117 protein-coding genes, 3 tRNA genes and 2 pseudogenes (1 of these 122 only partly in view) are annotated in these 111,711 nt (G+C 64.8%); 71 read left to right on the plus strand and 51 right to left on the minus strand.

Features of this window, described 5'->3' with window-relative positions; translation table 11 throughout:
• The first annotated feature begins 607 nt into the window (after positions 1–607).
• Positions 608–1,762: a bifunctional phosphopantothenoylcysteine decarboxylase/phosphopantothenate--cysteine ligase CoaBC gene (gene coaBC, locus HZR14_RS04965; protein ID WP_181691768.1), complete on the plus strand. Its 1,155-nt coding sequence runs from the start codon at positions 608–610 to the stop codon at positions 1,760–1,762.
• A gap of 44 nt (positions 1,763–1,806) precedes the next feature.
• On the opposite strand, the gene HZR14_RS04970 is transcribed toward coaBC, so the two are convergent.
• Positions 1,807–2,259, minus strand: a complete 453-nt coding sequence (locus HZR14_RS04970) for a DUF5807 family protein (RefSeq protein ID WP_181691769.1) — start codon at positions 2,257–2,259, stop codon at positions 1,807–1,809.
• A gap of 96 nt (positions 2,260–2,355) precedes the next feature.
• A complete protein-coding gene (locus HZR14_RS04975) occupies positions 2,356–2,754 on the minus strand; it encodes a 30S ribosomal protein S6e (protein WP_181691770.1) in 399 nt (132 codons plus the stop codon).
• Between the two features lie 259 nt (positions 2,755–3,013).
• Here HZR14_RS04975 and radB point away from each other — a divergent pair, with 259 nt between their 5' ends.
• A complete protein-coding gene (radB, locus tag HZR14_RS04980; protein ID WP_181691771.1) occupies positions 3,014–3,718 on the plus strand; it encodes a DNA repair and recombination protein RadB in 705 nt (234 codons plus the stop codon).
• 4 nt (positions 3,719–3,722) lie between these two features.
• Here the strand turns inward: radB and HZR14_RS04985 are convergent, their stop codons facing one another.
• Positions 3,723–4,391, minus strand: coding sequence for a ribonuclease H family protein (locus HZR14_RS04985; RefSeq protein WP_181691772.1), 669 nt, complete (start codon positions 4,389–4,391; stop codon positions 3,723–3,725).
• Positions 4,392–4,539: 148 nt separating this feature from the next.
• Between HZR14_RS04985 and HZR14_RS04990 the strand changes: the two genes are divergently transcribed.
• Positions 4,540–5,496 (plus strand): phytoene/squalene synthase family protein, encoded by a 957-nt coding sequence (locus HZR14_RS04990; protein ID WP_181691773.1) that lies wholly within the window; start codon positions 4,540–4,542, stop codon positions 5,494–5,496.
• A 15-nt stretch (positions 5,497–5,511) separates the two neighbouring features.
• On the opposite strand, the gene cruF is transcribed toward HZR14_RS04990, so the two are convergent.
• From cruF to HZR14_RS05005, 3 genes are read right to left on the minus strand one after another with little or no spacing between them, the layout of a single operon-like run.
• Positions 5,512–6,339, minus strand: a complete 828-nt coding sequence (gene cruF / locus HZR14_RS04995; protein ID WP_181691774.1) for a bisanhydrobacterioruberin hydratase — start codon at positions 6,337–6,339, stop codon at positions 5,512–5,514.
• Complete coding sequence (locus tag HZR14_RS05000) at positions 6,332–7,204, minus strand: prenyltransferase (RefSeq protein WP_181691775.1); 873 nt, start codon at positions 7,202–7,204, stop codon at positions 6,332–6,334. The genes cruF and HZR14_RS05000 overlap by 8 nt, the downstream gene beginning before the upstream one ends.
• Positions 7,201–8,679 carry a phytoene desaturase family protein gene (locus tag HZR14_RS05005; protein ID WP_181691776.1) on the minus strand — a complete coding sequence of 493 codons (1,479 nt, stop codon included), beginning with the start codon at positions 8,677–8,679 and terminating at the stop codon, positions 7,201–7,203. The genes HZR14_RS05000 and HZR14_RS05005 overlap by 4 nt, the downstream gene beginning before the upstream one ends.
• Before the next feature lie 120 nt (positions 8,680–8,799).
• Here HZR14_RS05005 and HZR14_RS05010 point away from each other — a divergent pair, with 120 nt between their 5' ends.
• Positions 8,800–9,495, plus strand: a complete 696-nt coding sequence (locus HZR14_RS05010) for an SDR family NAD(P)-dependent oxidoreductase (protein WP_181691777.1) — start codon at positions 8,800–8,802, stop codon at positions 9,493–9,495.
• Between the two features lie 146 nt (positions 9,496–9,641).
• On the opposite strand, the gene HZR14_RS05015 is transcribed toward HZR14_RS05010, so the two are convergent.
• The 5 genes from HZR14_RS05015 to HZR14_RS05035 are packed head-to-tail and all read right to left on the minus strand — an operon-like array spanning position 9,642 to position 14,707.
• Positions 9,642–10,403 (minus strand): ABC transporter ATP-binding protein, encoded by a 762-nt coding sequence (locus HZR14_RS05015; protein ID WP_181691778.1) that lies wholly within the window; start codon positions 10,401–10,403, stop codon positions 9,642–9,644.
• Entirely contained in the window at positions 10,400–11,197 is a 798-nt protein-coding gene (locus HZR14_RS05020; RefSeq protein WP_181691779.1) for an ABC transporter ATP-binding protein, read from the minus strand. Before HZR14_RS05020 ends, HZR14_RS05015 begins: the two co-directional genes overlap by 4 nt.
• Positions 11,194–12,303 (minus strand): branched-chain amino acid ABC transporter permease, encoded by a 1,110-nt coding sequence (locus HZR14_RS05025; protein WP_181691780.1) that lies wholly within the window; start codon positions 12,301–12,303, stop codon positions 11,194–11,196. The genes HZR14_RS05020 and HZR14_RS05025 overlap by 4 nt, the downstream gene beginning before the upstream one ends.
• On the minus strand, positions 12,300–13,346 hold the full coding sequence (locus HZR14_RS05030) for a branched-chain amino acid ABC transporter permease (RefSeq protein WP_181691781.1): 1,047 nt from the start codon (positions 13,344–13,346) through the stop codon (positions 12,300–12,302). The genes HZR14_RS05025 and HZR14_RS05030 overlap by 4 nt, the downstream gene beginning before the upstream one ends.
• Before the next feature lie 50 nt (positions 13,347–13,396).
• Positions 13,397–14,707, minus strand: a complete 1,311-nt coding sequence (locus HZR14_RS05035) for an ABC transporter substrate-binding protein (protein WP_181691782.1) — start codon at positions 14,705–14,707, stop codon at positions 13,397–13,399.
• 340 nt (positions 14,708–15,047) lie between these two features.
• On the opposite strand from HZR14_RS05035, the gene HZR14_RS05040 reads away from it, so the two are divergent.
• The 17 genes from HZR14_RS05040 (at position 15,048) to rpsB (ending at position 24,629) form a co-directional block, all read left to right on the plus strand.
• Complete coding sequence (locus HZR14_RS05040) at positions 15,048–15,608, plus strand: helix-turn-helix transcriptional regulator (RefSeq protein ID WP_181691783.1); 561 nt, start codon at positions 15,048–15,050, stop codon at positions 15,606–15,608.
• A gap of 75 nt (positions 15,609–15,683) precedes the next feature.
• On the plus strand, positions 15,684–17,447 hold the full coding sequence (locus HZR14_RS05045) for an Nramp family divalent metal transporter (protein WP_370464953.1): 1,764 nt from the start codon (positions 15,684–15,686) through the stop codon (positions 17,445–17,447).
• Between the two features lies 1 nt (position 17,448).
• Positions 17,449–17,796, plus strand: a complete 348-nt coding sequence (locus HZR14_RS05050; protein WP_181691784.1) for a hypothetical protein — start codon at positions 17,449–17,451, stop codon at positions 17,794–17,796.
• Positions 17,793–18,284: a hypothetical protein gene (locus HZR14_RS05055; protein ID WP_370464954.1), complete on the plus strand. Its 492-nt coding sequence runs from the start codon at positions 17,793–17,795 to the stop codon at positions 18,282–18,284. The genes HZR14_RS05050 and HZR14_RS05055 overlap by 4 nt, the downstream gene beginning before the upstream one ends.
• Positions 18,285–18,517: 233 nt before the next feature.
• Positions 18,518–18,601 (plus strand) — tRNA-Ser (locus tag HZR14_RS05060).
• Between the two features lie 15 nt (positions 18,602–18,616).
• A complete protein-coding gene (locus HZR14_RS05065) occupies positions 18,617–19,129 on the plus strand; it encodes a 30S ribosomal protein S13 (RefSeq protein ID WP_181691785.1) in 513 nt (170 codons plus the stop codon).
• Positions 19,129–19,653, plus strand: coding sequence for a 30S ribosomal protein S4 (locus HZR14_RS05070; protein WP_181691786.1), 525 nt, complete (start codon positions 19,129–19,131; stop codon positions 19,651–19,653). Before HZR14_RS05065 ends, HZR14_RS05070 begins: the two co-directional genes overlap by 1 nt.
• 2 nt (positions 19,654–19,655) lie before the next feature.
• The gene (locus HZR14_RS05075; protein ID WP_181691787.1) at positions 19,656–20,039 is read left to right on the plus strand and encodes a 30S ribosomal protein S11; all 384 of its coding nucleotides are present in this window, start codon (positions 19,656–19,658) and stop codon (positions 20,037–20,039) included.
• A 1-nt stretch (position 20,040) separates the two neighbouring features.
• On the plus strand, positions 20,041–20,820 hold the full coding sequence (locus HZR14_RS05080; RefSeq protein ID WP_181691788.1) for a DNA-directed RNA polymerase subunit D: 780 nt from the start codon (positions 20,041–20,043) through the stop codon (positions 20,818–20,820).
• A gap of 124 nt (positions 20,821–20,944) precedes the next feature.
• A tRNA-Leu gene (locus HZR14_RS05085) sits at positions 20,945–21,029 on the plus strand.
• Positions 21,030–21,052: 23 nt separating this feature from the next.
• On the plus strand, positions 21,053–21,406 hold the full coding sequence (locus tag HZR14_RS05090) for a 50S ribosomal protein L18e (RefSeq protein ID WP_181691789.1): 354 nt from the start codon (positions 21,053–21,055) through the stop codon (positions 21,404–21,406).
• A complete protein-coding gene (locus HZR14_RS05095) occupies positions 21,403–21,852 on the plus strand; it encodes a 50S ribosomal protein L13 (protein WP_181691790.1) in 450 nt (149 codons plus the stop codon). Before HZR14_RS05090 ends, HZR14_RS05095 begins: the two co-directional genes overlap by 4 nt.
• Positions 21,846–22,244 (plus strand): 30S ribosomal protein S9, encoded by a 399-nt coding sequence (locus HZR14_RS05100; protein ID WP_181691791.1) that lies wholly within the window; start codon positions 21,846–21,848, stop codon positions 22,242–22,244. The genes HZR14_RS05095 and HZR14_RS05100 overlap by 7 nt, the downstream gene beginning before the upstream one ends.
• Positions 22,245–22,256: 12 nt before the next feature.
• Positions 22,257–22,451 (plus strand): DNA-directed RNA polymerase subunit N, encoded by a 195-nt coding sequence (locus HZR14_RS05105; RefSeq protein ID WP_181691792.1) that lies wholly within the window; start codon positions 22,257–22,259, stop codon positions 22,449–22,451.
• Entirely contained in the window at positions 22,448–22,621 is a 174-nt protein-coding gene (locus HZR14_RS05110; RefSeq protein WP_181691793.1) for a DNA-directed RNA polymerase subunit K, read from the plus strand. The genes HZR14_RS05105 and HZR14_RS05110 overlap by 4 nt, the downstream gene beginning before the upstream one ends.
• A complete protein-coding gene (eno, locus tag HZR14_RS05115) occupies positions 22,618–23,814 on the plus strand; it encodes a phosphopyruvate hydratase (protein WP_181691794.1) in 1,197 nt (398 codons plus the stop codon). The genes HZR14_RS05110 and eno overlap by 4 nt, the downstream gene beginning before the upstream one ends.
• Positions 23,811–24,629 carry a 30S ribosomal protein S2 gene (gene rpsB / locus HZR14_RS05120; RefSeq protein ID WP_181691795.1) on the plus strand — a complete coding sequence of 273 codons (819 nt, stop codon included), beginning with the start codon at positions 23,811–23,813 and terminating at the stop codon, positions 24,627–24,629. The genes eno and rpsB overlap by 4 nt, the downstream gene beginning before the upstream one ends.
• A gap of 67 nt (positions 24,630–24,696) precedes the next feature.
• Here rpsB and HZR14_RS05125 read toward each other — a convergent pair whose 3' ends face one another.
• The gene (locus HZR14_RS05125; RefSeq protein ID WP_181691796.1) at positions 24,697–25,233 is read right to left on the minus strand and encodes an NUDIX hydrolase; all 537 of its coding nucleotides are present in this window, start codon (positions 25,231–25,233) and stop codon (positions 24,697–24,699) included.
• Between the two features lie 172 nt (positions 25,234–25,405).
• Between HZR14_RS05125 and HZR14_RS14160 the strand changes: the two genes are divergently transcribed.
• The 7 genes from HZR14_RS14160 to HZR14_RS05165 all read left to right on the plus strand — a co-directional run bounded on the left by HZR14_RS14160 (position 25,406) and on the right by HZR14_RS05165 (position 33,413).
• Positions 25,406–26,512, plus strand: a complete 1,107-nt coding sequence (locus HZR14_RS14160; RefSeq protein WP_220132451.1) for a nitrous oxide reductase accessory protein NosL — start codon at positions 25,406–25,408, stop codon at positions 26,510–26,512.
• Positions 26,513–26,605: 93 nt separating this feature from the next.
• A complete protein-coding gene (gene mvk, locus HZR14_RS05140; RefSeq protein WP_181691797.1) occupies positions 26,606–27,592 on the plus strand; it encodes a mevalonate kinase in 987 nt (328 codons plus the stop codon).
• On the plus strand, positions 27,592–28,341 hold the full coding sequence (locus HZR14_RS05145) for an isopentenyl phosphate kinase (protein WP_181691798.1): 750 nt from the start codon (positions 27,592–27,594) through the stop codon (positions 28,339–28,341). The genes mvk and HZR14_RS05145 overlap by 1 nt, the downstream gene beginning before the upstream one ends.
• Positions 28,342–28,615: 274 nt before the next feature.
• The gene (locus tag HZR14_RS05150) at positions 28,616–29,956 is read left to right on the plus strand and encodes a ribonuclease J (RefSeq protein WP_181691799.1); all 1,341 of its coding nucleotides are present in this window, start codon (positions 28,616–28,618) and stop codon (positions 29,954–29,956) included.
• The gene (gene idsA3, locus HZR14_RS05155) at positions 29,953–30,978 is read left to right on the plus strand and encodes a geranylfarnesyl diphosphate synthase (RefSeq protein WP_181691800.1); all 1,026 of its coding nucleotides are present in this window, start codon (positions 29,953–29,955) and stop codon (positions 30,976–30,978) included. Before HZR14_RS05150 ends, idsA3 begins: the two co-directional genes overlap by 4 nt.
• A gap of 210 nt (positions 30,979–31,188) precedes the next feature.
• On the plus strand, positions 31,189–32,904 hold the full coding sequence (locus HZR14_RS05160) for a glutamate--tRNA ligase (protein WP_181691801.1): 1,716 nt from the start codon (positions 31,189–31,191) through the stop codon (positions 32,902–32,904).
• 179 nt (positions 32,905–33,083) lie between these two features.
• Complete coding sequence (locus HZR14_RS05165; RefSeq protein WP_181691802.1) at positions 33,084–33,413, plus strand: 4Fe-4S dicluster domain-containing protein; 330 nt, start codon at positions 33,084–33,086, stop codon at positions 33,411–33,413.
• 189 nt (positions 33,414–33,602) lie between these two features.
• Here HZR14_RS05165 and tmcA read toward each other — a convergent pair whose 3' ends face one another.
• Positions 33,603–35,864, minus strand: coding sequence for a tRNA(Met) cytidine acetyltransferase TmcA (tmcA, locus tag HZR14_RS05170; RefSeq protein ID WP_181691803.1), 2,262 nt, complete (start codon positions 35,862–35,864; stop codon positions 33,603–33,605).
• 202 nt (positions 35,865–36,066) lie between these two features.
• Between tmcA and HZR14_RS05175 the strand changes: the two genes are divergently transcribed.
• The 9 genes from HZR14_RS05175 to HZR14_RS05215 all read left to right on the plus strand — a co-directional run bounded on the left by HZR14_RS05175 (position 36,067) and on the right by HZR14_RS05215 (position 41,666).
• Complete coding sequence (locus HZR14_RS05175) at positions 36,067–36,249, plus strand: HVO_2753 family zinc finger protein (protein ID WP_181691804.1); 183 nt, start codon at positions 36,067–36,069, stop codon at positions 36,247–36,249.
• Positions 36,250–36,251: 2 nt separating this feature from the next.
• Positions 36,252–36,518, plus strand: coding sequence for an elongation factor 1-beta (locus HZR14_RS05180; RefSeq protein WP_181691805.1), 267 nt, complete (start codon positions 36,252–36,254; stop codon positions 36,516–36,518).
• Between the two features lie 138 nt (positions 36,519–36,656).
• Positions 36,657–36,950: a 50S ribosomal protein L21e gene (locus tag HZR14_RS05185; RefSeq protein ID WP_181691806.1), complete on the plus strand. Its 294-nt coding sequence runs from the start codon at positions 36,657–36,659 to the stop codon at positions 36,948–36,950.
• Entirely contained in the window at positions 36,947–37,303 is a 357-nt protein-coding gene (locus tag HZR14_RS05190) for an RNA polymerase Rpb4 family protein (RefSeq protein ID WP_181691807.1), read from the plus strand. The genes HZR14_RS05185 and HZR14_RS05190 overlap by 4 nt, the downstream gene beginning before the upstream one ends.
• 41 nt (positions 37,304–37,344) lie before the next feature.
• On the plus strand, positions 37,345–37,920 hold the full coding sequence (locus HZR14_RS05195) for a DUF655 domain-containing protein (RefSeq protein ID WP_181691808.1): 576 nt from the start codon (positions 37,345–37,347) through the stop codon (positions 37,918–37,920).
• A 184-nt stretch (positions 37,921–38,104) separates the two neighbouring features.
• Entirely contained in the window at positions 38,105–38,932 is an 828-nt protein-coding gene (locus HZR14_RS05200) for a 16S ribosomal RNA methyltransferase A (RefSeq protein ID WP_181691809.1), read from the plus strand.
• A gap of 88 nt (positions 38,933–39,020) precedes the next feature.
• Positions 39,021–39,596 (plus strand): HemK2/MTQ2 family protein methyltransferase, encoded by a 576-nt coding sequence (locus HZR14_RS05205; RefSeq protein WP_181691810.1) that lies wholly within the window; start codon positions 39,021–39,023, stop codon positions 39,594–39,596.
• Positions 39,597–39,636: 40 nt separating this feature from the next.
• On the plus strand, positions 39,637–40,617 hold the full coding sequence (locus HZR14_RS05210) for a 5-methyltetrahydropteroyltriglutamate--homocysteine methyltransferase (protein WP_181691811.1): 981 nt from the start codon (positions 39,637–39,639) through the stop codon (positions 40,615–40,617).
• Complete coding sequence (locus tag HZR14_RS05215; protein WP_181691812.1) at positions 40,614–41,666, plus strand: methionine synthase; 1,053 nt, start codon at positions 40,614–40,616, stop codon at positions 41,664–41,666. The genes HZR14_RS05210 and HZR14_RS05215 overlap by 4 nt, the downstream gene beginning before the upstream one ends.
• 43 nt (positions 41,667–41,709) lie before the next feature.
• On the opposite strand, the gene HZR14_RS05220 is transcribed toward HZR14_RS05215, so the two are convergent.
• The 5 genes from HZR14_RS05220 to rpl7ae all read right to left on the minus strand — a co-directional run bounded on the left by HZR14_RS05220 (position 41,710) and on the right by rpl7ae (position 43,807).
• Positions 41,710–42,192 carry a DoxX family protein gene (locus tag HZR14_RS05220; RefSeq protein WP_181691813.1) on the minus strand — a complete coding sequence of 161 codons (483 nt, stop codon included), beginning with the start codon at positions 42,190–42,192 and terminating at the stop codon, positions 41,710–41,712.
• A gap of 145 nt (positions 42,193–42,337) precedes the next feature.
• The gene (gene ndk / locus HZR14_RS05225; protein WP_181691814.1) at positions 42,338–42,799 is read right to left on the minus strand and encodes a nucleoside-diphosphate kinase; all 462 of its coding nucleotides are present in this window, start codon (positions 42,797–42,799) and stop codon (positions 42,338–42,340) included.
• Positions 42,800–43,210, minus strand: a complete 411-nt coding sequence (locus HZR14_RS05230; RefSeq protein WP_181691815.1) for a 50S ribosomal protein L24e — start codon at positions 43,208–43,210, stop codon at positions 42,800–42,802.
• On the minus strand, positions 43,210–43,434 hold the full coding sequence (locus HZR14_RS05235; RefSeq protein ID WP_015409642.1) for a 30S ribosomal protein S28e: 225 nt from the start codon (positions 43,432–43,434) through the stop codon (positions 43,210–43,212). The genes HZR14_RS05230 and HZR14_RS05235 overlap by 1 nt, the downstream gene beginning before the upstream one ends.
• Positions 43,435–43,444: 10 nt before the next feature.
• On the minus strand, positions 43,445–43,807 hold the full coding sequence (gene rpl7ae, locus HZR14_RS05240; protein ID WP_181691816.1) for a 50S ribosomal protein L7Ae: 363 nt from the start codon (positions 43,805–43,807) through the stop codon (positions 43,445–43,447).
• Positions 43,808–44,205: 398 nt separating this feature from the next.
• On the opposite strand from rpl7ae, the gene dpsA reads away from it, so the two are divergent.
• Entirely contained in the window at positions 44,206–44,751 is a 546-nt protein-coding gene (gene dpsA / locus HZR14_RS05245) for a DNA starvation/stationary phase protection protein DpsA (protein WP_181691817.1), read from the plus strand.
• Positions 44,752–44,772: 21 nt separating this feature from the next.
• On the opposite strand, the gene HZR14_RS05250 is transcribed toward dpsA, so the two are convergent.
• Positions 44,773–44,910 carry a hypothetical protein gene (locus tag HZR14_RS05250; protein ID WP_181691818.1) on the minus strand — a complete coding sequence of 46 codons (138 nt, stop codon included), beginning with the start codon at positions 44,908–44,910 and terminating at the stop codon, positions 44,773–44,775.
• A 95-nt stretch (positions 44,911–45,005) separates the two neighbouring features.
• On the opposite strand from HZR14_RS05250, the gene HZR14_RS05255 reads away from it, so the two are divergent.
• From HZR14_RS05255 to HZR14_RS05285, 7 genes are all read left to right on the plus strand, one after another.
• Complete coding sequence (locus HZR14_RS05255) at positions 45,006–45,713, plus strand: DUF7547 family protein (protein ID WP_181691819.1); 708 nt, start codon at positions 45,006–45,008, stop codon at positions 45,711–45,713.
• Between the two features lie 256 nt (positions 45,714–45,969).
• Complete coding sequence (locus HZR14_RS05260; RefSeq protein WP_370464955.1) at positions 45,970–47,121, plus strand: ABC transporter ATP-binding protein; 1,152 nt, start codon at positions 45,970–45,972, stop codon at positions 47,119–47,121.
• A 203-nt stretch (positions 47,122–47,324) separates the two neighbouring features.
• Positions 47,325–49,502 carry a formate dehydrogenase subunit alpha gene (gene fdhF, locus HZR14_RS05265; protein WP_181691821.1) on the plus strand — a complete coding sequence of 726 codons (2,178 nt, stop codon included), beginning with the start codon at positions 47,325–47,327 and terminating at the stop codon, positions 49,500–49,502.
• Between the two features lie 114 nt (positions 49,503–49,616).
• Positions 49,617–50,000: a hypothetical protein gene (locus HZR14_RS05270; protein ID WP_181691822.1), complete on the plus strand. Its 384-nt coding sequence runs from the start codon at positions 49,617–49,619 to the stop codon at positions 49,998–50,000.
• An 8-nt stretch (positions 50,001–50,008) separates the two neighbouring features.
• The gene (locus HZR14_RS05275; RefSeq protein WP_181691823.1) at positions 50,009–50,875 is read left to right on the plus strand and encodes an FAD:protein FMN transferase; all 867 of its coding nucleotides are present in this window, start codon (positions 50,009–50,011) and stop codon (positions 50,873–50,875) included.
• Positions 50,859–51,146 (plus strand): hypothetical protein, encoded by a 288-nt coding sequence (locus tag HZR14_RS05280; RefSeq protein ID WP_181691824.1) that lies wholly within the window; start codon positions 50,859–50,861, stop codon positions 51,144–51,146. The genes HZR14_RS05275 and HZR14_RS05280 overlap by 17 nt, the downstream gene beginning before the upstream one ends.
• Positions 51,146–51,691: a DUF8596 domain-containing protein gene (locus HZR14_RS05285; RefSeq protein ID WP_181691825.1), complete on the plus strand. Its 546-nt coding sequence runs from the start codon at positions 51,146–51,148 to the stop codon at positions 51,689–51,691. The genes HZR14_RS05280 and HZR14_RS05285 overlap by 1 nt, the downstream gene beginning before the upstream one ends.
• Here HZR14_RS05285 and HZR14_RS05290 read toward each other — a convergent pair.
• The 3 genes and pseudogenes from HZR14_RS05290 to HZR14_RS05300 form a co-directional block, all read right to left on the minus strand.
• Positions 51,685–52,206, minus strand: a complete 522-nt coding sequence (locus HZR14_RS05290; protein WP_181691826.1) for a winged helix-turn-helix transcriptional regulator — start codon at positions 52,204–52,206, stop codon at positions 51,685–51,687. The genes HZR14_RS05285 and HZR14_RS05290 overlap by 7 nt on opposite strands.
• A gap of 3 nt (positions 52,207–52,209) precedes the next feature.
• On the minus strand, positions 52,210–52,497 hold the full coding sequence (locus tag HZR14_RS05295; protein ID WP_181691827.1) for a hypothetical protein: 288 nt from the start codon (positions 52,495–52,497) through the stop codon (positions 52,210–52,212).
• Positions 52,498–53,098: 601 nt separating this feature from the next.
• Positions 53,099–53,734 (minus strand): annotated as a pseudogene (locus HZR14_RS05300) (IS6 family transposase).
• A gap of 837 nt (positions 53,735–54,571) precedes the next feature.
• On the opposite strand from HZR14_RS05300, the gene HZR14_RS05305 reads away from it, so the two are divergent.
• The 4 genes from HZR14_RS05305 (at position 54,572) to HZR14_RS05320 (ending at position 61,387) form a co-directional block, all read left to right on the plus strand.
• Positions 54,572–54,985, plus strand: coding sequence for a DUF5805 domain-containing protein (locus tag HZR14_RS05305; protein ID WP_181691828.1), 414 nt, complete (start codon positions 54,572–54,574; stop codon positions 54,983–54,985).
• A complete protein-coding gene (locus HZR14_RS05310; RefSeq protein WP_181691978.1) occupies positions 54,957–55,982 on the plus strand; it encodes a tyrosine-type recombinase/integrase in 1,026 nt (341 codons plus the stop codon). Before HZR14_RS05305 ends, HZR14_RS05310 begins: the two co-directional genes overlap by 29 nt.
• 196 nt (positions 55,983–56,178) lie before the next feature.
• A complete protein-coding gene (locus HZR14_RS05315) occupies positions 56,179–60,273 on the plus strand; it encodes an ATP-binding protein (RefSeq protein WP_181691829.1) in 4,095 nt (1,364 codons plus the stop codon).
• Between the two features lies 1 nt (position 60,274).
• Positions 60,275–61,387 carry a DNA topoisomerase IV subunit A gene (locus HZR14_RS05320; protein ID WP_181691830.1) on the plus strand — a complete coding sequence of 371 codons (1,113 nt, stop codon included), beginning with the start codon at positions 60,275–60,277 and terminating at the stop codon, positions 61,385–61,387.
• Positions 61,388–61,394: 7 nt separating this feature from the next.
• Here HZR14_RS05320 and HZR14_RS05325 read toward each other — a convergent pair whose 3' ends face one another.
• The 4 genes from HZR14_RS05325 to HZR14_RS05340 all read right to left on the minus strand — a co-directional run bounded on the left by HZR14_RS05325 (position 61,395) and on the right by HZR14_RS05340 (position 65,320).
• Positions 61,395–62,186: an HAD-IIA family hydrolase gene (locus tag HZR14_RS05325; RefSeq protein WP_181691831.1), complete on the minus strand. Its 792-nt coding sequence runs from the start codon at positions 62,184–62,186 to the stop codon at positions 61,395–61,397.
• Positions 62,187–62,417: 231 nt separating this feature from the next.
• The gene (locus tag HZR14_RS05330) at positions 62,418–63,947 is read right to left on the minus strand and encodes a PH domain-containing protein (RefSeq protein ID WP_181691832.1); all 1,530 of its coding nucleotides are present in this window, start codon (positions 63,945–63,947) and stop codon (positions 62,418–62,420) included.
• A complete protein-coding gene (locus tag HZR14_RS05335) occupies positions 63,947–64,357 on the minus strand; it encodes a PH domain-containing protein (RefSeq protein WP_370464959.1) in 411 nt (136 codons plus the stop codon). The genes HZR14_RS05330 and HZR14_RS05335 overlap by 1 nt, the downstream gene beginning before the upstream one ends.
• Positions 64,358–64,597: 240 nt before the next feature.
• Positions 64,598–65,320: a YqjF family protein gene (locus HZR14_RS05340; RefSeq protein ID WP_181691834.1), complete on the minus strand. Its 723-nt coding sequence runs from the start codon at positions 65,318–65,320 to the stop codon at positions 64,598–64,600.
• Positions 65,321–65,510: 190 nt separating this feature from the next.
• On the opposite strand from HZR14_RS05340, the gene HZR14_RS05345 reads away from it, so the two are divergent.
• The gene (locus HZR14_RS05345) at positions 65,511–66,023 is read left to right on the plus strand and encodes a macro domain-containing protein (RefSeq protein WP_181691835.1); all 513 of its coding nucleotides are present in this window, start codon (positions 65,511–65,513) and stop codon (positions 66,021–66,023) included.
• Positions 66,024–66,158: 135 nt separating this feature from the next.
• Here HZR14_RS05345 and HZR14_RS05350 read toward each other — a convergent pair whose 3' ends face one another.
• From HZR14_RS05350 to yqeC, 6 genes are all read right to left on the minus strand, one after another.
• Positions 66,159–66,641 carry a pyridoxamine 5'-phosphate oxidase family protein gene (locus HZR14_RS05350; protein WP_181691836.1) on the minus strand — a complete coding sequence of 161 codons (483 nt, stop codon included), beginning with the start codon at positions 66,639–66,641 and terminating at the stop codon, positions 66,159–66,161.
• A 133-nt stretch (positions 66,642–66,774) separates the two neighbouring features.
• On the minus strand, positions 66,775–67,749 hold the full coding sequence (locus tag HZR14_RS05355; protein ID WP_181691837.1) for an aldo/keto reductase: 975 nt from the start codon (positions 67,747–67,749) through the stop codon (positions 66,775–66,777).
• 30 nt (positions 67,750–67,779) lie between these two features.
• Positions 67,780–68,823: an ABC transporter permease gene (locus HZR14_RS05360; protein ID WP_220132453.1), complete on the minus strand. Its 1,044-nt coding sequence runs from the start codon at positions 68,821–68,823 to the stop codon at positions 67,780–67,782.
• On the minus strand, positions 68,816–70,714 hold the full coding sequence (locus HZR14_RS05365) for an ABC transporter permease (protein WP_181691838.1): 1,899 nt from the start codon (positions 70,712–70,714) through the stop codon (positions 68,816–68,818). The genes HZR14_RS05360 and HZR14_RS05365 overlap by 8 nt, the downstream gene beginning before the upstream one ends.
• Positions 70,714–71,619 (minus strand): ABC transporter ATP-binding protein, encoded by a 906-nt coding sequence (locus tag HZR14_RS05370; RefSeq protein ID WP_181691839.1) that lies wholly within the window; start codon positions 71,617–71,619, stop codon positions 70,714–70,716. Before HZR14_RS05370 ends, HZR14_RS05365 begins: the two co-directional genes overlap by 1 nt.
• A gap of 422 nt (positions 71,620–72,041) precedes the next feature.
• Positions 72,042–72,764: a selenium cofactor biosynthesis protein YqeC gene (gene yqeC / locus HZR14_RS05375; protein ID WP_181691840.1), complete on the minus strand. Its 723-nt coding sequence runs from the start codon at positions 72,762–72,764 to the stop codon at positions 72,042–72,044.
• Positions 72,765–72,873: 109 nt separating this feature from the next.
• Between yqeC and HZR14_RS05380 the strand changes: the two genes are divergently transcribed.
• Positions 72,874–72,957 (plus strand) — tRNA-Leu (locus HZR14_RS05380).
• A 691-nt stretch (positions 72,958–73,648) separates the two neighbouring features.
• On the opposite strand, the gene HZR14_RS05390 is transcribed toward HZR14_RS05380, so the two are convergent.
• The gene (locus HZR14_RS05390) at positions 73,649–73,912 is read right to left on the minus strand and encodes a DUF8072 family protein (RefSeq protein WP_181691841.1); all 264 of its coding nucleotides are present in this window, start codon (positions 73,910–73,912) and stop codon (positions 73,649–73,651) included.
• A 96-nt stretch (positions 73,913–74,008) separates the two neighbouring features.
• Here HZR14_RS05390 and HZR14_RS05395 point away from each other — a divergent pair, with 96 nt between their 5' ends.
• From HZR14_RS05395 to HZR14_RS05405, 3 genes are all read left to right on the plus strand, one after another.
• Complete coding sequence (locus HZR14_RS05395) at positions 74,009–74,803, plus strand: inositol monophosphatase family protein (protein ID WP_181691842.1); 795 nt, start codon at positions 74,009–74,011, stop codon at positions 74,801–74,803.
• 138 nt (positions 74,804–74,941) lie between these two features.
• Positions 74,942–76,075, plus strand: coding sequence for a DUF63 family protein (locus tag HZR14_RS05400; protein ID WP_181691843.1), 1,134 nt, complete (start codon positions 74,942–74,944; stop codon positions 76,073–76,075).
• Between the two features lie 195 nt (positions 76,076–76,270).
• Positions 76,271–77,272: an AIR synthase family protein gene (locus tag HZR14_RS05405; protein ID WP_181691844.1), complete on the plus strand. Its 1,002-nt coding sequence runs from the start codon at positions 76,271–76,273 to the stop codon at positions 77,270–77,272.
• A 100-nt stretch (positions 77,273–77,372) separates the two neighbouring features.
• Here HZR14_RS05405 and HZR14_RS14350 read toward each other — a convergent pair whose 3' ends face one another.
• The gene (locus tag HZR14_RS14350; protein WP_370464960.1) at positions 77,373–77,669 is read right to left on the minus strand and encodes an ATP-binding protein; all 297 of its coding nucleotides are present in this window, start codon (positions 77,667–77,669) and stop codon (positions 77,373–77,375) included.
• On the opposite strand from HZR14_RS14350, the gene HZR14_RS14355 reads away from it, so the two are divergent.
• Entirely contained in the window at positions 77,659–77,811 is a 153-nt protein-coding gene (locus HZR14_RS14355; RefSeq protein WP_255479186.1) for a hypothetical protein, read from the plus strand. The two genes, HZR14_RS14350 and HZR14_RS14355, sit on opposite strands and share 11 nt — an antisense overlap.
• Before the next feature lie 24 nt (positions 77,812–77,835).
• Here HZR14_RS14355 and HZR14_RS05415 read toward each other — a convergent pair whose 3' ends face one another.
• Entirely contained in the window at positions 77,836–78,582 is a 747-nt protein-coding gene (locus HZR14_RS05415; protein ID WP_181691845.1) for a FlaD/FlaE family flagellar protein, read from the minus strand.
• A 135-nt stretch (positions 78,583–78,717) separates the two neighbouring features.
• Here HZR14_RS05415 and HZR14_RS05420 point away from each other — a divergent pair, with 135 nt between their 5' ends.
• On the plus strand, positions 78,718–79,752 hold the full coding sequence (locus HZR14_RS05420; RefSeq protein ID WP_181691846.1) for a hypothetical protein: 1,035 nt from the start codon (positions 78,718–78,720) through the stop codon (positions 79,750–79,752).
• A 165-nt stretch (positions 79,753–79,917) separates the two neighbouring features.
• Here HZR14_RS05420 and HZR14_RS05425 read toward each other — a convergent pair whose 3' ends face one another.
• On the minus strand, positions 79,918–80,118 hold the full coding sequence (locus tag HZR14_RS05425) for an HEWD family protein (RefSeq protein WP_181691847.1): 201 nt from the start codon (positions 80,116–80,118) through the stop codon (positions 79,918–79,920).
• 108 nt (positions 80,119–80,226) lie between these two features.
• Between HZR14_RS05425 and HZR14_RS05430 the strand changes: the two genes are divergently transcribed.
• Both HZR14_RS05430 and HZR14_RS05435 read left to right on the plus strand, forming a co-directional pair.
• Positions 80,227–80,805: a YbhB/YbcL family Raf kinase inhibitor-like protein gene (locus HZR14_RS05430; RefSeq protein ID WP_181691848.1), complete on the plus strand. Its 579-nt coding sequence runs from the start codon at positions 80,227–80,229 to the stop codon at positions 80,803–80,805.
• A gap of 132 nt (positions 80,806–80,937) precedes the next feature.
• A complete protein-coding gene (locus HZR14_RS05435) occupies positions 80,938–81,393 on the plus strand; it encodes a DUF7992 family protein (protein WP_181691849.1) in 456 nt (151 codons plus the stop codon).
• A gap of 1 nt (position 81,394) precedes the next feature.
• Here HZR14_RS05435 and HZR14_RS05440 read toward each other — a convergent pair whose 3' ends face one another.
• Positions 81,395–82,993 (minus strand): glutamate-cysteine ligase family protein, encoded by a 1,599-nt coding sequence (locus HZR14_RS05440; RefSeq protein WP_181691850.1) that lies wholly within the window; start codon positions 82,991–82,993, stop codon positions 81,395–81,397.
• 272 nt (positions 82,994–83,265) lie between these two features.
• The gene (locus HZR14_RS05445; RefSeq protein ID WP_181691851.1) at positions 83,266–84,108 is read right to left on the minus strand and encodes a DUF7537 family lipoprotein; all 843 of its coding nucleotides are present in this window, start codon (positions 84,106–84,108) and stop codon (positions 83,266–83,268) included.
• A 269-nt stretch (positions 84,109–84,377) separates the two neighbouring features.
• Between HZR14_RS05445 and HZR14_RS05450 the strand changes: the two genes are divergently transcribed.
• From HZR14_RS05450 to HZR14_RS05470, 5 genes are all read left to right on the plus strand, one after another.
• Complete coding sequence (locus HZR14_RS05450) at positions 84,378–84,797, plus strand: universal stress protein (protein ID WP_181691852.1); 420 nt, start codon at positions 84,378–84,380, stop codon at positions 84,795–84,797.
• Between the two features lie 159 nt (positions 84,798–84,956).
• Positions 84,957–86,462, plus strand: coding sequence for a TraB/GumN family protein (locus HZR14_RS05455; RefSeq protein ID WP_181691853.1), 1,506 nt, complete (start codon positions 84,957–84,959; stop codon positions 86,460–86,462).
• Complete coding sequence (locus HZR14_RS05460; protein ID WP_181691854.1) at positions 86,459–87,109, plus strand: zinc metalloprotease; 651 nt, start codon at positions 86,459–86,461, stop codon at positions 87,107–87,109. Before HZR14_RS05455 ends, HZR14_RS05460 begins: the two co-directional genes overlap by 4 nt.
• A 54-nt stretch (positions 87,110–87,163) precedes the next feature.
• Positions 87,164–88,144 (plus strand): phosphoribosylformylglycinamidine cyclo-ligase, encoded by a 981-nt coding sequence (gene purM / locus HZR14_RS05465; protein WP_181691855.1) that lies wholly within the window; start codon positions 87,164–87,166, stop codon positions 88,142–88,144.
• Between the two features lie 166 nt (positions 88,145–88,310).
• Complete coding sequence (locus tag HZR14_RS05470; protein WP_181691982.1) at positions 88,311–88,853, plus strand: CBS domain-containing protein; 543 nt, start codon at positions 88,311–88,313, stop codon at positions 88,851–88,853.
• Between the two features lie 98 nt (positions 88,854–88,951).
• On the opposite strand, the gene HZR14_RS05475 is transcribed toward HZR14_RS05470, so the two are convergent.
• Together HZR14_RS05475 and HZR14_RS05480 are read right to left on the minus strand one after the other, a co-directional pair.
• Entirely contained in the window at positions 88,952–90,007 is a 1,056-nt protein-coding gene (locus HZR14_RS05475; RefSeq protein ID WP_181691856.1) for a glycosyltransferase family 4 protein, read from the minus strand.
• A gap of 197 nt (positions 90,008–90,204) precedes the next feature.
• Positions 90,205–90,393, minus strand: a complete 189-nt coding sequence (locus HZR14_RS05480; protein ID WP_181691857.1) for a hypothetical protein — start codon at positions 90,391–90,393, stop codon at positions 90,205–90,207.
• A 117-nt stretch (positions 90,394–90,510) separates the two neighbouring features.
• Here HZR14_RS05480 and HZR14_RS05485 point away from each other — a divergent pair, with 117 nt between their 5' ends.
• Together HZR14_RS05485 and HZR14_RS05490 are read left to right on the plus strand one after the other, a co-directional pair.
• Complete coding sequence (locus HZR14_RS05485) at positions 90,511–91,119, plus strand: GNAT family N-acetyltransferase (protein ID WP_181691858.1); 609 nt, start codon at positions 90,511–90,513, stop codon at positions 91,117–91,119.
• A 138-nt stretch (positions 91,120–91,257) separates the two neighbouring features.
• Positions 91,258–91,773: a universal stress protein gene (locus HZR14_RS05490; protein WP_181691859.1), complete on the plus strand. Its 516-nt coding sequence runs from the start codon at positions 91,258–91,260 to the stop codon at positions 91,771–91,773.
• Positions 91,774–91,868: 95 nt separating this feature from the next.
• Here the strand turns inward: HZR14_RS05490 and HZR14_RS05495 are convergent.
• Positions 91,869–92,394, minus strand: a pseudogene (locus tag HZR14_RS05495) (transposase domain-containing protein); the annotation flags it as partial.
• Positions 92,395–92,410: 16 nt separating this feature from the next.
• The gene (bioB, locus tag HZR14_RS05500; protein WP_181691860.1) at positions 92,411–93,574 is read right to left on the minus strand and encodes a biotin synthase BioB; all 1,164 of its coding nucleotides are present in this window, start codon (positions 93,572–93,574) and stop codon (positions 92,411–92,413) included.
• A 199-nt stretch (positions 93,575–93,773) separates the two neighbouring features.
• Here bioB and HZR14_RS05505 point away from each other — a divergent pair, with 199 nt between their 5' ends.
• Together HZR14_RS05505 and HZR14_RS05510 are read left to right on the plus strand one after the other, a co-directional pair.
• A complete protein-coding gene (locus HZR14_RS05505; protein WP_181691861.1) occupies positions 93,774–95,792 on the plus strand; it encodes an AMP-binding protein in 2,019 nt (672 codons plus the stop codon).
• Between the two features lie 127 nt (positions 95,793–95,919).
• Positions 95,920–97,083, plus strand: coding sequence for a phenylacetate--CoA ligase family protein (locus tag HZR14_RS05510; RefSeq protein WP_181691862.1), 1,164 nt, complete (start codon positions 95,920–95,922; stop codon positions 97,081–97,083).
• 104 nt (positions 97,084–97,187) lie between these two features.
• Here the strand turns inward: HZR14_RS05510 and HZR14_RS05515 are convergent, their stop codons facing one another.
• The 9 genes from HZR14_RS05515 to HZR14_RS05555 form a co-directional block, all read right to left on the minus strand.
• The gene (locus tag HZR14_RS05515; RefSeq protein ID WP_181691863.1) at positions 97,188–97,595 is read right to left on the minus strand and encodes an NAD(P)-binding protein; all 408 of its coding nucleotides are present in this window, start codon (positions 97,593–97,595) and stop codon (positions 97,188–97,190) included.
• Between the two features lie 91 nt (positions 97,596–97,686).
• On the minus strand, positions 97,687–98,565 hold the full coding sequence (locus HZR14_RS05520; protein WP_181691864.1) for an amidohydrolase family protein: 879 nt from the start codon (positions 98,563–98,565) through the stop codon (positions 97,687–97,689).
• A 4-nt stretch (positions 98,566–98,569) separates the two neighbouring features.
• Entirely contained in the window at positions 98,570–98,953 is a 384-nt protein-coding gene (locus HZR14_RS05525; protein ID WP_181691865.1) for a universal stress protein, read from the minus strand.
• A gap of 115 nt (positions 98,954–99,068) precedes the next feature.
• Positions 99,069–100,277, minus strand: coding sequence for an ABC transporter permease subunit (locus HZR14_RS05530; protein ID WP_181691866.1), 1,209 nt, complete (start codon positions 100,275–100,277; stop codon positions 99,069–99,071).
• A 2-nt stretch (positions 100,278–100,279) separates the two neighbouring features.
• Complete coding sequence (locus HZR14_RS05535) at positions 100,280–101,194, minus strand: branched-chain amino acid ABC transporter permease (RefSeq protein WP_181691867.1); 915 nt, start codon at positions 101,192–101,194, stop codon at positions 100,280–100,282.
• On the minus strand, positions 101,187–103,232 hold the full coding sequence (locus HZR14_RS05540) for an AMP-binding protein (protein WP_181691868.1): 2,046 nt from the start codon (positions 103,230–103,232) through the stop codon (positions 101,187–101,189). Before HZR14_RS05540 ends, HZR14_RS05535 begins: the two co-directional genes overlap by 8 nt.
• A 1-nt stretch (position 103,233) precedes the next feature.
• Positions 103,234–104,055, minus strand: coding sequence for an ABC transporter ATP-binding protein (locus HZR14_RS05545; protein ID WP_181691869.1), 822 nt, complete (start codon positions 104,053–104,055; stop codon positions 103,234–103,236).
• A gap of 128 nt (positions 104,056–104,183) precedes the next feature.
• Positions 104,184–105,023, minus strand: coding sequence for an ABC transporter ATP-binding protein (locus HZR14_RS05550; protein ID WP_181691870.1), 840 nt, complete (start codon positions 105,021–105,023; stop codon positions 104,184–104,186).
• A 1-nt stretch (position 105,024) separates the two neighbouring features.
• Positions 105,025–106,305 (minus strand): ABC transporter substrate-binding protein, encoded by a 1,281-nt coding sequence (locus HZR14_RS05555; RefSeq protein ID WP_181691871.1) that lies wholly within the window; start codon positions 106,303–106,305, stop codon positions 105,025–105,027.
• A gap of 226 nt (positions 106,306–106,531) precedes the next feature.
• Here HZR14_RS05555 and HZR14_RS05560 point away from each other — a divergent pair, with 226 nt between their 5' ends.
• The 4 genes in view from HZR14_RS05560 to HZR14_RS05575 are tightly spaced (at most 7 nt apart) and all read left to right on the plus strand, a layout consistent with a single transcriptional unit that may run on beyond the window.
• The gene (locus tag HZR14_RS05560; protein WP_181691872.1) at positions 106,532–107,698 is read left to right on the plus strand and encodes an acyl-CoA dehydrogenase family protein; all 1,167 of its coding nucleotides are present in this window, start codon (positions 106,532–106,534) and stop codon (positions 107,696–107,698) included.
• Positions 107,699–107,701: 3 nt separating this feature from the next.
• Positions 107,702–109,504: an acetyl-CoA carboxylase biotin carboxylase subunit gene (locus tag HZR14_RS05565; protein WP_181691873.1), complete on the plus strand. Its 1,803-nt coding sequence runs from the start codon at positions 107,702–107,704 to the stop codon at positions 109,502–109,504.
• A gap of 7 nt (positions 109,505–109,511) precedes the next feature.
• Positions 109,512–111,320, plus strand: coding sequence for an acyl-CoA carboxylase subunit beta (locus HZR14_RS05570; RefSeq protein ID WP_181691874.1), 1,809 nt, complete (start codon positions 109,512–109,514; stop codon positions 111,318–111,320).
• A protein-coding gene (locus HZR14_RS05575) for a MaoC family dehydratase (RefSeq protein WP_181691875.1) crosses the window boundary here: on the plus strand, positions 111,317–111,711 show its 5' portion. Its footprint extends 70 nt past the window's final position; only the first 395 of its 465 coding nucleotides appear in the window; its start codon is at positions 111,317–111,319; its stop codon lies off the right edge, out of view. Before HZR14_RS05570 ends, HZR14_RS05575 begins: the two co-directional genes overlap by 4 nt.

Here is a 111,711-nt window from a genome sequence, read left to right on the forward strand (position 1 = left end):
AGAAGTTCACGAAGAGACTTGGATTTGCTAAATCTTGGATCGACAAATTCCTGGGTCCCTATTTGCAAAAATTATCTTGACCATTACGCTCTGCCAAGGCCTTGAAAGGCTTCGCCTTTCAGTGGCTTTGATGTGGGACTCGCCGTCAGTTATCGCCGGGGAGGTAGGTTTTTTCTCGCCCGTACCGAACGACCTTCAGGGTCGGCGTCCTCACCATTCGGGGGCTGGGCTACTGCGGCCCGTGATACCGCCGACGTGTGCGGCGGTATCACCGGCCTTTGATACGACGGCCCCCCGAAAAAAGTGTATCGGGTAGCGAGTCAGATAGCAAAAGGCTCGTTGCCTGTTACCCACCATGTCGGCTTCCTCTCCGGCCTACTCACTTCGGGCTTCCGACCGGTCGGAAGCCCTCGCTCTCTCCTCACGGACCGCAGGTCCGTTCGGACGGTCAGAGGGATCACTGATCCCTCACGACTTGCGGCCGGAGGCTTCGCCTCGAAAGATGCTGAACCAGACCGGAGATCGGAAGGATCCTCCCGCCATCGACGGGGGCGATCGCAGCCGCGAGTCAGGTTAGTTTTTAACCGGGCGCGACGAACCACCGCCGATGCTTGCGGGCACAAACGTCGCCCTGGGTGTGTCGGGGTCCATCGCGGCGGTCAAGACGGTCGAGTTGGCCCACGAACTCAGACGCCACGGCGCGGAAGTCCGGGCCGTGATGACCGACGCGGCGCGGGGGATCGTCCACCCGTGGTCTCTGGAGTTCGCGACCGAGAACCCGGTCGTCACCGAAATCACCGGATCGGTCGAACACGTCGAGTTGTGCGGCTACGACGGCTGGGCCGACGTACTGTTGCTCGCGCCCTCGACCGCGAACACGATCGGGAAGATCGCCAGCGCAGTCGACGACACGCCGGTAACGACGACGGCGACGACGGCGCTCGGTGCCGACGTGCCGACCGTCCTCGCGCCGGCGATGCACGAGCCGATGTACGATCACCCCGGCGTCCTCGAAGCCATCGGACGGCTCGAATCGTGGGGCGTCGAGTTCGTCGACCCGCGCCTCGAGGAGGGCAAAGCCAAGATCGCGAGCGAAGAGGCAATCGTCCTCGACGTCGCGCGAGCGGCGGGTGAGCGCCCTCTCGCCGGAGCCCACGTCGTCGTTACGAGCGGCCGGACGAGCGAGTCGATCGATCCCGTCCGGGTGGTGACGAACCGCGCCTCGGGGCGAACCGGACGCGCCGTCGCAAAGGCCTGCTACGTCCGGGGTGCGGACGTGACGCTCGTCCACGACGGCCCCGAGGTGCCGTACGCCGATGCCCTCACCGTCGAGAGCGCGGCGGAGATGCTCGATGCCGTCCGGTCCGTGGCGGACGACGCCGACGCGCTCGTCTCGGCGGCCGCCATCAGTGATTACACCGTCGAGACCGCCCCCGAAAAGATCCGATCGGGCCAGGAGATGACGCTCGAACTCGAACCGGCACCGAAACTCATCGATTCGGTCCGCGAGGCCCACCCCGAGTTGCCGATCGTCGGCTTCAAAGTGGAGACGGAGGGCGGTGACGACCACATGATCGAACAGGCGCGCGAGACACTCGAACGCGCCGACCTCGCCTTCGTCGTCGCCAACGACGCCGGCGTCATGGGCTCGGAGACGACGCGCGTGCTGTTCGTCTTCGAGGACAGGGTGGCCGTCCACGAGGGGGACAAACGCGCCGTCGGCGGTCGGATCGCCGACGCGCTCGCGGAGACGGTTCGGTGAACACGTCCGACCGTCTCATCCTTCGGTGAACACGTCCGACCGTCTCACTCGCCGTCGAGCACCGACCGCTCCGAGTACGTCGTCCCGCAGGAACAGGCCGCATAGCCGTGCCGCACGTCGCCCTCCGCGTAAAGTCCACCGACGGCCTCGTTTTGCTCTTCGACGAACGCGAAGACGAAGGTGGCGTCGTGTTCGTCCGAACCGTCCGAATCGGGGCAGGTACCGCCGGTACAGTCGTCGTCGATCGCGCCGTCGGTGTCCATCGCCGCCCCGGCGAAATCCATCGCGTCGAGGCCGGTTGCGCGCTCGAACGCCGCCCGTCCCTGCTCGCCGGACAACACTAACACGACGCCGTCGTCGACGCGGACCCCGATATCGGCCAACGCCCCGATCGATCCGACGCCTTCCTCGTGGAGATAGATCAGAACGTCTTCGGGGCGTTCGCCAGCGAGAAACGCCTCGTAGCGGCTCTCGGCCGGGGGGTCGGTCGCACTCATCGAGACCCCCCGATGGATCCGGATCGGGCGGTCGGCCGGGGTCGGAGCTCGGAGGCGGCGCTGTGGGAACGCGTACCGATCATAGAAGCGAGCGGCTTACTCGTCCTCGCCGTCGGCCTCGTCGCCGAGCAGCTCCTCGACGGAGTCATCCCCGCGGGTGACGATCTTCGCGTTGATCTGTCGGGTCTCCTCGGAGACCTCCGCGCCGCGGACGGTGATCCGGCTTCTCTCCCCGTCGACGGTCGGCTCGAAGCCGACGCCGCCGGTCGAGAGGATGGCGGTCGTCTCGGAGCCGGAGACGTCGCCGTGCATGGGCCGCCCCGCGCGGTCGGAGCCGCCGGTGATCTCGACCTCGTAGCCCGAGAGGCCGACGGCGTCGCCGTCGACCGCCTCGCCGATCGAGCGGCCGATGAATCGGTTCGCGTCCTGTCCGTCCACCTCGAACGAGTAGGTGGCCCCGTCGTCGTCGCCGACGATGACCTGAAAGTCTGCCATACCCGGTGAAACTGGACCCGACGGCAAAAGGGTATTGAAACCGCCCCGCCCCTATCGGCGGGCCGGACGCGCCGCTTTGACTCCGGTTCGAGGCCGTATCGGGGCGAAACCGGCGACGAGGTCCGATCCGCCCCGACGGTGATCGACGGAGCCGTCGCACCTCGCCGGCAGCGTACCGGCCGTCGGTGAGGACGGGCGACCGTACCCGACTGCGGAGTGGGTGCGTGAGTTTTTAAACGAACGCGCCGAACGTCGCGGTGTGAACGAGCCGATTCCGACGGGGTGTGCCTCGGTCAACGCGCTGCTCGGCGGCGGCCTCGAACGCGGGGTCGTCACGCAGTTGTACGGCGCGCCGGCGTCGGGGAAGACGAACATCGCGCTGTCGTCCGCGATCCGGACCGCCGCCTCGGGAGCGACCGCGCTGTACATCGACACCGAGGGAATCTCGCTGGACCGGTTCGAGGCGCTCGCGCGCGCTTCGGCCGACGACGGCGACGTCGAGGCGATCACGAGTCGGGTGATCATCTCCGATGCGGTCGACTTCGAGGAACAGCGGGAGGCGGTTCGGGACGCCGGCGACCTCGCCGAACGGGTCGATCTGATCGTCCTCGACAGCGCAACGGGGTTCTATCGGCTCGAACGCGACAGCGACGACGGCGGGGAGACGCTGCGGGCAGTCGCCGAACAGATCACGCATCTGCTCGCCTTGGCCCGACGACACGACATCGCGGTTCTCATCACGAACCAGGTGTACGCCGATCCGGAGAGCGACTCGGGGCGTCCCCGGCCGCTCGGCGGCCACACGCTGACGCACTGGTCCGGCGTCGTCGTCCGCCTCGAACGGTTCCGCGGGGGGAACCGACGTGCCACGCTCGAGAAACACCGCTCGAAAGCCGCCGGCGAGACCGCGCGGTTTCGGATCGTCGAGGACGGACTCGAGGCGATCGAAGGGACGGACGCATGAGTGGTCAGTCCGACGCCGGTTCGCCGCCGCCGACGCCGTCCGGTCGGTTCCGGTCGGCCCGCGAGGGCGGCGGATAGCTCCCCTCGGCGGGCGATCGAACTCGTCCGTCCGAACGGGGGAGCACGCAGCGATCCGCCTCCCGGTTGACGTGTTCGTACTGGTCGGGCGCGTTTGCGAGCGCGTGGGCGGGGTTTTCGCCGCTGTCGATCCGCGCCGCCCGGAGTTCGTCGAACCCGGCGATACGGGCCCGGATTCCCCGCCAGTGGTGTGCCGTCCGGCCGGGGATACTGACGGGGTGCGGTGGCCTCGCGTCGGGGCCGCGGCCGGCGAGGATAGCCCGGTTGACGTTCGCCGCGAGGTCGTCGTGGTCGACGAGGATGCCCACGCGGGCCGTCCGCGGCGCGCGGGCGGCAAGGACGTCCAATCCGAGGTGGAGTGCCCGGTACTCCGCGACGTTGTTGTTCGGAACGGCGTCGGGAAGGGACAGGCGCGCGACGCGCTCGCCGTCGCGGGTCTCGATGACGACGCCCAACCCGCCGTCGCTGTCGGCGCGATAGGATCCGTCGGTCGCGACATAAAAGTCCCGACAGTGGGTATGCGGTGGGTGTGCGATGTGTGGCGTGGGCGATTCGTCGAACAGGTTCCGCAGTACCGGCCGGCGGTAGGCGGCCATATCAACAGTTGGTCGTCATCGTTATATAAATCTACGGCCGCCCCGGCCGGCAACGGGCATCGAGACTGTACGATGGGTATCGATACCAGTATCGTTGTGCCGACGCACAAACACCTAAGGCTTCTGCGGCCCTATATCCGGCTGGTTAATGGTCGACTCGACTCAGCTTGCCGAAAGCAAATCAATACACCGAGAGACCGGGAAGACCTTCTATTACGCGACGCGGTTGCTCCCGGAGCGCGTCCGGCACCCGACGTACGTCCTGTACGCGTTCTTTCGGGTCGCGGACGAAGTGGTCGACGATCCCGGCGAGTTGAGCCCGAAAGAGCAACACGCTCGGCTACTGGAGATCCGTGATGCGGCGCTCGGCCGCGAGCCGACTGACGATCCCGTACTGGCGGCGTTTTCGGAGGTCAGACGGGAACACGGGATTCCCGACCGGGAAGTCGAGCGGTTCATCGATGCGATGCGGACCGACGTCGAGACGTCGCGGTACGGGACCTACGAGGAACTCGAATCGTACATGCGCGGATCCGCGGCGGCCGTCGGCGTCATGATGACGATCATCATGAAAACCGATGAGGACGACTCGGCGCTCCCGAAGGCGTGTCGGCTCGGTGAGGCCTTCCAGTTGAGCAACTTCCTCCGCGACGTCGGTGAGGATATCGCCGACCGCGACCGCATCTACGTCCCGGAATCGACTCTCGACGCCTGCGACGCCGACCCGGCCGACATCGAACGGCGACGGTTCACCGACGAACTCGCCGCCGCGATCGAACGCGAGATGAAACGCGCCGAACGGCTCTACCGGGAGGGCGTCTCCGGTATCAAGTACCTCCCGATGGACTGTCAGTTGCCGGTGCTCACCGCGGCGGTGCTCTATGCCGACCACCACCGGCTCATCCGCGAGTGCGGCTACGATACGGTCACGCAAACGCCGTCGCTCGGCACGGTCCGTAAACTCGCGCTCGTCGCGAAGACGCGGTGGTACTGGGCGTGGAACAAAGACCCGGAGGCGGTCTTCGCGAGGGTCAGCGACATCCCGATGGTCGAAGACGACCCGACGCCGAAGACCCGGCCCGACGATTCGGTCCCGGTCGGCTGATCGCGGGCCGGGCGCTCACCGCTCGGGAAAGTCGAACCGGTCCGTCCGCCAGAGGCCGTACCCGAATCCCGCCGCGAGCAACGCCGGGATCCAGTTGCCGAAGTACGCGTTGACGACGCCCCACAGCACGACGAAACTGACGAGGTCGTCGAGCATGAACCGACAGCGTTCGAGCCGCGAGAGGACCCCGTCCCGGTCGAACGAGCGATCGAGCAGGGCGACCGCGACCGTCGCCGACAGCACCCATCCGGCGTAGTTCATCCACGGCACCCCATAATAGAGCCCGCCGCCATCGTAGGCCCAAAAGCCGATCGAGACGGCCGCCGGATCGAGCGCGAGGTCCATCCCGATGACCGCGAGGATGACGACCGGGAGGCGGACGGCGCGACGCCGGGCCCGCCGGCCCAACAGCAACAGACACAACAGGTACGCGTTCAGAACCAACGGGAGGAAAAAAAGCGGCAGGGCGGCCGGGATCTGTCCGTTGATCATCGGGCCGAGGTCGACGCCGTACTCGAAGTGGCCGTACGGGTAGCCGGTAAGGACCCCGACGAACTCGACGGCGTAGGTGTAGCCACAGAGAACCAAAAGACCTGTCGCGGCCCGCCGCGTGAGAAGCGGCGCGACGCCGGCGACGAGCGGCAGCCGCATCACCGCGACGCCGAAGAGCAGAAAGTAGGGATTGAAGTTCAACGGTCCGGGCAACAGCGCCTCGGCGGAGGCCAACAGCGTGATCGCGCCGACCGCCGGAAACACCACAGCGATCGTAAAACGGTTCTCCTCCACGACGTCGTCCAGTCGGCGTTCGAGGCGGGCACGGGCCGGCACTTCGACGCTAGCCATACAGCATCACCCACAGCGCGGCGAGCGTCAGAACCGCCCCGGAAGCCGTGTTGAGTACGGGAAACCACCAGTAGGCCCGATCGACGGCCACGGGCGAGACGGCGACGAGCGCGACGAAAACGGGGTAGACGCCGAGAACCGCGGCAAACCCCGGGTGGACGACGCCGAATACCCCGGCCGCGGCGAGCCAACACAGCCCACAGTAGATGTACGTCCGGGATTCGCCGAGAGCGGTCGCCGTCGTCTCGATACCCGCTGCCCGATCCGGACCGATGTCGGGGATCGCCGAGAACGTGTGCATTCCCATCGTCCACAGCCACCCGCCGACGACCGCGGCGGCCGGCGGTGCCGCGTCGGCGACCGCCGCATACGCGACGACGCCGGGAAGAATATAGAGCCCGTTCGAGACTGAATCGAGAAATGGCGTCGTCTTGAATCGGAAGGGGGGAGCGCTGTACTCTACGGAGAGGAGGAGAAACGCGCCCATAGCGACACCGCCGGCCGGGGGGACGAACGGGACGAACGCCACCCCGAGCAGCCCCGTGAGCACGACGAGTCCGGGGACGAACCAGCCGCCCCGATACCGGGTCTCTCGACCCTCCTTTTTCGGGTTCTCGACGTCGACGTCGGCATCGAAGACGTCGTTAATGCCGTAGAGAAACACGTTCGCGGGGAGAACGAAGTACGCGAACAGCGCAACCGCGACGGGCGCGAACAGTTCCTCGGGGGTCCGAGCGGCGTACGCGACGCCGACCACGACCGGGCCGGCCAGATAGAGCCAAAACCGGGGTCTGGAGAGCCGAAGCAGATAGCCCGCGGTCGTCGTCTCGCTCGGCAAGAGGCGATCGAGGGCGGGTTGGCTCATGCGGTGTCGTCGATGAGTGCGTTAGCGGTATGCTCGCCGCTTATCAGACACATCGGGACGCCGATCCCGGGGGTGGTATAGGAGCCGGTGTAGTAGAGGCCGGGGCTGGCGTCCGAGCGGCGCGACGGCCGAAACAGCGCGGTCTGTCGGAGGGTGTGAGCGAGCCCGAGCGCGGTTCCCTGCATGCTGTTGTAGCGGTCCGCGAACTCCGAGACGGAGAACTGCTCCTCGAAGACGATCCGGTCACGCAACTCGACGCCGGTGTGTTCGGCGACGTCGTCGAGGACGAGATCGCGATACCACGTCCGGACCTCCTCGGTGTCCTCGAGTCCGGGGGCAATGGGAACGAGCGCAAAGAGGTTCGAGTGTCCCTCGGGGGCGACGCTGTCGTCGGTCTTCGAGGGAACACAGAGGTAGTAGGCGGGATCCTCGGGCCACGTCGGATCGTCGAAGATCTGCTCGAAGTGTTCGTCCCAGTCGGTCGGCAACACGAGCGTGTGGTGTTCCAGTGGCTCGACGTCGCCCTCGACGCCGAGATACAGGAGGAATGCCGACGGGGAGTAGGTTCGCGACTCCCAGTAGTCGTCGTCGTACTGCCGTTCGTGGTCGGGGAGGAGCTCTCGCTCCGTGTGGGCGTAGTCGGCGTTGCTGACGACGTAGTCCGCTTCGAACGCGCCGGCGTCGGATTCGACGGTGAATCCCCCCCGACGGTTGAGGATCTCCGTCACCTCGGCATCGGTGACGTAGTTGACGCCCATGTCCTCGCCCAACTCGACGCAGGCATCGACGACCGACTGGAGCCCGTTTTCGGGATAGTAGACGCCGAGGTTGAAATCGACGTGGCCCATCATGTTGTAGATCGCGGGCGTGTTGTTCGGTGCGCCGCCGAGGAAGACGAGGGTATACTGCATGATCTGGCGGAGCTTCGGGTGATCGAAGTAGTCCGCGACGTAGTCGTCCATCGTCCCGAGCAACTGGAGGCCGATCGGCGCCGCACGCATCACGTCGAGATCGATCCAATCGCGGACGCGGGGGCGGTCCGTGTAGATGAACTGCTCCATCGCGACCCCGTAGTGCTCCTCGGAGGTATCGAGATACCCGTCCAAAGCGTCGCCAGCCCCGGGTTCGTAGGACTCAAACAGGTCGTACATCTCTTCGCGATCGGAGGTGACGTCGACGGTGTCGCCGTCCTTGAAGAAGATCCGGTAGTGCGGGTCGAGCCGCTCGAGTTCGTAGAAATCGCTCGGCTCGTGGCCGAAGTGGCCGAAGAAGCGCTCGAAGACGTCGGGCATCAGATACCACGAGGGACCCATGTCGAATTTGAATCCGTCGGCTTTCAGCACCGAGGCGCGTCCCCCGAGGCAGTCGTTCTTTTCGAGGACCGTGACGTCGAAGCCGGCGTCGGCGAGATAACACGCCGAGGAGAGCCCGCCGAAGCCGGAGCCGACGACCGCGACTGCGGGTGGTTGAGACATACGGGACGGTACGGCGGGCGCACACATTAAATCGCGTGTGGTGGAGAATACCACTGGAAACGGGCGGCCCGATGATCCGATGGGGGAAACGACCTTGCCGACACCGGACGAAGCGGCCGTATGGAGACGGCAGTCATCACGGGCGGTTCGCGCGGGATCGGCCGAGCGGTCGCGGCGGCGTTCGTCGAACACGGCACCCACGTCGTCGTCTGCGGCAGGGACGGCGATGAACTCGACCGGGTCGCCGCCGCCGTCGATCCCGCCGGGGAGGCGGTGACCGCGATACGGGCGGACGTCCGCGATGAGTTCGACGTCGAACGGCTCATGGAATCCGCCGCACGGGCGGGCGAGGCCGGGGGCATCGACTGCGTCGTCGCGAACGCCGGGGTCTATCACGGCTCGCCGGGCGGGACGCCGATAGAGGAGGCGTCGTACTCGGCGTTCGACGACACGCTCCGGACCAACGTTCGCGGGGCGTTCGCCACCGTCCGCGAGGCGATCCCGCATCTGACGCCCGACGCTCGGGTGCTCGTCCCCTCCGGTCGGATCGCCCGCGAGGCGATGGCCGGCTACGGCGTCTACGCGGTCTCGAAGGCGGCCACGGAGGCTCTCGTCCGCCAGTTCGCCGCGGAGATGACGTGGCCGATCGCGATCGTCGATCCGGGACAGGTCGAGACCGAACTGACCGGCTACGCGAAGGGGCGCGATCCCGACGACGTCGCACCGATGTTCCGGTGGGCGGCGACCGAGGCGGATCCGGAGACGCTCGACGGAAACGTCGTCGGGTTCCGGGAGTGGAAGAACGCGACGCGGTGACTACCTGTCACTATCTATATGTGTATGCGTTTTTATTGTTTATTTATTCGATCCGCACTGTCTATAGTAGAGATCGGAAGACGAGACACATTCGACCGCACGACGGCAGTGCGGTCGATGGGTACATAGTATTGTCTTGCCCTTGCTCACACGCCGAGGTAGGTCTGGCGCAGTTCGTCGTCCTGGCGGAGTTCCTCGGTCGTCACCTCGCCGACGATGTGACCTTCATCCATCACGTAGTGTCTGTCGGCCACCTCCATCGCCATCGCGGCGTTCTGTTCGACGAAGAGGACGGTGATCCCGTCCTCCTCGTTGATCGTCTCGATGATCTCCTCGACGCGCTCGACGATGAAGGGCGCAAGCCCCTCTGAGGGCTCGTCCAACAACATCAGGTCCGGATTCGCAGCCAACCCTCGGGCGATCGCGAGCATCTGTTGCTCGCCACCGCTCATGGCGCTGGCGTTCTTCGGCCGCATCTTTTCGAGTTCCGGGAACTGTTCCAGTACCTCCTCGAGGTCCCGCGGATCGGGAGCGTGGTTGATCGCGACTCGGATGTTCTCCTCTACGGAAAGCTGCGGGAAGCAACGCCGGTCTTCGGGGACGAAGCTGATTCCCATATTGGAGATCTCGTAGGGGGGCTTACCCACCAGTTCCTCACCGCGGAACGTGATCGATCCGCCTAGGACGTTCGGGACGTCTGCCCCGACGATCGACCGCATCGTCGTCGACTTGCCGGCCCCGTTCCGTCCGAGCAGCGACACGCGTTCACCGGGATAGACGTCGAGGTCGAGGCCGAACAGCACCTTGCCGGTCTCGTATCCGGATTCCAGCCCGCGGACTTTCAACAGCGGGTCACTCTCATCAGCCGGAACGTCAGTGTCGGTCGTTCGCGTAGTATCGGAGCTCATATTTCCTCTTTGACGCCACCGAGGTAGGCGTCCTGAACGTCCTGGTCGTTCTGGATCTCCTCGGGGGAACCGGTCGCGAGGATCGATCCTCGGTTGAGAACCGTGATCCGGTCACTGATCGAAAGGACGACGTCCATGTCGTGTTCGATCAGGACGACGGTCAAGTCGTACTCCTGTTTGATCTCTTCGATTAGGTCGGCGGTTTCGGCCGTCTCGGCGGGGCTCATCCCGCTCGTCGGTTCGTCGAGCAACAGCACCTCGGGATCGGTCGCCAGCGCCATCGCCATTCCGAGACGACGCTGGTCCCCGTGCGAGAGGTTCTTCGCTACCGTGTCTCTGATCGGACCGAGACCGACCAGCTCGATGAACTCGTCCGCTGTCGTGACTCCGAGGTCGCGTCCGTTGCCCCAAAGGTCGAGCGAGAACGACCCGGCCTGCGCGGTCTGGACGACCACCCGGACGTTTTCGAGGACCGTTTCGTCCTCGAACATCTGGTTCGACTGGAACGAGCGGGCGATTCCCTCGTGCGGTCGCGCCTCCTCCGGGAGTGCCGTAAGGTCTTTGCCGTCGAGGGTTACCCGTCCCTCCGTCGCGTCGAGGGCACCGGTGATCATGTTGAAAAGCGTCGTTTTCCCGGCCCCGTTCGGGCCGATAATGGCGCGCAGTTCGCCGTCGTTGACTCTGAGATTCACGTCGTCGTTGGCGACGAGTTCGCCGAACCGCTTCGTCAGGTCGTGCGTTTCCAACACCGGCTTCGATGTGGTGGACGCATCGGCGGCGTGCTCGGAGCTCATCGTCGTACCTCCTTGATGCGGGCCGCAAGTATCGCCCAGAACCGTCGGGCGAAGCCCCAGACACCTTCGCGGGGCGATCGGATGATGATGAGCACGAACAGCAGTCCGAGGAAGAACTTCCAGAAGACGAGCACGTCCCCGACGGGGACCTCCGTCCCCGACAGCGGCAACTGCAGGACTTCGATGCCCGTCAGGTAATCCTCTGCGAACAACCAGACGAACGCGCCGGCGATCGCGCCGGCGAAGTAGTTCATTCCGCCGAGGACGGACATGAGCACCGCGTCCCCACTGGTGGTCCAGTGGAACGTTTCGAGGACGGCCCCCGAGTCGTTGATTTCGAGAAGCACGCCCGCGAGAGCAGCGAACATCGCGCTCATGGTGAACGAGACGTTCTTGTATCGCGAGGTGTTGACGCCCATCGCCCGCGCGAGGGCCTCGTTCTCGCGGATCGCGATGAGCGTTCGACCGAACGGCGACCGAATTATCTGCCAGAGGATGACCATCCCGGCCAAGAAGACCGCCGCGACGAAGAAGTACCAGTCGTTGAGCATCTCCGGCATGAACGAGACGGTCTTCGCCCCCCGGTAGCTCTCGATCCATACCGGGACGGCGTTCTGTGAGATACCGTCGGATCCTTCTGTCAGCCCGTAGGGGTTGTAGTTCACGATGAAGTGTAGCGCCTGTCCGAAGGCGATTGTCAACATCGCGAAATATATCTCACCCTTGTCGATTATGAGTCGGCCGATGCCGTAGGCCAAAAGCCCCGCGAGGATGATCCCGATGATCGCCGAGAAGACGAACCCGGCCTGGAACTTCGAGATGCCGATCGCGACGGCATACATTCCGATGCCGAAAAACATCGCGTGCCCGAACGAGAGCACGCCAGTAAAACCAAGCAACAGGTTGAATCCCGCGACGAACAGCATGAAGATCAGCATGGTCGTCGCGATCTGCCCGTAGCCCGAGACCCACTCGTGCGCCATGAACGGGCGCAGTACGATGACGAACAGTACCAGCGCGATCGGGATCTTATACTCCGAGAGCGTCTCCCAACCGGTGGGGGACGATACCGCCGAAGCTTTCGTGGAGTCGGTTTGTTCGCTCATTCGAGAAAGCCCTCCGTTCCGAAGAAGCCACGCGGTCTGACCATCAGGATGACAATCATAACGAGGTACGGAACGAGCCCGCCGATACCCCGTATCGCGAGAAACTCGAGTCCGGTCAGGTCGGCCATCGCTCGGATCATAAGCGGGAAGAGAAACACGGCTTCACCGATGAGTAGTCCGGCGACGACGCTTCCGAACAGGCTCCCGACCCCACCGACGACGACGACGATGAACGTCAGGATGATGAACGACGCGCCGAGGTCCGGTTGCATCCCGACCTCCGCCCCACGGAGGACGCCCCCGAGTCCCGCGATGGTCGCTCCGAGGAAGAACATCGCCGTGAACCGAAGCGGAATGTTGATGCCGAGGAACTCGGACATCTCCGGGTCCTGGACGCCGGACCGAACCGACAGTCCGAACGTCGTTCGGGTGACGATGAGGTACGTCGCGACCACCGCGATCACCGAGACGGCGACGGCGAACAGCCTGAACTTTCCCACGCTCGTCACGCCGAGGCTCAGCGGCCCGTCGAGGAGAGCCGGAGTGTCGAACCGAAGCGGCGTGGAGCCCCAGATGGCCCGGACGGCCTCCTGAAACATCAGCGTCATGCCGAACGTCGCGAGCAATCCGACGATGGGTTCTTGGCCGTATACCCGCCGGAGGACGAGGACCTCCATCAGTATACCGACGACCCCCACGGCGAGCGGGGCGACGACGAGGGCGACCCAAAAGGAGAGCCCGAGCACTGCGACGACGTGGTAAGCGATGTACGCCCCGGCCATGAACAGCGCGCCGTGAGCGAAGTTGACCACATTCATGAGACCGAGGATGAGCGCCAGCCCCAGTGCGATCAATACCAGGATCATTCCGTAGACGAACCCGCCGATCAGGTTGTCGATGACGAGACCCGGTCGGTCGACCGCGGCGTAGCCGAGCGAAATGACGCCGAGTACGACGGCGGCGCCCCAGACAGCCAACGAGAGCGAGGACTGCTCGCTCAGGGTGGCCGCGATCCGTTCTTGAAACGTAATACCTTCGTTCATGTCTTAATGGTTGTATATAAACACATTCCGTAGTGGACGAATGCCGGGGATTACAGGCTGCAGCCCGTGTCGGCGACCGATCGCGCGACGTCGTCACCGGCCGACGTGCTCGTGTGTTTGAACCACGACTTGTACGGGTCGTCCTGCATCTCATCTTGCGGGAGGGCTTCGACGGTGTCGACCGGCTGGATGAGCTGGTGGTCGCCCTCACGCCAGTAGACGTCGCCGTCCTTGATCGGGGCCTCGAGCTCGTGACCTTCGAGCGCGGCGGAGATCTCCGCGCCCTCGGTGGAGCCGGCGCGTTCCGCCGCGAGTACGAGCTGTTCCATGGACGTGTAGCCCATGTAGTGTCGCGAGAATGGCGAGGCATCGAACTCGTCGGCGATTCGCTGTTTGAACGCCTCACCCTTTTCAGTGGAGGGGGACGACGCGGCCCACGGGGCCGCCCAGACGCCGACGTTGGAGGTCGCTTCCTTGCCGACGCCCCAGAAAACGCTCTCTTCGAACAGCGGGCCGGCCATCTTCATATCGATGCCCGCGTCGTTGAACTGCTCCGTAACGATACGCTGGTCGGTCCCGGCGATCACTACTGCCAGGCCCTCTGCGCCGGAGTTCGCGGCTTCGTTGAGATACTGCGTGTAGTCCTGTGACGGGAACGGCGTTCCGATCTCGCCGGTGATCTCCCCGCCCTGGGCCTTGACGGACTTCTTGATCGCGTCCCGTCCGGTCTGGCCCCAGGTGTAGTCGGCGTACATGACGTACCAGGAGTCGGCGTAATCAGCCATCTGGCTACCGAGCGCGTTCGCCAGCATCGAGTTCGAACACGTCGGTCGGAACATGTTGGCCGCGCACTTGCCGCCGGTCGTCTGGTCGGAGTGAGACCCGGCTGCCATGTATGCGACACCGTTGTCGGAGGCCCAGTTCCCCATCTTGATCGCGACCGAGGAAGAGACGCCGCCCAGAACCGCGTCGACCTCCTCCTCGTTGACGAGGCGCTTCATCCGTTCGAGACCCGTGTTGGGGTCGGTCTCCGTGTCGGCCGTGACGATCTCGACGTCGACGCCGTGTTCGTCCGCGAGGTCCTTCTGTGCGAGCTTTGCGCCCTGAAGCTCGCCCTCCCCGAGGAACGAGTAGGAACCGCTCCGTGCGGTGATGACGCCGATCTTGTAGGAGCTTCCGCCACCGGCCTCACCGGTCGTGGTTCCTCCGCTCGTGTCGTCGCCGCCGGAGCCCTCAGTGTCGTCACCCTCACCATTGCCGAGACAACCACTCAGGCCCGTCAATGCCGCAGCGCCCGCGCCGGCTATGTACGTTCGACGTCCGATCCGTGCCTGTTTTCGACTGCCACTTCGCTCTGGCATGGAACAACGGTGTTTCTGGAATTACTTATATCTATGGTTAACCTTCACAAACATTTTGCAACGGCGATATATGTAGAACGGGAGAATCCGCGAAACCAGCGAAAACCCGGCTTTGTCGGCTCGAAGCGAGGAGTTCTGAATCACGTTTCGTGGCGATTCTGTCCCCGCGTGAACATCCATCACGTCAGCGGGTATCCAACACACGACTGAACCGCTATCTCATTCGAATGAACCTCCCTTCGAGAGGGGTTCACTCGTGTGAACTCCCCGATAGCTCCCTTTTTCACTCCGGGACTGGACGGACGGCAATGCTTATGTCGGCCCCCGGTGTACGTTATATATGGCGCAGCGGCGCGAGCAGGGTACAGACGACCCACGTCCGGGGCGGGTTCCACTCGAATCCGTACTTGCGGTATTCGACGAGCGCGACGACCTGGCACGCCCGCTGACGGCGACCGACGTCATGGAATCGCTGGACTGCTCGCGCCGCACGGCTCACAACAAGCTCAACGAACTGGTCGAGGAGGACGTCCTCAAAACCCGCAAAGTCGGTTCCCGGAGTCGGGTCTGGTGGATCCCGATCACGGACGATACCGCTGCCGGCGGTTCGCCGGGCGACGCCGACGCGATACCAGAGACGGCCGTCGGGGAAATCGACCTCCCCGGGACGGGCAAAACGCTGGAAGCGAGAAAGGACGCCCTCGTCGCGTCGTACGAGTACTTAAAGGAGTACCCCGAGGCAAAGAAGTCGGACTTCCTTCAGGACGTGTTTCCGGAGCATCCGGCCGAATACGAGACTGCGGAGGGGTGGTGGAACGCGATCCAGCCGGCCTTGGCCAAGCTCCCCGGTGTCGACCCACCCGCAGAGCGCGAACACGTGTGGCATTTCCTGGGAGGATAAACGCTTTTGCTTCGGACGGATGGATCTACCAGCACGTGATCACGCCGCCTACACCGCCTCGGGGTGAACGAGTCCGTGGCTAACGGAGGGCCAGACGTCCGAACGCCTGAAGAAGAGCCGGCGGTCCCGGACGAGGACGTGTACGCGTCGGCGGAGGAAAGTCTCGAATACCGTGGCAGCTCCTTCATGCCGACGGCCTACGACAACCTCGATATCGCGCCGGACTCGGAGTACTACCCCGACCGCGGCGGTGAGGAGGGGGGCTACCGACTGCTCGACCTGCCCAGAGCGCCGAAGCTCTCCCAGATCGTCGGACCGAGCGCCATCATGCTCGGCGCATCGCTCGGGAGCGGGGAGACGCTGTTTTGGCCGGTCCTGGTCGCCCAGCACGGGTGGGCGCTCTATTGGGCGTTCTTTTTCGGGGTTCTCACGCAGTTTTTTATCAACACGGAGATACAGCGCTGGACGCTCGCGACGGGCGAGTCCGTGTTTCGCGCCTTCGAACGGATCCATCGATTCTGGCCGGCTTTCTTTCTCCTGTTGGGGTTCGTCAGCCTCGGCTGGCCGGGGTGGGCCGCCAGCGCCGCAAAGGTCGCCGCTATCGGATTCGAGGCGGAGGAACTGACCATCACCCTCCCGTTCGTGGAACTGGTCACCTGGCGGCTGTTCGGGATCCTGTTGATGGTGTTGGTCTGGGCGACGTATCACCTGGGCCCGGTGATGTACAACGTCGTCGAGCGAATCCAGATAATCCTCGTCTCGGTCGGTGGTCTGTTGGCCGTCGCCCTGTTCGTGGCAGTGGGCTCCGCCCAGGAACTGACGAACGTCCCCGCCGGTATCGTCAGTATCGGGACCATCCCGCCGGGGAGTGACATCGCCGTGTTCCTCGGCGGGCTCGCGTACGCTGGCGCTGGGGGGTATCTAAACCTCGCACAGAGCCTCTGGGTCCGAGAGAAGGGCTACGGAATGGGGCGGTATCAGGGGCGTATCAAGAACCCGGTCATCGGTGACGAACCGGAGCCGCTCCACCGGGACGGCTTTACCTTCCGCCCGACGAAAAAGAACCTGTTGCGCTGGCGTGGCTGGTGGCGACTCGCACAGCTCGAACACTTCTTGACCTTCGTGGTCGGCCTCCTCGTGGTCGCGACGTTGATGATGGCAATCGCCGCCCAGTACGCGTACGGAACGGCGGACGACGGGGTCGTCATGTGGGCCAGCGTCATCGTCCCGCAGGTCGGTCCGCTCGGGGGAGTTCTCATCTTCGCGACGCTGTTTTTCGCGCTGTTGACCACCGAGTACGCCATCGTCGAATCGTTCGTCCGCAACAGCGCGGACATCGTCTACGAACTGCATGGCCGTGACGCCGGGTGGAGTCTCCCCCGCATCTTCTGGATCCTGTTGACGGTGTTCATCCTCTGGGGAATAGCGATCCTTTCGTATCCGATCGAGATCGATCAGCCGTTCGGCCTCCTCGTGATCGCGGCGGCGATGTCCGGCGTGATGATGTGGCCGTACACGGCGCTCCTGTTGGTCCTCAACACGGCCCGATTGCCGGAACACACCCAGCCGGGCTGGTTCCGTGTGATGACCTTGTGGTGGGCGTCGGCCTTCTTCGGCTACTTTAGCGTCCTTCTCATCGGCCGCTGGCTGTCGGGGATCGCCGGATTCGAACCGTTCGCGACGGCCGCGAACGTGTTGGACAGCGGCACCGGCGGCTATCTCCTCTTCGGCGCGTTCGCCGTCGTCGAACTACTGGTCATCGCCGTCTCCGTCCACGAGAAACGTCGCAAGAACGACACCGTCGAAGGGGCCGAGGAGTCGGCCTGGTACCTCCGATGAGATGAGCGCGATCCTCTCGTTTGCGACACTCGTCAGGCTGCGCTGGGGGATATACTGTGGGGGCCTCACACTGATCCTCGGCATGCGGTCTCTCGCGGCACCGTCGACGTCCCGCAGATTCTTCTCGAGCCTCCTGCTCGGGGTGATGGTGCTCACGTACGCCGGAGAGCTTTGGGTCGAGGCGGACGAACGTCCGGCCCGGCCCGTGATGTTGATCGCCGGTATCGCCGGCGTTGTCGTCGGCATCTGGCTCGCACTGGGTGGGTCACTGCCGGGGCTGTTGTTCACCGGTGGCGGCCTCCTGTTTCTCAACCGATCGATGACCGGACGGGGTGAGACATCGTCGTGAACGACCTCCGGCCAGTGACCGTCCACGTCCACGTACATCGGGTCATGGGCGGTGCGTTTCCGTTGCGCGTTGCGGATCTGTTGTTTACCGACGAAACCCTGCTCGTCCCGGAGTACCGGTACCTGACGCCGCTTTTCGGTATCGCCCGCAGCGGGAGCCAGTCCGTAGCGGACGCGGCGGTCGAGCGGTTTCGTGCCGAGGGCGTCGCCGGCCTCCTGGAGTTGGCGAACCGAACCCACCGGATCGAGTACGACGACGTCGAGAGGGTACACCTGTATGGCGGCCGTTCTTTCGGCCGGCCGAAGCTCGCCGTCGACGTCGCTTCCGGTCCGCCCTACGCCTATCGGATCCACGCTCCAGTCGAGATCCCCCGGCTCCGGGGGGCGCTGACGGGGCTCGGAGCGCGTCGCGGCTTCGAGGTAACGTACCACTCGACGCTCGGGTTCAGCCCCCTGAAAAGTGTCCGTCGATTCCTGGCCGACCGGTAGGCGCGGAGACGACCCTTCCCCGTCGTCGCCCCCGCCCGCGCGCCTCGCCGGCCCCGACGCGATCCCGACGCGAGTCAGCGACACCCGACGCGAGTCAGCGACACCCTACGGGAGCGGCTGACACGGCGGTCGAGCTTCCGTGCAGTTTAAGTACCGGGGTCGGGTATCGACGGTTGCAATAGATGCAGGGGTAGCGACCCCGAGTCCGGAAGGGCGACGATACACGCACGCGAGTCGTGGTAGCCAAGCATGGCCCAAGGCGCAGGGTTGCTAACTCTGTGGCGCAAGCCTCCGGGGTTCAAATCCCCGCCACGACGCTAACCCAACCACACATGAGCACGGAAGAACCAGACGCGGACGAGGATGGCGAAGACATCCAGTACTTCGTCCGCATCGGACAGACCGACCTCGACGGAACGAAAAGCGTCGAGCGGGCGTTGACCGACATGAACGGCGTCGGTCGTCGCGTCGCTCGCATTATCGCCGACAAAGCCGACGTCGACCGCCGGGACGTTCTCGGCGCGCTCGACCAAGAGCGGATCGACGACGTCGTCGAACTCGTCGAGGGGTACGCCGACGAAGTCCCCGATTGGCTCACCAACCACCAGCGGGACTTCTTTACCGGTGAGACGACCCACGAGGTCGGCAACGACCTCCAGATGAGCCGCAGACAGGATATCAACCGGATGAAGATGGTCGATACCTACCGGGGCGTCCGTCACAAGCGCGGACAGAAGGTCCGCGGCCAGCGGACGAAATCCACCGGCCGAACCGAGGGAACGATCGGCGTCAACATCGAAGCGATCAAAGAAGAACAAGCCGAGGAGGCGGCTGAGGGCGAATAATGGCACTCGGAAACAACACGAAATTCTACGAGACGCCGAATCATCCCTTCCAGGGCGAGCGAATCGCCGCCGAGGGTGATACGGTCTCACGATACGGTCTCTCGAACAAGGAGGAACTGTGGCGGGCCCAATCCGAACTGCGCGATTACCGCCGCGAGGCCCGACGCCTCATCGGCGATGCCCAGGGGGACACCGAGGTGGCCGCCGAGGCCGGCAGCGAGTTCCTCGCGAGGCTCAAACGGATCGGCGTCCTCGACGAGGGCGACAGCCTCGACGACGTCCTCTCGCTCGACGAGACGGACATCCTCGAGCGTCGCCTCCAGACGGTCGCCTACCGAAAGGGGCTCGGCAACACGCCGAAACAGGCCCGGCAGTTCATCGTCCACGGACACGTGACCGTCGACGGGGCCCGGATCGGTGCCCCCTCCTACAAGGTCGACGTCTCCGAGGAGGACTTCCTCGAATTCGACGAGACGAGCCCGCTCGCGGACGACCTCCATCCCGAACGCGCGGAGGGACAATAACGATGGCAGACGACAACACCTGGGGCATCGCGCACGTGTATGCCTCCTTCAACAACACGATCATTACGGTAACGGACCTGACCGGTGCCGAGACGGTTGTCAAATCGTCCGGCGGAACGGTCGTGAAACAGAACCGCGACGAGGCCTCGCCCTACGCGGCCATGCAGATGGCCGAGGTCGTCGCCGAGGACGTCCAGGAGGCCGGCATCGACGGCGTCCACGTCCGCGTTCGCGGTCCCGGCGGCAACCAACAGAACAACCCCGGTCCGGGCGCGCAGGCGACGATCCGTGCGCTCGCCCGCGCCGGGCTCGAAATCGGCCGCATCGAGGACGTAACACCCACCCCGCACGACGGTACTCGCGCCCCGAAGAACGCCGGATTCTAACATGTCCGACCAGTACGACGTAACGTTCATCGAGCAGGACGAACGAAGCGCGAAGTTCCTCGTCCGGGGGATCACGCCCGCGTTCGCGAACGGGATCCGACGGGCGATGATCGCGGACGTTCCGACGCTTTCGGTCGATACCGTCCGCGTCATCGAGAACTCGTCAGTGATGTTCGACGAGCAGATCGCGCTCCGGCTCGGTCTGATACCGCTGACGACGCCGGACGACTACCGGCCCGAGGAGACGGTCACACTGGCGATCGACGTCGAAGGCCCGGCGACGGCGTACTCGGGCGATCTGGTCTCCAGCGACGCGAAGGTACAGCCGGCCGAGGAGCACGTCCCGATCATCGATCTCAAGGAGGGCCAGCGGCTCGAACTCGAAGCCGACGCGGAACTCGGCTACGGGAAAGACCACGCCAAACACCAAGGCGGGGTCGCCGTCGGATACAGACACCTCCAGCGGGTCGAACTCGGTGACGAGCGAGGCGAGTTCGCCGAGGACGACCCGGAGATCATCCGCGGCGTCATCGAGGACGCGGGGGCGTCGGAGACGTCCCGGGCGGCCGGCGACGGCGGCGAACTCGTCGAGACGGCGTCGTTCGACAACGATCTCGGCAACCGATACCCCGACCGGAACGTCTCGGTCGAGGACGTCCCGAACGCGTTCGTCTTCGACGTCGAGACGGACGGCTCGATGTCCGTCGACGATCTCGTATTGAGCGCGGTCGAGTCGCTTCGAACGCGGGCGGACGAACTCGAAGACGCGGTCCAACTCTAACCCATGTCTCCCCACGCCCCCACCACGACGGTCAGTCCGGTCCCGAACGGCGGCCTAGCCGCGCGTTCGGTGCCCACACGGACCGAAAGGGGCTTTAGTGGGGATACGGAACACACCACTGCGAGCAGGGATAGCCAAGTCAGGCCAACGGCGCAGCGTTCAGGGCGCTGTCCTGTAGAGGTCCGCAGGTTCAAATCCTGCTCCCTGCATCCACTTCTCAGGAGTAATAACGATGAGTAGCAAGACGAACCCGAGGCTGTCAAGTCTCATCGCCGACCTGAAGTCGACCGCCCGCAACGGCGGTGGCGAGGTCTGGAGCGATGTGGCCGAGCGCCTCGAAAAGCCCCGGTGCACGCACGCGGAAGTCAATCTGGGCCGCATCGAGCGGTACGCACAGGAAGACGAGACCGTTATCGTGCCCGGCAAGGTGCTCGGGTCCGGTGCCCTCCGAAAGGGGGTCACAGTCGCAGCCGTCGACTTCTCGTCGACGGCCCAGACGAAGATCGACCAGGTCGGCGAAGCGATCGAACTCGAACAGGCAATAGAAAACAACCCCGACGGCTCCGACGTACGGGTGATCCGATGAACTACGCAGAATTCGACGCGGACGTCGTCGTCGACGCCCGAAACTGTATTCTCGGCCGTGTCGCATCGCAGATCGCCGAGCTCGCCCTCGACGGCGAGCGGGTCGCGGTCGTCAACGCCGAAGACGCCGTCATCACCGGCGGCGAAGAGGACATCATGTCCGTGTACCGAAAACGCAACGAGGTCGGATCCAATCGGGGACCGCATTACCCGACCCGTCCGGACCGACTGTTCAAGCGATCGGTCCGCGGCATGCTGCCGTACAAGACCACGCGGGGGCGCGAAGCCTTCGAGAACGTTCGGATCTATCTCGGCAACCCCTACGAAGACGACGATAGTGTCGAGTCGGACGTGCTCGAGGGGACGTCCCTCGATCGGCTCTCGAACATCAAATTCGTCTCGCTCGGATCGATCAGCGAGAACTTGGGTGCTAACGTCACATGGTAACGAACACATCAGGAAAAAAGAAGACGGCTGTCGCCCGCGCGACGGTATCCGAGGGGATCGGCCGGGTTCGGATCAACTCCGAGCCGGTCGAACTCACCGAACCCGAGCAGGCGCGGCTGAAGATGCTCGAACCGTTCCGTATCGCCGAAGACGACCTGCGTGGTAGCGTCGACATCGACGTCACCGTCTCCGGCGGCGGTTTCGCCGGTCAGGCCGACGCTATCCGAACCGCGATCGCCCGCGGCCTCGTCGAACACACCAACGACGCCGAACTCCGGGACGCGTTCATGTCCTTCGATCGCTCGTTGCTCGTCAACGACGTTCGGCAGTCCGAACCCAAAAAGTGGGGCGGCCCCGGCGCACGGGCCCGCTACCAGAAATCCTACCGCTGAGGTGATGAGGACATGATGGTACCGGTACGGTGTTTCACGTGTGGTAGCGTCGTCGGCGAACACTGGGAGGAATTCAAACAACGCGCCCGGGAGGGCGATGAGGACCCGGCCGAAGTGCTCGACGAACTCGGCGTCGAACGGGCGTGCTGTCGACGAATGCTCGTCTCACACAAGGACCTCGTCGATATCGTCTCACCATACCAATGAGGGGAACGAACCGATACGAGAAGGCACGTATCCTCGGGGCCCGTGCCCTGCAGGTGTCATACGGCGCGCCGGTACTCATCGATACCGACCAGACCGAACCGATCCTCGTCGCCGCGGAGGAGTACGACGCGGACGCGCTCCCGTTCACGGTTCGGCGGGGGAGACAATGACGCTCATCACGGAGATCCGGCTCCGCCGGATCCTCGATAGCCGTGGCAACCCGACCGTCGAAGCGGAGCTCAGAACGGAAAGCGGCGGGTTCGGTCGCGGGGCAGCGCCCTCCGGTGCGTCGACCGGCGAGTACGAGGCGGTCGAACGTCCCGCCTCCGAATCGATCGCGACAGCGCGCGAGATCGCGGTGCCACGCATCGAGGGACAGATCTACGCCGGCGACCAGCGCGGCGTCGACAGCGCACTCCGTGCGGCTGACGGGACCGAGGACTTCTCGGAGATCGGCGCAAACAGCGCCGTCGCGATCTCGATGGCGGCGGCGAAGGCCGCAGCCGACGTCCTCGGCGCACCGTTGTATCAGCATCTCGGCGGCGCGTTCCGCGGCCGGGACGTCCCGACCCCGCTCGGGAACGTCATCGGCGGCGGCGAACACGCGGCCGATGCGACCCACATCCAGGAGTTCCTCGCGGCACCCGTCGGGGCCCCGTCGGTGGCCGACGCGGTCTTTGCGAACGCGGCGGTCCACGGCGAGGTCGGCGACATCCTCGCGGAACGGGGTATCCCGGCCGCGAAGGGCGACGAGGGCGCGTGGGCACCGTCGGTAGACGACGAAACGGCCTTCGAGATCGTCGACGCGGCCGTCGAATCGGTCGCCGACGACGTCGGCTTCGAGATCGGGTTCGGCCTCGACGTGGCGGGCGCGGAACTCTACGAGGACGGCGTCTACCACTACGGTGACGAGTCTCGGACCCCGGACGAGCAGATCGATTACATCGCCGGCCTGATCGACGAGTACGATCTGGTCTACGTCGAAGATCCCCTCGACGAGGACGACTACGAGGGCTTCGCCGAGTTGACCGAACGGGCCGGGAGCCGGACGCTCGTCTGTGGCGACGACCTGTTCGTGACCAACACGGACCGCTTGGAGCGCGGTATCGAGATGGACGCGGCCAACAGCATCCTGATCAAACCGAACCAGATCGGGACGCTCTCGGACACCTTCGATGCGATCGAGTTGGCCCTCCGAAACGGGTACGATCCGGTCGTCTCACATCGAAGCGGCGAGACCGAGGATACGACCATCGCACACCTCGCTGTCGCGACCGACGCCCCATTCATCAAGACGGGAGCCGTCGGCGGCGAGCGAACCGCAAAGCTGAACGAACTCATTAGAATCGAGGCAAACGCATGAGCGACAACGAAGAGGGAGTCGAAGCCACCGAACTCGACGAGGAACTCGACGAGCTCGAAGACGAGCTCGAGGGTGAAATCGACGACGAGGCCGGCTCTACGACGGACGAACCGCCCGCCGCCGCCGCCGACGAGGCGGACGAGCCGGCCGAAACCGACGATACCGACGACGATTCCGCCGGGACGGACACCGACGACGAGCCGGCGCTCGACGAGGACGTCATGCCGGACGACGAGGCCGACCTCCTCATCCCGGTCGAGGACTACCTCGCGGCTGGTGTCCACATCGGGACCCAACAGAAGACGAAGTCGATGAACCGGTTCATCCACCGGGTCCGAACCGACGGGCTGTACGTGCTCGACGTCTCCCAGACCGACACACGTATCCGGACGGCCGCGTCGTTCCTCGCGAACTACAACCCCGAACAGATCCTGATCGCGTCCTCGCGACAGTACGGTCGGTTCCCGGCCGAGAAGTTCGCCGACGCGGTCGGCGCACGGGCCCGTACGGGCCGGTTCATTCCCGGCACGTTGACCAACCCGGATTACGACGGCTACATCGAACCCGACGTCGTCGTCGTCACCGACCCGATCGGCGACTCCCAGGCGGTCAAGGAGGCGATCACGGTCGGTATTCCAGTTATCGCGATGTGTGACTCGAACAACACGACGTCGAACGTCGACCTCGTGGTGCCGACGAACAACAAAGGCCGGAAAGCCCTCAGCGTGGTCTACTGGCTGCTCGCCAACGAGACGCTCGATCGCCGCGGCGCGGAGCCGGCGTACGCGCTCGAGGACTTCGAGACGGAACCGTAGCGGGAGTCTCTTTTCGGAGCGAAGCGGTATCCGGCGCGTTTTCGAGCCGAGACCGCGGCGTCCGGTATCAAATCCGCTGTTCTCCCGAACCGAGCGCCAGCTCCGAGAGCTCCTCGTAGGCCAGTTCGTCCGGGGACTCGGCGGCCCACCGAAGCGTCGCGGTCGTCGTCCCGCCGGACGTCGCGGCTCCGTCGGCGACCGATCCCCGGAAGGCGACATACGGGTTCGGTATCGGCCGCCGTTCGGTCCAGTCGTCGAGATACACGACCTGGATCTGTGCGAGGCCATCGATGCTCGCCTCGGCGTCGGTCACCTCACGGAGGCCACGTTTTGCACACGCGGGGTAGGACTCACCCGGCAGCCGGCCGGCGCCGGGTTCGATCCAGCCGTCGACGTTCTCATACCGGGCCAACAGGACCCTTTGATCCCGGAGGATCCTGATTCCGGCCCCGCCGACGACGCCGAACGATTCGAACGAATCGACGAGCGCGTCGTACTCGCCCGGATCGCACTCGACGCGACGGCTGACGAGGTCGACCTCGCCGTACTCCGCGGTGAAATCGGAGACGAGCGCGTTGACGTGACGGCGCAGTTCTATCGACACGGCGCGATGTATGCGCGCCAGCGGCTTGTGCGTTGCTGTCGTGAGAAACTCCAACATGAAACGGAGTACCGTGTAGAACGTGATGACGGCACGTGGTTCGTTATATGAACACACCATATATCCTAATGTGATCCCGGCCGTTTTTTCGCGCATGCGTAAGCGAGACCTCTCAGTGTCGACGCGTCGAGACGTGCTTTCCGTGACTGGTGCCGGACTCCTCGCAGGACTTGCGGGCTGTACCGGAAACGGCGACGGCACCGAAGACGGGACGGACGGGGAAGGAACCGAAACCCCAGCGGGGGACGGAGAGGGAACCGAAACCCCCGCAGATGACGCCGAAGCGAGCCTCGGCGATCCGGTCGAGTTCCCCGAGGACGCCGAGTGTCCCGTCTGTAACATGATGCCGGCGGAGCATCCGGAATGGAACGCCCAACTCGCCCACGAGAACGAGGACCGGGCGTTCTTCTGTTCGTCCGGCTGTCTGGCCGCCTACGTGGCCTACACCGATCGATTCGGCGGGCCGGACTCCCCGCTCCACACCGCCTGGGTGACCGGCTTCGAGACCGGCGATCTTCTCCGTACGTCGGACGCGTACTTCGTCCGCGTGGCCGATCCCGATCACGTCGACGATATCATGATGCGGAACCCGACGCCGTTCGCGGGTCGGTCCGGCGCCGAGGCGTTCGTCGAGGAGTTCGACGCGTATGGCGACGAGGACATCATCACCTTCGACGAGTTCGACGAAGACCTCGCGACGTTCTACCGGGAGGACCTCATCGAAGGCAGCGCCGACGACGCCGAAGCGAGCCTCGGCGATCCGGTCGAGTTCCCCGAGGACGCCGAGTGTCCCGTCTGCAACATGATGCCGGCGGAGTACCCGGCGTGGAACGCCCAACTCGCCCACGAGAACGGGGACCGGGCGTTCTTCGATACGTCCGGCTGTCTGGCCGCGTACGTGGCCTACACCGACCGGTTCGGCGGGCCGGATTCGACGCTCCAGACCGCCTGGGTGACCGGATTCGAGACCGGCGAGTTGCTCCCCGCCTCGGACGCGTACTTCGTCCGCGTGACCGATCCCGACCACGTCGACGACGTCATGATGCGGAACCCGACGCCGTTCGCGGACCGATCCGATGCCGAGGCGTTCGTCGAGGAGTTCGACGTGTACGGCGACGAGGACATCATCACATTCGACGAGTTCGACGAAGACCTCGCGACGTTCTACCGGGAGGACTACGTCGAGGGTGACGGCGGAATGGACGACATGGATATGGAGTGAACGGCGACACGGACATGGAGTGAACGGCGATCGAACGGCCGATCCCGGGCGCGTTCGGATATCCTTTTTATCCGCCCCCCACGATCCACCGGTATGACCACATCGAGCGCACCGGGGAAGGTGTATCTCTTCGGCGAGCATGCCGTCGTCTATGGCGAACCCGCCGTTCCGTGTGCCATCGAGCGACGGGCACGAGTAACCGCCGAACGACGCGATGACGAACGGGTCCGCGTGCAGGCAAACGACCTCACGCTCGATGGATTTGCCGTCACGTGGGGCGGTGAGACAGGCACGCGGCCGGACGTCGACGTGCCGAGGCCGCTCGTGGAGGCGGCAACGGGCTACATCGACGGGGCGATCGAGCAGGCCCTCGATGCGGCCGGGGAACCGGCGGCCGGCTTCGACGTGACGGTCGAAAGCGACATTCCGCTCGGGGCGGGCCTCGGCTCCTCGGCGGCCGTCGTCGTCGCGGGGATCGACGCGGCGACGCGCGAACTCGGCGTCGAACTGTCCTCCGAGTCCCTCGCCGACCGGGCGTATCAGGTGGAGCACGACGTCCAGGACGGTCAAGCCTCGCGGGCGGACACGTTCTGTTCGGCGATGGGTGGGGCGGTCCGCGTCCGAGGCGACGACTGCCGGCGGATCGAGGACGTCCCGACGCTGCCGTTCGTCGTGGGCTACGACGGCAACACCGGGGATACCGGGGAACTCGTCGCCGGCGTTAGAAAGCTCAAAGACACCTACGGGTTCGCCGCCGACACCATCGGATCGATCGGCGATCTGGTCCGGACGGGCGAACTAGCCCTGCGCGATGGAGACATAGAGGAGCTCGGCCGGCTGATGGACTTCAACCACGGTCTCCTGTCGGCGGTCGGCGTCTCCTCACGCTCGCTCGATACGATGGTGTGGGCGGCCCGCGAAGCCGGCGCGCTCGGCGCGAAGCTCACCGGTGCCGGCGGCGGTGGCTGTATCGTCGCGCTCGACCGGACCGAACAGACCCACACGGCCCTGGAGTACACGCCGGGATGTGAGGACGCCTTTCGGGCGGAACTCGACGGTGAAGGGGTCCGACCCGAGTGATGACGGCGAACCGAGCGACGACGACGGTACTGAAACTCGGCGGGAGCGTCGTCACGGAGAAAGACCGCCCGGAAACGGTCGACCCGGCATCGCTCCGTCGGGCGGCCGAGTCGGTCGCGACGATCACCGGTCGGCTCGTCGTCGTCCACGGCGGCGGGAGCTTCGGCCACCACCACGCGGCCGAACACGGCGTCTCGAACACCGAGGGGACGAACGAGGACGCCGCGATCCGTTCGATCCACGGCGCGATGAAACGGCTCAACGGGGCGGTGGTCGATAGCTTGGCCGAAGCGGGCGTCCCGGCCGTTCCCGTCCACCCGTTTTCGGCGGCAGTACGGACCGCGGAGGGGACCCTGCGGCTGGGGACGGATCCGGTCGCGGCGATGCTCGATGCGGGGTTCGTTCCGGTGTTACACGGCGATACGGTGATACACGACGGCACTGGAGCCACGATCGTCTCGGGCGACGAACTCGTCGTCGCGTTGGCGGGCGCACTCGGTGCCGACCGCGTCGGTGTCTGCTCGTCCGTCCCCGGTGTGTACGACGCCGAGGGGGACGTCATCGGCCGGATCGAATCGTTCGAGGACGTCGTCGACGCGGTCGGGGCGAGCGATACGACGGACGTCACCGGCGGGATGGCCGGAAAGGTTCGCGAACTGCTGTCGCTCGACGCGCCGGCGTACGTCTTCGATATCGACGGGCTGGATGCGTTCGCCGCCGGCGGCACGCCGGGGACCGAGATCGAGTAACGCTCTCGTGACGCTCAACCCACTATTTTTTAACCCCCGAGAACGAAGCCTCCTGTAACCGAGCGACGGTCGCCCCGGACTCGGACGGGCGGCCGGCAGTTGCGGGCGGGAGACGGCTGTTCGAGGCCATGCGATCGGATGCGACCGATCGAACGCCTCGTCGGTTCCGACCGCCGGCGCACCGATCCGTCGGTGTCGCGTCCGTCATAGACGGCCGTGTATATGGCCGGTCGCCCAGCCCTCCGGCCGGCGAGCGTCCTCTCGGAGGTAAACTATGGAAGTCGAAATCGCAACCATTGGCGGCTACGAGGAAGTCGGACGACAGATGACGGCCGTTCGGGCCGGAGAAGACGTCGTTATTTTCGACATGGGACTGAACCTCTCGAAGGTTCTCATCCACGACAACGTCGAAACCGAACGAATGCACAGTCTCGATCTTATCGACATGGGCGCGATCCCGGACGACCGCGTCATGTCCGATATCGAGGGCGACGTACAGGCCATCGTGCCGACGCACGGTCACCTCGATCACATCGGGGCGATCTCCAAACTGGCACACAGATACGACGCACCGATCGTGGCGACGCCGTTCACGCTCGAACTCGTCAAACAGGAGATCCAAAGCGAGGAGAAATTCGGCGTCCAAAACGACTTGATCGAGATGGATCCCGGAGAGACGATGGCCATCGGCGAGGACTGCGAACTCGAGTTCGTCAACGTGACGCACTCGGTCATCGACGCGATCAACCCCGTCCTCCACACCCCCGAAGGTGCCGTCGTCTACGGTCTCGACAAACGTGTCGACCACAACCCGGTCATCGGCGACCCGATCGACATGGAACGGTTCCGCGAGATCGGCCGCGAGGGCGTACTCTGTTACATCGAGGACTGTACGAACGCCGGCAAAAAGGGCAAGACCCCCTCCGAGTCGGTCGCGCGAGAACAGCTAAAGGACGTGTTGTACTCCCTGGAGGACTACGACGGCGGGATCGTCGCCACCACGTTCTCGAGTCACATCGCCCGCGTCAAATCACTCGTCGAGTTCGCCGAGGACATCGGACGCCAGCCCGTCCTTTTGGGCCGCTCGATGGAAAAATACTCCGGGACCGCAGAGCGTCTCGACTTCATCGACTTCCCCGGCGATCTGGGGATGTACGGCCACCGGAAATCCGTCGACCGGACGTTCAAACGGATCATGAACGAAGGAAAAGAAAAATACCTGCCGGTCGTCACCGGCCACCAGGGCGAGCCCCGTGCGATGTTGACCCGGATGGCCCGCGGCGAGACGCCGTACGAACTCGATGACGGCGACAAGGTCGTCTTTTCGGCCCGCGTGATCCCCGAGCCGACGAACGAGGGCCAGCGCTATCAGGCTGAAAAGCTCCTCGGGATGCAGGGCGCTCGCATCTATGACGATATCCACGTCTCCGGGCACCTCCGTACCGAGGGCCACTACCAGATGCTCGACGCCCTCCAACCCGAGAACCTCATCCCGGCACACCAAGACATGAAGGGCTTCTCACCGTACGTCGACTTGGCCCGAGGCCAGGGCTACAACGTCGGAGAGGACCTCCACATCACGCAGAACGGGAACACCATCCAGCTCACGGAATGACGACCTCAGAACGCGTGGAATCGGCTATCGCCGACCGGAGAGCCATCGTCAACGACGCGATCACCGAGCAGCTGCCGATACAGCGCCCAGAACGGCTTTATTCGGCGTCTCGGTATCTGCTCGATGCGGGCGGCAAGCGTCTCCGGCCGACGATCTTCCTCTTGATCGCGGAATCGATCTCGGAGACGGCGTCCCCCGCGGACGACTATCGGGCGTTTCCGACGTTGAACGGGGAACGAATAGACGTACTTTCGGCGGCCGTCTCGATCGAGGTCATTCAGTCGTTCACTTTGATTCACGACGACATCATGGACGACGACAACCTCCGTCGCGGCGTGCCGGCCGTCCACCGGGAGTACGACCTCGAAACCGCGATCTTGGCCGGGGACACGCTCTATTCGAAGGCGTTCGAATACATGCTCGATACCGGCGCGCCAGCCGATAAGAGCGTTCAGGCACTAGAGGAGCTGGCGACCACCTGTACTGAGATCTGTGAGGGACAGGCGCTGGACGTCGATTTCGAGTGCCGAACGGACGTGACGACCGAGGAGTACCTCGAAATGATTGAATATAAAACCGCAGTCCTGTACGCGGCCGCGGCGGCGACGCCGGCTATTCTGCTCGGGAGCGACGAGGAGACGGTCGATGCCCTCCACGGGTATGGCCTCGATATCGGGCGTGCCTTCCAGATACAGGACGACCTCCTGGATCTGACGACACCGAGCGAGGAACTCGGAAAGCGGCGCGGGTCCGACCTGATCGAGGGGAAACGGACCGTGATCACGCTCCACGCCCGGAACCAGGGCCTCGACGTCGAGGACCTCGTTCCCGAGAACCCGAGCGACGCCGAGATCGAAGCGGCGCTCGAACAGCTTCGGGCCACCGGGAGCATCGACTTCGCCAGGGAGTTGGCCGAGGAACTCGTCGAGAGCGGAAAACGACGACTCGACGTGTTACCCGAAAACGAACCCCACGACCTGCTCGAAGAGATCGCACACTATCTGGTCGAGCGGGCCTATTGACCGCGGATCGCCGGCCGATGGCCGGCCCCACTGTTTATATACGATACCGGGGACAGACCCCCACGTGGGCTAATACGAAGCCGACAGCAGGGGTCAGCGGTCGCGTGGGTCACCGCTGTCGGGTCGTCAGCCGGATCCGCCTGTTTGCCCTTTCCGGTAGCGACGGACGAATCCGCGAGGTTTTGGTAGTCCCCCCAGTAGTCGTGGCCGATGGAACAAGACCTTCGCGAACGCATCGAGCGCGAGGCCGAGACGGCCGCGTTGTTCAACGCGCTCAAACACGACAGCGACGCACAGGTCGGCGCGATCATGGGGCCGATAATGGGCGAAAACCCCGAATTCAGGCCATATGGGGATGAGATTCCGGGGATTATCGCTCCCGTCATTGACAGCGTAAACGAACGCTCCGCCGCGGAGAAACGCGAGCGGCTCGAACGTCTAGCCCCGATGCGGCTCGAGGAGTTAGATGCCGAGGACGAAGAAGACGACCAGCCGCTTCCGGACCTCCCCAACGTCGACGCCTACGAGGACGTTCGAATGCGATTAGCCCCGAACCCGAACGGTCCCTGGCACCTCGGGAGCGCCCGGATGCCCGCGGTCATCGGTACGTACAAACAGATGTACGACGGCTGGATGCTGTGTCGGTTCGACGACACCGATCCGGAGACGAAACGTCCGGATCCCAACGCGTACGGCGAGATCTTGTCGTCGATCGGATATCTCGGGTTCGATCCCGACGAGGTGGTCAAGGCCTCCGATCGTGTCGAGACGTACTACGAACACGCCCGAACGCTCATAGACGAGGGCGGTGCCTACACCTGCAGCTGCGATGCGGCCTCGTTTTCGGCACTGAAAAACGACGGACGGCCGTGTCCACACCGTGAGAAGGACGCTGAGACGACGCGTTCGGAGTTCAAGGCGATGATAGACGGCGAGTACGCCGCCGGCGAGATGGTGCTCCGCGTCCGGACCGACATCGAGCACAAAAACCCCGCACTGCGCGATTGGGTCGCGTTCCGCATGGTGGATACACCGCATCCACGCAGCGAGGCCGAGGAGTACCGTTGCTGGCCGATGTTGGATTTCCAGTCCGGCATCGACGACCACGAATTCGAGATCACCCACATCGTCCGCGGGATCGACCTCCAGGATTCCGCCAAGCGACAGGGATTCGTCTACGACTACTTCGGCTGGGAGTACCCCGAGGTACTCCACTGGGGCCACGTCCAGATCGATGCCTACGACGTCGAACTGTCGACGTCGACGATCAAGGAACTCATAGCGAATGGCGAACTCGACGGCTGGGACGACCCGCGTGCACCGACGGTCGCGAGCCTCCAGCGTCGGGGGATCCGTGGCGAAGCCATCGTCAACGCGATGGTCGGGCTCGGAACGTCGACGTCGAACGTCGATCTCGCGATGTCGTCGGTCTACGCGGAGAACCGCGAGTTGATCGACGACGAAGCCGACCGGCTGTTTTTCGTCCGTGACGGGGTCGAAAAGACGCTCGACGGCGGTCCCGACAGCGCAGCGCCGCCGGTCCACCCGGACCACGAAGCGCGGGGCGTCCGTGAGATCCCCGTCGGTGACGGCGTACTCGTCGAACCCGATGACGTGCCGCCCGAGGGACAGCGGGTCTGGCTGAAGGGGTACGGGCCGGTCCGTTATACCGACGGTGTATTCGAGTTCACCGGCGATGGAATCGACGTCGTCCGCGAGGAGGACGTGGACGTCGTCCACTGGGTCCCCGCCGAGGAGAACGTCCCGCTCAGACTCCGAACGATGGACGGCGACGAGAGCGGCCACGTCGAGCCCGGTATCGGCGGATACGGCTCCGACGACGTCGTCCAGTTCGAGCGGATCGGCTTCGCTCGGATCGACCGACACGAGGACGAGGAGACGGTCGCATACTTCGCTCACCCCTGATATGCGGTAGTTGCCAGCGGGGCAAATCCGGAAGTCAGTATACCGATGGAGCGGTCACCGCCGGAACGGTGCGGACGGTGACCGTTCCCGGACCCCAACAGTCCGTATGAGCGAACGGCGAGCCCGTATGAGCGAACGGCGAACGTTTAACGCCTCGGCCCACATCCGGATACGTATCAATGGCCATCGATCCGAACTTCGAGGAGAACCGTGAACTGGAGGGTCGAGAGCACGGTGTCGACGTCTGGGGGCCGACGGAGCCTCCGGAGCAACTCGGTATCCGTGGCGTCCACGTCGCCGTCGATTTCGATATCTGTCTGTCCGACGGGGCGTGTCTCGAGGACTGTCCCGTCGACGTCTTCGAATGGGTCGACACCCCCGGCCACCCCGAGAGCGAAATCAAGGCCAACCCGACCCACGAAGAGCAGTGTATCGACTGTATGCTCTGTGTGGACGTCTGTCCGGTCGATGCGATCGACGTCGATCCGGGGCGTACCGATCGCTTCTGATACTGTCGGACGTAATTTCGTGAATACCTGAATCGTTTAGATAGACGAAACCGTACTGTAACACGACGCTCAGAGATTTTCGATTCAAGTAGTTACGTCCGACAGTATGAGCGCCCCAGCGGGTTGTGACTACCACGAACGGCCACCCTCGGAGCCAAATCACGGACGACGGTGGAGCCGGAAGGACGGTCATCCGTCACGGAACCGGTCCGTCTCCTCGCGTGCGAGCTCGGAGCCATACCGATCGACCAGTGGTCCGTAGACGTCACCGAGCGCGCGCTTGCACTCCCGCTCGGAGTCGTAGCCGAGCGCGTCGGCGGCCGCCGCCCAGGGGGTCTCCTGTAGGACCTTCCGCACGAGGAGGCGCTCGTGGTCCGGATCGGAGACCGCGCCGTCGACGAGTGCCCGGAACGCGAGCAGCCGGAACGGGCCGGGTGCGGTGTCGTACCGTCCGGGGCCGTCGGCGGCGCTCGCGACGATACGCCACTCGAAGTCGCTCAACTCGGGCGGTGTTCCGCCGTCGATGGATGCGAGCGCCCCACGGACGACGTCGGGGTCCAACGATCGGAGAGCGCCCGAGAGGACGTCCGGGAGCCGTCGCCGGAACCACTCTACGTGTCTGTCCGCGAGTTCGCGTCCGGCCTCGGAGACGGGTCGCAACATCACCGCCGACCGTTCGCCGCTCGCCTCGTTTCGCGTCCCCGAGAGGTGGACCGTCCGGTAGCCGTTAGCCGTCCAAAACGAGAGCAGCTGTGGCGTTACACCGTAGCTTACGCCCAGATAATCGACGTCACCGAACCGGTCGTCGCCGGAATCCGGGCTGCTGTATTCGGCTTCGACGTCGGCGAGAAGCCGTGATCCGAACCCCCCTGATCGAGCGTCGCGGTGGGTCGCGATGCGTACCACGCGGAGGCCGGTAGGGATTCCGGCCTCGGGATCCCGGAGCTGGCTCGTCAACAGGTCCGGAATCAGGTTGCCGCGGATGCGGTCCCCCTCGTAGGCGAGGCGTCGCGTCCCCTCGTCGAGGCCGCCCTCGGCGGCCAACATCGCGACCGAGACCGGGTACCCGTCGACGGTGAGCGCACGCAGTGCGACGTTCGGTGCGTCCAGTAGTCGGGCGAGGTCGTCGGGCTGGGTCCGGTAGTGTGCCGAAACGAGTAGCCCGAACACCTCCCGGAGCAACGCCTCGTTGTCGGCGAGGTCGTCCCGGTCGAGCCGCTCGTAGGTCGCCTCCGTCGAGGACGTCCCCTCGAGGAGTTGCCCGGGCGGTGGGGTCGCATCCAACAACAGCGCGTTGAACAGCCACACCTCGATCGGGTCCGCCGCGGCATAGCGGATCGGCTCCGAGAGTACCCGTTCGGTGACGTCGCGGGCCGCTTCGAGGGCGTCCCGAAACCGGACGTCGAATCCCCGTCCGGCACCCTCGTATCCACGGACCGTCGTCGACAGACAGGTCGCCGGGGCCACCGACAGAAGCTCCTCGAGCCGTCGGACTGGGAGCGCTGCGGCCTCGTCGACGAACAGTACGTCGGCCGACGATTCGACCGCCTCGGCCGGCGACTCGAACCGTATCTCGGCGTCGAAAGCCCGGAGAAACGGCGTTTCGCGGCCGTCACGACCGTCCTCGGATAACACGCCGAGCGTCTCGAGCAGCTCGGCCGCGCGCTCGAAGAGTTCCGCCGCGTTCCGATAGCTCGGAGCCGTGACGACCACGGTCGAGCCGTCGGCGGCGAGGGCGGCGGCGGCGAGTCCCGCGGCACTCGATTTCCCGCGGCCGCGGTCGGCTTCGAGAACGACCGCCGTTCCGGGCTCGTATAGCCGTTCGCAGTCGGAGACCGCGGCGCGCTGGTCGGCGCTCAGACACGCCTCGTAGACTGCCTCGGGGAACACGTGGGCGGTCTCAAAAGAGCCCCGACCCGGTGGGCGGCAGGGTGGCGGGTCGGTACGCCCGTGTTTCGTTCGCCTCCCGGCATCGACGTCGACGATCGCGATCCCCCGATGCGTACGGAGGGTTTCGAGGAACCGGCGTTTGAACCGCGTGCGGACGTCGCTGATCGACCACGGCGGTGCCGCGAGCGACTTCTCGAACCGTCCACCGGCCCGGAGCCACTCGGAGGGCCGAGGGAGTAATACGACGAGAAGGCCGCCACCGTCGACGGCACCGGTCGCCCGCCCGACCGTGTTCGGCCGGCAGGTGTCGTGACAGTCGAGAACGATACAGTCGTACGTGGTCCCGAGCAACGTCCCCGTTCGCTCGGTCTCGACGTATTCGCCGACGACGGGGTGTGCCGAGATGCTCGCGACACGCCGATCGGAGCCGAACGCGTCGACGGCGGTCTCGGCCCCATCGTAACAGAGAGCCCGATCACCGTGTAACACCAACAGCCGACGCTCGTTCGCGGCGGCCGCCTCGGCTCGGAGTTCTCGGGCCGTCTCCCGAACCGTATCCATGCTCGGCGTACGCCACGAAACCGGAAATCACCACCGGTCATGTGCTGTCGGACGGCGTCGATACCGTCGGCCTGGAGCGGCTTTCTGTCGGTCGGGGTGGTGTCGTTGAGGGCTGGGGGCGGCCAGCGCCGACACCGTTCGAGAGGCCGACACTGGCGGTGTCTTGATAAGGGTTAAATGGCACGCCGACGGACACGAACGTATGAGTAGCAAAAGCGAGGAACGCAGGGAACACACCTGTATTTCCTGCGGGATCAACATCTCCGGGACGGACGCGGCGAAGTTCGACTGCCCGGAGTGTGGAACGCTGATCTATCGCTGTGCGAAGTGCCGCAAACAGAGCAACCTCTATGAGTGCCCCGAGTGTGGGTTCACGGGTCCATAACAATGGGAAAAGTCGCAGCCAAAATGAAGGTCATGCCGCAGAGCCCAGAGATCGATCTCGACGACCTCCAGGAGCGACTCGAAAACGCCCTTCCGGAGGGCGCGAAGATCAGCCGTGTCGACCGCGAGGACGTCGCGTTCGGGCTGATCGCGCTGTTCCCGACCGTCATCATCCCCGACGAAGCGGGCGGCACCGAGACCATCGAGGACGCCTTCTCCGGCGTCGACGGCGTCGAGAGCGTCGGCGTCGACGAAGTCGGCCGCATCTAATCCTGCCGGCCGTCCGTCGCGAACGTATTTCGTACCCCGGAGTCGTGAATAGCCCGCACTGGGGACAGCCAGCAGTACAACGAAGGCGTCGCCGGAACGCACGTTTTATGTGTCGGACCTGTTTACACCGGTATAAGAATGCCCAGTTCAAACGGTCCACGGGAAGGAACCCGCAACAAGCTCAAGAACGACGCCCGCGATCGCGGGGCATCGCCGCCCCAGCGCTCGGTCGAGCAGTTCGACGAAGGCGAAAAAGTACACCTCAAACTGGATCCCTCCGTTCCGAAGGGACAGTTCCACCCCCGATTCAACGGCCGGACCGGGACGGTCGTCGGCGAGCAGGGCCGCGCGTTCAAAGTGGAGATCAACGACGGTAGCGTCACGAAGACGCTCATCTCCGCCCCCGCCCACCTTCGACGACAGCAGGCATGACGATATTCAAAAAGGTCACCGACGAGGCGTACCTCACGACCCCCGAAGCCAAAGAGTTACTCGCCGACGTCGAATCCGAACGCGCGCTCGACGAGGACCGGGAGATGCGATACGAACTCGCCCGGGCCATAGAGCACGTCAACCGATTTTCGACGCTCGAAGCCGACGAGGCCCGCCAGCTGGTCGAAGAGCTCCTCGAACTGGAAAAAGTCGACGAGTCGACCGCGTACAAGATCGCCGACCTGTTGCCCGAGGACCGCGACGAACTCCGGACCGTCTTCGCACAGGGTCGCTATAGCCTCTCGGGCGAGGAACTCGACGACGTGTTGGACGTCGTCGTGAAGTACGCTTGATCTGCCCGTGATTTAAATATCGTCTCCCCGTACGCGGTAGTATGAGTGATGACGGGGACGACGCCGGATCGCGAACTGCGGTCGTGGTAGACTTTCTTCCGAGGGGGCGGCCGAACGACGACCGGCCCCAATACGAGCGTTCACCGGTCGCGTTCGCCGTCGGCGAGACGGATTTCCGGCTCGTCGAAGCGGCTTTGACCGACGATGCCGGCGTCAACATCGGCGACCGGATACGGATCGAGCCCCTCGGCGAAAACGTCAAACAGCTCCGGACGATCCCCTACGAGGACCTCTCGAGCACCGGCGAGTCCGAACTGGAGTACGCGATCGACGAGATACTCGACGCGAACGAGGACCGGTTCGTCGAGTTTTACAACGATGCCCAGCCGATCACGACCCGGCTACACGTGTTGAACCTGCTACCGGGGATCGGCAAGAAACTCCGGAACAACGTCCTCGATGCTCGAAAACAGAAACCCTTCGAGAGCTACGAGGACATCGAAGAACGGGTCTCGGGACTGTACGATCCGAAAGGAGTCCTCGCCGAGCGGATCACCGAAGAACTGCGCGAGGAGGATCTCAAATACCGGCTCTTCGCCCGCCGCGAGGACGAGTAGCCGTACGTCCCGTCAGCCGTACGTCCTGTCAGCTGTGCATACAGTCAGCCGTACGTCCTGTCGGCCGTACGTCCACGAGCGTCTCACCGCGATCGACCGCCGGAGACCGACGGCGACAGTCCATATCAGCCATCGTCGGCCAAAAGCGCGAAGGATATACGCAACCGGAGGTTACCGAACGGATATGCGCGACCCTGATGCGCTCATCGCCCGCGCCGGCCTGCGGGGCGACCCGGAGCGCGACCAACACTTTCTGGTCGACGACCGGGTACTCGATCGGCTTCCGGGGCGCCTCCCCGACGGCACCGACACGAGCCACGTCCTGGAGATCGGCGGCGGGACCGGCGGCCTCACGGCCCGGTTGCTTCCGGTCGCGGATCGCGTGACCGTCGTCGAACGCGATCCGGCGTTGGCGTCGTTTCTGCGCGAGGAGTTCGCCGACGCGGTCGCCGAGGATCGGTTGCGTGTCCTGGAGGGTGACGCACTCGATGTCGACTTGCCGCCCTTTAGCGCGTCGGTGTCGAATCTCCCGTACGGCGTCTCCTCGGAGATCGCGTTCCGGCTGCTTCCGGAGGGCCGACCGCTCGTGTTGATGTTTCAAAAGGAGTTCGCCGAGCGGATGGCTGCGGAACCGAACACCGAGGCGTACGGCCGGCTGTCGGTCACCGCCGGCCACTACGCCGACGTCGAGGTTGTCGAGACGGTACCGAAAGAGGCGTTTTCGCCGCCGCCCGCCGTCGAGAGTGCAGTCGTTCGGATCACTCCCCGTGAGCCGGACTACGAGGTACCCGACGGCGAGTCGTTCATGGCGCTCGTACGCGGGGTGTTCACCCAGCGTCGAAAGACGATGCGCAACGCGATCCGGAACACCACCCACATCTCCGGGATCGACGACCCGGAGGCGCTGATCGAGGCGGCCGGGGAGGATCTGATGGGAAAACGAGCCGGCAAACTCCCCCCGAGCGAGTTCGCACGGCTTGCCCGGCTGGCGGCGATGGCCGAGAGCGGGTGATCGCGAGGATGTCGGTTTCGCCCCGACCGCCGTGGTATCGGCGTGGCATCCACGATACCGACCCGCCCGCGAACGGGGGCGCGGTCGAATGAAACTCGCCGAACGGCGCGGGATGGCGACCGTCTACGAACCCGCCGAGGACTCCCGGCTCCTCGCGACGGTGGCGCTCGATCGAATCGGCGGCGGACGGGTACTGGAGGTCGGCGTCGGTTCGGGCTACGTCGCGAGCCGTATCGACGCCGAGACGTCCGCCACGGTCGTCGGCTGCGATATCAACCCGGAGGCGTGCCGGAGGGCGCGATCGGAGGGGATCGAAACCGTCCGCTCGAACCTGACACGTCCGTTCGCCGCGGATAGCTTCGATACCGTGGTATTCAATCCGCCATACCTCCCGACGCCGCCCGACGAGGAGTGGGACGACCCCCTCGAACACGCGCTCTCCGGCGGCGAGGACGGCAGGCGGGTCGTTCGGCCGTTTCTCGCGGACCTCGGTCGCGTCCTCCGTCCCGATGGACGAGCGTATCTCCTCGTCTCCTCTCTGACCGACATCGACGCGGTCGTCGAACTCGCCGAGGGCACCGGACTTCGAACGGCTGAAGCCGGCGATGCGTCGTTCCCGTTCGAACGTCTCGTCGTCCTCGAAATTACCCACATGAATAGCTGAGTAGGAAATATTAAACGCCATCATCTCGTAGCCACGAGCAATGACGGACGTGATCGCGACGACACCCGGACTGTATCCGCTGCCCGACTGGGCGAAAGAGGAGCTCTCCGATCTCAAGGGACATCAAAAGGACGATCTGATCGCCGGTGACGAATCGGAGGCGATCGTCGAGGCGTACGACCGTGCCCGCGCGGAGGTCACCGACCGACAGCGCGAGGCTGGCCTCGACCGGATCGTCGAGGGCCAACTCCGGTGGGACGACATGCTCGCACACCCTCTCTGTGTCCACGACAACGTCGAGACGCGAGGGATCGTTCGCTATTACGACAACAACAACTTCTATCGGGAGCCGGTCGTCCGCGGTGACCTGACCGCCGACGGCGACGTGGCCGCCGAACTCGACGCCGCCCCGGACGTGAGCCAGGCCGTCCTCCCCGGCCCGTACTCGCTGTCGGAACTTGCGACCGACGAGCACTACGGCGACGATGCGGCGTTTCTCGACGCTGTCGCCGACTTTCTGGCCGCCGAGGCAGCCGAGTTCCCGCCTGTCGAGACGCTGTTTCTGCTCGAGCCGTCGCTCGTCACTGACGCTCCCGAGGACGGCGAGGACGAACGAGCCAGCGAGGCGATAGACACCGTTGCCGCCGCCGTCGACGCCGACGTCGTCGTCCACACCTACTGGGGTTCGATCCCAGAAAAGCCCTACGCGCACCTGATGGACGCGGAGATCGACGCGATCGGGTTCGACTTCGTTACCGATCACGAGGGCAGCGTCTACAACATCCAGGAGTACGGCACGAAGGACGACGTCGCTCTCGGCGTCGTCGACGGGCAGAACACGCTCGTCGAAGAACCCGAGGCGATCGCCGAACGGATCGAGTGGATCGGAGACCAGGTGCCGAACGAGGCGTTCGAGCGCATCTACGCGACCTCGAACACCGAACTGTTCTACCTGCCCACGAACAAAGCCGAGGCGAAACTGGATGCGCTCGCCGCCGCCCCCGCGGAGGTGTCCCGATGAGCCCCGATCCAGCCGGTACCCGCGAGCAGTTCCGCCCCGACGACCACCCGACCGAGCACTTCCTCTTGACGACCGTCGTCGGCTCCTACCCCAAACCCACGTGGCTCAACCGCGCGAAGGATCTCGCCGAAGACGACGCCCGCGCGTTCGACGACGACGACCTGGCGGAGGCGATGGACGACGCCGCCCGTCTCATCACCGAAGAACACGTCCGCGCCGGCCTCGATGCCGTTGCAGACGGCGAGATGCGCCGAAACGAGATGGTCGAATACTTCGCCGACCGCATCGAGGGCTACGAGTTCAACGGTCCCGTCAAGGTCTGGGGACACAACTACTTCGACAAGCCGTCGGTCGCCGACGAGGTCGCCTACACCGAGCCGTGGCTCGTCGACGAGTTCGAGTTCACGGCCGGCGTCGCGGACCGCCCCGTGAAGGTTCCGATCACCGGCCCTTACACCCTCGCCTCGTGGTCGTTCAACGAGGCCTACGACAGCGAGGCCGAACTCGCCTACGAGCTCGCCGACCTGGTCAACGAGGAGATAGAGGCCCTCGTCGCCGCCGGTGCGCGCTACATCCAGATAGACGAACCGGCGCTTGCGACCACGCCCGACGACCACGCCATCGTCGGCGAGTGTCTCGAGCACATCGCCGACGGCGTCCCCGATGACGTCCGACTCGGTCTCCACGTCTGTTATGGCGACTACTCGCGGATCTACCCCGAGATCCTCGAGATGCCGGTCGAGGAGTACGACCTCGAACTCGCCAACGGCGACTACGAACAGCTCGACGTCTTCACGGAACCGGCGTTCGAAAAGGACCTCGCGTTGGGCGTCGTCGACGTCCACACGACGGAGGTCGAGACCGTCGAGGAAATCAAAGAGAACATCCTGAAGGGCTTCGAGGTCGTCCCGCCGGAGCGACTCACCGTCTCTCCGGACTGCGGCGTGAAACTGCTGCCCCGCGAGGTCGCCTACCAGAAGATGGAGAACATGGTGACCGCGGCCCGCGAGGTCGAATCGGAACTCGACGCCGGCGAGATCGACCTGTAGTCGCATCGCCGCTTCGTCCGCCCGGGCCAGGGTGACCGCTCGACTACCGCTCCCGGCGCATCCGCGCTCTCTCGTGCCCGCTGACGACCAGTGCCGCACCGATGATGACGAGGTTCTTGATGATGTATTGGCCCTCGACCGTCAGCCCGTAGGGAAACGCGGTGAACACGACCGCCGGTAACAGAACGACTGGGAGAAACGTCCCCGGCATCTGGAGGGCGAGCAACAGGATGCCGGCCCTGATGAAGCGTCTGACGAACAGACAGAGACCGATCGTGACCTCCCAGATCCCGAGCAGCGGGACGAATATCTCGGCCGGAACGAAATACACCGTCGCGGCGACGAGATCGCCGGCGGGACTGACGCCGACAATTTTGAGTGCGCCGAACCAGACGAACACGGTCCCGAGCGCGTACCGAAGGACGGGCGGTCCGTACTCGTTCATCGCGGCCGTTATCCGTCCGTCGAGTTCGTCGACAGTCAGACCGTCCGTGAACGGGATCGTACGGGAGTCGAGCGTCGACATACTGACACTATGTGATTGAGGGACATAGTATTATGCCGCGAAACGAGTCGCTGTGAGCGCACGCCGGGCTCGGGGAGCATTCACATAGAGTCAGCGGGCTGATGGGGAAGACGAACGGATCGGCGGTAGAGTAGCCTGCGGGACGCTACTCGTACAGCCAGGCTTCGTCGATCCGATCGTAGTCGAGCAGTTCCTCGTCGTCGAAGAACAGCCCGATCTCGCGCCCGGCGGAGCCCTCCTCGGTATCCGAACCGTGGATGACGTTCCGGCCGAGATCGAGGCCGAAGTCGCCCCGGATCGTGCCCGGAGCGGAGTCGGCCGGATCGGTTTCGCCCATCATCGTCCGGACCTGGGCGACCGCCTCTTGGCCCTCCCAGACCATCGCAAAGACCGGGCCGGAGGTGATGAAGTCGGCGAGCTCGTCGAAGAACGGCTTGTCGACGTGCTCGGCGTAGTGTTCGCGCGCGAGCGCGTCGTCGATTTGCATGAACTTCCCGGCGACGAGTTTCAGACCACGGTCCTCGAACCGCGAGACGATGTCGCCGATGAGGCCGCGCTGGACCCCGTCGGGTTTGACCATGACGAAGGTTCGCTCGGCGTCGGCCATTCAGGCTTCGACCTCCTCTTCGTCTTCCGTATCGTCGTCCTCGTCCGCATCGTCGGCCTCCTCGGACTCGCCGACGTCGTCCCCGCCGTCTTCGGTTTCGTCATCTTCGGCTTCCGTTCCGGCCTCGTCGTCCTCGACGTCGGCTTCCGTTCCGGCCTCGTCGTCCTCGACGTCGGCTTCCGTTCCGGCCTCGTCGTCCTCGACGTCGGCTTCGGCCTCGTCGCTCTCGGCGGTGTCGTCGCGTTCGTCGCCGACCCACTCGAGATCGCGGGCCTCCCGACCCATCAGGTAATTTTTCTCGCACTTCGCGTCGGCGAACCAAAGCACCGTGCCGTCGTTTTTGACGTACATCGTCCCGGTGCCGGGTTCGATCTCCTGGCCGCTGTAGTCGCAGGTGCGTTCTTGAACCATTATTGTCCTCCGATCGAGTCGGCCTCACGGGCCGTCTCGCGAAGCTGTAACACGTCGCCGACACGGACCGGTCCGAGGACGTTCCGGGCGATGATACGCCCTTGGTTTTCGCCCTCCTTGATCCGGCACTTGACCTGCATGGCTTCACCGTGCATGCCGGTCTTGCCGACGACCTCGATCACTTCGGCGGGGGTCGCGCCGTCCCCTTCGTTTTCAGCACTCATACACTCTCACCTACTGGAGTTCCTCGACCTTCTCGGCGATGGACTCGACGTCGTCGCCCGCCTCGCCGGCGTCGACGACGGCGGCGGCAGCGCTGCCGACCTGTAGTCCAGCGGCGTGGCCGATGTCGTCTTGGGTGCCGACGAAGACGTACGGGACGTCCTTTTCTGCGGCGATCTCGGGAAGGTGCATGACGACCTCCTCGGGACTGACGTCCTCGGCGATGAAGACGAGCTCGGCGTTGCCGCGCTCGACGGCCTTCGTCGTTTCGTTGGTTCCTTTCTTTACTGAGCCGGTGTCCCGGGCGACCTCGAGCGCCTCGATGGCGTCGTCTTCGAGGTCTGCGGGAACGTCGAAATCTACGTATACTGACATTTTTGACTCCTCCTACGCGCGGGCTCGCGCTCCCCCGCCGTCGAACGCGACCGTTCGGCCGAACCGGTCGGCGAACGTCGGTTCTTCACACCGGATCGGGTGCGTGTTGAGTCCTGTCCGGCTAGGAGCATCACAACCCCGCGTAGGCTGTACACCACCGTACTGCACCACCGCATAAAAGCGCTTATGAACGGGTCCGGGCGTGCGAACCGGCCGCAGGCTCTCTGGATCCTCCCAGATGGGATGGGCCGCGACCGGCGATGCCACATTGTCTCCCCGGAGCGCCGGACGGATCGAGCGTGGGGGATTACACAAAGGAAAAAACAATTTTTTGATTAGTAATGCAAACTTTTCGTAGTGGAAGGATTTAAGTTGGTGGCCGACGGATATGGATACGTATGAGCGCCCAAGAGACCGTTCGCCGTCAGGCCGGAAGCGTCGAGGAGACCGCACTCAAGATCGATCCCGAAAAGGCAAAACAGATCGTCGACGCATTGAATGCCGACCTCGCGGCGACGTACGTTCTGTACCACCAGGTCAAAAAGCATCACTGGAACGTCGAGGGCGCAGAGTTCCTCGACGTACACGAGTACCTCGGAGAGATCACCGAGGACCTAGAGGACGGCGCAGACGAGCTCGCCGAGCGCGCCCAGGCGATCGGCGGCGTCCCCCTCTCGGGCGGCGCGGCGTACGAGGCACACGCCCCGATCGAACCCGAGGGTGAGGACGTCTACGGGATCCGAACCTCACTCGAAAACGACATGGAGGCCTTCGGCGTCATCATCGAGTCGATCCGCGACCACATCGAGCTCACAAACGAGCTCGGTGACTACGCGACGGAGGAGCTCCTCCGTGACACCCTCGAGACCGTCGAAGAACACGCCCACCATCTCGAACACTACCTCGAAGACGATTCGTTGGTGCTCGAGTCGGCGACGAACTGAAGCGGGAACGGACCGTCGCCGCTACCGCCGTACGTCGACGATACAGTCGGTCGCGATCCATCCGTCGCTGTTGTCCGGTTCGGTAAAGACCGACCGATTCGGTGACGTCGCGTGTACTCGGAGCCCGACTGGTTCGTCCGCGTCGGAAGAGACTGGCATTGGCCGGATTTCGGGGCCGACCGGTCTAAAATGTTTTGGTCGGCCTAAAAATCGTCGTGCCGTACTGTTTTTGCCGTGGCTCCCCCAGAGGACGTATGAAGGACCGCGACCGCGAGTTGGCCGAGGCGACGGCCGAACTTTCCGAGACGCTCGAGGAACTCCGCGGGGAGCTCGAAGGCCCGCCGGAAGGGCCATTGGGCCTTCCGCGGCCGCCGAAGCCGTCGGAGCTCCTCCGGTTCACCGAACGGTACACCATCCCGGCGACCGTTGCGCTACTGGAGGCGGCGATCCGGTCGCTGGAGCTTTTGGGGGCGGCACTTCGCGTCGCCGACAGCCGTCCGGTCGGGGCGGTAGAGGACGTGCGAAGCCAGATGCCCGCGGACGGGCGCGATCGGCTCGCGGCGACGAGTCGCGAGACGCTCCGCCGACTCGACGACGCCCTCGCCGAGCTCCAGTCGGCCGCCCGTGGGGATCCGTCCGATCCCGACCTTCGGGGCCTCTTCGAGGAGGCCCGTGCCCTCAGAGCCGAGGTCGACGACCGGTTGGCGGAGGCGATCGAGGAGCCAACGCCCCGCTCGGAACGAGGCCGGGCCGATCGGGGGGTCGACGCCGGACGGGACGGCCCCGACCCCGACGCGGCCGGCATCGACGTCGACGAGGAACTGGCCTCGATCAAGCGAACCGCCGATCAGGATCCCGACGGCGAGGACGATTCCGCGGCCGACGCGGACACGGGCGGGGATCCCCCGGCGTCCCCCTCCTCCACCTCGCCCTCGTCCGGCGACCCCGATGAAGGGACGTAGCCGACAGAACGTCGCTGTGCCGTCCGGTGGTCGCGACTGACTGGGGGTGATCGCTCGGTCGCCCCCGGACGGCTATAGTAGAGCTCGGAAGACAAGACACACTCGATTGCACGGCGGCCGTGCGATCGATGTGTACATAGTTGCGATGTCTGCTATAGATACGCTGGGATCGAACGGAAGGGTTTTTGGCCTGCCTAAACAAAGTGGCGAACAATGATCCCAGACGTGCCCGGTCGGACGCCCGGAGGTGACCCCTGTGTCCAGTGACGTTCGGGGACACGAGGCCAGCCGGACGGTTTCACCCGCGTCCCGGCCGGTGTTGGAACTCGACGGCATCGAGAAGTCCTACGACGGAACGCCGGTCATCCGAGACCTCTCTTTGACCGTCCGCGACGGGGAGTTGCTCACGCTCCTCGGGCCGTCGGGCTGTGGAAAGACGACGACGCTCCGACTGATTGCCGGGCTCGAACGTCCCGATGACGGCGTCGTTCGACTCGAGGAGACACCCGTTAGCGGACGCGGTTTCGTTCCCGCCGAGCGTCGCGACGTCGGCGTCGTCTTCCAGGAGTTCGCGCTGTTTCCTCACCTCTCCGCGCGCGAGAACATCGCGTTCGGGATCGAGGAGTGGCCCGAAGCGGAGCGCAACGCGCGCATCGACGAGCTCCTCGATCTCGTGGGGCTCTCGGACCACGGCGAAAAATCTCCCGAGGAGCTCTCGGGGGGCCAACAACAGCGCGTCGCCCTCGCGCGGTCGTTGGCCCCGGAGCCGCGATTGCTGCTGTTGGACGAACCCTTCTCGAGTCTCGACGTGGATCTCCGGGTCGAGATGCGCGAGGAGGTCCGGGAGATCCTCAAAGAGGCGGGCGTCACCGCCGTGTCGGTTACCCACGATCAAGAGGAAGCGATGTCGATCTCCGATCGGGTCGCGGTGATGAGCGAGGGACGTATCGAGCAGATCGGGACGCCCGAAGAGGTGTTCCAACAGCCCGAATCGCGGTTCGTCGCCGGGTTCCTCGGCCACGCGTCGTTCGTCGCCGGACACGTAAAGGACGACTGCGTCCAGACCGGGATCGGCTGTGTACCCCTCGATCGGATCCACGGACTCACCGACGCCTACCACGGATCGCAGATCGATCTGATGGTCCGCCCGGACGACGTCTGTGCCCGGCGCGCCGCTCCCGCGGAGGCCAACGGCGAGGTCATCCACCGCCGGTATCTGGGCCCGACCGTGCTCTATCGCGTCGAGATCGATTCCGGCGACGTCGTCGGCTGTATGCACAACCACGCGGACAAGGTCTCACTCGACGACCCCGTCTTCGCGAGTCTCGACGCCGATCACGAACTCGCGTGGTTCCCCCGCGGCGAGCGGAAAATGACCGACGGCGGCGCGGACCCGGACGGCGGGTAACCGTCCTCGGCCGTCTTTCGACACGGTCCGGTTCCGGGTTTGACACGGTCCGGTTCCGGGTTTGACACGGTCCGACTTCGGGTCCATACACCGAAAGCGCCACACGGTTCTTTGAGTCGTCCCTTCCCGCCGAGAAGCTTTCAGAGATTTGATTGTTTTCCTGAACATATATGAGCACACACAGGGTACGACAGTAATACACAATGTCCAGTGAGACCGAAAGGACGGTCAAGACGATCTGTCCGTACTGCGGGGTCGGCTGTGGAATCCGGGTTCGACAGGGCGAAGACCCCGGTGACGTCCAGTATATGCCCTGGAGCGATGCCCCGGTCAACGAGGGGTCGATCTGTATCAAAGGGGGGGCAGCGACGGAGGTCGTCGATCACGAGGACCGACTGACCGAACCGCTGATCAAAGAGGACAGCGAAAAACAAAGCTCCTCCGGCAGCCGGACGCACTCCGGCGACGGCGAGTTTCGTGAGGCAACGTGGGAGGAGGCGTACGATCGGATCGTCTCCGAAATGCGTCGGATCCGTGAGGAGTACCACCCCGATGCGATGGGCTTTTTCGGCTCCTCGAAGACGATGAACGAGGAGAACTACCTGTTGCAGAAACTCGCCCGTCGCTACGGAACGAACAACGTCGACAACTGCACGCGGATGTGTCACGCCTCGACGGTGTGGGCGTTGCGGACGAGCCTCGGTGCGGGCGCGATGACCAACAGCATGGTCGACCTAGAGGAGGCGGCCGACGTCCTCTGGATTCAGGGCGCAAACCCGGGCGAACAGCACCCGATCGCGAACAGCCAGTACTTCCGGCAGGCGGTACTCGAAGGTGCCACGGTCATCCAGGTCGATCCTCATATGAACAAGACGACGCGGTCGTTCGACATCGACGGGACCGAACGCCACATGCACCTCCAACTCGAACCCGGGACGGATATCCCGCTTTTGAACGTCGTTCTCAAGACGCTCTTGGAGAGACACGAAGCGGACCCCGACACCGGGTGGCTCGACGAGGCGTTCATCGAGGACCGAACCGAGGGGTTCGACCACCTGAAAGAGACGCTCGCGGACTTCGACAAGGCCGCCGCCGCCGAGGAGTGCGGTGTCCCCCTCGAGGACATCGAACGCGCCGCCGAAACGTACGCGATGGCGAACAACGCCGCCATCTTCACGGGGATGGGGATGAGCCAGCACGCCTGCGGTGTCGACAACGTTCAAAACGAGATCAACCTCGCGTTGATCACGGGAAATGTCGGCCGGCCGGGTACGGGCGTGAACCCGCTTCGGGGCCAAAACAACGTCCAGGGAACCTGTGACGTCGGTGCGATGCCGAACGTCCTGCCCGGATACCAACTCGTCGACGACGACGAGGCGAGGGAGTCCGTCGAGGACGTCTGGGGCTTTTCGATCCCCGACGAACCCGGCCTCACGAACGTCGAGATCTCACACGCCGCCGGCGACTCGATCCAGGGGCTCTACATCATGGGTGAAAACCCCGTCATGTCCGAACCGGACGGTAACCGCGTCGAGGAGCGACTCGGGGAACTCGAGTTCGTCGTCGCACAGGACATCTTCATGACCGAGACGGCCGCGCTCGCGGACGTCGTCCTCCCGGCGACGACGTGGGCCGAACGCGGCGGAACGGTCACGAACACCGACCGGAGGGTACAGCGGATGCGCGGCGTCCGGAAGGTCCACGAGAACACGAAACACGACCTCGAGATCCTCATGGAGGTCGGAAGCCGGCTGTTCGGCGAAGCGGCGTTCCGTTTCGAGGACGAGGAGGCCGTCTTCGAGGAGCTCCGACAGGTCTGTCCGAGCTATCACGGGATGACCTACGACGCGCTCGGTGAGGAGGGCATCCACTGGCCCTGTTATGAGGAGGGCCAGGAGGGCGATGATTTCCTCTATGAGGACTCCTTCGACACCGAAAACGGCCTCGGGCGGATCGAGGGCGTTACCCACCAGCCGCCGAAGGAACCCCCCGACGAGGAGTACCCGCTGATCCTCACGACGGCCCGCCTCGAGGAGCACTACAACACCGGAACGATGAGCCGTCGATCGCCGACGCTCTCGCGACAACGCCCCGAGAACTTCGTCGACATCCACCCCAAGGACGCCGATCGGTACGGAATCGAGGACGGGGACGACGTACGAGTAAGGTCCCGGCGTGGCGAGATAACGCTCAGCGCACGGGTAACGGAGGACATCAAAGAGGGTGTCGTCTGGACGACGCCACACTTCGCCGACGCGTCGGCGAACCGACTGACGAACGACGTGTTGGACGCGCGCGCGAAAATTCCGGAATACAAAGCCGCCGCGGTCGACGTCGAGGTCGACATCGAATCGGCCGACTCCACGCCAGCCGAGCGATAATCCGCCCGTCAGCGAGTTCGGCCGCCGTATGCATTCGATGCGTGTACGACGATTCGATGGTTGGACGCGAACACATTATACGGGGGAACCGCTCCGTCGACATACGAACTGACCATGCGCATCCCGATTCCAAACAACCGACTCGTCGCGTTCACGCTCGCCGGGGGGCTCTTGACGGTGCTCGTCGCTACCGGTCTCGCGTTCCCCGGTCTCGCCCCCGGATTGGCGGACTCGACCGGCGAAGCGACCGAAGCCGGTGTCGATGTCACACAACAGATACCCGACGGCGCTCCCGAACCGAACCAGGAGTTTGCCCCCGCCGTTCAGACACAGTCGGGGTACGACGAACACGAGGAGGACGAATACGAGGAGGACGAATACGAGGAGGACGAATACGAGGACGACGAATACGAGGACGACGAACACGAGGAGGACGAATACGAGGAGGACGAACACGAGGAGGACGAACACGGGGACGACGAACACGAGGAGGACTGAACGCCGACATGGCGACACGTAACTCGGCATACGAACGGCTCGGCGACACGCGCCGTACGTTTCGGTGCTGCGATACGACGTTTCGAGCCCACGTAATAGGCATCCGGGCGGACCATGCCGCTCTCGCCGCCCAGCACACCGCCGAGAGGCTCGAGTCGACGCTCGACGCTTTCGACGCCGAGAGCGCGGTGCGTCGACTCGACGAGACGGGTCACGTCAGGAACGAACACGTCGCCCGCCTCGTCCGCCGGGGGATCGAATATTTCGATCGAACCGATCACGTGTTCGATATTCATCAAGGCCGCGTAGAACGCGGTCTAAAGCGGTATTTGCGTGGCGATACCGAATCGCTCCCGGAGGGGTTCGATACCGGGTCCGTGGCTGTCGATGGCTCCCACGTCGAGACGGACGTCAGACTCGATCTCAACGGCCTCGCGAAGGGGTATATCGTCGATCGGGCAGCGGATGCCCTCGAGGGTCTCGGCCGACGCGGGTTCCTCAGCGGCGGCGGTGACATGTCACCGCCAACCGGGCCGATAGCTATCGAAAGCCCTTACGGCGACGAGGCACCGATAAAAACGCTCGATACGGACTGGTCCGTCGCCACGTCCGGCAGCTACCGCCGTGACCGCGACGGAGTAGACCATATATACGATCCGACGGCCGGACGGATCGGCGCGCACCACGAGTCCGTGACCGTCGTTGCACGCCGAGACTGCATGGAGGCCGACGCGCTCGCGACGACGCTCGCGGCCCTTCCGCTCTCGGATGCACGGTCTCTCGCCGAGGACTGGGACGGGCTCGAGGCGCTCGTCGTACACGAGGGGGTATTCCATCGAACGTCGGGATTCAACGATCATGTCTTTGACAAATAAACAACGCATTACGGTGATCGCGATCGTCGTGTTGGTGGCGACCGCTCCCCTACTGTGGCAACTCGGGACCGTGCGTACGGCCCAGGCGACCGAACGAAAGCAAGTCGACCTCGCCGACCGGACGGTCAGCGCGCGACAGGCGCCGAGTGATTACGATGGGGATGGGATCGTCGACAGCAACGACCGGTGTCCGACCCGTCCGGAGACGGAGAACGGGTTCCAGGACTCGGACGGCTGTCCGGACGTCGTCGAGACGACGGGGGCCTCCTGATGTCCGAACTCGTGTGGCTCCTCGATCGGGGGGCCGCTCTCGTCGCGTATCCCGCGCTGTATCTGGCCGTGCTCACCGGCATCCTGTACAACGCCGAGTCCTTCGGCGTGCTACACGACGCAGCACGGCGCGTTCACATCGAACTCTCGGTCTTCGGGATGCTCGTTACGCTGCTTCATGCGACATTGGGGGTACTCGATACCTGGTTCGTCCTCACCGGATCGAACTCGGCACTGACGTACTCGAGGCCGTACTTCCTCGGCGGCGTCGCGGTCGGCGTCGGCGCGCTGATCTTGCTCGTCGTCGCCGTCCTCGGATTCGTCGACGCGAGACGGTTCTCTCGGCCGTGGGGGCCACGGGTCGTTCACTCGTTCGCCTACGGCGGCTTCGCCTTCGGCACGCTCCACGCCGCCGCGATCGGTACCGACGTGATGGGACTTATCCGTCCCGTGTTGATCCCGTCGTTGATGTTTCTCGTGTACGTGCTTTTGTTACGCGTCGTGGATCTCCGTCGTATCGTACCGGCCACGTCCACCGATCAGTAGCTATCCCAGAGACCGAGGAGACGATCGACGACACGATCGGTAAACGACTGGCGGTGGACCGTGTATAGATACCTGACACGGTCGGGATCACAGACCCGGTATACGACGCTCCGTCCGTCCCGGCGCTTTTTTACGAGATCGGCCTCGGAGAGCTTCGAGAGGTGCCACGAGACCGTCGAGTTCGCCTTCTGCAGTCGGTCGCTCAACTCGCTCGTCGAGAGCGGCCCGTCCGCGAGCAGGTGCCCGAGTATCCGACGGCTGTACTCGCGACGAAGCGCGTTCATGACGGTTTGATCCGCCGCGTCGAAGTCCGCGGCCGGATAGTACCGCGTGTACTGTCCGTCGTCCGATGTCTCGATGAGCCCCTCGTCGGCGAGCCACCGGAGCTGGTACTGGAGTGTTCCCTGTGCATATTCGAGGTCTTCGAGCAAAGCCCGAAAGTGTATGCCGGGGGCGTCGGCTATTCGCTGGTAGATCGCCCGCCGTGAATCCAACTCGAAATGTGGCTCGGACATCGCTCAGTCCCGTGTCAATGCGACGAAGAAGGTCAAAAGCCCACCCAGGATGAGCAGAGCGCTCGCGTGTTCGAGTAGCTCGACCGTCCCCGCGCCGAGGTACGGAAGCAGGGGGTACTCGAGGAAGACGACGAATCCGTACACCGCGAACATCACGTACCCGGCCGCGACGATCCGCATCCGGGGGTCCCGTTCTCGCCGCCATGCGACGTAACTGAGCACACAAAGCGTCCCGGCGACGAAGAAGATTCCGAGGCTGACGTACTGCTCGAGGAGTCCCGGAAGCGTCATGGCTGAAGGGAGGGGTCGAGCGTCGTCGACAGGTAACCAGTATCCGTCATGATAGAGACCAGACGCTACACCTCGAAAACGGTTGTCGTCCGATCGTCGAATCGACGCTCCCGTGTTTTGCCCCGGAGTGACCCCGCCGTAGTCCCAACGCAGCCCGCAATTTTGATATAGCAGTATATGATTTATGTATTCTCCATCGTACATCACCTATTCCGCGTCGTCCCCCGACTCTGGACGGCACCCCCGAGCCCCGTTTCCGTACTGTGCGGGTCCGTCTCGATACGTACAGTCGGATTGGTGTCGGCACTCGGCCAAACAGGCATGTCCCTCCCTCTGGTTCTTTCCGCCGGGAATACGGGCGCGTATTGGATTATCGGATTTCACGGGCTGCGGCCAGCTTTGGGTTCAAGCGCTGTCTCTACCCACAAGTCGAGTCGCCGAGATCGATGAACCAGACTGATACTGTTTGCGATAACCATTTCAAGCTATAGTAAACATCGCAACTATGTACACATCGATCGCACGGCCGCCGTGCGATCGAGTGTGTCTTGTCTTCCGAGCTCAACTATATTCGCGCGACGGTGACGCGATAGCGGTCGCGTTAACTTTGGCGTGAGTTGTGGTGGACGGCGAGGGCTTGGGGCCACGATTCTGCTGTCTGTGGCTTGACATGGTTGAAACTCGTTGCGACCGAAGATGTTCGTTGTTCTATTTCTCAAAAGACACGTTCGATGGCATTCCGATTCCCGTGTGAAATCATCTGGAATCGATACCCACCTCCTTGTAACACGTTCACTAAGTAATCAGCATCATCAACGAGAAATTCGACGCCATTAAGCCGGTACCGGCGATGTAACTCGGTTAGAAATCATCGCGTTGTCTGTTTCGTCGTCGGAAACAGCCTGAGCTGCGAGATTTCGTTCGTTTCGGAATCGACAGCACCGTACAGCCAGTAGTCGCCGCCGTTGACGCGGATCACTTTCTCGTCGACGGCGAGGTAATCCGCAGTCACCGTCGAAAGTGGCTGTAGATCGGCCTTCTGCACCCAGTTATGAACAGCGACGTGACTGCGGTCGGCTCCCAACGCATCGAGAAACTGACTGGCATCCCGCGGTGACATACCTGCAAGATGACACCGGATGCCCACTCGAATCGCCCATTCGGGAGTCCGCTTGCGCTCCACAAATGACAAGTCGATCCACTCGATACATCCGCTGAGGCGGTCGGATTCTGTCATAGACACTCAGAACTCGCCCGCCTCATCCTCTAAGTTAACGCGACCCCCGAATCGCCCCACACCTTGATGGTCCGATTACAGGTCGGGGTCGACAGCGCCTGAAATATTCGTTTGGGACCGGTGAACGTATCGGTAAGAGACAGGTTCAAGGGGTGGGCTATCATACGATAGAGGGAGAATCAGGCTGTGGACGGAGCGATTCCCGCCAGTCCGACGGTGGCGGTCTGCCCGCCCCGAGCAACGAAGCATTGACATCCTCCTCCGCCTTCAGGCGGAGGAATCCCGAGTCAAGCGAATCGAAGATTCGCGTACGTCGCAAATCTCCGATTTGCTCAGCGTTGGGCGTTTCAGGTTCAACAATCCCACCAAACACCCAACCAGTCCGAGTCTGGGAGGGTGTTCACGGGCTATAGCGGGTGGGACTGCTGGCGGTGCCAAGCCGCCGGTACTCCTATAGTAAACATCGCAACTATGTACACATCGATCGCACGGCCGCCGTGCGATCGAGTGTGTCTTGTCTTCCGAGCTCAACTATAGCGTTGCCGAATTGATGAGTCCGAGATCGGTCACAAGTATACCGGTCAAACCCCAAGGGTCAGCGTCGAAAAGCATCACTGCACGACCTCAATATACGTACTCGTAGACCACTGTTCTACGAAAGCATGGACGAAGACTCTGTTTTGTATTTGTATGAGTACAGCTTTAACGAGTAAGTTAATGTGGAAATACAAATAGAATGCTGATCCCCCGCGTACGGTAGCATCGTAAATACAAATAAGGGCCTTTATTTGGGTGTCTGACATAAATTCAAGTACCGCGCGGACGACGCGTACGTATATGAGCGACGAGGCCGAACGTGTCGCAGTACAGACCTACGTCCCGGCGTATCAAAAGGATCTCTGGGCGGACGATGCCGATCGGATGGGTGTTTCCCGGAGCGAATTCGTTCGGATGATGGTGCAGGCTGGACGAAGCGAGTTCGAACTGCCCCCATCGCACGAATCGAACGGGCGTTCCGCGGATGTGAACCGGCCACCGCCGGCGCGGGACGGGGAAGGCGTGTTCCGAAAACGCGTCCTGGAAATACTGTCCCCCGAGACCCCCAGAGACTGGGACGAACTCGTTGCTGCACTGACCGAAGAGCTAGAAGCGGAACTAGACCAGACCCTAGAGGAACTCCAACAGGACAACGTAGTCAGATACAGCGGTCGCCACGGCGGATATCTCATCTGCGAGGAGCATGACGGATAGATCGATCGATCCGATCGGGTACTTCCTCGAAGACATGGAACAACACGGCCGTTCACAACGAACTATCGACGCCTACGGGCGTGTCCTCAAGGAATTCGAACGATACGTGGACGCGGCGTTCGATACGACCCCCGCTGGAGCATCGTATCGCGATTGTACTGCCTGGATCAATACGATCCGACAGGAAAACGCCGAAAGTACCGTCGCATCGTACGCTTCGTACCTGAATCGGTTTTACGTGTACATGACGCAGGTGGGCGTACTCGACGAGAACCCCATGGCCCTCGTCATAGAGGAGATGGACGAAACGATCGACGCGAACCCGACCAGGCGTGACGTTTCGGTGCCCGCCATGCGGGAGTTCGTGGGGCTGATCGAACACCCCCTTCATAAGGCCGTAGTCGTCACGTTATTAAAAACGGGGATACGGGCGGGGGAACTCGCCAATCTCGACGTACGTGACCTCTCGATTGGGGTCCTCGACCACGATCCGAGGCCACAACTGGAGCAGAAGGGAAATTCGCTGTTCGTCTCCCCCGATCGATCACACGGCGAACGTTCCGAAGGCGAACGACGGAACGCCTCGAACAAGCGAAAACGCCAGACGGTCATTCCGATCGACGGGGAGTTACGGAACGTTCTTCTCCGGTGGCTTGCGGTTCGTCCTGACACGGACTCGCCTGCCAAGCCCCTCTTCACCCACACGTCGAAAAAATGGGGGAAGCGGATCTCCCCCGATGCGGTCCATCACATCGTCGAAACGTACGCGAGAGAAAACGGCTGGTACCGCACGGGGGGAAGCGCCGAGGAAAACGTCACACCTCATTACTTCCGGCACTTCTTTACGACACACCTGAGAGACCGGACGGGGGATCGCGGCATCGTCAAGTATCTCCGTGGGGACGTCGCGACGGACGTTATCGATACGTACACGCACAACTGGGGCGATCGAGTCCGGACGGTGTACGAGGCGAACATCTACCGGGTGGTGGATTGATCCGTTCGCCCTCGAATATATAAATCATATGCTGCTATACGAAATACGGGCTCGGACGGTAGGGATCCAGGGGACGGGACTTCGGTCACGCTCCGGTGACGACCCCGAGTCGGGCGGATACTGATTCGGGAGGCCGTTTCACTTTCACCGTGGTCCCGACGGGGTTTTACGTTCCGGGGAGTTTAGCTCCCGGTAGATGACTTCGTATCAGTCGGAACTCGGCGAGGGCGGCGGCGCAGTCGCCGAGGAGCTCGCCGAGAACCAACGCGCTATCTCCATCGCCGAGTTCTTCGAGAAGAACAAACAGATGCTCGGCTTCGACAGCGACGCGAAAGCGCTCGTTACCGCCGTCAAAGAGGCGACGGATAACGCATTGGATGCGACCGAAGAAGCCGGCATTCTTCCCGACGTCTACGTCGAAATCGAGGAGGTCGGCGGCTACTACCGGCTCGTCGTCGAGGACAACGGCCCCGGGATCACGAAAGAACAGGTTCCGAAGGTGTTCGGTAAACTGCTGTATGGGTCCCGATTTCACGCTCGCAAGCAGTCGCTGACACCGAACCAGCGGCTGCTCGTCCGACGTGATGGCGAGGTCGAGACGGTGCCGATCGGCGTGTTGTGTGATGCGTATCTCCCGTCCGACGAAGCCGACGCGACGGAACCGCTCCCGGGCGGCATCGAGGTCCCGTCGTTCGACAGGGAGACACACGAGATGACGTGGCAGGAGGCGACACACGCGATTCGCCACCGGACACGGGAACGAACGTACCGGATCACCACGGAGCGGGGGCGGACTGTCGAAGTGACCGGAAATCATAGCCTCTTCGGCGTGACACGGGAGGGTGACACGAAAGAGATCGACGCCGGGGATCTCACTCCGGGAGATACCGTTCTCGCGCCCCGAACGCTTCCGTCCTCCGAGAAGCCGATAACACGGATCAACCTTCTCGAACACGTCCCGACCCACGAACTCGAAGAACGACGGCTCCGGGTATACGGGTTCGACGAACGGACGCTCTCGGAGATCCGGTCCGGCGAGACGATCCGGAAGATGCCCTCCGAGGCGGAATCCGGGGAAAGGTATTATTACCGATACAACGGCGTCGATGTTCCCCGAGACAGTTTCGAAGCCGACTACGTCGAAGAGGGGTATCTCCCCGCGGAAACGGTGATCGAACTCGGCTGGGAGGAGAAGGCCACGGGATGTTACTTCGGGACGTCCCGAACAGGAGACGAGGGGACGGACGTCCCGGTCACGGCTCCGATCGACGAGTCGTTTCTCGACCTACTCGCACACTACCTTTCGGAAGGACGCGCCGGTACGGGACGGGCCGGACGGACGTCCGGCCCGCCTGAATCCGAGCCGACCGACTCGGCCGAAGTGGCCGTCTCGGCGGCCGATGGCTCTTCGGCATCATGCGAGCGGGACCGTGACGCGACCCGGCGAAAGATGCTCGGTTCCCCGCTGGCGCTGTTCTTGCAGTCGACGTGTGGTGATACGGCCGAGGACAGACGCCTCCCGGCGTTCGTCTTCCGGATGTCGTCCGCCCACCAGCGGCGGCTTCTCGGGGCGTTGTACCGAGGTGATGGGTCGGAGGGGGGCGAACGCGCATACACGACGGAGAGCGAGACCCTCGCCCGGCAGCTGTCCGTCCTGTGGAACATGCAGGGCGTGCTCGCGCGTACGGCGTCTCGAACGTCGGACGGGGACGCCGACGGGCCGAGCGAGCGATATCTCACGGCGGTGGACGGCGGGGACGGCGGGGACGCGGAAATCGACGGTTCGCTCGACCCGGACGGTGCCCGATCACGGCCATACGAACAGGTGCCAACCGCGCTCCTCGATGACGTCCGGGTGGCCGATACGCCCTACGAGACGGTTCCCGACACCGTTCCCGGTCTGTTGATGGGTGCGGGGCTCGGCTCCAGCCGCGAGCACGCGGCGACGTATCGAGCGCTCATCGAGCAGGCCCTTTCGGGGGAACGCGTAGGGAAGCCTCGGTATGCCCGCAGGCTCGAAGCGGACGGGTTGCTCGACGGGGATCACCGTCCGACCGATCGGCTGGAAACCCTCTGGAGGACGGTTCGGAACCTCCAGGGCCTCACGGACACGGACATGTGCCTGCTATCGGTTCGGGACGTCGAAGAAACCGAGCCGCCGGAGCACGTCTACGACATCTCCGTCCCGGGCGCACGCGGAGACGACGAGAACTTCGTCGTTGTGAACGACGGCGCGATGAGTGTCAAAAACAGCCGTGGGCAGCAGGGGATCGGCATTTCAGCCGCCGTACTGTACGCACAGCTCACGTCCGGAAAGCCGGCGAAGATCACCTCGAAGACCGAAAACGGCGACGGCGCGCGTTATTTCGAGCTCACGATCGATACGGATACGAACGAGCCGGAGATCGACGTCGAATCCGCGACGACGTGGGAGCGCCCCCACGGCACCCGCATCGAACTGGAGATGGAGGGGAACATGCGGGCGCGAAAACAGCTCCACAGCTATATCAAATACACGGCGGTCGTCAACCCCCACGCCAGGATCGAGTTCCACGAGCCCGACGAGTCGTTCAAATCCGAGCGAGCGACGGACGAGTTGCCGCCCGAGACGGAGGAGATCAGACCCCACCCCCACGGCGTCGAACTCGGGACACTATTGAAGATGCTCGACTCGACGGAGTCGTACTCGCTGTCGGGGTTCCTCCAGGGGGCGTTCACTCGCGTGGGCGCGAAGACCACGAAGAGCGTCATCGACAACTTCCGTGACAGACACTTCGGTCGGGGCGTCGCCTGGCTGCCGCCGGAAGAGGACGCCGATGCCGGCCTCGAGTCGGCGATAGAGGCCGCCGTCGCGAACAAGACGGCGGCCGCGACGACCGCGTTCGCGGAACGGCTCGCCGACGACATCGCAGACCGGGATCGGATCGCCTACGGCGAACTCGTGGCACTCGTCGACGAACGCGCCGACGACGTCGGAGACGAGTTCGGAGAGACGTTCGGCTCGACCGTCCAGGAGAACGCCGTCGACGCCGCGTGGGGCGAAATAACGGCCGATCGGTCGACGGACTGTTACGTGCTCGTCGACGAAGCGACAACGAGCCGAAAGGACGATGCCGCCATCGAGGGGCTCGCCGGCCGGCTGGCGGACAAATTCGACGACCAGGACGACGCACGCAACCGGATCACGCGGGACGGGCTCCGGGTGTTCGTCGATCGGGCCGCCGATGCGACCGAGGAGTACGACGACGCGACGTTCGGGGAGACGGCCCGCGAGAACGTCGTCGACGCGGTCTGGTCGCGGTCGGTGACCGTCGCCGAGGAGCCACCGGGAGTCGGAGCCGTCGCCGAGGACCGCGATACCGCCGCCCGCCTGCTGGAAGCGATGCGCGAGACCGACATCCTCGCGCCGCCGACGGACTGTCTCGCGCCGATCTCCGAGGCGCTCGTCCTCGCCGGCTTACAAAAGGAGTACGACGCCGAGTTCTATACGTCAGTGACGCGGGACGCGGCGGTCCACGGCGGCGACCCCTTCGTCGTGGAAGTCGGCATCGCCTACGGCGGCGACATCGGGGCGGAGGGAAGCGCCGAGGTGCTCCGGTTCGCGAACCGCGTCCCCCTCGTCTACCAGCGCGGTGCGTGTGCGACCGTCGACGTCTTGAAAAACGTCAACTGGCGCAACTACGGCCTCGATCAGCCGGGCGGCAGCGGAATGCCGAGCGGGGCGGCGGTTATCATGGTCCACGTCGCCTCGACGAGCGTTCCCTTCACGAGCGAGTCGAAAGACGCCGTTGCGAACATCCCCGAGATCGAGGACGAACTCAGACTCGCCCTCCAGGAGGCCGGCCGTAACCTCAAATCACACGTCAAAAAGCAGCGCTCGCTACGGAAACGGCGACGGAAACAGGACGTCATCGCGGACATCCTCCCCGAGATGGCCGAAAAGCTCTCGGAGGTGACCGGCCGCGACTCCCTCGACGTCGACGACTCGCTGGCCCGGATTATGAACAACGTCCTCGTCGAGCGGACGATAGAGGACTCCACGGTCCGGCTGTCGGTTCACAACCACGGCGGGACGAACGTCGACCCCGACATAACGGAGATCGTCACGGCGGACCCCGGCGACCCCGACGGCGCGACGGTCGTCGAGATGGACGGCGAGTGGTTCCTGAAGTGGTCCCCGACGGTCGAAAGCGGTACGAGCGCCACGCTCGAATACGACGTCGACGAGGAGGCGACCTTCGACGTCTCCGTCGACGGCATCGAGGCCGAAAAACTCACCATCAACGCCTAACATGAGCAGCGAATCAGACTCCGATCCCGACATGAACGACGCCCTCGCACGCGAGCGGCTCATCGATCTCGCGGGCGAGTTCTACGACCAGTTCGCCGACGGGAGCGTCCCCGAGATGGAGATCCCGACCCGGACGAAGAACAACATCGTCTTCGACGACGAAAAGGACGTCTGGGTGTACGGCGATCGCACGTCAACCCGGTCGGCCAACAGCGTCCGGGGTGCACAGAAGCTCCTGAAGGCGATCTACACGATCGAGTTCCTCGCCGACCAACTCGAACAGGACCGCTCCTCGACGCTGCGGGAACTGTATTACCTCTCGGAGTCGTGGGACGAAGAACGCGCGCAGTTCTCCGGACAGGACGAATCGAACCAGCTCGTCGAGGATCTAGAGATCGTCAGCGACGTCACCCGCGAGGACTTCCACATGCGGCCCGAGGAGTCTGGTGCGACGATCATGGGGCCGCTGTATCTCCGCGAGCAGACCCGCCGGGGCGAACGGAAGATACACTGTCAAAAGGACGTCGGCGAGGGCGGCTACCAGATCCCGAACAACCCCGATACGATCGAGTTTCTCGATCACGACGCTGATTTCGTCCTCTGTGTCGAAACCGGCGGAATGCGCGATCGGCTCGTCGAAAACGGGTTCGACGAGGAGTACAACGTCATCGTCGTCCACTTAAAGGGCCAGCCCGCCCGGGCGACCCGTCGCATCACGAAGCGGCTCAACGGCGAACTCGGCCTCCCGACCGTCGTCTTCTGTGACGGCGACCCGTGGTCGTATCGGATCTACGCCTCCGTCGCCTACGGGTCGATCAAATCCGCGCATCTCTCGGAGTACCTGGCGACGCCCGACGCGGCGTACGTCGGCATCCAGCCCGTGGACATCGTCGAGTACGACCTGCCGACCGATCCGCTCGGCGACTCGGATATCAACGCCCTGGAGAGCGAACTCGAGGACCCACGGTTCCAGGACGACTACTGGACCGAACAGATCGAACTCCAACTCGACATCGGGACAAAGGCCGAACAGCAGGCGCTGGCCTCCCGAGGGCTGGATTTCGTCACCGAAACGTACCTCCCGGAGCGGCTTGGCGAGATGGGCGTTCTCTGATCGCGTGCTATCTTCCGTCGAGCCCGAGCGCGTCCGGGACGTCCGCGAGCGAGTCGACGACGTGATCCGGTTCGACGTCGCTCGCTGCGACGTCCTCGTCGGTCGCGACGCCCGTCCGGACCAACACGGTCGTCATTCCCGCCCGGTCGCCGAGTTCGACGTCAGTGTTCAGTCGGTCGCCGACGACGAAACAGCGCTCGGCCGGACACCCGAGCGCATCGAGGGCGGCCCGCCGCGCCTCCGCCGAGGGCTTGCCCAGCGTCTTTCGGGGATCGCGGCCGGCCACGCCGCTGACGGCGTTGACGATCGCGCCGGATCCGGGAACCATGCCCTCGGCGGCGGGGATCAGGCGATCGGGGTCGGTCCCGTAGAACGTCGCCCCGGCCTCGATCGCTCGGTACCCGGCCAGCATGTCGCCGTACTCGAACTCGCGCGTCCAGGAGGCGACGAGGACGTCCGCCTCGGATGGCTCGCCGACGAGGTCGACGTCCGCGGCCTCGAACTGTGATTTCAGGCCGGCGTCGCCGATCACGTAGACGGTGTCGTCGGCGTGTTCGGCCCCGAGATACCGCGTCGTGACCGTTCCGGCGGAGAGGACCTCCTCGGGGTCGGCGTCGATCCCGAACCCGCGCAGGCGTTCGACGTACGCCGCGCGGGACTTCGTCGGGTTGTTCGAAAAAAACAGCGGCCCGATCCCAGCGGCCCGAATCCGTTCGACCGCCTCGACCGATCCGGGGAGCAACCGCTCGCCCCGGTAGACGGTTCCGTCGAGGTCCAACACCGCGCCCTCGTAGTTCATGTCCGACGTAGGCGTCGAGGGTTCTTATACTGACGGACAAAAAAATGTACACACGACGCACGAGGATCCCGCCGTTCGCTCCGTCGAACGGCGGATCACTCGTGAGTCGGTTTCATTTGATTTCGTCCACCAGTATTAAGCGTCCGTCCGGTCGGTGGCCCACGGCTCGCCATCGGGGTCGCCGACCGACGTCCCGGTCGGAAGCGTCGGACGCGGCTCGTATGCGGGTGCTTACGCCCCCCGTCGATCACGGCGGTCCGTGGCCGGATCCGGGAGGTCGGGGAGGTCGGCCTCGATCGAACGAAGCCGCTCGCGGTGTCGTTTCGTCCGACGGCGCTGGACCGCCTGCTGAAGCCGGTCGGCGACCGTCTCGCGGAGTTCGGCGGCCCGCGCTTCGTCCACATCGAGCGCCCGTGGCTGTCTGCTCGTCAGCCCACTCGATCCGGCGGTATCGACGATGAGCGAGGCGAGTCGCCGCCGCCGCTGGAAGACCGTCTGTACGTCCATTACGGTCTGGACCCGGTAGTACGGTATGACCGTCGTCGTCCGGGTCCAAAAGCCCTGCCGGAGCACGACGTACTCCGATTGGACGTCGTAGCCGAGGTTTAGCCACTTGAGATGAGCCCCAACGGCAGCGACCGGCAACAACACGAGCGTCACGTACCACGCGAACGTGAGCCCGGAGTAGCGGTCGGCGGCGAAGGCGGCGGCGATGGCGACCGCCGCGACGATGCTGTAGCGGACGACGTATCGCTCTCTGGCACGTCTCGGCGGCCGATCGAAGTCGATGTCGTCGAATCCCTCGATCGACCGCGCCAGATCGACGACGCGGTGTTTGTCGGCCAGCGGAACCGCGGACTGCGATCCGGCGTCGTTCGGCGCGTAGCCGGCCGTCTCGACCGCCAGCGAGGCGTATCCGAGCCGACGGGCGATAACGTTCTCCGAGATGGTCAGCGTCTGTACCTTCTCCAGGGGGATGGTTCCGCTGAAGCGCTGGAGTAGGCCGCGCTCATAGAGGAGTTCGTCGTTCTGTCTGGCGAGACGGAACCCATAATAACTGGTCAACGCGAGCGCACCGCTTATCAACGCCGCGACCGCGACGACGGCGACGGCCGCAAGCGGTGCCGTCACGGCGAGTCCCACGAGCGGATCCGCGAACCGCTCGCGGAGCGACGGCGCGACGACGGGCAATACGACGGTGACGATCGACAACAACCGGAGGTCGATTCCGACGATCCCCAAAAGGACGAGCTCCTTTCGCGTCACCGCGAACAGCTCCCGCTCGGGGTCGGCATCGACCGACCCCGAGCGGGTCGAGTTCCCGCTCTGACGACCGCGTTTCAGCCGGCCGATCTCCGATTGGAGCCGTTTTGCCTCCTCGAAGCTCACGTATCGCAGCGAGGCTTCCGTCGAGGATCCGCCCGCGGTTTCGAGGTTGATCTGGGCGATCCCGAGCGCGCGCTGGACGACGTTCCGGCTGATGTCGACGTTCTGGACCCGGCCGACCGGGATCTCCCGGTTGCGCCGGGAGACGACGCCCGAGGCGATATCGAGCGTGTCACCCGAGAGTTCGTACTCGAAGCGCTGATAGTAGACGAGCTGGTATGCGAGCGCGACCACGAACCATCCGACGACGGCCAGGCCGATCCCGGAGGCTCCGCCGATCGCCGGCGATCCGACGAGGGCGAAGACGAGAAGCCACGCGAGCCTGACGACGGACTCGCCGGCGCGAAACGGGATCGACAGCGGATCGAGCTTCATCAGACTGCGTCTTCACCCTCCGCGGCGATCGCGAGGTGTTTCAGCCGGGCCTGGAGGTCGTCGGCCCGCTCGGGCGTCAGCCCGGGAATCGATACGTCCGCGCCGCGCGAGCCGGCCGTGTAGACGACCGTCGTCGCGAGCCCGAAGACGCGCTCGACGGGGCCACGACGGGTGTCGACGTGTTGGATCCGGACGTACGGCGCGACCGTATTGACTCGGGTCAGGACGCCGCGTCTGAGATACAGCGAGTCCTCGCGCACCTGGTACATCCAGATCCGGTATCTGAGGAGTGAAAACACGACTCCGATGACGAATACCAGGCCGAACACGACGCCGCCGATCCAGGCCCCGCCCGGCGAGACGACCGAGAAGGCGACCGCCGCGACGACGCCGAGGACGGCCGCCGAGATCGCCGACTGGATCACCCACACACCCCGTATAGCCGGCTCGAGCGTTTGGGGTTCTCCGGTCAACGCCTCGACGTCCGGGACCGTGGACTCGGCGTCGGATCCGTCCCCGACACGCCGGATCGCCGGCGTAGTCTCCTCGCCGAACGGGCTCGCTGCCGTCGTCCGCTCGCCGTCCGTGTCGTCCATCACTAGCCGATGAGAGCGCGACGTATTTAGAAGGACGTGTCGAGTGCGTGTGTGTCACCGAGAACCACACGACGTGCCCCCGTCGAACCGTCGGAGCCGGCCCGCGGAGACGTCGATGGGCGCGGCGAAGTGCAGCGTCGGCCCCGATTCGGGGCGATCGAATCCGTTGGCGTCGAACAGCGTGTTCTCGTGGAGTTCCGCCCACGCTGACGCGAGTCGCCACGGTTCGTGATCGATGTCGCCGTGGTAGATTCGCCCGTCGTCGGTAGCGGTGTAGAACCGATAACGCTCGGTGAGAAACGCCTCGATCGACCCCGGATCCGGCTTCGAGAACGGTTCGTCGGGGCCGTACACGCCATCGAACCGCGCCGGCGGCGCGTTCCGCGTCAGCCGTCGGCTCCGAAACGAGACCTCGCGGGAGCGACCCTCTCCCCGCGTTTCGACGGCCATCGACGCGCGGTAGTACGGGAGCCGAAACAGCCGTCGGGCGAGGCCGACCCCGACCCGGTCGTCGGCGTCGAGGGCGAAAAAGTAGACGCCCGGGCGTCCCTCGACCGTGACGTAGGTCCGGAGGTTCAACTCGTCGAATTCGAGGCCGATCGGCGACCCCGTCGGTCTGATGTCGGCCATGACGAACGGGACGACCCCGAGGTAGGCATCGCCGCCGTGGGTGTCGACCGAGAGGCCGTCGGGGAGCGCCCGGTCGACCGTTTCCGGATCGACGGCCCAGTGGGCGAAAAGCAGGTCCCGCCACCGCATCGACAGGAGCGAGTACATGCCCGCGTTTGGGCCCGACGTGTAGTCGACGTGTCGGTTCCGGACGCGACAGCCGCGAGGTGGCGTCGGACGCGACAGCCGCGAGGTGGCGTCGGACGCGACAACCAGGGGGTGATGTCGGACGCGACCGCGGTGGCTCGAACGAGCCATAGCCGGCAGTATTAGGTGACTCGGTGGACGATACCAGGGCATGGATTTCAGCGTCATCCAAGGCGACATCGCGGCACAGTCCGCCGACGCGCTCGTCAACGCCGCCGGGACGAGTCTCCGGATGGGATCGGGTGTCGCCGGAGCACTCAGCCAGGCTGCCGGCCCCGGCCTCAACGAGGCCGCCGTCTCGAAGGGACCGGTCGACCTCGGCGAGGTCGCCGTTACCGACGCCTACGACCTCGACGCCGAGTACGTCATCCACGCGGCCGCGATGCCACACTACGGCGACGGTAGGGCGACCGAGGAGAGCATCCGGGATGCGACCCGAAACGCCCTCGATGCCGCCGACAAACACGGCTGTCGCTCGCTCGTGATCCCGGCGCTCGGCTGTGGCGTCGCCGGATTCGACCTCGAGGTCGGGGCGCGAATCATCGGCGAGACGATCGCCGGATACATACCCGGGACGCTCTCTGACGTTCGCTTCATCGCCTACGACGACGCGGAGTTCGAGACGGTTCGGGACGCGACCACCGCGTTCCGGTCCGGAACGTGAGGTGGATCCGCTGCGATATCACTTCGTGGTACGTCCCCCGTCACTTCCGCGTTTCCCCGTCGTCTCCGCGTTTCCCCGTCGTCTCCGCGTTCCCCCGTCGTCTCCGCGTTTCCCCGTCACTTCCGCGTTTCCCCGTCACTTCCGCGTTTCCCCGTCACCTTCGAAGCCGGGCGGAAGGCCGAGGTGTTCGATCCCCGATCGGTCCTCGATCTCGAAGCGGTACAGTTCCGTATGCTCGGAAGCGATCGCCCGTTCGAACAGGTTCGGTCGCCTCGTCTCTATCACCTCGTCCAGCTCGTCCGCCTCGCCCTCCGGAACCCGGCTGATCGTCCCCGTGAGCAGGACGCTCCGCCAGTTGAACGCCGTCTCCATGCGATATACGAGTAGCCGGGCGGCGTCCGCCCGCTCGCTCAGTTCGGCCTTGCGGCTCTCCTCGCCGAGCACGTATACAAAATAGAGCCCCGACTCGCCGTCGAAATGAAACGACAGCGGGCGCATGCTGGGTGCGCCGTCCGTCGGGAGCGCCAGGACGGCCATGCTCTCGTTCGAGAGGAGGCGGTCGATCTCCGCCCCGTCCATCCGCTCCGTGCCGTAGGCTTCGAGTTCATCCACCGTCATATACTGACGTCACTAGCGGAGCCGCATAGTCGGCCCGTCCGTTCTCAGCCGATGGGACTCCGCGGCCGGTGAACGGGACGCCCGGCGGATTCGGGGCCGTCCGATCGTCGATCACCCCTTTATGTACCGGCCGTCACTCGTGGCCCGACACCGGGACCGGTTCGTAGGGCTCTTCGAGGTAGGCGAGGTCGCTCTCCGAGAGGGCGATCTCCAGGGCTTCGACGGCCTCTTCGAGGTGTTCGATCCTCGATGCTCCGACGATCGGCGCATCGACCCACTCCTTGTGGAGCAGCCACGCCAGCGCGATCTGGGCCATCGAGACGCCCCGGTCGGCCGCCAGTTCCCCGACGCGCTCGTTGATCTCTCTGCCCCCGTTGTCCGCGTAGGGGTGCTCTTGGGCGTAGTCGTCCGTCTCGGCGCGCTTCGTCGACATGTACTCCTCGTGGGGGCGGGTGAGATACCCACGCGCCATCGGGCTCCAGGGGACGACACCGAGGCCCTCGCGTTCACACAGCGGCAGCGTCTCGCGTTCTTCTTCCCGGTAGGCGAGGTTGTAGTGATTCTGCATCGTCGCGAACCGTTCGAGGCCGAGTCGGTCGCTCGTAGCGAGCGCCTCGGCGAGCTGGTGGGCCCACATCGACGAGGCACCGACGTGTCGGACCCGCCCGCGGCGGACGGCGTCCGAAAGCGCCCGGAGCGTCTGCTCGATCGGCGTGTCGTAGTCCCACCGGTGGGTCTGGTATAGATCGACGGTGTCGACGCCGAGTCGATCGAGCGAGGCCGACAGCTCCTGTTCTATCGTCTTCCGGGAGAGCCCCCCGGAGTTCGGATCGTCCTCGCGCATCGGGAAGTATACTTTCGTCGCGATCACGGACTCCTCGCGGTGGCCCTCCAGCGCCTCGCCGAGGACCCGCTCGCTCTCGCCGCGGGAGTACATGTTCGCGGTGTCGAAGAAGTTGATGCCCAACTCGCGGGCACGTTCGACGAGTTCGTGACCGAATTCCTCGCCTTTGACCCATTCGCGCCACTCCGGATCGCCGAAGCTCATACAGCCCAGACAGAGCCGGGAGACCTCGATGCCGGTCGAACCGAGCGTCGTGTACTCCATACCGAATCGAGCGCCGGCGAGATGAAAAAGCTATCCGAGCGCTTCGGCGTCGACCCCCCGGATCCACCGACGGAGCGCGACAACGGCCGCGACCGAGGCGGCGACGTACCCGGCGAGGTGGGCGTACGTGACGAGCGTCGGGCTGTCGATCGCAAAGCGTGCGACCGTGGTCGCCGGGTGTTCGGGCAACAGCGCCGCGGCGGTGAAGGCGGCCAACATCCCGAGGGAGTAGCTCAACTGTGCCCGCTGGCGGACGGGGACGGCAATGGCGAGTCCGGCGGCGACGGCGACCGCGAGCGCGCCCAGCGCCGTCGTGATCGCCAGGATCGGTGCGACGTTGGCCACGGCGATGTCGTTTATCGATAACAGCACGAGCCACAGCGCGACCTGTATCGGGGTCAACGCGGCCATCACGCCCGCCTTGCCGTCGACGACGTCGAGGAGCGACGCCGGCGTCACACGGAGCAGCGTCAGGGTCCCACGCTCGACCTCCTCGGTCAGCGAGTCGACGACGACCGCCCCGGCGATGAAAACGGGCAAAAAGACCAACAGGGGTACGAGCACCGTATAGGAGAACCCGAAGTAGGGGCTGGCGTCGACGGAGGGCGGAATCGAGAGCGGATCGGTCGAGCGGAACGCCGCACGGTCGGCCCGCTCGCTCCGTTCGAGGGCTTCGAGGACGGCCCGTACCTGGACGACGATGAACGTCTTCCGGACGCTCGCCTGCGGGGCCTCGACGTCGACCGTCGTTCGCTCGCCGACGCGTTCGGCGTGGGCGGTGGCCTGCACCCGGTTGGCGTCGAAGGCGGCCCGCGCCGCGTCGCGGTCGTCGTACCGTCTGACCTCGAGTCCCTCGACGTCGCCGGCCGCCGCCGACAGCGCCTCGGCTTCCTCGCCGGTGACACCGACGACGATATCGTCCGCCGCGGCCCCCGGTTCGTACAGCGACGTGAGCCCGACGACCAGAAACGACGAGAAGCCGGCGATGACGACCTGGATGAGCAACGCGAGAACGATCGTCTTCTCGCGGGAGAGCGACCGGACCTCACGGCCGGCGATCGTCGTCTTAGACAACGGTACTCACCACCGCGACGTTGTACGCGAGATGGACCAGTATCGCAGCACCGAGACCGATCCCGAAGAGCCGCCGGCCGCGCGACGCGCCGATTGCCGTCAACGTTGCCGTGACGACATGCAACGCGAGCGGTGCGAGAACCAACAGCGCGACGATCGCGGGATCACCGGCTCCGAGGCCGGTCTGAAAGGCGGCGTCGGCGACAGCGAGACCGGGCAGGCCGACGAACTGGATCGCGAGGGTCATCTTTTCGGCGAGGAAAAAGCCGATCCCGGACGCCGACCCGACGGCGGCAGCCACGGCGAGGGTCCGCCCGTATCGGGCGTGTACGTAGCCGGCATAGATCGGGATCCCCTTCGCGAGTTCTTCGATGACCGCGATCGTACCGAATATCAGGGGGATCGAAAACGTCACCGGCAACGCGAACAGGACGGCGACCGCGAGCAGTTCCGCGACGAAGACGAACGGGACCAAAAGCGCCACCACGAGGGCGACGCTCCGCGGGCGATGGATCCGACTCGCGAGCGCATCCAGTGTCTTCAGGTGAACCGGCCGCTGGGTGAAGAGGTCCTCCTCGCGGTAGATTCCGAAGCCGAGCGAAAAACAGATCACGGCGACGAGCGTCGCCGGCCCGAGCGAAAACGCGATCTCGCCGGCGGAGACCTCGGCGTGCGTGAGATCCATGATAACGAGCGTTAGCGGCGACACGAACGCCACCTGGCTGGTCTCGGCGAAGATGGCGGGAACGAACGCGTACGTGGTCAACAGCGTGCTGATCGTCACCGTGAGAAACGTCAACTCCTTGAACGACCGGGCGAACATCGCCGCGAGGAACGTGGTACCGAAAAACAAGAGCGCGAGCGGGACGACCGCCAGTACCGAGAGCGGGCCGCCGCCGCTTCCGAGCAGCCACAGCCCACCGACGATGGCCGCAGTGATCCCGAGCGCGGCCGCGAGATACGGAAGCGTCTTGCCCACGACGATCTCGCCGCGGCCGACCGGTGCGACGAGCAACAGTTCGCCGCGGCGGTTGAGCCGCTCCGAGAGCATCGAACTCCCGTAGGCCTGGATGAGGAAGTTCAGCGGCAACACGAACAGGAACGCGAGGACGAGAGACTGGAACGGAAACGGAGGCCGAATGTCCGAGGGAGATCCGGTCGTCGACGACGTCCCGAAGAGATCGAACGCGCCGAACGACGCCGCATCGACCGCCGTGTCGCCGCCCATGCCGCCGCTTTCGCCGGTCCCTGTGGCCCCATCGCCGATCCCCCCGGCGGCGTCGGCTCCGCCGTTACCGCCGTCGACGGCGGATCCGGAACGGCCGCCACCGCCGTCCCCGGGCGTTTCGGCGGCGACCGTTCCGCTCCGATCGAGAAACCGAATCGACACCGTCACCGGAAACGCGGCGGTCCGGTTGTCCTCCGCTCGCATGAGTGCGTCGTTGTATCGGCCCACCGACGTCCGGAGCGCGGCCAACGCTGCGAGACCTTTTTCCGTCGGTTCGCCGTCGAAAAAGGCGACGTAGATCTCGGTCCGACCCGCCCGCTCCTCGACGTAGAGGTCGATCCGGCCGTCCCCCCTGAACCCCCCGATCGCAACTCCTCCGTCCCCGGCCGGGGTCGGCGGCCCCGTATCAACGTTTCGGCCGTCGGTGTCGACGGCCGCGAACGTCGGGTCGGCAGCGACGGGGTCGTGATAGGCCGCGTCCTCGGAGACGCCGACGCGATAGATACCGTCCTCGAGGGCGACACCGCCGGTGACCGCGACTGCCCCGACCGCGAGAACGAACGCGACGGCGGCGACGGCGACGGCGACCGCGCCCCGGTCGATCCCACCGAGACCCTTCGTCGACTCCCAGCGCGCGATCCGCAGAAGTGTTCTCGGCCGCATCACCCCTCCGTCGCCCCCGGCGGTTTCTCCCCGCCCGGTCGCTCCGGTGATGCGACGTCGAGAAAGAGCCCTTCGAGGCTGGGTTCGACCGTCCGGACGTCCTCGAGACGCCCGCCACGATCGATCGCCGCCTCCCGGACGGCATCGAGTTCGTCCATGTCCTCGACAGTGCGCCGATAACGATCGCCCTCGGCGGTGGCATCGGGAACCTCGACGGTGGTAAACACGTGGTACACCGTCTCACCGTGGGTGGATTTGAGCTCCGGGAGCGAGCCTTCCGTGACGATCCGTCCCTCGTTCATGATCGCGATGCGGTCACAGACCTCCTCGACGTGATATAGGTTGTGCGCCGAGAAGACGATCGTTCGCCCCTCCGCGGCGAGTTCTCTCGTGAACTCGATGATGTACTTCGTCGTCAACGGGTCCAGCCCGGAGGCCGGTTCGTCGTAGATCAACACGTCCGGATCGTTGACGAGCGACCTCGCGATCGCGACCTTCCGTTTCATTCCCTTGGACATGTCCCCCAGCGCGCGGTCTCTGTGGGCCAACTCCAGCCGATCGAGCGTCCGTCCGATACGGTCGTCGGCGACGTCACGGGGGACGTCATAGAGGTCCGCGAAAAACCGGAGATACGACCGCGGTGACATCTCCTCGTACAACGGCGACTCCTCGGGGAGAAATCCCAGGAGGCGACGCGTCTCCCGGCTGTCTGCGCGTTTTCCGTCGATCGTGATCGTCCCGCTCGTCGGCTCGAGCAGCCCCGCGAGCGCTTTCAGGGTCGTTGTCTTGCCCGCCCCGTTCGGGCCGATGATACCGAACACCTCACCGCGGTCGACGCGAAAGCTGCTCCCTTCGACGGCGACGAACCCGCCGTACTCCTTGCGGAGGTCACATACCTCTATCACGCCCGGCCCGAGGAGTTGCAGTCACTAAAACCCGCGCCGGGAATCGGCAGCCGTGGGGTGGCGCGGCTGCCCAACCCTCCCTCAGCGTGCCGTTGATCCGACCGCAGCCTCCGGATCGAAATTTCGGACGGGCGGATCGAAAGCGAGCCGTCGCTTCCCGACCGACAGACGCCGACCGCGGCGGGGACGGATCCGTCGGGGGCATCCGGCTCTGACTGATACTGGTGGACGAAATCAAATGAAACCGACTCACGAGTGATCCGCCGTTCGCTCCGTCGAACGGCGTGATCCTCGTGCGTCGTGTGTACATTCTTTTGTTCGTCAGTATGATAGGCGTCGCTGGGCGGACACTGGAAGGATAACGGACGAGACCAACGGACGGGTCGACTCCCGACGGGACGGCTTCGACCGCCGGTGTCGGCTTACTCGACGGCGTCGACGATCCGTCCCTGATCCATCCGTCCGAGGACGACCCGGTCGATCCGCGGCGAGGAACACAGCGCCGTCGCGATCGGCTGGGCCGTCGCCTCGAGGTCGTCGTCGTCGACCATGTTTATAAGCGGAACGGCGCGTGCTTCCTCCGGCAGCCGTTTTAATCCGCCGCGGTCGTGTGAGAGCACCGTCACGACGTCTCCGGCTTCGATGCGGTCGCCGAGCGACAGGCCGGTGAGCGCTGCGACCCGTTCGGGGCGGTGGACGTACGCCGCATCGAGCGGCTTTCCGACGGCCTGGACGCTTGCGACCGGGACGAGCAGATCCGTCGATTCCGGGACCTGTGGCTCGTCGTCGTTCGGCGCCTTGAGAAGCCGGGTCCGGGCCCCGTCGGCCTTTAACAGTATCGGGACGTCGGTCGTCGCCGAAAGCGCGTCTATCGCTTCGGGATCGTACCCGAGATACCGGGGGCGATCCCCGTCTCGTCCGGGGACGACGCCCAGTGGCCAACCGTCGGTCTCCCGAACGGCCTCCCGTGGAGCGTCCGTTATCCGCAACGCCGAAACCCGGTCCTCGAAGAACGGGATCCGAACCGTCGCGGTCACGACGGCCCGTTCGAGCGCCGACGCGAGCGCGTACAGCGTCGATTTCTTGCCGCCCGCTCCGACGACCGAAACGACGCCCTCCGGCCCGAAGGCCTCACGGAGGTTCATACCCCGAGGATTCAGACAACAGCATATAAACGTTGCTGCCCGAGGCTCCGGTCTCCGGCGATCGAAACCGGTGACTTAAATCGGATGAGGCCGTTACTGGAGACTGCGTGCGAGGGTAGCCAAGCCCGGAAACGGCGGCGGACTCAAGATCCGCTCCTGTAGAGGTCCGTGGGTTCAAATCCCTCCCCTCGCATGAGCGAAGCGGCGCTCACCGCGCCGCGAGCGAATGCAGGAGGGATTCGAATCAGGGACGAGCGTTGCTCTGACCGTGGTTCAAATCCCTCCCCTCGCATCGTCGGGGGTTTCCCCGTGATGCGGAAGACCGCTCTCGGAGCGGCCTTCCCTCGCAATCTCTGTCCACTCCGTCCGAGTGACGACGCCGTGAAACCGCGCGGGGAGTCACGGTCGACGGCCACTGGTGACCGGACGGTCCCCAGACCGGGAGCGTCCGGCGTGCTGTCTCCGAGTCGCCCAGCGAGGCCGTCGAACCGACGGGAGCGCGTACGTTCGCGTCCGTCCGTGGCCGTTTCGTTGTACGTGTAGCCCCCGCCGTCGATGTCGAGAACCGCGCCCTCGTAGCGACCGCCGTTCGGAACGATCGACGGATCGACGACGCGCTGTTCGGCGATTTCACCGTCCGCCTCCACGAGCAACACGGCATAGTCGTCGCCGAGGCGGTCGACAACCGCGGTTCGATCGGGCGGAGACTTCCCGATGACAGGAGCCGAGAGCACGGCGAGGCCGACAGCGGCGAGCACGAGAGGGCCGACGACGAGGGTAGCGACGCCCTCGGGAGCGAGCAGGTCACGCATTGAGACGGGATGGTCCCGTCAAGGTATATGAACTGTCGGACCGCGGTGTCGACAGTACCGATCCGATGACCGCTACTCCGCGGCCGGCTCGACGTCGTCGACGATCCCGGCGGTCGCCCATCCGTCGTCAGCCTCCCTTCCGGCGACGAGCGGGTCGTCCTCCCCGTCGGTCACGAGCCGGTAGGTCGTGCCCTCGGAATCGCTCCCTTCGGCCTGGAACGCTTCCTGGAAGAACTCCGCCGAACGCATCTCCAGGACGACCGTCGAGCCGTCCTCGAAGGTGAGTCGGACGTCCTTCGGCGTGATGTTGTGGATACGCTTTGCGAGCGTGTGCATGGATGTACTCGCGTCCGGGCGGACAAATCGGTGGTGTTTCGAGCGCCGATGTCGGCGAACCGATGGCGCTTTCAGCGTCGGCGTTCCGGAACCGGTATGCAGACACGCGCCGAGTGTGCCCTCCGGGGAGCGAAAGCCGGGGCGGCAGTCGCGGCCGAGTCGTTCCGGGAGGACGTCCGCGTCGAGACGAAATCGGAGAAAACCGACGTCGTGACACAGGCCGACCGGGACGCACAACGGCGGGTCGCCGAGGCGATCCACGAGTCGTTCGACGGCGAGCCGATCGTCGGCGAGGAGGACGGTACGCCGGATTCGGTCCCCGAGGACGGCCCGGCGTGGATCGTCGATCCGATCGACGGGACGGCGAACTTCGTCCGGGAAATCCCGACGTGGGCGACGAGCGTCGCGGCGACGGTTGACGGTGAGGCGGTCGCGGGGGCGACGGTCGCGCCGGCGCTGGACGATACGTTCGTACTCGGGGACGGAGAGGCGTACGTGAACGGGGAGCCGGCCGCCGTGAGCGACCGGACCGATCCCGAGACGTTCACCGTCGTGCCGACGATCTGGTGGGGGTTCGACCGCCGCGAGGAGTACGCCGCCGCCTGCCGGGCGATCGTCGAGCGATTCGGGGACATGCGCCGGATCGGCTCCGCACAACTCGAGTTACCGCTGTGTGCGACCGGTGCCGTCGACGCCGTCGTGACGAACGTCGAAGCGAATCCCTGGGATACGGTCGTCGGAGCCGGCCTCGTCGAGGCCGCGGGCGGGACCGTTACCGACGTTCACGGCGAGCCGTGGCGATACGATAGCCGTGGACTGGTCGCCTCGAACGGGGCCGCACACGACCTCGTTCTCGACGCCGCCCGAGTGCCCGAGCGGGTCCGCCGATAGTACCCGCGGTCGCCGTCGATCCCTCTCGATACTACCCGTGGCCACCGTCGACCGGAGCCGCGGGTCAGGGGAGGAGTCCCGACCGGAACGTCACAGGAGACCGGAACCCTGAAATCACGGTAGGCCGGGGATGTCCGTATGCAGCTACCCGATGGCGTCGACCCCGCCCGTGCGTGGCTCGCCGCGTTCTTCGGTGGGATCGTCGTGGTCGCCGCCGGTGCGATCGCGTTCCCCAGACGGGTGTACGACGGCTTCCTGTGGCGATACTTTTGGGGTCCGGTCGATGCCGACGCCCACGGTGCGACGTGTGCGGTCCGGGCCGACGGTACGACCGAACGATACTTCGACCAACTCGCCTGCTCGGGTGCCGACGGTGTCGTTGCGACGCCCGGATACACGACCGTCTCGACCGTCAGTTACGCGATCGTCTTGGTCTTTATGCTCATCGGCGTGTTGTTGTTGCTCCGCAGGCTGGACGTGGAGATGACGTCGCGGTTCTACGTCGCGCTGTTCCCGTTCATGCTGTTCGGCGGCGCGCTCCGCGTCGTCGAGGACGTAAACGTCACCTTCCTCCGGGCGGACGTCGGAACTCTGATTCCGTACCCCCCCGTCGCGCTCATCATCAGCCCGTTCATTTATTTCGTGATGTTCGCGTTCACGCTCGGCGCGGTCGTGTTCTGGATCCTCCTCTCGCGACGGGGGATCATCGGGGAGTACGAGCCGTATCTCGCCGGGACCGGCGTGCTCGCCGCGTCGGGGGCCATCGGGTGGCTCTTTTATATATCCGCGAACGCCGAGATCATCGGCTTTTTCCCCACGGTCGCGGCCATCACGCTCGGCGGCGCGACGCTCGTCACCGCGATCTTTTGGTGGACGAGCCAACGGTACGCCCCGTTTATAAACGACGGCACGGGATACGTCGGCGCGCTGATCGTGTGGGGCCACACGGTCGATGGCGTAGCGAACGTGTTGAGCCTCGATTGGGCCGGGGCACTGGGACTCGGCGTGACCTACGGATCGAAACACGTCGTCAACGAGGCGACAGTCCGGATTACGGAGAGCGTCCAACCGGCGTGGCTCTCGGAGGCCGTCGGCACCGCCTGGCCGTTTCTCCTCATCAAGATCGCTGCCGCCGTCTTCGTCGTCTGGGTGTTCAACGACGAGATATTCGAGGAGAGCCCCCGGTACGCCTACTTGCTTCTCGTTGCTATCCTCGCGGTCGGTCTCGGTCCAGGGACTCGGGACATGCTACGGGCGACGCTGGCGATCTGATTCATTGATACTGCCGGTCGTACGTTCGTGACGCGATCGCGGCACCACGCGAATGGCGTGCCATCGGGATCGCCGGCAGTATACGAAAACTCTATTTGAAAAAACGTGTAACACCGATACCATAATGTATGTTATGCGACGGCTCGATACGTGGTGGAATCCGGTGTTTTCCGATGGATCATTGGGTGGACGATAATGGCTGGAACGATCGGTAAGATCGACGCGGATTTTTTTGAAGAACACATCTCTGCTACCCTCGGCGCTGATCGGGATTCGGTCACTGTTGGTCCTCAACACGGGATCGACTTCGGCGTTCTTGCGGTTGGGGATCAACGTATCGTCGTCGCCACCGATCCTGTCTCCGTTCTCCCCCAGCTCGGGTTCGCACGAGCGGGAACGTTAGCGCTGCACAGTGTTCTTTCGGACGTCGCGGTCAGCGGTCTCTCGCCGTCTTTCCTCTCTATCAACTTCACACTACCATCCGAGATGACCGATGCCGAGTTCGCGGAGCTTTGGGAGGCGATGACCGCCGAATGCGAACGGCTCGGGGTGAGCGTCGTAACCGGACATACTTCCCGGCAGGACGTGTCCTTCCCGTGGATCGGTGGCGCAACGGCAATGGGCGTTGGAAGCCCAGAACACGTTATCCGACCCGACGGTGCACAGCCGGGGGACAGGATCGTCCTCACGGACGGTCCCGGTATCGAGGTAGCTGGGCTGTTCGCGGCGCTCGCCGGCGACCGACTCGGTGTCGGTGCGGACGTTCTCGACCGGGCGGAAGCGCGACTCGAGGAGACAACGCTCGTTCGTGATGCACTCACCGCTGCGAGCGCAGGGCCCGTGACGGCAATGCACGACGCAACCGAATGTGGGCTACAGGGTGCGCTCGTCGAAATGGCAGACGTGAACGGTCTCCATCTCGCTGTTTCGAGGGACAGTCTTCCCGTTCAGAGAGATGTCGCCCGTGTCTGTGAGGCGGTGGATCTCGATCCGTGGAAAGTCTCTTCGCGGGGGACGCTCCTCATCACGGTACCGGAGACACACGTCCGTTCAGTTGTGAATGCCCTCGAAGACCGGGACACTCCCGTGAATGTCATCGGAGAGGTATCCGAGGGGAACGGTGTCACCGTCGATGGTGATCGGATCGCACATCCCGGCACGGATCCCGCCTGGGAGGCCTTTCGATCCCTCCAGTAGACCGGACCGATTGATCGAGCGACATCGACTGTGGACGCGTGATCGGCCACGTACGGCCATCCGTCGGCTATCTGGAGCCGTTCTCGGGTCTCGAAGTATATCAACTAGCCGGGAGTCGCATCGTCACGATGGTTCCGCGCGGATCGTTCTCGGTAACGGCCAGCGTTCCACCGGAGTGGTGTACGAGCACGTTGACGAGCCACAACCCGAAGCCGCTCCCATGGTATAGCGGCTGGATATCCTCGCCCTCGACCAGTACGTGACGCTCCATATCCGGGATGCCGGGGCCGTCATCCGCAATCCGGATCGCGACCATCTCACCGTCGGTATCGAGACCGACCGTCACGGATGGGACGTCTCGATCCGAGAACGTGATCGCGTTCTCGATGAGTTCGATAACAGAGAAGGTCGCACCCGAGACCGTTGAATCGGTGAACGAGGGGCTTGAGGACGGTGCACTCACGGAGCACGATGGCACCGAGCGACTCGTTCGTAATGATGCCGATGCGTTCGACAGTGGCCCCCTCAGGGGCGAGTAGAGACGGACCCCGCTCGCAGGGCGTTCACCGGTTCCGTCGGTGGGCCAACCGCGCGATGTACCGGAGGCTCTCGCGGTGGTCGTCGATCCCGAGCGACGGGGCGGCGGCCCCCGGTCCGGGTGCTGAGAGCCCCGACACGACGTCTTCGAGTTCCTCGCGGCTCCGCTCGGAGAGCCACCCGATCGATTCGTAGTACGCGAGCGCCGACGTCGTCGCGTCGGGGCCGCCCGCCGTGAGCAGCCCTTCGAGCCACTCGAATACCTCCAGTTGGGCGGTGTACGCGTCCGGGAGTCGGTCGAGATACGGCCTCGAGACCTCCGGACCCGAGAGCTCCGCCAGGAAGGCGGCCGGAGTTGGTGCCGAACCGGTGGCTTGGGGCGGGGCCGGCTCATCGTGGGGGGGCGACGGTCTCTGCCCCGCCCTCTCTCTTTCGCCGCTGTGTTCCCACCGGTGAGTCGGCCGCTCCCCGCCGTGATCGCGGCGTCGATGCCGCGACTGCAGATACGACTCGACGTCGTCCGCCGGCGGTTCGGTGGACTCGGCGGTCCCCGCCAGTGTGTCGGCCGGGTCGGGATCGACGCCGGCACCTCGCCCCGGAGCCGACGTGTCGCTCGTCGCTTCGACCGGAACCGACCGGTTCCCGTCGGGGGGATTCGCCCCGTCCCGCCGCTCGCTTGTGGCTTCCCCGGAGCCGGGCCGGTGTGGCGGCTCCCGGACCGTCCCGTGTGACTCGCCTGGATCGTCGCCGCGAGGATTCAGCCGGCCCGTCATGCTTCCTGTCCGTTCGCCCGTCCTGTATTTAAATACGGGTCGGGTTTCGAGCGGTGTATTCGCCCCGTTTCGGCGCTCGAAACAGACGCGCACACCGGGCGCACGGTTTTTAAATAGGGTTCCGAACGCGTCGGCATGGCAACCCAGGATGCCCGGTCGACGACGCTTCGGGACTTCGACGTGGACCCGAACGTCGCCGCTCGTGACCACATCCCCTCGCTGCACCCACGTGATCGGTTCCTCCGATGTCACTCCTGTGGGGTCACCGTCCCGTACTCGGTCACCGCGGAGGGACCGGTCCGGCGGGCGCTGGAGGAACTCGCATCGGTCCCGTGTGGACGATACGAACTCCCCGACGTTCCCGTCGGCGATCACGTCCCGACGGTGACGCCCGAACACCCGACCGGGGGACGAAGCGTCGTCTGTGAGTCCTGCGGTCGGAGCGCCCGACTCGACGGCGACCGCGAACGGGTCCTGCGGGATCTCGCGGCGGTTCCGTGTACGACGCGGCTGAGCCGGACCGAGTTGGTCCATCTCGTCTTTTCGCCGACGGCGTTCACCCCGCCGCTGTCGGATCTGGGCGTCGAACGGTGGTACGGCCGACTCGGCAACAGCCACGCCGACGACGTCGTCAGACAGTTCCGACACGACCGGTTTCAGTACACGGTTTACATACGAGAGCGCCCGGACGGAGCCTACACCGCCTCCCTCTCGTCGACGCCGAACACGGCGGTCGCTCCGGTCGACGAACTCCGGTTCCCGAGCGCCGACGCCGACGACCCACCGACGAGCGAGGCCGCGCTCACGTTCGTGACGTTCCTCTCGGCGACCGACCCGCTCACGGCGGCGGAGTTCTCAAAGCTGCACGCCGTATACGAGGACGCCTACGGGACACATCGAAAGGAGTGGCTCACGACCGCCTACACGGACGCGAAGGACACCTTCGAGGACCGCTTTGGCGGTCCGGCGACGGCGTTTACCGACGCCTTCTCGGACAGTTCGGCGGACGTAGAGGAGGTGTTACGACGGACAGTCGGGTCCGGCGGGTTCGCCGACATGCCCGAACCCGAGTTCGCAATCGAGGTGCTCGGCCACGACCACGAGTTCCCGGGATTTATCTCCTACGTCGCGGACCGACACGGCTGGTCGCCACCCGTGAGAGAACGATAACGATCCGTACCGACGGTCTACGTCCGGCGGCCGTCGGCGCTGTCTCGGTTCGCCCGGTGTGACGTACCGAGCGCGTCCGCCCCGGTCGTACTGCCGGCTGTCCGTCGCGACCGCCTGTCGCACCCTGGGGTCGCAACTCGCGTGTACCGGGGACAGCCGGCAGTATCAGCCCTCCCGATCCAGTTCCCCCGTGATGGGATTGTACTGGCCGTTGATGTCCCACTCGTGGATACAGTGTCTGTCGCCGGTCTTTCGTTCGCCGTCCTCCTCGACGATGACCCAGTTATCGGCGTCGGCGTCCCAGACGTCGGTTCGGCCGCAGCGTTCACAGATCCGTCGCGTCGGCGGTACGATTTCTACGCTCATATTCGGGGGATCGTTCTCGACCGTAATCAACTATCCGCCGTCGGGTCGCCCGGGCGAGTCGGGGTCCGATTGCGATGCGGTCTTGAGTTCGGAGGCCTTACGACGGCCATGCGACGACGCGAGCTGGTCGCGGCTCTCCCGGCCGCCCTGTCGGCTGGCTGTACCATCGGTGGCGATCCGCCGGTTCCGGCCGGTGATGAATTTCGCCTCACTCTGCCCGGCCACGGGGACAGAACCGTCCCGGAACGGTACACCTGCGATGGGGCGGGCGACTCCCCGCCGCTTCGGATCGAGGGGGTGCCCGAGCGGGCCGAATCGGTTGCGATCGTCGGCGAGTGGCTCCGCGGGTACACCCCACAGACGATCTGGCTGCTCTGGGGGCTCCCGGCGGCCGATCCGTTCGAACTCCCGGCCGGCCTTCCGAGCGAGGGGCGACTCGATTCGCCGGCCGGCGCGAGACAGGGAACGAACGGCGAGGGTACGATCGGATACCGTTCGCCCTGTCACGAGACCGCCGACAACCAAGGGTACCGTTTCATCGCGTTCGCGCTCCCCGATCGGCTCGGTCTCGACCCCGGTAGCGACCGCGACGCGTTCGACGACACGCTCAACGTGGAGCGTTCGACCGTCTCGAGTACGACCCTCTCGGTCCGATACGAACGCTTCCCGGAGGAGCGAACGGCGTAGGGCCACGTCGGGTATCGAAGTACCATCGGATCCGGCCCGAGTATCGGAGCGCCCTCCGGATATACCGAGCGCTGGCCCGCCGTCGGGGGCCGCGACACTACGCTTATGGGTCGCGTGGACGTATCCGACGGTATGACCCTAGACGTCGACCGCCCAGACCCGCCCGAACTGGAGGAGACGGATCCGAACGACTACGACGACGCCGAAGTAGTCGGGGATACGGATTACAAACGCGAGGAGCTGGAGTCGCTGCTGCGGGAGGGCGCGTGGGAGCAGGCGTTCGAGGAGTGGACCGAGGACACGGACTTAGACGAACGGGAGTTCGCGATCGTCGCCGAGTTGGATATGATACAGCATTTCGATTTCTTCTGGGACGCGTTCGCGGATCGGGTCGGCTACCACGCCCCCGGAATCCCCGAGGACTGGAAGGAGCGTGCCCTTCACCCCGGACTGTCCTCCTGGGAGACGGTCTCGGGGATCAACGCCGCGATGGCCGAACTCGGCGAGACGATCAGCCGGACGTTGAAACGGGACTACATCGACTGGGAGACCGAGTACGAGGCTCCGGAGGACCTCCCGGATTTCTGACTCACAGCCAGGAGACGAACGCGTCACCGTCGAGGCTGCGGCGGACGTACTCGCGTTGCATCGTGGCGATGGCGTCCGCCAGATCGGCCCCCTCGGCCAGCGCCTCGCGAACGCGAGCCTTCTTCCAGGCACTCGGGGTCGTCCGAGCCGTCCAGCGGCCCTCGATGGGCGAGAGATACCGGTCGACCGCATCACTCGGTACGCCCGCGGTCCTGAGTCCCTCGCGTGCGTGCGAGAAGACCTCTCCGAAGATGATCGCCCGGTCGGTCGTGTGCTCGCCCTCGGCGGTCACCCACTCAAGGTCGGCGTCGAGTCCCTCCTCGACGGCGTCGTAGAAGCTCGACTCGGCGGCCGCCCACGGTAGCGTCGTGATCGGGTGATCGGCCTCGCACAGTCCACGGATCAATCCGGCGACGAGCGCTTGCATCCCGACGACGTCGGTGACGGTCGGCTGGGTCGGGATCGGGCGGTACTCGATGCGTAACGATCGCTCGTCGTTGGCCGCGTCGACGCGGTCGCCGCCGATCACACAGCGCAGCCACCGCCAGTAGGTCCCGCGTTTGTGGTCGAACTCCCAGACGCGCTCCGAGAGGCTCTCGCGATCCGTTTCGCTGTCGATCCACTCCCGGAGAAACGGGGCGTATCGGTCGTCCCCGAGCACGCGGTCGACGACGTCGGTGGCGGTCTCGATGTCGTGCGGAACCCTGACTTTCGCGTTCGGCGTGCGGTTGACCGACTGCTCGAAGACGTCGATACGGAGTTCGTGTGGGGTCGCCTCGACGAGTGCCTCGGGATCGTCGACGCCGTCGTACAGTTCCGCCGGGAGGAACGGTGCGTTCGCCGACAGCGCGAGGACGGGGCCGAGCGTCCGGATCGCCGCGTTGTAGTACGCCGGGAACGAGTCGGCGCTCGGTATCTGGAGGTGGGGCTGAATCGACGTGGCGAGCGACTCGAAGAGGATCGTCGGGAAAGTGGTGTCGACCCCCGGAACCGATAGCGGAATCCGTCCGCCGTCGGTGTACTCGAGGACGTGATTGTCGATGGCGACGTACCGCGGATCCTGACGCATGTTCTCCGCGAGGACGACGCCGTCGCGTTCCGCGGTCGAGGAGAGATACGGCCGCGTGCCCTCCTCCGGCGGAAGCGTCCACATCGCATCGAGAACGAGTTCGCGGCCGTGGTCGCGGGCGGCCGCCCGAGCCGATCGGGTCCGTTCGCGGATCCCCTCGGCTTGGGCCGCCAGGCCGTCCTCGCCGAGCACCGTCGGCTCGGTGTTGATTTCGACGTTGTGTCGCCCGAGTTCTTTGTTCGCCGCCGGCGTCTCGAAGACGCCCTCCGGCAGGCGAGCCAGACGCGGAACAGCGGCCCCATCCGTGCCGGCCGCATGGTCGGCCGGACTGGACGCATCGCCGCTCTCCACCGCATAGATTTCCATCTCCAGGCCGACCGCAAAGTCAGCGTTGTCCATCGTCCCCTCCTCGATGGCCTCACGGAGCCACGCGGCCTGCTCGTCGAGGCGGTCCTCGAACACGGTCGCGGTCTCCGGATCGAGCGAGCGCTCGACCAGTTCGACCGTCCGATCCGTCCCGTGTCTCGTCATCGGTACCTCCGTGTCTCGTTTTCGGTACCTCCGTGTCTCGTTTTCGGTACCCCTTCTCCCTCAGGGCTCGTCCGTCCCGAGCGATCTCTGTCCGGATCGACGGGCGGGCCGGCGGTCTCGGTCTCCATACCGGCCCCTCGGCGCCCCGGTCAAAAACACTTGTATCATCCGGGCGAATGGCGGTGACGGTGCTCACGGGGCATCGCGGCCGTCTCCCGGCGAGTACCCGGCCGGGGGCGGCGATCGCCGGTCGCGTGTGACGTCGATCCGTATCACGTCGCCCGATCGAACCACGCCGGGCGGTCGACGTCGGTCGTCCCGACGTCAACATAGGAGATCCGCCGGGTGACGGCCACGGAGCTCCCGTCGATCCGACCGCTGTACTCGAGTTCGAGGTGCCGTACGAGTCCGGTCCGGTCGACCTCCGCCAGGAGGGTGACGTTCCGTGCCGGATCGGCCTCCGGGAACGGGAGTTCGGTATCAGGCCCCTCGGCGTCGACCAGCCGGTAGCGTTCGACGCCGCCGACGGATCGACTCGTCTCGGTCCGGGTCGGGACCGCCTCGAAACTCCGCTCGATCACCCGGGTCGGGGTGGCAAAGACGTCGAACGCCCCCGTCGACGCCCAGAACCGCCAGGTTCCGACCCCGGAATCGGTGGGCGAGAACTGGTTGTAGATCGGGTCCGACTCGCCGAACGCCCGAACGTAGGTCTCCCCATCGGACCAAAACGCCGAGACTGCGGGCGGTTCGCCCAACAGCTTCGGCCCCTCCGGACCGCCGGTCCGAACGGTCGAGGCGTAGGTCCGGTTTCGTGCGAGGCGAAGTTCCATTCGGTAGCGCGAGCGAACGCTCCCGTTTTCGTATCGCACGGTCTGGTTCGACACCAGCGTGTACGAGCGATTCTCGAGTCGCTCGTCGTGTGCGGACGCGAGCGCTGTCGGATCGGAAACCCCGCTGTCGTCGATACCCGACGTCCGAGCCACGTCGGAATCTGCCTCCGGAACCGGCACCGGGGTCACCGTTTCCGTGGGGGTCGACCCCCGATCGACGGCGTCGCCGCCGAGCCCGGAACAGCCCGCAAGCACCACGAGACAGACGACGCACAGTCTGTACACACCGCTCTCTATCGCGTGATCATATATAAACCCGCCTGGTCAGATACGTTCGCCCAGCCAACACCCCCGACCGCAGAGACTCATACCGCCGGCGATCCCGACGTCGAGCCGTTCGCGCGCCGGTGTCGCGATCGCATCAGGAACGGCTCGCCGGCAGTGTGAGTATCCACCTCGATCGTCGGTGAAGCGGCCCCGACGACGGTCCGCACGAGGGCGGGGGAGTGACACCCCATCGCCACCGCTAAGTCGACGGCGGGATAGCACCTGATATGAGAGTGCTGGTTCCATATGATGGGTCCGAGCAGGCCGAGGCGGCCGTCGAGTACGTCAACGCCGAACACGGGGACGACGACGTCGTGTTGTTGCACGTACTCGATTTCGTCGAGGCGGGCTACGGGGCCGCGCCGGAAGCGGCGATGGCCGGGTACTGGGACGAGTGGTACGAGCAGGCCGAAGAATCGAGCGAAGAGCTACTGGAGGGGGCGGCGAACGCGGTTGACGCCGATGTCGAGACCGAGACGGTCGTCGGATCACCCGCCCGCGCGATCATCGAATACGTCGACGAGAACGGGATCGACGCCGTCGTCATCGGGAGCCACGGACGCGACGGCATCTCACGGATCCTGCTCGGCAGTGTCGCGGAGACGGTCGTCCGTCGCTCCCCCGTCCCGGTGACGGTCGTCCGATAGAGCGTCCGTCCTGGTGACGGTCGTCCGATAGAGCGTCCGTCCCGACGACACCGGCATCGGCTTCGCACGATCATTTCGCGTGGGACCGCCGCCGCCAATCGGGCCCTCCGGTTTCTCTGTCCCGATACACGTAAACCGCTCGCCCGACAGGTTCCGACAATGAGTAGGGACGCCGAAGCGGGGTCGGTACGGGTCGTCGGGACGGCCCACGTCTCGGAGGCCAGCGTCGAGGAGGTCGAGTCGGTTATCGACGAGGAGCGACCCGACGTCGTCGCCGTCGAACTCGACGAAGGCCGGTATCGGCAACTACGCGGTGAGGCACCGGAAGACCTCGACGCAAGCGACCTCCTGAAGGGGAATACGGTCTATCAGTTCCTCGCCTACTGGATGCTCTCGTACGTGCAGGCACGCCTCGGCGACCGGTTCGACATCGAACCGGGGGCGGACATGAAGGCCGCAGTCGAGCGAGCGGAAGCCGCGGGGATCGACGTCGCACTCGTCGATCGGGACATCCAGGTCACGATACAGCGGTTCTGGGCCCGGCTGTCATTCCCCGAAAAGCTAAGACTCGGCGGCAGCCTCGCCGTCGGCCTCGGCGATCCCCGAGAGATCGGAATGGGCGTCGGTATCGGTATCGGCTTGGTATTCTCGATCCTCGCCGGTGCCGTCGCGGGGCCGTTTGTCGTCCCGGAGTCGCTCGCTCCGAGTGTCCTCGTCGGGCTCCTCGATACGGTCATCGTCGCGCTCGGTCTCGGGCTGTGTATCGGGGTCGCCGTCATTCTCGCACTGGAGGGGCTCGCCCCCGAGGACGACGACCTCCAGGAGATCGACATCGACCGGATGACCGACACCGACGTCGTCGGTGCGATGATGGAGGAGTTCCGCCGGTTCTCCCCGGGCGGCGCGGAGGCGCTCATCGACGAACGCGACGCCTACATCGCCCACCAGCTCGTCACGCTGCGAAAGAAGGGATACGACGTCATCGCGGTCGTCGGCGCGGGACATCGAGAGGGGATCGAGCGCTACCTCGAAACGCCGTCGTTGCTGCCGCCGATGGAGTCGATCACCGGGCGGACTTCCGGGGGCCGGATCTCGTTGTACAAGGTGTTCGGCTACGTCTTTACGCTCGGCTTTCTCGTCTTCTTCGTGCTGTTGGCGATCGCGACGTATACCGGCGTCGAGGGTGCCTCCAGCGGGCTGTTGTTCCGGCTATTTGTGGCGTGGTTCATGATCAACGGGATCCTCGCGTTCGGCCTCGCCAAACTCGCCGGTGCCCACTGGCGTTCGGCGGGAGTCGGCGGCGCGATCGCGTGGCTGACGAGCGTCAACCCGCTTCTCGCCCCCGGATGGTTCGCGGGATACGTCGAGTTGCGGTATCTCGACGTCAATGTCGGCGATATCTCGACGCTCAACGAGATCATGTCCGACGAGGAGGCACCGCTCCGGCAGCTATGGAACGATCTCACGTCCGTACCGTTGTTCAAGCTCATCATGATCGTCGCGCTGACGAACGTGGGAAGCTTCGTCGGGAGCGTCGTCTTCGCGACGGTACTGTTGCCGTATCTGTTCGCAGGCTCGGGAATCGAGGGTGCCGGCGGCGTCGCGAGGCTGATGATCGAGGCCGCACGCAACAGCTTGGAGATCCTGACCGGGGGACTCACATGAGTGCCGTTCGTATCAGCGGTGTTCGGTTTTACTCCGACGAGATACGTGATCTCCTCGTCGCGTGGGCCGCACTCGGCGTCGCGTTCAGCGTCTTCATCCTCGTCGCTACCGGGCGAGCGGTGTTTCCCGATATCGCCAACGCGGTGTTCTCTCCGACCTTTGCTCGGGTGTTCACCGCCAGCATGTTGACCGTCGGCGTCGGCTTTCTCCTCCACGAGATTGCCCACAAAGTCGTCGCGGTCCGGTTCGGACAGACCGCATCGTTCAAGGCCGATTACAGGATGTTAGCGCTGTGTGTCGGTGCCGCGTTCGCGGGCTTTCTGTTCGCCGCACCCGGCGCGGTGTATCACCGCGGCCGGATCACACGGCGACAGGGTGGGCTGGTCTCCGTCGCCGGGCCGTTGACCAACGTCGGACTAGTGGCGCTTTTCCTCCCGCTCGTCTTCGTCGGCGGTTTTCTCGGCGAGGTCGGCGGGCTCGGCGTCCTGATCAACGCCTTCCTCGCGGCGTTCAACATGCTCCCGTTCGGACCGCTCGACGGGAAATCAGTCCTCTCGTGGAGCAAACCGGCGTTCGCGGTCGTCTTCGCCGGCTCGGTGCTGTTGGCGGTCGGGGCGTTCCTCCTCGTTGGCTTTCCGAGGTTCTGATCGCCGACGAGGCCAACCGACGCGTTTTTGCCCCGTTCGGTCAGCCATTGTGGTATGAGCGACGACGACCCCGATAAGGGGCTCACGTACGCCGAGACGGGCGTCGACATCGACGAGAGCGAGGCGGCGACCGCCGCACTTCTCGGCGCGATCGGCGAGTTCGATGGCGACTTCGCCGGACTCGTCGACATCGGTGATCGCTACCTGGCACTCGCGACCGACGGCGTCGGGACGAAACTGCTTGTCGCCGAGGCGCTCTCCGACTACTCGACGATCGGCATCGACTGCATCGCGATGAACGCGAACGATCTCATCGCGGCGGGCGTGACGCCGGTCGCCTTCGTCGACTACCTCGCCGTCGAAACACCGGACGACGAGACGGCCGAGCGGGTCGGAGACGGCCTTGCCGCCGGCGCAGAGCGCGCAGATATCGCACTCGTCGGCGGCGAGACCGCGGTGATGCCCGAGGTTATACGAGGGCTGGACCTCGCCGGGGCGTGTGCCGGCTTGGCGACCGAGGCGGAGCTATTCGACGGCGATGCGCGGATCGGTGATCGCCTCGTGGGCATCCCCTCCTCCGGGATTCACTCGAACGGGCTGACACTCGCGCGGGAAGCGGTTACCCGAAACCACGACTACACCGACCCGTTCCCACACGACGGGGATCGGACGATCGGCCAGGTGTTGCTCGAACCGACGCGCATCTATCGGGAGGTCCTCGAGCCACTGCACGCCGTCGACACGCATGCGACGGCCCACATCACCGGCGGCGGGTGGACGAACCTCGAACGGATGGGGGAGAACCGTTACGTGATCGAGGATGCCTTCGATCCGCAGGCGGTCTTCGAGTTCATCCAGACCGAGGGGGAGATCACCGACGAGGAGATGCATCGGACGTTCAACATGGGCACGGGATTCGTCGCGGCGCTTCCAGAGGCGGATGCGGAAGCGGTCGCTGCCGACCTCGACGACGCACGGATCATCGGTCGCGTCGAGTCGGGTAATGGGGTCTCGATCCGCGGGCTAGAACTGTAGCGAACAGACGGGGCGAGCGGATGGGGCCGACCCGTCCCCGTACTCCCGCCCAGGGGGTCGGCCACGACGTATCAGCGCACACGCCGTCTGGCAACCGTCTAGTATATAAACCATCGTGCCGAGGGGAAGATTTTTGTATAACTCAAAGTAATTGCTCGGCATGACGATGGACCTGCCGACGAACGCCGATTTAAAAAAGCGTCGGACGGAGTTGGAGCTGACACAGAGTGAGCTCGCCGACCGGGCCGACGTCTCCCAGCCGTTGATCGCGCGCATCGAAGGCGGGGACGTAGACCCACGGCTCTCGACGCTCCGACGCATCGTCAACGCGCTCGACGAGGCCGAAAGCGCCGTGATGCATGCCGCCGACATCATGCACGAGGGTGTCGTCGACGTCGCCCCGGACGACAGCGTCCGGGAGGCGATCGACGTGATGGTCAAGGAAGGATACTCCCAGCTTCCGGTCGTCCGGGACGGGCGTCCGCAAGGGATCATCTCGAACTCCGATATCCGTCGACTCGATCCGGACAGCGCGGGCGAACGTCCGGTCGCCGACGCGATGCGGGAGGCGATCACGACCGTCGAGCCGGACGCGACGCTGGACGAAGTAAACGCTCATCTCAATCACCAAGACGCGGTGATGGTCGTCGAGGACGGTCAGCTATGCGGCATAATCACGGAGGCCGACGTCGCGGCGCACGTCTCCTGACGCGGGTGTGTTCTTCACATTGTCGGACGTCCCTCCCGGAAGCGCAGCGTTCCGCGTCCCGGTGTACGGTCGGCGGCGGGGAAATCCGTCCGGCAGCATCAGCGCGCATCGACCCCGACCTCACGGAACAACTCGACGTAGCTGCCGGTGACTGCGGCGTGGTCGAACCCCTGGAACGCCGTGTCGAGGTCGCGGAAGCCGAGCGTCCAGGACGCCTCGATCGCCTCGTCGAGGTCGTCCAGATCCGTCACCCTGATTCCTCGCTCGCGGCGCTCGACGAGTTCGTGGGCACTCGAATCGCTCTGTAGTTCGACGACGCCGACGCAGCCGCAGGCCAGCGCCCACAGCAACTCCCGGGCGAAGGACTGGTGGCGGGCCGTCTGGACGAAGGTGTGTGCCCCGCGGTAGACGGCGATCCGCTCCTCGCGGGGGATGTCGCCGACGAACTCGATGCGATCGCCGAGCTGGAGGTCCCGCGTCTGCGTCTCGAAGGCGGTCCGTTCGGGACCGTCGCCGATCACCGTGGCCTCCCATCCTTCGATCTCCCGGAGCTCCGCGAGCGCGAGCAGGAGGTCCTCGAGGTTCGAGTCGGCATCGAGGCGGGCCGCGTAGGCGATATCGATTCGCTCGGCGGGGTCGGTCGCCGGTATCCTCGGGAAATCGATCCCGTCGGGAACGACAGTCGTATTCGTCTCGCTCGCCCCGTACTCACGGACGCGCGTCCGCTGGAGTTCCGAAGGGGTGACGATCCGTGTCGGCAGACTCGCCGCCTGTCCGAGCCACTGCGACTCCGTCACGCGGGGTTCATCGCCGTACCAGTCGACAAACAGCGGCACCCGAGCCAGCCGCGCGCCGAGCCACGCCGAGAGGACCGCCCCCGACGGGGCGGCCGAGGCAACGACGAGGTCCGGATCGTGGCGCACGAGGAGTCCCGGTATCCGGCTGTAGTATAGCGCCGGGTGCTCGAAGGTGACTCCCTCGTGACCGAGGCCGTCGATCTCGATCCGGCGACCCGACGTCTCCCACCACGGCAGACAGTAGATCGTGACCTCGTGGCCGCGGTCGTCCAGTGCCGTCGCGAGCCGTCGGAGCCGACGCGCGCCGGCACGCTCCGATTGGGGCGGTGGATCCCTGAAGACGACCGCAATTCGCATACGACAGCCGACGGCGGCCGCTGTCAAAAAGGGCTCGGAACACGTGGGAGGAACGATGTCCGCCCCCGTTCCGCACGATCCACCGGAACGGCGCTTACGTTTATAAACGAGACCCGGATCGTAGCGGGGACTGTGAGGGGAAACGATATGACTCGTGACCCCTGCAGATCCGGTGTGTACGAGTACGACATCGAGCGCTACCTGAACGTCCGCAGCGCCTTCGGGGCGTCGTTCCGTTCCGACGGGACGCTCTCATTTCGGATGAACACCACCGGCACGCCGCAGGCTTCGAGGACGAGGGCCACGGCATAGCGAAGCGCGACAACCGAATCGAGGCCTACACCGCCATCGTCGAGTTCCTCGACGAGTACGTATAGGGGAAACATATAGGGAAAACGTGTAGGGGGGACTGGCTCCCCGTCCGTGTGGGTGTGCGGAGCAGGAGACGGCCCCGACCGTCCCGAGGGGGAACGGTTTTGAATCGGCATCTCCTATGACGTGTCATGTACGTCCGGGACGCGAAGAACCGCGATGAGGCCTGGCTATTGGAGCACATCGAGGCGATGGACCTGGACGAGACGGCGTTTCGGTCCCGCGATTACGTCATCGCCGTCGACGAAGAGTCGAACACCCGTGCCGGGTTCGGCCGGATTCGCCTCCACAAGATCGGTGACGGCGGGGAGACGGGGGCCGAGTCGGGAACCGAGCTCTGTGAGCTGACGAGCATCGGCGTCCTGGACGGCTGGGAGGGCCAGGGTGTCGGCGCACACGTCATCGAACGTCTCGTCGATGGGGCTGACACCGAGGGGTTCGACCGCGTCTACTCGCTTTCGAGTGCCCACGAGTATCTCGCCCAGTTCGGCTTCGAGGCCGTCCCCGAATCCGAACTCCCCCGGACCCTCGCCGAACGACTCGAGGCCAAACGCGAACAGCTCGACCCCGATGCCGTCCCGATGGTGATCGACCCCGATGACTTCGTGATGCCGGAGCGGCTCCGCGAGCGGTTCAAAGCCGCGGCCGAGGCCGACGCCGACTCGGAGCCCGAGGAGACGGCCGAGGACTTCGGGATCGATCCCGAGGAGGCGACGTACAAATACGACACCGGGAGCTGATACGCACCGTCTCCGGATTCTCCGAGCGCGCCACCGGCTGGGTTCTCTGGTACCACGTACCATACGAACGGTGCACAAGAACTTAGTTCCACCCTGCCGAAGGTCACCCGGTTGCAGTGCCTGGGGAGAACGTTCACAATGTATACAGATATCCTGTATCCGACCGACGGAAGCGACGGTGCGGAGGCAGCGCTCGACAATTGCCGTGACCTGGCGGAGACGTACGATGCGACCGTCCACGTTCTCTACGTGGCCGAGCGCTCGGAGCCTCACGGCCTCGCCAGTGACACGGAAGTGATGGGACGCGGCGGGATGGTCGGCGACCCGGAAGGCAGTGGACAGGGAATGGTCGGCGACCGGACGAAAGACGAGGAGATCCGAGCGGCAGTCGAAGCGCACGGGACAACACTCGTCGAGGAGGCGGCTGACCGACTCGGCGGCGTCGAAACCCAGACTGCGGTGCGGGAGGGGAACCCCTTCGAAGTCATTCTCGACTACGCCGACGCACACGACGTCGATGTGATTATCATGGGAACACACGGCAGAACCGGCCTGGATCGGTACCTGCTCGGGAGCGTCGCCGAGAAAGTCGTCCGGATGTCTGACGTTCCCGTGCTAACGGTTCGAGAAGAGACAGCGGAGACAAGCGAGTAGCGCAGTGGCCGGCGCATGCCGGTCCCATGGCGTATTTTTCTCACGCCATCGGAATTATTTGAAATCAGCAAAGACGTATCAACGGTAAGCACAGTCTAGTTCAGCACCTCGTCGACTGGCGCTCGTCCATCGAGCGATTGACGCGGTCGTTGGCGGTTATAGTAGTGCGCGAACCGTTCAAACCATTCGCGTGCGCTTGACCGACTGCCGACCCACGAGGTACGGAAGCGGTCGACCCGCCTATTGAGTGTGTAAAACCACTTTTCGATGAGGTTTCGGTCGACGTAGTCGAGCCGACTGCTCGTCCTGATCGAGCAAGGGCAGTCTGATAGCCATAGCCATCGACGAGAAATACGGCGTTCACAAGAGCGAAGCTCTTGTGCAGCCTATCAGAAACGCAGCCGCCGGACCGGTGCTATGTCGCCCAAACAACTGTACGCCGACGATCAACTTTATCCCGATCTTTATTGCAGTATACACCCAAGACCACTCTCCATTGATTTTGATAGCGGTCTCGTCGACGGCGACCCGCGTCGGCTGCGCCGACGGCGGGTCAGGAACGCTGTCAGTAATCCGATGTATATAGCCATAGACCGCTTCATGAGAACGTTCTACGCATAAACCATCAGGGAGTTTATCAACCGCCGGAGCCGCCCGTGGATTCGCCCACGGTCGCCGTTGGTTCTGTTCCGGTATCGGCTCCGTCTGGTCCGGTGTCGGCTCCGTCTGGTCCGGTGTCGGCTCCGTCTGGTCCGTGATACCGCGAGCGCACATCGTCCGGGGCGAACGCGTTGACCGAGCGGTTCGGCTCCAGGCCGGCCCGCTCTATGATTTCGAGGTCGTCGGCCGGCGTCTGTCCCTCGGTCGTGAGGTAGTCTCCGGTCAGGATGCCGTCGGCACCGGCTTCGAAGGGCAGATGTTGTTCGTCCGGTTCGAGGTTGACCTCCCGGCCGCCCGTCAGCCGCACTCTGGCCTCGGGATGGAGGAACCGATAGACTGCGACGGTTTTGACGATCTCGGCCGTCGAGATGGCGGCGCGCTCGCGCTCGCCGAGTGGCGTCCCCTCGACCGGGTTGAGGACGTTCACCGGAAGCGACGAGACGCCGATTTCCTGCAGTTCGATCGCCGCATCGATTCGGTCTGCCGGGGATTCACCCATCCCGAGGATGACGCCCGAACAGAGGTCCATCCCGGCGCGTTTCGCCCGACGAAGCGTCTTCAGGCGGTCCTCGAAGTCGTGTGTCGAGACGATTTCGGGGAAGTACCGCCGCGACGTCTCGACGTTGTGGTTGTAGTGATTGAGTCCCTCGGCGACGAGCTCCTCCGCTTCGGCCCGCGTCAGTAGGCCGAGGGACGCGTCGATCTCGATCGACGTCTCCTCGCGGACCAACCGGATCGCCTCGATCACGTCCGCCCACTCCTCGGGTCGGCGCTTCTTCGAGACGCCTTTTTCGGCGACGACGATCCCGAAACGCTGTGTCCCGTCGGCTTCGGCCCGCTTTGCGGCCCCGAGGATGTCCTCGGGGTCGAGAAAGCCGTGCGTGTCAGTCTCCGTCTCGAAGTGCGCCGACTGCGCGCAGAATCCACAGTCCTCCGCGCAGTTGCCGGCCTTCGCGTTGACGATGCCACAGGAGTCGACGGTCCCGTCCGAGAAGTGCCGTCGGACGAGGTCCGCCCCGGCGGCGAGCGCGTCGACCGGCTGGGCGAGAAGTGCGAGTCCGTCGGTCCGATCCAACCGTTCGCCGTCGAGGACGCGCCGAACGGCTCCGTCGACCGTCCGGTTGCCCATCTCGTAAACCATACTGTACTAGGCAGTTTACGATATCATAAACCCACCGATCACCCTCGTGGTCGCCCACCTAATGAACGGATCGGTGTCCCGACGTGGCAGTCACCGCCGGAACGGTGCGGACGGTGACCGCGCTCCGACGGGAACGGCCCGTAGCGGCCACCGGTAGAATAAAGAACGCTCGAAGAAAATCGCCGGACAATCACGAACCATGACAAAAGATATCGAAGCCCTTCGCGACGAGGTCGTCCACGAACCCACGGATTCGTTCGTCGAGGACACTAATCTCGCCGCCTTCATGCGCGAGTACGGCATCTCCGACTACGACGCCCTCATCCAGCGTACCACCACCGAGACCGGCCACGAACACTCCGGTCTCGAGTGGTTCTGGGGTGACCTCCCCGACTATCTCGGCGTCGAGTTCTATCGGGACTACGATGCCGTCCGAGACGATACCGACGGCCCACAGTTCACCCGCTGGTATCCCGGTGCCGAACTCAACGTCGCACACAACACCGTCGACCGCCACGGTGCCCTCGACGCCGAGACCCGCAACAAACTCGCCTGCATCTGGGAGGGCGAAGACGGCCACGTCCGCCAACTCACCTACCACGAACTCCGTCGACAGTCCAATCAGGTCGCGAACTACCTCGACTCCGTCGGCATCGATACCGGCGACACCGTCGGGCTGTACATGCCCATGGTCCCCGAGGTCATTCCCATCCTCTATGGGTGTTTCAAGATCGGTGCCATCGTCGTCCCCATCTTCTCCGGGTTCGGTGTCGACGCCACCGCCACCCGCATCGAGGACGCCGAGTGCTCCGTCCTCTTTACCGGCGACGGCTTCTATCGCCGCGGCTCCGAGATCACTCTCAAGGACGCTGCCGACGACGCCATCGCCGAGGCCGGCCACGTCGAACACACCGTCGTCTTCGATCGCCTCGGGGCCAGTGACGACGGCTCCGACCTCGACGTCCCCTGGCAGGACGGCCGCGACCAGTGGTGGCACGACGCTATCGAGCCGCGAGACGACGACTACGACACCAAATCACTGCCCGCAGATCAAGAGTGTATGCTCCTCTACTCGTCGGGGACGACCGGCAAACCGAAGGGCATCGTCCACACCCACGCCGGCGCACAGATGCAACCCGCCAAGGAACTGCATTTCGGCTTCGATCTCAAGCCGTCGGATCGGTTCTTTTGGGTCTCCGATATCGGCTGGATGATGGGCCCCTGGACGCTCATCGGTACCCACACCTTCGGTGCCACCATGGTCATGTACGAGGGCGCGCCCGACTACCCAAAGCCGGATCGGTTCTGGGAACTGATCGACCGCCACGGCGTCACCCAGTTCGGCATCTCTCCGACCGCCATCCGCGCGCTCCGCAAGCAGGGCGACGAGTGGGTCGAGGGCTACGACCTCTCCTCGCTGCGGCTGTTGGGTTCGACCGGCGAGCCCTGGGATCCCGAGTCGTGGCTGTGGTTCTACGACCACGTCGGCGGCGGCGATACCCCGATTATCAACATCTCCGGCGGCACCGAAATCTTCGGCTGTTTCTTGATGCCGATGCCGACCCAGCCGCTGAAACCCTGTACGCTCGGCGGGCCGGGACTGGGGATGGACGTCGACGTCGTCGACGAGACCGGCGAGTCGATCACGGACGATCACGAGCGCGGCTATCTGGTCGCGCGGGATTCGAACCCGGCGATGACGAAATCGCTGTGGGGCGGCGACGACCGGTATCTCCACGAGTACTGGTCGACGTTCGAGGACCCGCCGATGTGGAACCACGGCGACTGGGCTCAAAAGGACGAGGACGGCTTCTGGTTCTTACACGGGCGCGCGGACGACGCGTTGAACGTGGCGGGACGGAAGGTAGGTCCCGCCGAGATCGAGGGGGCGGCGATGGAACACGACGACGTCAATCAGGCGGCGGCCGTCGGCGTCCCGGACGAGACGACGGGGACGGCGGTCGTCCTCTACGCGATCGTCGAATCGGGCGTCGAGGAGACCGACGAGTTGCGCGGGGACGTCCGCGAGCTAGTGGGCGAAGAACAAGGAAAGCCCTTCCGGCCGCGGGAGGTGCTGTTCGTCGACGAGTTCCCGAAAACACAGTCGGGGAAGATCATCCGCCGGGCGGTGGAGGCGACCTACACGGGCGAAGACCTCGGCGACATGAGCAGTATCGAAAACCCCGACGCGCTCGAAGACCTCGAGGATCCGCGGTAAGGCCTTTCGCCGCGGCGTCCGGTGTTCCCGTCCCTCTGATCCCCGCGATCTTGGGCACGGGAGGGGATCGACCCGCGTGGCCGCCCCTGGGAAATTCCTTTGTAGGTGTGGCGAGCATACCCACCGTATGTACGACAGCACGGTGCTCGAAGACCTCGAAGACCAGCTGGCGCGGGCGGCCGAACACGATCTCTACGCCGAGGCGTTCGAGGACGCGAACGTCGATCCGGCCGACGTCGACTCCTGGGAAGCGTTCCAGTCGATCCCGCTTACCGACCCCGACGACCTGAAAACCGACTTCGAAGACCACGGTCCGGAGGGATCGCTGTACACGCCGGGAGCGATGATCTCGTTTTCGCCGCTGGGCGAGGACCTCGCACCGATGTTCGATACCCGTGCGGACCTCGACTACGAGGCGAGCGTCAACGCCGACGTCTTCGAGGCCGCGGGGATCGACCCCGGCGACCGCGTCCTCAATACGTTCGGCTACACCCTCTTCGGGACGGGGCTGCTCCTCCAGCGGGGCTTCGAGGAACTGGGAGCCGAGGTGTTTCCGGTCGGTCCGGGCGACTCCGAGCAGGCCGCGGGATTCATCTCGGAATTCGACGTCGACGTCCTCGTCGGCAACCCGTCCTTCGCGATGAAGATCGCCGAGGCGGGCGCGTCCGTGGACACGTTCGTCGGCGGTGGCGAGCCGTTCACCTCGATTCCCGGCTACCGCGAGAGGCTCAAGGCGGCGCTGGGCTGTGAGACGGCGATCGATTACTTCGGTACCCGACACGTCATGCCGGTCGCCGCCGAGACGGCCGAGGAGGACGGCCTCTACGTGGCGGACGACTACGCGATCGTCGAGATCGTCGATCCCGACAGCGGCGATCCCTTGCCGATCGGCGAGCGCGGCGAAGTCGTCGTCACGCACCGCCGCAAGGAGGGCTTCCCGTTGGTCCGGTTTCGCACCGGGGACCTGGCGGAACTGGAACGCCGTGGCGGCGATCTCGTCCTCCCGGACGGCGTCGTCGGGCGGACCGACGACCGGCTGAAAGTCAAAGGCGTCAAGCTGTATCCGGAGGCCATCCCCGCGGTGCTCGCCGCCTTCGGGGGGCTGTCCGGCGAGTACGCGGTCCGAGTGACGCGGCCGGACTCGGTCGACCACCTCGAAATCGTCTGTGAGGGAACCGCCGACGAGTCCGCCCTCGCCGAGGCACTCGCCGAACGGCTCGTGGTCTCACCCGACGAGATCACGCTCGTCGAGGATCTCGAGGAGCCGGGCGTCTTCGACGAACGGTACTGATACGGACTGTTGTCGTCTGGGAGCGATCACCGCCGGCACGGCGCGGGCAGTGACCGCCGCGTCGGGACACCGGTCCGTGTGATACCGTCGAATGGATCCCCGTATCACGTTCCGGTGATCTGATCGACGGCGACCGCCGCGCCCGCCGCTGCCGGATAGACGGTGTGGTCGACGAACGACCGGTATCCGTAGTCCTGCTCGCCGTCCCGGGCAATCCGGAGGATCGTCCGCGCGTCCGGGGCCTGCTCTCTCGCCATCTCACAGACGGCGAGGTTGATCTCGGTGTCGTCCGCGAGGGCGGCGACGACGTCGGCAGCAGCCAGATCAGCCCGTTCCATCGTATCGGGATCCGTTCCGTCCCCTCGGATCACGCGGTCGTGATTCGTCGACAGCTGTTCGCACGTCTCGGCGTCCGGTTCGACGACCGTGATCGAGTGCCGTCCCGAATCCAGATGCTCTACGACACGACGGCCGACACGTCCTGCGCCGACGACGACGATGTTCTTTTGCATGTGTATGACGTATGTTACCACAAAACACAAATATGTACCGGAAGGGGGTCGGTTCGCCTCGAATTCGTCTCAAATCCGCCTCAAATCACGATCATCCGAGAAACGTCGTCGCCGTCCGATAAAAGAGGTCCCGGTACGTCTCCGGCGGAAGCCCCCGTTCGAGCAGTCCCGCCCGCTCGGCCCGATACGGATAGGGAATGTTCGGGAAGTCGCTCCCGTACATGATCGACTCGGAGAGTTCGATAAACGTTTCGTCGGCGATCGTCGACGGATCGAAATCCATCGTCCGTTCGGCCTCCGTCGACATCGCGAACGTCGTGTCGAGATAGACGCTGTCGTGTTCGCGGGCCATCTCGACGAACGCCGACACCTCGTAGGTTCCCATGTGGGCGCAGTTGACCCGGAGATCCGGATAGGACTCGACCGCCTCGGCGAACAACTCGGCACCGACGTAGGGGCTGTCCTCGTACATCGGCGCGGTCCCGCCGTGGTAGGTGACCGGCCGGTCGTACTCGGCGGCGGCCTCCAGGGCCGGTTCGATCCGGGGGTCGGCCGGCGCACACCCTTGGACCGGACAGTGGAACTTCAGTCCACGGGCCCCCGCCTCGAACGCCTCCCGGACGATCCCTCCGACGTCCTCGTCGTCCGGATGGACGCTCGCGAACGGAATCAGCCGGTCTGACTCGGCGGCTTGCTCCGCGAGCCAGGCGTTGAGCGATCGCGCGCCGCCGGGTTCGTGGACGTACGGCAACGCGACGTATCGCTCGACGCCGGCATCGTCGAGGGCCGCCTCGATCGTCTCACGGGCCGGTGGATGGGGGAACGCCCAGCCGGCCTCCTCGCGGAGGGCCCGCTGGATGGCGTTCGCGAGCCGTTCGGGGAAGAGGTGGACGTGTGCGTCGATCGCCGGCGCGAACGGGGGCTCCGCCTCGGCCACGGGGGTGCGTTCGGTGTTCGTACTGTTCGACATCCGATCAGTTTCCGCAGACGAGGACGGGTCGGTGGGTGTTGAGAATCACTTCCTGGGTCACGCTGCCGAAGACCGCCTTGCCGGCGGGGCTCCGTTCGCGTCCGGCGACACACACCAGATCCGCGTCGTACTCGTCGGCGACGGAGATGATCCCCGTCGCCGAGTCGCCGCTTCGCTCCTCGAAGGTCACCTCGACGTCGTGTGAATCGAGGATGTCACGCGCCTCGCGGGCGGATCCGATCTGGTCGATCGATGCCCCCTCGGGGTTTTTTCCGAACGAGTGTGCGAGGATGACGTCCATCCCGTCGATCGGGAGGCCGGCGATCTCTTCGGCGATCCGCGTCGCGCGGTCGGCGTCGGTATCGATTCCCGCGACGATCGTGTACATACACGGGTATGCTCCCCCCTCACAAATATATGTATCGGGGACCTCGGAAAATATCGGCGAACACCCGAGCGGCGTCGGCGCGCGCCGGGATACACAGAGGACCCGTACGATCGCGTCAGTAGGCGTAGGGCCACTTCCGCAGGTAGTCCTTTATCTGTCCCAGTCCCGCCAACAGCCCCTTGGGCTCGACTGCGAGGACGACGATGATGAGCACGCCGAAAAACAGCGGTTCGAGCGCGGTCGCGTCGGCGGCGTAAGTCAACAGGAGCTCGCGGATCTCGTCTTGGACGATCGTCACGAGACTGACGCCGAGGACGACGCCCCAGACGCGTCCCATCCCGCCGAGCAACAACATCACGTAGTGTTCGAGGGTGAGCTCGATCGTGAAGTAATCGGGGCTGATAAAGCCGATATACAGCGAATACAGCGAGCCCGCGACCCCGATCATGAACCCGCCGATCGCGTACGCGAGCAGTTTGTTCCGGAAGACGTCGATCCCGAGCACCGCCGAGGAGAGGTCGTTCTCGTGGATCCCCCGGAAGATCCGGGCGATCCCCGTCCGGCTGAGGTTCAACGTCAAGAGCACGAACAGGGCCATGACCGCGAACACGAAAAAGTACTGTTCGGTCGCGGAGCTAATCGTGACGTACTCGCCGACGAGTCCGACGTCCCGAGGGATGTTCTGTTGGGAGCCGCCGTGGATGAAGGCCAACTCGTTGTTCTCGAAGAACCAAAGCGCGATGAACTGCAACGCGAGCGTCGAGATGGCGATGTAAAATCCCTTGACGCGCCACGACGGCAGCCCGAACAGGACCGCCACGGCGGCGGTCAACAGCCCGCCGACGAGCATCCCCGGGATGAGCCCGGCCCCCGTCTCGGCGACGATCCGCGTCGAAGCGTATGCCCCGATCGCCATGAACGCGCCCTGTGCGAGGACGATCTCGCCGGCGTACCCCAGGATGACGTGTAACCCCAACACGGCGATGATGAAGATGAAGATCCGCGTGACCATCGAGAGCGCGCCACCGCCCAACAGCAACGGGAGGAGAAGCGGGATCGGTATCGCGAGCACGAGGGCGACCTTCTCGATGCGCCAGCGGACGAGCCCCATTCGGTCCGCATAGGAGGTGAAATACTCGCCACAGGGCATCAGACGGCCCCCCCCGGCCGGTTCGGCATCGGCCGGCTCGGCGTCGGTCGGTTCGGCGTCGGCCGGTTCGGCATCGGCCGGCTCGGCGTCGGTCGGTTCGGCGTCGGCCGGTTCGGCATCGGCCGGCTCGGCGTCGGTCGGTTCGTCTCGGTCGGATCGTTCGTTGGGTAACATCGTTAGAGCCTCTCTATTCGTTCGGTTCCGAACAGCCCGTACGGCTTGACCAGGATCACGACGAGCAAGAACGCCATCGGCAGCACCTGCCCGACGCCGGGGCCGAGGATCGGTTCGGCGTAGAACGCGCCCAGCTGTTGTAACAGCCCGACGACGAGTGCGCCGATGAACGCCCCCGGAATGCTGTCGAGGCCGCCGAAGACGACGGCGGCGAAGATCAAGATTCCGACGGCCTCGATCGTAAACCCCGCTCCCCCGGCCGACATCGCAAAGAGCAGCCCGCCGATCGAGGTGATCGAGATCGAGAGCGCCCACGCGAGCAGGATCGTTCGCTCGATCGAGATGCCGAGGACCATCGCCGCCTGCTGGTCGCTCGCGCCCGCTCGGAGTATCGATCCGATGACGGTATATCGGAAAAAGAGCATGAGTGCGGTCACGACGACGAGCGAGAGGATCACGCCGAGCGTAAACGAGGCACTAAGGTCGACGCCGAAGGGGAGCGACAGGCTCCAGTCCGGCCGCAACGCCTCCGGGTACGCCCGATACTGGGGGCCGATCAGGAACCGAATCCCGCCCGTGATGATCCCGCCGAGCGCGAGCGTGACGATGATGACCGACAGCACGGGTTCGCCGATGAAGTGTCGGAAGATGACGCGTTCGAGGACGACACCGAGCACCAACCCGAAAAGCAGCGTCACCACAATCGCGACCGACGCCGGCAGCTCGAGGCTGATCAAAAGCGGCGTCGAGAGCACGACGACGAGGTACGCGCCGAGCAACGCGAGTTGCCCCTGTGCGAAGTTGAGCACGCCGGTCACCTTATAAATGAGCGAGAAGCCGATGGCGACGAGCGCGTACACCGCGCCGAGGCCGATGCCCGTTACCGTGACCTCGAAGAGGGTCGCGATTTCAACCATCGATCTCACCCCCGAGGGGTGTGTCCGGCGCGTCCGTCTCGACCACCGTCATCTCCCCGTGTTCGCGCGATTCCCGACCGTCTTGATACGTTATCGTTACGTCCATCTCCACGGTTTCCGCGCCGCTGTAGATCCCCTCGATCAGTTCCTGATATCGGCCAGTCACGACCTCGCGTCTGATCTTGCCGGTCCGGGTCAACTCGCCGTCGTCGGCGTCGAACTCCTTGAACAGGATCACGAACCGGTCGATGCTCGGGCCTTCGAGTCGCTCGTTGGTGTCCTCGACGACGCCGCGGATCAACTCCAAGACTGGTTCCTTCTGTGTGAGGTCCTTATAGCCCGCATACTGGATGTCGCGCTGGTCGGCCCACTCGGCGACGTTGTCGAAGCGGACGTTCAGTATGCCGGCCAGTGATTCCCGGCCGTCGCCGACGATGAGCGCCTCCTTTATGTAGGGGTTGAACTTGAGTTTCGTCTCGACGCTGATCGGCGCAACGGCGGTGCCGTCGGACAGTTCCATCACGTCGTCCATCCGGTCGAAGACCTTGATGTGTCCGTCCTCCGTGATCGCGCCGAAGTCGTCGGTGTGGAGCCACTCGCCCTCCAGGGCCTCCTCGGTCTTTTCGGGTTGGTTGTAGTATCCCGAAGTGACGACCGGCCCGCGGACGACAAGTTCCCCCTCGGGGGTGATCCCGACGCGGACGTTCGGGAACACTTCGCCGACGGTCTCGACCTGGATGTCGTCACCGCGGTGCATCGTCACGAACCCGCACACCTCGGATTGGCCCCAGATCTGTTTCAACGGTAGCCCGAGCGCGTGGTAGTACTGGAAGTGGTCCTCACCGAGGGGGCCACCACCGGTATAGACGTTCTTGGCCCGCTTGAGGCCGATCTTGTCGAGGATCGGTCGGTAGGCACTCCAGTAGGCGACCCAGTGTTTGAACCGGAGCGTCGCCGGGGGCTCTCGGTCCCGTTTGTCGCCGGTGACGTACTCCGCGTACTGCTCGCCGATATCCATCGCCTTCTCGTAGACCCACCGCTTCAGGCGCGTGGTGTTTTCGATCTTGGCTTTGACGTCGGCGACCCAGCTCTCGTAGGTCTGTGGCGACGAGAAGATGATCTCGGGGCCGATCTCGCGGAGGTCCTCGCTTTCGGTCTCGGGCTGTTCGGGGAAGTTCGCCGTCCAGCCGCCGACGAACGCCGCCGCGACGAGGATCATCTGCTCGCCGACCCACGCCATCGGGAGATACGAGAAGTAATCCGACTCCTTCGGCAGCGGATCGATCTCGATCGCCGCCTTCGCCAGGTTGAGAAAGTTGAAGTGCGTCAGCTTCACCCGCTTCGGCATCCCGGTCGTCCCCGACGTCGGCGACAACATCGCGGGGGTCTCCGCGTCGACGTCCCTGATCCGCGCTTCGAGGTCCGCGTTCGTCACCTCGCCGTCCTCGAAGCGCTTCCTGCCGCGGGCTTCGATCTCCTCGTAGCTCACGACGGGGACCGCGGTATCGTCGTATCGGAACATCCCCTTCTCGTCTCGGTAGATGATCGTCTCGAGGGAGGGCGACCTGTCGGCGACCTCGAGGAGTTTGTCGACCATCTCTTGATCCTCGGCGTAGGCGACCTTCGGCGAGAGGAGTTCGAGTTGGTTGCCGATGGCCTCCGGCAGCATGTCCTCGTAGTTCGGCGCGGCCATTCCGCCGAGCGTCTGTGCGCCCATCCAGGTCCACAGTTGGTGGGGGCGGTTGTACCCGATGGTGAACGCGATGTCGCCCTCGCCGAAGCCGAGCGTTTCGAGCCCCATCGCGACGTGTTTGACCCGGTCGTAGTACTCCCGCCAGGTGAACTCCTGCCAGACACCGTAGCGTTTCCACCGCAGCGCAACGTCCTCGCCGTTCTCCTGGACGTGATCGAGCAGGATCTCCGGAAGCGCGGTATCCTCGATGGTGTCGACGTCGCCCTCGGGGGGTTCGGCGATCCGCTCTACCGTCGGCCCTCCGTCGGCGTCGGCGTCGGCGAAGCCCTCTTCGGCGTTCGCCATCTCAGTCGACCCCCGTGTAGATGTTCTGTACCTCCGGATCGGCGGTCACGTCCTCGGGTGTGCCACGGGCGATGACGCCGCCCTTGTTGAGGACGATCATCCGTCCCGAGACGTCCGTAACGACCTCGAGATCGTGTTCGATCATCACGAGCGTCAGGTCCTCCGCCTCGTTGAGGTCCGCCAGAAACCGGACCATATCGTACTTTTCATCGAAGGTCAGCCCGCTCATCGCCTCGTCGAGCAACAGGACGTCGGGGTCCAACGCGAGCGTCCGAGCGAGGTCGACCCGCCGCTGGATGCCGAGCGGGAGGCTCGAAACCGTGCTGTGTCGGTACTCCCACAGCTCGAGGTAGTCGATGATCTCCTCGACGCGGCGCATGTTCTCGGCTTCGATGCCGCGGCCGGCACCGTAGAACACGAGCGCCGAGAGGAGGCTCGGCCGCTCTTTGACCGCCTGCACGGTCATGACGTTCTCGAGGACGTCCTCCTCCTCGAACAGTTCGAGCCCCTGAAACGTCCGCCCAAGCCCCTTTCGCGCCCGGCGGTGGGCGGGGTCCGTGGTGACGTCCTCGCCATCGAAGAAGATCTCGCCGCCGGTGTCGGGGTCGTAGAACCCGTTGAGGACGTTCAAAAGCGTCGTCTTGCCGGCCCCGTTCGGGCCGACGATCGAGACCCACTCGCCCTCGTCGATACCGATCGAGACGTCGTCGCAGGCGGTGATCGCGCCGAAGGTCTTGGTTACGTTGCGGCACCCGAGCATGGCCTCTTCGGGGGGGACGTAGGGGCCGGCCCGTAGCCGCGTCTGTGGCTCCTTCGTGCTCATGGATTCAGGTACATGGATTTAATGCGCTCATGGATTCAGGTACATGGATTTAATGCGCTCATGGATTCAGGTACATGGATTTGGTACGCTCATAGGTTCAGGTACATGGATTTGGTACGCTCATGGATTCAGGTGTATCGCTTGCGGATCTTGTAGTGTCGGATATCCGAGTACCGGCTTTCCTCGCTGGACGTGCCGAGATAGAACTCCTTGATCTCCTCGCGGTCGACCAACACGTCCGCGGGATCGTTGAGTTCGATCTGCCCGTTCTCGAGGACGTAGCCGTAGTCGGCGATCTCCAGGGTCCGTTTGGCGTTCTGGTCGGCGATGATCATCGTGATGTCCTCCTTGCGGTTGATCTCCCGGAGCGTCTCGTAGATGTCCTGGACCAACTTCGGTGCGAGTCCGAGCGAGGGCTCATCGAGCAACAGCAGGTTCGGTCGATGAATGAGCGCGCGGGCGATGACGAGCATCTGCTGTTCGCCCCCGCTCGTATAGCCCGCCTGTACGTCGAGGAGCCCTTCGAGTTGTGGGAAGTACTCGAACGCGAGTTCGTAATCGGATGTATCGTAACGGATCCGCCGACCCTCCCGATAGAGCCCACAGCGGAGGTTCTCCTCGACGGTCAGGTCCGGAAAGACCCGTCGCCCCTCGAGAATGTGTGTGATACCCCGGTCGACCATCTCCTTCGTCTGGAAGTTCGTGACCCGCTCGCCCTCGTAGTAGACGTCACCCCGGGTCACTTCGCCGCGTTCGCTGCGCCCGATGCCGGAGATCATCTTCAGGATCGTCGACTTGCCGGCTCCGTTCGGCCCGAGCAACGCGACGATGTCGCCGCGGTTCGCCTCCATCGAGACACCCTGGACGGCCAGGAAGTTCCGGTCGTAGACGATTTCGGCGTTGTCGAGTTCGACGACCGGGTGGTCCTCGCCACCCGCCGCCTCCGATCGGGATCCAGTCTCGCTCATCTCAGGGAAGCCAGTCCTCCCGGCGTTCGAGTTCGATCATCTTGTCGGGCACCATCTCGCCGTCCTCGATCACGTACGTCTGCCCGCTCATCGTCGGTCGGCGGTCGCCCTCCTGGTAGTCGTAGGTCTCGGGCAACAGCCCCCAGGCATCGAAATCGTCCATCTCGAAGAGCGCCTCGCGGACGTTCGCCCCCTCGTTGGGATCCAGCCCCATCTCCTGGGCCTGCTGGATCGCCTCGACGGCCAAGAGCGCGTGGACGACGCCGCGGACGTAATTGATGTTGGCGATCTCGGGGTCGTCCATCTCGTGGCCCTCCCGCTCGAAGGAGTCCTCGATGATCTCCCACCCGCGGGCGTCGGAGTCTCTCGCCTGCGCGAACGAGACGTTCGAGTTGACGTATCTGACCCCCTCGAACAGCTCCGGGGCGGTCTGTGCCCGGAACTCGTCGACGGTCCAGGTCAGCCCCATCACCGTGATGTCGGACTCGCGCTCCTGGATGGAACTCAAAAGCACCTGCATCGGCGCGGCGGTATTCTGGTGGATGAGGTAGTCGACGCCGTTGTCTTCGGCCCGCTGGACCTGCGTACCGGCGCTGTTGGCGTCGAGTTCGAGGGCGATGTTGTCGGCCACCTCCAGGCCGAGTTCCTCGGCGTAGGCCTCCCCGCCCTCGACCGGTGCCTCACCGAAGGGGGTCGTATTGTGGATGTACGCGATCGTCGCGTCCGGGTCGTTATTCGAGATCCACTGGAGGTGGGCGCGTCCCTGGCTCGTGTAATCGAGATTGGCGAAGAAGTTGTACCCGGTCTCCGCCGCCAACAGACCGTCCGAGTACGACGCCGAGATATAGACGATCTCGTCGGCAGCTACGTCGCTTGCGAGCGCCTCGGTGTCCGCGGTTCCCCAGCCGATGATGATCGGCGGGTTCTCGTTGGAGGTATAGCTGTCGTAGCGCTGTTGGGCCTGGGGCACCTCGTAGGCGTAGTCCACCCAGTCGTGGACGATCGGCTCGTCGAGGACGTCGTTTTCGTTGATCCACGCCATCGCATCGCGTGACCCGACTCCCGTCGGACGACCGACGTCCGCCGTTCCGCCACTCAGATCGTAGAGGGCTGGAACCCGGATCCCGTCCTCGCCGTCCCCATTGCCGCCGCCGGAGCAGCCGGCGACCGTGACCATCGTCGCCGCGGCCACGGCACCACCGGCTCTGTCGAGGAACCGCCGTCGGCTGTGGACGGGAGATTCGGGGGCACTGTCGTCTACATTCATGCTATCACGGTCCATACATACATACCATATTATTTAAATCATTTGTTTGGGTGGGAGTACCCAACACGGCCACCGCGGCGGGACGGCGTACCGACGTCGTCTCGGCCCTCGTCCGTCCGACGTCGTCTCGGCCCTCGTCCGTCCGACGTCGTCTCGCCCACGACCGGAACGCTCCGTCTCCCACCGTCCGGGGCACAAACTACTAATGTAATGAACGACCGAATAGGGACGAGGAACGACTATGACATTCGAGACGAGTGCCGAACACTCGATGATCTCCTCGACGGCGACGGAGATCGCGACCGAGTTCGGCCCGAAATACTGGCGAGAACGGGAAGAAAACGGGGAGTTCGCCGAGGACTTCTGGAACGAGCTCGGGGAGGCCGGCTTCCATGGCCTCCTCGTCCCCGAGGAGTACGGCGGAGCCGGCATGGGGATGGCCGAACTCGGCGTGGCGATGGAGACGCTGTGTTCGGAGGGCTGTGGGATGGCCGGCACGTGGTATCTCGTATTGACGGCCGGGATGGCGACGGTCGGGTTGAACGAGCACGGAACGGACGAACAAAGAGAGCGGTATCTGACCGACATCGCCGTCGGGGACCGGAACTTCTCGATCGGAATCACGGAGCCCGAAGCCGGCACGAACACGCTCAACGTCGCGACCCGAGCCGAGAAAGACGGCGACGAGTACGTCCTCAACGGCCAGAAAGCCTGGATCACCTTCTCGGATCGCGCCGACGACATGATCCTCGTCACCCGAACCACGCCCCGCGAGTCGGCCGACCACGGGACTGACGGGATCACGCTGTTCGTCGTCGACATGGATTCGTCCGGGATCGACGTCTCCCCGATCGAGAAACACGCGATGAACTACTCGAAGTCCTGTGAGGTGTTTTTGAACGACGTCCGCGTTCCGGAGGAGAACGTCCTCGGCGAGCGCGACGACGGCTGGTGGGCGCTCGTCAGCATGCTCAATCCCGAGCGGATCGGCTTCGCCGCCGCGGCGACCGGGATCGGCAAACTCGCCGCCCACACGGCTATCGACTACGCGAACGACCGGGAGGTATTCGGCGAGCCGATCGGAACCCACCAGGCGGTCTCGTTCCCGGTCGCGAAACCGTACGCACGCATGGAGGCCGCAGCCCAGATGCGACGGAAGGCCGAGCGGCTCTACGATCAGGACAAGCCCTGTGGATACGAATCGAACGTCGCGAAGGCGACGGCCGTCGAGGCCGGCATCGAGACGGTCAAACAGTCGATGCAGGCCTTCGGCGGGTGGGGGTACGCCACCGAGTACGACGTCGAGCGCTGGTGGCGCGAGATCAATCTCACCCGGCTTGCCCCCGTCACCCAGCAGATGGCGTACAACCACATCAGCCAGGAGATCGGCTTCCCGAAGTCGTATTGAACCATGTTCGAGAAACTACTCGTCGCCAACCGCGGCGAGATCGCGGTCCGCGTGATGGCCGCCTGTGAGGAACTCGGCGTCGAGACCGTCGCCGTCTACAGCGATGCCGACCGCCACGCCGGCCACGTCGAATACGCCGACGAGGCGTACAACGTCGGCCCCGCCCCGGCGGCCGAATCGTATCTCGATGGCGAGGCGATTGTCGGGGCTGCCGAACGCGCGGGTGCGGACGCGATCCACCCCGGCTACGGGTTCCTCGCGGAGAACGCTGACTTCGCCCGGCGCGTCGAGGCGGCCGACGGGATCACCTGGGTCGGCCCCGAGAGCGGGACGATGGAGCGGCTGGGTGAAAAGACGAAAGCCCGGACGGTCATGTCCGAGGCCGGCGTCCCCGTCGTTCCGGGGACGAACGAACCGGTCGAGAGCGCCGATGCGGTCAGAGAGCTCGGCGAGGAGTACGGCTACCCGATCGCGATCAAAGCCGAGGGCGGCGGCGGCGGCCGCGGCATGAAGATCGTCCAGGAGGCCGGGGAGGTCGACGACGCGCTCGACGCCGCGAAACGGGAGGGCGAGGCGTACTTCGACAACGACGCCGTCTACGTCGAGAAGTATCTCGATTCGCCGAAACACATCGAGGTACAGGTGCTCGCGGACGAACACGGCACCGTCCGTCACCTCGGCGAGCGGGACTGTTCGCTCCAGCGCCGACACCAGAAGGTCATAGAGGAGGCACCGAGCCCGGCGCTGTCTGCGGAACTCCGCGAGGAGATCGGCGAGGCGGCCAGACGCGGCGTGGGCGAAGCCGGCTATACGAACGCCGGAACCGTCGAGTTCCTCGTCGAGGACGGCGGTGCGTCGGAGACGCACCGGGGAGGCGGCGGCGAAGCCGCCGGACCGCAGTTCTACTTTATGGAGGTCAACACCCGGATCCAGGTCGAACACACCGTCACGGAGGCGGTGACGGGGATCGACATCGTCGCCTGGCAGATCCGGGTCGCCGCCGGCGAGACGCTCGATTTCGAGCAGGACGACGTCGAGATCGACGGCCATGCGATCGAGTTCCGGATCAACGCCGAGAACCCGGCCGCGGAGTTCGCCCCGACGCCCGGGCCGCTCGAGACGTACGATCCGCCGAGCAGCGTCGGCGTCCGACTGGACCACGCGGTCGCACAGGGTGACGAGATCGGCGGCGACTACGACTCGATGATCGGGAAGCTGATCGTCCACGCACCCGACCGCGAGCGCTGTGTCCGCCGCTCTGCGCGCGCGTTGAAACACTTCGACGTCGAGGGCGTCCACACGACGATCCCGTTCCATCGGCTCATGCTCGCGGATGCGACGTTCCGCGGCGGCGACCACACGACGAAGTACCTCGACGAGGAGCTCGATCCCGAGCGATTGAGCGAGGCGGTCGATCGGTGGGGCTCCGACGGCGGGTCCCGAGCGCCGTCGACGACGTCGGCACAGACACTGACCGTCGAGGTCGATGGCCGGCGGTTCGACGTGCTCGTCGAGGACGGCCTCGTCGAGGCGGCGTCAGGTGGCGACAGCGCGGATGGCGGTAGTGAGGGCAGCGGCGTCTCCGCCGCGGAGGCCGGCGCGATCACCGCCGAGATGCAGGGAACGATCCTCTCGACCGAGGTCGAGGTCGGCGAGACGGTCTCCGCGGGCGACGTCGTCTGCGTGCTCGAAGCGATGAAGATGGAAAACGACGTCATCGCGGCGTCGGGCGGTATCGTCGCCGAGATCGCGGTCTCGGAGGGCGACTCCGTCGATATGGGCGATACGTTGGTGCTCCTGGAGTGATATACAGATGAGAGTCAGCGTTTCGGACGATATGGCGGTAGCACAGGCCCGTGCGGTCGCCGAGGCACTCGCCTCGCGGTTCCGCGACGACGTGACGGTCGTCTCGGGGGGCGACGAGCTCGCGCACGCGAACTACGAGGGCGACGGCGGTAGCGAGGGAGGCGAGCCCGGCGTCGGGACTGCCGAAGCCGGCGGCGGCACCGACACGGATGCCGGGGCGGCCTCCGATCTCGGCCCCACGGAGCGAGAAGAGCGGCTGATAGCGGAGATCGAGCGGATCGAATCCGGTGGCAAACAAAAGTACAAACAGCAACTCCCCGAGCAGGGCAAGAAGTTCGTCCGCGATCGGATCGATCTCTGGTTCAATCCCGAAGGGGATCCGGCCGACGGCGACACGGAGTCCGAAAGCGGTGACGGATTCCTCTTCGAGGACGGGAAGTTCGCCGAGTTCGACGCCGACGACGTCCTCCCGGCGGACGGCCTCATCACCGGCGGCGCGGAGTTCGAGGGCCGAAACGTCCATTTCATGGCCAACGATTACACGGTCAAGCGGGGAAGCATGGCCGCCAAGGGCGTCGAGAAGTTCCTCCGGATGCAACAGCGGGCGCTGAAGACCGGCCAGCCGGTGTTGTACCTGATGGACTCCTCGGGCGGCCGCATCGACCAACAGACCGGCTTCTTCGCCAACCGCGAGGGGATCGGCAAGTACTATTACAACCACTCGATGCTCTCGGGGCGGGTGCCACAGATCTGTGTCCTGTACGGCCCCTGTATCGCCGGGGCGGCCTACACGCCGGTGTTCGCGGACTTCACGGTGATGGTCCGGGGGATGAGTGCGATGGCGATCGCCAGCCCCCGAATGGTCGAGATGGTCACCGGCGAGGAGATCAGCCTGGAGGACCTCGGTGGCCCCGACGTCCACGCCAAACACTCCGGCAGCGCGGACCTGATCGCCGACGACGAGGAACACGCCCGCGAGCTGGTCGCCCAGCTCGTGAGCTACCTCCCGGACAACAGCGACGAGAAACCCCCAACGTCCGACCCGATCGATCCCGCAAAGCCACCCAAAGGCATCGATAGCATCATTCCGCAGGAGCCGAACCGCGGCTACGACATGACCGACCTGATCGATCGGATCGTCGACGCGGACTCGTGGTTCGAACTCCGCCCCGAGTACGGCAAGGAGATCCTGACCGGATTCGCCCGCATCGACGGCCGCCCGGTCGGGATCGTCGCCAACCAGCCCGCACACCGCGCCGGCGCGATCTTCCCGGACGCCGCGGAGAAGGCCGCCGGCTTCGTCTGGACGTGTGACGCCTACAACGTCCCCCTCCTGTATCTCGCGGACACGCCGGGCTTCATGGCCGGATCGGGAGTCGAAAAGGAGGGCATCTTAGAGCAGGGCAAAAAGATGATCTACGCGACCTCCGCGGCGACGGTGCCGAAACAGTGCGTCGTCGTTCGAAAAGCCTACGGAGCCGGGATCTACGCGATGAGCGGCCCGGCGTACGACCCCGAGTCGACGATCGCGCTCCCCTCGGGCGAGATCGCGATCATGGGTCCCGAAGCGGCGATCAACGCCGTCTACGCCAGAAAGCTCGACGAGATCGACGACGAGGCGGAACGAAAACGGACCGAACAGGAGCTCCGCGAGGAGTTCCGCGAGGACATCGACGCCCGACGGATGGCGAGCGAGGTCGTCATCGACGACGTCGTCCCGCCGTCGACGCTGCGCGAGGAGCTGACGAACCGCTTTTCGTTCTACGAGGGCATAGAGAAAGACAGACCCGACAAGAAACACGGGACGGTCCTATGACGGGGCGTTATTACGGGGACTTCGAAGTCGACGAGACTATCGAACACGACACGCGCCGGACGATCTCGGAGGCCGACAACCAGGCGTTTTGCGACATGACGATGAACCAACAGCCGCTGCACCTCGATGCGGCCTTCGCCGCCGGCACTGACTTCGGCGAACGGCTGGTCAACGGGCTCTACACGATGAGCCTCGCGGTCGGGCTGACGATCCCCGAGACGACCGACGGTACCATCGTCGCGAACCTCTCATACGACGACGTCGAACACCCCGAGCCGGTGTTTCACGGCGATACCGTCCGCGTCCAGTCGACGGTGACGGAAAAACGGGAGACGAGCGACGGCGAGCGGGGGATCGTACGGATGCGTGTCGAGGTGTTCAAAGTGAACGA

The sequence above is a fragment of the Natronomonas salinimetallica genome (assembly GCF_013839515.1).
Lineage (GTDB): Archaea > Halobacteriota > Halobacteria > Halobacteriales > Haloarculaceae > Natronomonas.

Excerpts from the sequence above, each read along its gene's own strand:
- coaBC (WP_181691768.1), top strand. The coding sequence starts at position 608 with ATGCTTGCGGGCACAAACGTCGCCCTGGGTGTGTCGGGGTCCATCGCG.
- HZR14_RS04970 (WP_181691769.1), bottom strand. The coding sequence starts at position 2,259 with ATGAGTGCGACCGACCCCCCGGCCGAGAGCCGCTACGAGGCGTTTCTC.
- HZR14_RS04975 (WP_181691770.1), bottom strand. The coding sequence starts at position 2,754 with ATGGCAGACTTTCAGGTCATCGTCGGCGACGACGACGGGGCCACCTAC.
- HZR14_RS04985 (WP_181691772.1), bottom strand. The coding sequence starts at position 4,391 with ATGGCCGCCTACCGCCGGCCGGTACTGCGGAACCTGTTCGACGAATCG.
- HZR14_RS04990 (WP_181691773.1), top strand. The coding sequence starts at position 4,540 with ATGGTCGACTCGACTCAGCTTGCCGAAAGCAAATCAATACACCGAGAG.
- cruF (WP_181691774.1), bottom strand. The coding sequence starts at position 6,339 with ATGGCTAGCGTCGAAGTGCCGGCCCGTGCCCGCCTCGAACGCCGACTG.
- HZR14_RS05000 (WP_181691775.1), bottom strand. The coding sequence starts at position 7,204 with ATGAGCCAACCCGCCCTCGATCGCCTCTTGCCGAGCGAGACGACGACC.
- HZR14_RS05005 (WP_181691776.1), bottom strand. The coding sequence starts at position 8,679 with ATGTCTCAACCACCCGCAGTCGCGGTCGTCGGCTCCGGCTTCGGCGGG.
- HZR14_RS05010 (WP_181691777.1), top strand. The coding sequence starts at position 8,800 with ATGGAGACGGCAGTCATCACGGGCGGTTCGCGCGGGATCGGCCGAGCG.
- HZR14_RS05015 (WP_181691778.1), bottom strand. The coding sequence starts at position 10,403 with ATGAGCTCCGATACTACGCGAACGACCGACACTGACGTTCCGGCTGAT.
- HZR14_RS05020 (WP_181691779.1), bottom strand. The coding sequence starts at position 11,197 with ATGAGCTCCGAGCACGCCGCCGATGCGTCCACCACATCGAAGCCGGTG.
- HZR14_RS05025 (WP_181691780.1), bottom strand. The coding sequence starts at position 12,303 with ATGAGCGAACAAACCGACTCCACGAAAGCTTCGGCGGTATCGTCCCCC.
- HZR14_RS05030 (WP_181691781.1), bottom strand. The coding sequence starts at position 13,346 with ATGAACGAAGGTATTACGTTTCAAGAACGGATCGCGGCCACCCTGAGC.
- HZR14_RS05035 (WP_181691782.1), bottom strand. The coding sequence starts at position 14,707 with ATGCCAGAGCGAAGTGGCAGTCGAAAACAGGCACGGATCGGACGTCGA.
- HZR14_RS05040 (WP_181691783.1), top strand. The coding sequence starts at position 15,048 with ATGGCGCAGCGGCGCGAGCAGGGTACAGACGACCCACGTCCGGGGCGG.
- HZR14_RS05050 (WP_181691784.1), top strand. The coding sequence starts at position 17,449 with ATGAGCGCGATCCTCTCGTTTGCGACACTCGTCAGGCTGCGCTGGGGG.
- HZR14_RS05065 (WP_181691785.1), top strand. The coding sequence starts at position 18,617 with ATGAGCACGGAAGAACCAGACGCGGACGAGGATGGCGAAGACATCCAG.
- HZR14_RS05070 (WP_181691786.1), top strand. The coding sequence starts at position 19,129 with ATGGCACTCGGAAACAACACGAAATTCTACGAGACGCCGAATCATCCC.
- HZR14_RS05075 (WP_181691787.1), top strand. The coding sequence starts at position 19,656 with ATGGCAGACGACAACACCTGGGGCATCGCGCACGTGTATGCCTCCTTC.
- HZR14_RS05080 (WP_181691788.1), top strand. The coding sequence starts at position 20,041 with ATGTCCGACCAGTACGACGTAACGTTCATCGAGCAGGACGAACGAAGC.
- HZR14_RS05090 (WP_181691789.1), top strand. The coding sequence starts at position 21,053 with ATGAGTAGCAAGACGAACCCGAGGCTGTCAAGTCTCATCGCCGACCTG.
- HZR14_RS05095 (WP_181691790.1), top strand. The coding sequence starts at position 21,403 with ATGAACTACGCAGAATTCGACGCGGACGTCGTCGTCGACGCCCGAAAC.
- HZR14_RS05100 (WP_181691791.1), top strand. The coding sequence starts at position 21,846 with ATGGTAACGAACACATCAGGAAAAAAGAAGACGGCTGTCGCCCGCGCG.
- HZR14_RS05105 (WP_181691792.1), top strand. The coding sequence starts at position 22,257 with ATGATGGTACCGGTACGGTGTTTCACGTGTGGTAGCGTCGTCGGCGAA.
- HZR14_RS05110 (WP_181691793.1), top strand. The coding sequence starts at position 22,448 with ATGAGGGGAACGAACCGATACGAGAAGGCACGTATCCTCGGGGCCCGT.
- eno (WP_181691794.1), top strand. The coding sequence starts at position 22,618 with ATGACGCTCATCACGGAGATCCGGCTCCGCCGGATCCTCGATAGCCGT.
- rpsB (WP_181691795.1), top strand. The coding sequence starts at position 23,811 with ATGAGCGACAACGAAGAGGGAGTCGAAGCCACCGAACTCGACGAGGAA.
- mvk (WP_181691797.1), top strand. The coding sequence starts at position 26,606 with ATGACCACATCGAGCGCACCGGGGAAGGTGTATCTCTTCGGCGAGCAT.
- HZR14_RS05145 (WP_181691798.1), top strand. The coding sequence starts at position 27,592 with ATGACGGCGAACCGAGCGACGACGACGGTACTGAAACTCGGCGGGAGC.
- HZR14_RS05150 (WP_181691799.1), top strand. The coding sequence starts at position 28,616 with ATGGAAGTCGAAATCGCAACCATTGGCGGCTACGAGGAAGTCGGACGA.
- idsA3 (WP_181691800.1), top strand. The coding sequence starts at position 29,953 with ATGACGACCTCAGAACGCGTGGAATCGGCTATCGCCGACCGGAGAGCC.
- HZR14_RS05160 (WP_181691801.1), top strand. The coding sequence starts at position 31,189 with ATGGAACAAGACCTTCGCGAACGCATCGAGCGCGAGGCCGAGACGGCC.
- HZR14_RS05165 (WP_181691802.1), top strand. The coding sequence starts at position 33,084 with ATGGCCATCGATCCGAACTTCGAGGAGAACCGTGAACTGGAGGGTCGA.
- tmcA (WP_181691803.1), bottom strand. The coding sequence starts at position 35,864 with ATGGATACGGTTCGGGAGACGGCCCGAGAACTCCGAGCCGAGGCGGCC.
- HZR14_RS05175 (WP_181691804.1), top strand. The coding sequence starts at position 36,067 with ATGAGTAGCAAAAGCGAGGAACGCAGGGAACACACCTGTATTTCCTGC.
- HZR14_RS05180 (WP_181691805.1), top strand. The coding sequence starts at position 36,252 with ATGGGAAAAGTCGCAGCCAAAATGAAGGTCATGCCGCAGAGCCCAGAG.
- HZR14_RS05185 (WP_181691806.1), top strand. The coding sequence starts at position 36,657 with ATGCCCAGTTCAAACGGTCCACGGGAAGGAACCCGCAACAAGCTCAAG.
- HZR14_RS05190 (WP_181691807.1), top strand. The coding sequence starts at position 36,947 with ATGACGATATTCAAAAAGGTCACCGACGAGGCGTACCTCACGACCCCC.
- HZR14_RS05195 (WP_181691808.1), top strand. The coding sequence starts at position 37,345 with ATGAGTGATGACGGGGACGACGCCGGATCGCGAACTGCGGTCGTGGTA.
- HZR14_RS05200 (WP_181691809.1), top strand. The coding sequence starts at position 38,105 with ATGCGCGACCCTGATGCGCTCATCGCCCGCGCCGGCCTGCGGGGCGAC.
- HZR14_RS05205 (WP_181691810.1), top strand. The coding sequence starts at position 39,021 with ATGAAACTCGCCGAACGGCGCGGGATGGCGACCGTCTACGAACCCGCC.
- HZR14_RS05210 (WP_181691811.1), top strand. The coding sequence starts at position 39,637 with ATGACGGACGTGATCGCGACGACACCCGGACTGTATCCGCTGCCCGAC.
- HZR14_RS05215 (WP_181691812.1), top strand. The coding sequence starts at position 40,614 with ATGAGCCCCGATCCAGCCGGTACCCGCGAGCAGTTCCGCCCCGACGAC.
- HZR14_RS05220 (WP_181691813.1), bottom strand. The coding sequence starts at position 42,192 with ATGTCGACGCTCGACTCCCGTACGATCCCGTTCACGGACGGTCTGACT.
- ndk (WP_181691814.1), bottom strand. The coding sequence starts at position 42,799 with ATGGCCGACGCCGAGCGAACCTTCGTCATGGTCAAACCCGACGGGGTC.
- HZR14_RS05230 (WP_181691815.1), bottom strand. The coding sequence starts at position 43,210 with ATGGTTCAAGAACGCACCTGCGACTACAGCGGCCAGGAGATCGAACCC.
- HZR14_RS05235 (WP_015409642.1), bottom strand. The coding sequence starts at position 43,434 with ATGAGTGCTGAAAACGAAGGGGACGGCGCGACCCCCGCCGAAGTGATC.
- rpl7ae (WP_181691816.1), bottom strand. The coding sequence starts at position 43,807 with ATGTCAGTATACGTAGATTTCGACGTTCCCGCAGACCTCGAAGACGAC.
- dpsA (WP_181691817.1), top strand. The coding sequence starts at position 44,206 with ATGAGCGCCCAAGAGACCGTTCGCCGTCAGGCCGGAAGCGTCGAGGAG.
- HZR14_RS05250 (WP_181691818.1), bottom strand. The coding sequence starts at position 44,910 with ATGCCAGTCTCTTCCGACGCGGACGAACCAGTCGGGCTCCGAGTACAC.
- HZR14_RS05255 (WP_181691819.1), top strand. The coding sequence starts at position 45,006 with ATGAAGGACCGCGACCGCGAGTTGGCCGAGGCGACGGCCGAACTTTCC.
- fdhF (WP_181691821.1), top strand. The coding sequence starts at position 47,325 with ATGTCCAGTGAGACCGAAAGGACGGTCAAGACGATCTGTCCGTACTGC.
- HZR14_RS05270 (WP_181691822.1), top strand. The coding sequence starts at position 49,617 with ATGCGCATCCCGATTCCAAACAACCGACTCGTCGCGTTCACGCTCGCC.
- HZR14_RS05275 (WP_181691823.1), top strand. The coding sequence starts at position 50,009 with ATGGCGACACGTAACTCGGCATACGAACGGCTCGGCGACACGCGCCGT.
- HZR14_RS05280 (WP_181691824.1), top strand. The coding sequence starts at position 50,859 with ATGTCTTTGACAAATAAACAACGCATTACGGTGATCGCGATCGTCGTG.
- HZR14_RS05285 (WP_181691825.1), top strand. The coding sequence starts at position 51,146 with ATGTCCGAACTCGTGTGGCTCCTCGATCGGGGGGCCGCTCTCGTCGCG.
- HZR14_RS05290 (WP_181691826.1), bottom strand. The coding sequence starts at position 52,206 with ATGTCCGAGCCACATTTCGAGTTGGATTCACGGCGGGCGATCTACCAG.
- HZR14_RS05295 (WP_181691827.1), bottom strand. The coding sequence starts at position 52,497 with ATGACGCTTCCGGGACTCCTCGAGCAGTACGTCAGCCTCGGAATCTTC.
- HZR14_RS05305 (WP_181691828.1), top strand. The coding sequence starts at position 54,572 with ATGAGCGACGAGGCCGAACGTGTCGCAGTACAGACCTACGTCCCGGCG.
- HZR14_RS05315 (WP_181691829.1), top strand. The coding sequence starts at position 56,179 with ATGACTTCGTATCAGTCGGAACTCGGCGAGGGCGGCGGCGCAGTCGCC.
- HZR14_RS05320 (WP_181691830.1), top strand. The coding sequence starts at position 60,275 with ATGAGCAGCGAATCAGACTCCGATCCCGACATGAACGACGCCCTCGCA.
- HZR14_RS05325 (WP_181691831.1), bottom strand. The coding sequence starts at position 62,186 with ATGAACTACGAGGGCGCGGTGTTGGACCTCGACGGAACCGTCTACCGG.
- HZR14_RS05330 (WP_181691832.1), bottom strand. The coding sequence starts at position 63,947 with ATGAAGCTCGATCCGCTGTCGATCCCGTTTCGCGCCGGCGAGTCCGTC.
- HZR14_RS05340 (WP_181691834.1), bottom strand. The coding sequence starts at position 65,320 with ATGTACTCGCTCCTGTCGATGCGGTGGCGGGACCTGCTTTTCGCCCAC.
- HZR14_RS05345 (WP_181691835.1), top strand. The coding sequence starts at position 65,511 with ATGGATTTCAGCGTCATCCAAGGCGACATCGCGGCACAGTCCGCCGAC.
- HZR14_RS05350 (WP_181691836.1), bottom strand. The coding sequence starts at position 66,641 with ATGACGGTGGATGAACTCGAAGCCTACGGCACGGAGCGGATGGACGGG.
- HZR14_RS05355 (WP_181691837.1), bottom strand. The coding sequence starts at position 67,749 with ATGGAGTACACGACGCTCGGTTCGACCGGCATCGAGGTCTCCCGGCTC.
- HZR14_RS05365 (WP_181691838.1), bottom strand. The coding sequence starts at position 70,714 with ATGCGGCCGAGAACACTTCTGCGGATCGCGCGCTGGGAGTCGACGAAG.
- yqeC (WP_181691840.1), bottom strand. The coding sequence starts at position 72,764 with ATGAACCTCCGTGAGGCCTTCGGGCCGGAGGGCGTCGTTTCGGTCGTC.
- HZR14_RS05390 (WP_181691841.1), bottom strand. The coding sequence starts at position 73,912 with ATGCACACGCTCGCAAAGCGTATCCACAACATCACGCCGAAGGACGTC.
- HZR14_RS05395 (WP_181691842.1), top strand. The coding sequence starts at position 74,009 with ATGCAGACACGCGCCGAGTGTGCCCTCCGGGGAGCGAAAGCCGGGGCG.
- HZR14_RS05400 (WP_181691843.1), top strand. The coding sequence starts at position 74,942 with ATGCAGCTACCCGATGGCGTCGACCCCGCCCGTGCGTGGCTCGCCGCG.
- HZR14_RS05405 (WP_181691844.1), top strand. The coding sequence starts at position 76,271 with ATGGCTGGAACGATCGGTAAGATCGACGCGGATTTTTTTGAAGAACAC.
- HZR14_RS14355 (WP_255479186.1), top strand. The coding sequence starts at position 77,659 with ATGAGTTCGATAACAGAGAAGGTCGCACCCGAGACCGTTGAATCGGTG.
- HZR14_RS05415 (WP_181691845.1), bottom strand. The coding sequence starts at position 78,582 with ATGACGGGCCGGCTGAATCCTCGCGGCGACGATCCAGGCGAGTCACAC.
- HZR14_RS05420 (WP_181691846.1), top strand. The coding sequence starts at position 78,718 with ATGGCAACCCAGGATGCCCGGTCGACGACGCTTCGGGACTTCGACGTG.
- HZR14_RS05425 (WP_181691847.1), bottom strand. The coding sequence starts at position 80,118 with ATGAGCGTAGAAATCGTACCGCCGACGCGACGGATCTGTGAACGCTGC.
- HZR14_RS05430 (WP_181691848.1), top strand. The coding sequence starts at position 80,227 with ATGCGACGACGCGAGCTGGTCGCGGCTCTCCCGGCCGCCCTGTCGGCT.
- HZR14_RS05435 (WP_181691849.1), top strand. The coding sequence starts at position 80,938 with ATGACCCTAGACGTCGACCGCCCAGACCCGCCCGAACTGGAGGAGACG.
- HZR14_RS05440 (WP_181691850.1), bottom strand. The coding sequence starts at position 82,993 with ATGACGAGACACGGGACGGATCGGACGGTCGAACTGGTCGAGCGCTCG.
- HZR14_RS05450 (WP_181691852.1), top strand. The coding sequence starts at position 84,378 with ATGAGAGTGCTGGTTCCATATGATGGGTCCGAGCAGGCCGAGGCGGCC.
- HZR14_RS05455 (WP_181691853.1), top strand. The coding sequence starts at position 84,957 with ATGAGTAGGGACGCCGAAGCGGGGTCGGTACGGGTCGTCGGGACGGCC.
- HZR14_RS05460 (WP_181691854.1), top strand. The coding sequence starts at position 86,459 with ATGAGTGCCGTTCGTATCAGCGGTGTTCGGTTTTACTCCGACGAGATA.
- purM (WP_181691855.1), top strand. The coding sequence starts at position 87,164 with ATGAGCGACGACGACCCCGATAAGGGGCTCACGTACGCCGAGACGGGC.
- HZR14_RS05470 (WP_181691982.1), top strand. The coding sequence starts at position 88,311 with ATGGACCTGCCGACGAACGCCGATTTAAAAAAGCGTCGGACGGAGTTG.
- HZR14_RS05475 (WP_181691856.1), bottom strand. The coding sequence starts at position 90,007 with ATGCGAATTGCGGTCGTCTTCAGGGATCCACCGCCCCAATCGGAGCGT.
- HZR14_RS05480 (WP_181691857.1), bottom strand. The coding sequence starts at position 90,393 with ATGTTTCCCCTATACGTACTCGTCGAGGAACTCGACGATGGCGGTGTA.
- HZR14_RS05485 (WP_181691858.1), top strand. The coding sequence starts at position 90,511 with ATGTACGTCCGGGACGCGAAGAACCGCGATGAGGCCTGGCTATTGGAG.
- HZR14_RS05490 (WP_181691859.1), top strand. The coding sequence starts at position 91,258 with ATGTATACAGATATCCTGTATCCGACCGACGGAAGCGACGGTGCGGAG.
- bioB (WP_181691860.1), bottom strand. The coding sequence starts at position 93,574 with ATGGTTTACGAGATGGGCAACCGGACGGTCGACGGAGCCGTTCGGCGC.
- HZR14_RS05505 (WP_181691861.1), top strand. The coding sequence starts at position 93,774 with ATGACAAAAGATATCGAAGCCCTTCGCGACGAGGTCGTCCACGAACCC.
- HZR14_RS05510 (WP_181691862.1), top strand. The coding sequence starts at position 95,920 with ATGTACGACAGCACGGTGCTCGAAGACCTCGAAGACCAGCTGGCGCGG.
- HZR14_RS05515 (WP_181691863.1), bottom strand. The coding sequence starts at position 97,595 with ATGCAAAAGAACATCGTCGTCGTCGGCGCAGGACGTGTCGGCCGTCGT.
- HZR14_RS05520 (WP_181691864.1), bottom strand. The coding sequence starts at position 98,565 with ATGTCGAACAGTACGAACACCGAACGCACCCCCGTGGCCGAGGCGGAG.
- HZR14_RS05525 (WP_181691865.1), bottom strand. The coding sequence starts at position 98,953 with ATGTACACGATCGTCGCGGGAATCGATACCGACGCCGACCGCGCGACG.
- HZR14_RS05530 (WP_181691866.1), bottom strand. The coding sequence starts at position 100,277 with ATGTTACCCAACGAACGATCCGACCGAGACGAACCGACCGACGCCGAG.
- HZR14_RS05535 (WP_181691867.1), bottom strand. The coding sequence starts at position 101,194 with ATGGTTGAAATCGCGACCCTCTTCGAGGTCACGGTAACGGGCATCGGC.
- HZR14_RS05540 (WP_181691868.1), bottom strand. The coding sequence starts at position 103,232 with ATGGCGAACGCCGAAGAGGGCTTCGCCGACGCCGACGCCGACGGAGGG.
- HZR14_RS05545 (WP_181691869.1), bottom strand. The coding sequence starts at position 104,055 with ATGAGCACGAAGGAGCCACAGACGCGGCTACGGGCCGGCCCCTACGTC.
- HZR14_RS05550 (WP_181691870.1), bottom strand. The coding sequence starts at position 105,023 with ATGAGCGAGACTGGATCCCGATCGGAGGCGGCGGGTGGCGAGGACCAC.
- HZR14_RS05555 (WP_181691871.1), bottom strand. The coding sequence starts at position 106,305 with ATGGACCGTGATAGCATGAATGTAGACGACAGTGCCCCCGAATCTCCC.
- HZR14_RS05560 (WP_181691872.1), top strand. The coding sequence starts at position 106,532 with ATGACATTCGAGACGAGTGCCGAACACTCGATGATCTCCTCGACGGCG.
- HZR14_RS05565 (WP_181691873.1), top strand. The coding sequence starts at position 107,702 with ATGTTCGAGAAACTACTCGTCGCCAACCGCGGCGAGATCGCGGTCCGC.
- HZR14_RS05570 (WP_181691874.1), top strand. The coding sequence starts at position 109,512 with ATGAGAGTCAGCGTTTCGGACGATATGGCGGTAGCACAGGCCCGTGCG.